Source organism: Kineosporia babensis (assembly GCF_021129305.1).
GTDB lineage: Bacteria > Actinomycetota > Actinomycetes > Actinomycetales > Kineosporiaceae > Kineosporia > Kineosporia babensis.
In genome coordinates this window covers 1-113,725 of the sequence record NZ_JAJOMB010000024.1, presented here as the reverse complement: position 1 = coordinate 113,725, position 113,725 = coordinate 1, and the positions used below count along the sequence as shown (strand labels likewise).

The window sequence follows — 113,725 nt, the reverse complement described above, 5'->3', positions numbered from 1 at the left end:
CCGTCGTGGCCATCGGCGATGCCTCAGACCCATTCGGTCAGCATCGCTATCGTAGCCCGAACGTCCTCGGTGACGGCGTACCGATCGAATATCAGAGCCCTTGAGCAGTGAGGTGCTCGGTGAACGCGTGGGAGAACCCGGCGCCGTCGGTGCGCACCAGGACCATCTCAGCCCTTACGGCTGCGGGCCGCTGGTCCAGGGCCGATTCCAGGGCGGTGATGTGGTCGGCGGCGGTGTTCGCGCCGGCGTTGCCCGGGCGCTGGATCTCATCCCGGCCAGGGCCTCGTTGGTGTTGTCCAGAAAGCACAGCAGCGGATGGAACCCGAACCGCCCCTGAAATGGGCTGCCGCCTGCTCTTTCTGATCTGAACGGACCTTAACCAGCGTGGCCTCCAGGTCCAGCACCGCATAATCCAGCACCCGCCCGGCAGCACAAGCCGGCGGCAGCATCCGGCCGGTCAGTTCCGCTAAGACTAGCCACGCCCGGTGCCGTGCGGCGGCCCGCGCCGCGCCCGGCTCGCCCTGCATGCCTTCGTCCAGGCCCCTCCACGCTGTTGCGGTCGAGACCACCGGGCCGTGCAACCGCGATCGATCGTTCAACGCGGCCATGCCGCTGATCGCTTCGCCGCCACCAGCCAGCATCGCCGCCAAATCCGTGAGAATCTGACCCGGATCGTGCCCTGAACTGCGGAGACGCAAACCATCAGCCGCCTCCGACAACCCAGCACGCCGGCCCAACCGCTCAGCCAGTTCCCGCAACAGAAGCGTCCCGGCGTGGCTGACCACACCCGTTCCATCGGTCGTGACCTCCGGCCACGACCGTGCGCCGATACTCTTCACCCAGAGAGTGCTCCCCGGACATGCTTCTGACTTCTTAGACAAGATGAGAATCTCACTGTCGGACGGGCACTCTCACCATTCTGCGAGCACCACCCCGTCGGGCTTCCTGCAGGATCAAGGCTAGGGTGCTCAGATGCCTCCGAGATTCGGGCGTTCCGGCGCCGCCGTTGCGTCACTGTCCGTCGTCACCCTGGCTGTCCTGAGTGGGTGCTCCTGGCAACAGGATTCGGCACGGCCGGACGCGGTGGTCCGCTTGGCGGTGGTGGATTCTGGGATAGCGGCTAATTTAAATGTTTTCCGCGAGTACTCGATCTCCCGAGACACCGATTTCGTGTCGAGCAGCCACGGCACGATGATGGCCTCGGTCGCCCTCGGTGTAAACGGTCTCAGTGCGGAGGCTGTTGATCCAGACTTGGTCGAGGTTCTGAGCATCAACATCGATGCGGGTACCGACGTCGGTGCTGATGCGATTGCCCGGGGCATCGGCAGGGCCGTTGATCGGGGGGCCGACGTCATTCTCGTCAGCCGTGGAGTGCGCCGGGGCGCAGATGCTCTGCAAGCGGCTGTGCAGCAAGCCAGTTCGCACGGCGCCATGGTCGTGGCGGCAGCAGGAAATGTTCGGTTTCTTCCGGCGGACTACCCAGCGCGCTACCCGGATGTGCTCTCTGTCGGGGCTCGGTATCGGGACGGGCGTCTCTGGGAGCTCTCGGCCAGCGAGCCGGTGGATACGTTCGCAGCAGGTGTGAATGTGCCCGTGGTCGGTCCGGACGGGGTCGTGCGAACCGAGTCCGGCACCTCGATCGCGGCCGCCGTGGTTGCGCGGGATGTGCTGCAGCAGTTAGTCACAGGTGAGCTGGAGGAGCCGCGTGGTTTTATCCCAATGAGTAACGAATAGACCTAGTGAGTCTGCCCGAGTAGCCGCATCAAACAGACCGTGATCATGTCGTGCGGCCACCTTCGTGGTGGAGAAGAACGAGGGCTGCGGCGACGATGCCGCCGACGCGCCAGGGGCACCCGTGCCAGCGGCGTAAGGCCTTGAACGTTGTTTTCAGGACCGGGTTGACGGGTCACCCAGGGCCCGTACGGCACTGCGGAGGCTGTTGTGGGCCTTCTGGCTCATGGCCAGGCTGCCGCTCGCGGGTGTCTTGAACGGGAACAAGTAGCACGTCCTTTTCGCCTTCGTAGCCGGTCCGCCAGCGCCTTGTGCTCGGTGTCGAGCAGGTGCGCATCGGAGCGGGCCGCGGTGGTGTCGTGTTTGTTGCCTGGGCGTACGTTCGAGGTCCACAACGGCCAGCCCTCTGGCGCGGAGACGGCCTGAATGTTCCCGCCGTGACGGGCGTGCTTGCCCGACCACCACAGATCCACCCCGGGTGTGGGCCCGCGGGTGTGGATACGGTCGGTCTCGATCAGGGTCCCGTCCAGGATCACGTGCGTGTGACCGGCGGCCCGGGCTGGCGCGCGGCCAGCACCGTGATGCCCTCGCTCTGGTAGCTGTAGGCCGTCGAGACAGAGATCTTGTTGTCTCTGGCTAACACGATCATCCGGGTGTCGTCGATGAGCCACCGCAACACCAGAACCGCTTGCCAGTAGGGAGTTAAAGCCCTTGCGCCCGAACGTGTGCCACACCGATCACGTCCGGCGGCCAGTGAGACGGACAGGAACAGCACGAGGCCCTGTTCGGCGGCGTTGAACATGCCGACGTAGACGTCGTTCAGGATGCCGATGAAAATGGCTGTCTTGTCGGCAGGGCGACGGGCTGGTCGGCTTGGTGATGGTGCCGATGTGGGTTCGTCGGCATGGTGGTGGCAGTCTCCGGGCGTGAGAGGGCGCCGGACGGCTGGGGTCGTTATCCGGGAGTGGCTGGTGGGATCAGGCGTCCGTCGGTGATGGCCCCGATGAGCGCCGGGCGGTGGTGGCCGGTCGAGGGCGTTCGGGCTGTGATGGCGGCGATGCAGGCGCCGATCATGGTCAGGGCCTGGCGTAGCGGACTGGCGTTGACGGTGTCTCGGTCGTGGGCCAGGGCGTTGAAGATGTCTGCGCGGAGTTCGATGAGCAGCCGGGCTGCCTGGTGGTAGAGGCGTGTGGCGTGCGCGGGCCGGCCTGCCCGCAGCCATCGGCGGACGGTGGACTCAGGCCGTCCCAGTGTGGCGGCGATCCGGCGTCGCCCGTGCCCGAAGACGCTGGCGTGCAGAGCGTTTGCGATGACCTCGGTGGCGTCGGCGCGGCGCGGCTGGCATGTGGACGGCAGGAGCACATGTGTGCGGGAGCAGTGGCGGCAGCGGGCGCGTCGGGGCCGGATCAGCAGGTCTGGGCCGCTCAGTTGCCGGATGCGGCGTGCTCGTGCGTGCGACCAGGCCTGCAGGCTCGCGCCGCAGGAGGGGCAGGCCAGGCGGCCGGCCCGCAGGTCTGACTCGGCCTGCTGAGGGTCCACAACGATGATCACCGGGTCGGGCTCCTGTCACGGTTGACCACCCTTGCCTACCAGAGGCCGGCACGGGCAGGGGTCATCTCGTGTTGATCGCCGACGGGCCAAGGTCATTTCGGGCCCTCGGGTCGGTCCGGACCGAGACCGGCAGGGCGCCGACAGCCTCGGCGGTGGATCGAGTGGGCATCAGGTCGTGGTCGTGTCTGTCGGCACGGTGGCGGTGCCGATCAAGGGGTTCGGCAGTCGGCATCTTCGATGACGGAAACCCCTCGTTGGTCGGCTTCCTCAGCGACGCCTGACAAGGCCCTCGGATACCTCGAGAAACCCCTTCACATAAGACGCTCATCTACGCGCGGGATCTCTGTGACAGACACCGTGAGAGGTTCCATCCTATCGAGGTTCCGCGGCCTGAATCGGGCAGCCACGCCGCACCTCGCCGAAGATCACTGCGAGCTCGCCGTTCAGCGCGATCAAACTGCTCCGAGTCGCCACCCGTTACTCGGAATGGATCCTTGCTTAGATGACGACTAGCTGTGAGTGCAATGATACGTGCGTCACGCTTTCAACGCCTTAGAAAGTATTCGTTTCATATGGGAAATCTGTGATCATGATCCCGTGAAATCGAGTCATCCGGAACACATCACCCGCCTGACCGCAGGTCTGCGCACTGTAGCGGTGCCGGTCACCGCTGCTCTGGTACTGACCGCTCTGGGGGGCACGTCGGCATCGGCGTCCGACCACGCGTTCACGCAGAACAGCGCCGGGGTCGCTGCCCTAAGTGCCACCAAGCCGCTTGAAGACTTGGGGTTTGACACCGAGGGTATGACCGGTGAGGAGATCGTCGCCGAAGGCCTGGAGCAGGAAGGGCTTGAGGCTGGGTCGGTCGAAATCGGTCTGGACGAGATCCAGGTCGAAGCTGAGGCACAGGCCGCTAATGACCCGTATGCGATCGATCTGCGACTGGACCCCGAGACTGCGCATGGGACCGTCACGGTCACCGACGCCGTTAGTGGGCGAACGGTGACCTCCACCTACGACATCGACGTTGAGACGTCGACTCCTGAGCGTACGGTCTTCACCCTGGCTGACACGGACACGGGACGGACCTACGACTACGACTCGGCCACGGCCCAGGAGTCCATCCCAGGACCGGCTTTCGCGATCCCCATTGCTTTCGTCGGAATCTCGGCGGCGACCATGCTCTACTACATGGCCATTGGTGCTGCGATCGTGATCGGCGGTATTGCAGCCCTCGAGGCGGGTCGGGCGGTCGGCCGGATCATCGACGAGAACAAGAAGCGTTCACAGGACAAGAAGCGCTACCACTACCCGGCCAAGGTCCAGAACAACAAGGTATACATCAGCGGACGTGGACTCACCGCGTCGGCGGCCGTGGCGCGGGGTAAGAAGAGCCAGGACGTGTGGTCCACGACAAAAGCTCGGGCCAAATCCATCGCCAAGGGCGTCAAGGGCGGGTTGAACCCGGTGCGCGAAGAGGTTCACGGCGGCGCCGGGTCTGGCCACATGTGGCACTACCATCCCAATGGGCGCACGCCGCACATGCATTCGTTCTATGGTCGTGCCCTTTAGAGCATCCTCGCGATCGGAACCGTGATGACCACTGCTGACTCCGCCGCCGAGCAGGCGCAGGCTCGTGACTACTACCAGGTGCCCGACGCGTCGACCGTCGCAGACGCCGTCCGTCTCCTGAAGTCCTGGGGGGCCGAGCCGATGCCGGTCGGCACCCAGGAGGGCAGCTTCTTCGACGAGTACGTCGAGGAGGACCTGGTGGTGTTCCAAGCACGGATCACGGATCAGGAGTTCATCTCGGCGCATATCACCGCTCTTGAGGTCGAGGGGTTTGGCGACGGGGACGAGTCCGACGACGATCCCGAGGACGAGTCCGGCATCGTCGTGATCCTCGAGCGCAGTCGTGATGACGCCACCAAGGTCGGGAACTTCAGGGTTCATGGTCCTGGGCAATGGGTTCGTGAGGCGTTGTGGGCTGCGACCGGGGTGGTTCCGAGGGATCCGGTCGATGCGACCTCGGACCTGTACAGGCGGGCGGTGGAGGCGGAGCATCCAGGAAGGTGGGATGCTCCGGTTCCGATGTACCTCCGCTTGGGACGGTTCTGGCCCCGCTACGTGGCCTTCATGCGACCTCGCTGGCGGCGCGCACGGCGGTCCTACCTAGCAGACCGTGCCTGACCCCGCCGGGCAGTCGCGCAGCGGGATCGAGGAGAGCGACGGCAACTTCGATCCCGCTCTGCGACTCAGGGTGGACCTAGTCGCAACCGTAACGGCAGGCAAGGTTCGTCTCGCCTCGTACGGTGAGACCTGGCGAGCGCTGACGCTTTGGATGCTCGGTACTGCCGTCCGTAACTGGCCCACCTGGGGGCTGGTAGTCGGTACCGGAGCCCTCGTGTGGTTCGCTGACGTAGCGTTGTTCGGGCGATACTTTCCCGCACTGCCGTTCCTGACAATTGCCGCCGGTCTCTTGGCCCTGGCGGTCACGCTGTACTGGCCGGTCATGACGGCCGCGACGGCTTACGTCTTCTTCGATCGCCGCAGTGTCCTCCTTATCGATGACGCCGGCAGCGCGTTGATCGGTCTTCGTGTAAAGGGGGACGAAGACCAGGTCGAGTTAAGTTTGCATTCCCACATCGCCCGGCGGGTCGGTGCAGGGCAGGGCCGACGACTGAGGGAAGAGCTGGTCCAGAATCTACCCTCGCTCTTGGCGCGGCATCCGGGGGCTGTCGTTCGATTCGGTGCTCAGAACGAGCGTCTGGCCGAGGTCTACGCCGAAGAGCTAGCGGCAGCGCTGCCCCCTTCGGACGGCTGGCAACTCTACCGGACAGGGCTCAAAGGCGAGGTCCGCCGCGGCTGAGGACGGTTGCTGTCCAGGACAACTGAGCCCATTCCAACCTGCGTCAGCGGTTAACCCAGGTCTTTCAAGAAGTTTCGGGCGAGGGCTCCTGAGGTGGAATCGGTTTCGTTTGGCAGGGGTATTCGGCGTTGGACGGTGAATGCTCCGGGCCGGGCCGGTCGCGTAAACGAGTTCTGGCACAAATTGTGTGATCTTGTAGCGGTGCGTTACAGATTTCATGATCGTCTAGCCGTGAGCATGGGCCTCCATGGGCCTCGGGAACCGATACGGGGGACTGTCCCAGTGATCGGCGGCCAGCGTGACGTCACTCGAGCTGATCTTCAGATCGCTGGTCATCCGGGCAGGGCCTTCCGATCGGAGACGATGTGGTCCACCGGCCCGCTCTGGAAACGCGGGCCGTCCCACTGCCTCGTCGAAAAGCTCCCTATGTCGCATCGGCAGCGATCAGTTCTGCGGGTGGCGCGGCCAGTGCCGCCCCGTGCGCTTCTCGAGCTCCAGGTTGAATCGCTCCAGGTAGCAGCCGAACTCGGTGACATCGTGATCGGACCAGGTGGACATGACCTGGTCGAGCACGGCGACGACGATCTCGTGCTGGGAGTCCAGCGCACTCTGCCCGGCCGGGGTCAGCCCGAACCGGCGGGCGATGCACTCGTTCGTCGCCGGAAGCCGTTCCAGCAGGCCTTGGCGCAGCGCGCTCGCGGTCTGCCGGTTCAACGTCGAGACATCGAGGCCGAAGGCGGCGCTGAGCTCACCGATCGTCATCGGGCCCTGATCGTGGATCCGGCTCAGGATGATGAAGATGCTGCGGTCCAGGTGCCCAGGACGGTTCACCGGCGAGAGCGCGTACCGGTGCAGGAGGACCTGCTCGAACGCGATCTTCTCCGACCGCCCTGCCCTGTTCACTGCTGCCCTCTCGGTCGGCAAACTGCGCGAGCCCATGCCCGCAGAATGCGCGTTCACCTTAACGGCCGGCCCGCAGCAGGAGTTCCTGGGGTCGACCGGCTCAGAGCTCGTCGGCGCCGAGTGGAGCGGAGCCGACGGGATTCGTCACCGGAGCGCTGAGCATGCCCGCGATGGCGTCGGCCAGGAACGAGCCGACCTCCGGCCAGCAGGGTTCGATCCCCTCCCGTTCCGTCTTCGCCTCGTACTCGGCCGTGGTGCTGAGCACCAGCCGGGAGATCAGGATCGCGCGGCCCTGCACCACCGAACGGTCCAGATGGGAAAGCCTTTCGGTGAGCGACCGGACACGTTGCCCGAAGACCGTGGAGGAGGTGAGCAACTCGCGCTTGAGCTCGCGCAGGCCTGGTTCGTGCATCGACTGGGCGGTGAAGCGGGCCCGCCAGCTCGGCCGGGGAAGCGTGGCGAGCATGCTGATCGACGGCATGACCAGAGTGCGGATGTCGCCGAGGATGGTGTCCTCCTCGGCCGGGGACTGGATCCGGATCGCCTCCACCGCGTTGGTGTGCCGTTCCAGGAGCGCGCGCAGTAGCCCGTCGCGGTCGCCGAAGTAGTAGCGAACTGCCGAGTGGTTGGTGTTGCCGGCCTCGTCGGCCACCCTGCGGTCGGACACCGAGGCCACTCCGTGCTGAGCGAACAGTCTTTCGGCGGTGTCCAGTAATGCCGTGCGCGCGGCCTCCGACCTGGCCAACTCCGGATCTCCTTGCCTCGGTCCTGTTTTCTGGGGCCTCAACCTAGCCGACCGGCATCTGGAACGGCCGTTCGACCGGGCTTTTGTAAGTCACGCGACTTAAGCTACCGTCTAAGTCACATGACTTATAGACGCTTGTGGAGACCTTTGTGGATGCAGTAGCCGACACGTCCGGTGGTGCCGTTGCACCGGGAAGTGATGCGGACAGTGCCAGCCGGAAGGAGCACATCGTCCGCACCGTGTTCCTCTTCGTGATCCCGTTCCTGATGATCACGATGATGTTCGCGACCTACATGGGCACGATGCACTCCCCGCATCCGCGGGACCTGCCCGTGGCGGTGATCGGCAACGGTGCCGAGGCCGAGTCGATCAAGGACGCTCTGAGCGGCGATGCGGTCGAGGCCCGTTCGGTGCCCACTCGCGAAGCAGCCGTCGATCTCCTGCGTGATCAGGAGATCGTGGCCGCTCTCCAGCCTCCGGCGAACTCCGGAGAGCCGGCGGCGATTCTCACCGCCAGTGCAGCGGGAGCCTCCCAGGCGGCAACGGCTCGCCAGCTCCTGACCCCGGTGGCCGTCGCGGCGAACTGGACCGTGGTCTCGGACGAGGTGGCGCCGCTGCCCGACGGTGATCAGGCCGGGATCTCGGTGATGTTCGCGGCGATGGGCATGATGCTGGCCGGGTACGTGCCGCTGAGCATCATGCTGCAGAACAGCCCGCAGTTGCTGCGCCTGCGCCGGTTCCTGCCGGTGATGCTGGGCTGGGCCGTGGCGACCAGCACGATCATCTGGCTGATCCAGGGGCCGATCGTCGGCGCGATCGACGGGCACTACCTGGTCTACCTGGGGGTGGGCCTGCTCGCCACCAGCGCGGTCGGGCTGGCCCAGCTGTTGTTCAGCAAGATCCTGGGGCCGTTGGCCGTACTGCTGGGCATGCTGTTGTGGGTCTCGTTCGGCATGCCCTCGTCCAACCTGGCCATGTCGATCCACACCATGCCGGAGTTCTTCCAGTTCCTGCACGGTGTGCTCCCGCTGCCGGCCGCGGGTGAAGCTCTGCGCGCAGCCCTGTACTTCGACGGTCGGGGAGTGGGCGCCCATCTGGCCGTTCTCGGGGTCTGGATCGCCGCGTCCATCGTTCTGATTCTTCTTCGCGAGCGCAGCGCCTCGGGCAAGACCGCCCCGGGGGCCCCGCCGTTGGACGCCGAACTCCCGGCCCTGGCCGGTGGGCCGATCCGCTCCAAGCGGTTCCGCTACGCCACCCTCGTCGCCTTCCCGCTGTCCATCCTGGTCGTGGTGGTGGGCCTGATGAGTTTCGCGATGCACAAACCCACGCCGCACGACATTCCGGTGGTCGTGATCGGGACCGGCGCGGAACAGACTGCGGCGGGCCTGAACGCGCAGATGGACAAGATTCTGGACGTCAAGGTCGCGGACTCGGTCGATCAGGCGGTCGAGGACATCCGGGCCCAGGAGATCGTGGCCGCCTTCGAACTGCCCACCTCCGCCCAGGGGCCCGCGACGTTGTACTCCTCCTCCGCGGCCGGGTCGAGTCAGCAGATGATGGTGCAGGCCATTTTCGGCCAGATCGCCGCGGCGCAGCAGATGCAGTTGCAGACCGACGACGTCACACCGCTGCACGACAGCGACACCATGGGCAGTAACAGCATGTACGTGGGCATGTCGTGGATCATGTCCGGCTTCCTGCTGCTGGCCGTGCTGCGTGGGGGAGCGCCGCATCTTCGTCGCTTCCGGCAGTTCCTGCCGCACCTGGCCGGCTGGGCGATCGGGATGTCGGTGTGGCTGTGGTTCCTGTTCGACGTGCTGATCGGTGCGGTCAGCGCACCGGTCGGGCAGCTGATCGGCTTCGGCGCGATCACGATCTTCTCGGTCTCGCTGGCGACTGCGGTGTTCACCCGGCTCTTCGGGATCGCGGCCATCGTGCCGGTGATGGTGGTGCTGATGATGGCCGGGGTCCCGGCTTCCGGCGGCGGCCTGTCGCTGTACATGGTTCCGGAGTTCTTCCGGTCGCTGCACGATGTGCTGCCGCTCGCCGCTGCGGTCGACATCGCCCGTTCGCTGGTCTATTTCGACGGCGTCGGCACCGGGCAGAACCTGGCCACCCTCGGGATCTGGGCTGCTGCCGGGGTGGTGCTCAACGTGCTGGTGGACCAGTACCTCGAGCGGCGTGAACAGGCTCAGGAGGGCCGGGCCGAGATCGCTGAGCAGGACCAGGAGTTGGCTGCAAGAGTGTGACCGCACCGTCGCTCGCCCCGGTGCGTGGGGCGGGCGACGGCTGTCCCCGAGGTGAACCATGAAACACCCTGTCGCGGTGACCTTGCGGCTGGAATCCAGGCCCGGCCTGAGCCCTGTTCTGCGGGAATTCGTTCTGATCGCGGGGCTGTTCGGGCTCTACAAGCTGGGCCGGTCACTGGCCCAGGGCAAGGAGCCGCTAGCGTTTCAGAACGCCCAGCTGATCCGCGGGCTGGAGGCAGCCCTGCACCTGCCCTCAGAGGCCTGGCTGCAGTCGCTGGTACCTTCGGCCGGAGCCTTCACGACGCTGAACGTGTACTACGTGGGTGTCCACTTCCCGCTGATGATCGCCTTCCTCCTGTGGGGATTCTTCGGCCGTCCCCAGCCGGAGTACCGCTGGGCCCGGAATCTGCTGATCGTGCAGACCGGCCTGGCCCTGGTCGTGCACCTGCTCTTCCCGCTCGCCCCGCCGAGAATGTTCCCGCAGTGGGGCTTTCTCGACTCAATGACGGTCTACGGGCCATCCGCCTACGACGGACCCAGCGCCGGTGTGGCGAATCAGTTCGCCGCGATGCCCAGCCTGCACATCGGCTGGGCGGTGCTCATCGCCTACGTCGTGGTGCGCACCGGACCCCGCTGGATCGCGATCCCGGCCGTGCTGCACGCCCTGTTCACGGTGGCAGTCGTGGTTCTCACCGCGAACCACTGGTGGCTCGACGGGGTGGCCGGGACCGGTCTCCTGCTCATGGCCGTGGCCGTTGTGCGGCCTGCGCCCGGCCGATGGACGTGAATCCGGTGCCGGTGCGCCGCGGTCCCCGCACGTCGCAGGCGATGCTGGTGCCGGGTGGGCCGGCCGAACGGATCGCGATCCTCTCGCCGCGCGAACGCGAGGCGGTCCGGCTGGTCGCCGAAGGGCTGAGCAATGCCGAGATCACGCAACGGCTGGTGATCAGCCCGGCCACCGCGAAGGCGCATGTCAATCGGGCGCTGCGCAAGTGCGGGTGCCGGGACCGGGCCCAGCTGGTGATCCTGGCCTACGAGGGCGGGCTGGTGAAGGTCGGTGGCCGCACAGGGTAGGCCGGCGGGTTGCGGCAATGCAGGAATGTGGTCCGGCAATTGGGTTGCGGGCTCTGAAAGGGGGTTCGGTTGGCTGCGGTGGCTTCTCCCGGCCTACGGGTTCGTTGGCCACTGGCGCCTGCTGCGGATCGTGACCGGTTGGGCTGAAGCGGATTCCCGCAGGATTTCGTTCGTCTCATTTTTCCCTCATCTTTTCTGATTAGTCTCCGGCGGTACGCAATGGATCGGGCGTCTGGTAGGCCTTTGTTCATCTGTGGTTCATCAACGGGGAGGGATTGTGGCTCTGACCTGGCCGGCATCAGGGGGTATCGCCTCGCAGCGCCAGCGGCTGCAGGACGACGCGGCGCAGGACGGCCTGTCCGGGGCGCTTGCCCGAGGCCTGTCCTGGCTGCCGCTGACCAGCCTGCTGCTGGTCGGCAGTGGCCGCGATGTTGCGCAGCATTGCCGAGGCTGACGTCAGCTCCCTGAGTATCCGCGAGCCGGACCTGGAAGAGATCTTCCTGGGCTACTACGGCGAGGCGGCACCGCGATGACGATCCGGGAACAGCCTTCGCGGGTGTCGGCCAGGCCGCCGGCCCAGGGCGTTTCCGGCCGGCCCTTGGCTCTGGCGCCTTACCGACCAGTCATGCACCACGGTGATTCGCGCATGGCCTCATCGCCTACGGATCGCAGTATTCGAGGTGATAACACTGTTCCGGCAACGCACTTGGCGCAGGCCGTGCCTGCTCCGGGGGTATCGGCACCTCCCAGGTGGCCACTCGCCACCAGCCCCTTTAGCCACCCGCTGATTCCGGCCGCCGCGCCGGGCTCCGGCTTCCGCGCAGCCCGAGATGCGCCAAGGGTGTCAATCGTTGTCACCTTCGAACGCAGTGGTGAGTTGGTACGGTCGACCGTTGCCCTGGGAACGCCTCAGCACCTGATCAAGCCGTCGGTGGTCGTCCGTCGACTCTCCACTGCGAGGCATGGAAGGACCTGGCTGAGGAGCGCTTCTGAGGTAGAGCACTAAAAGGCCCTCTCTGTTGACGATTTGCCCGATATAGTCGTTCACCCTTGGTAAGGGTTCAATCGGGGGAATCTCATGTCGACCGAGAGAGAGCCGTCACTACCGGCTAGCGTCCGGATCATCGATCTGACGAATGGTGCGGCAGACCGGCCGGCCGAGCGATTCAGGCAGCACCTTCGGCAACAGGGCCTTGCCATCCACGACGTGACCGAGTCAGGTCCCGCCGTGGAGCTGACACTGCTGATCGTCGCCGACGATTCCCTCGTCCCCGATGACATTGTCGCGCCTGATCAAGTTTTCGTTCCGGTGGTCTTCGCGGATGATGAGAAGAATCCGAAGGGGTCGATGTCGGAACTGAGAATTCCCGAGAACGGATACGAGGCTGCCGCGGCCAAGGTTGCGATGCTTGCCCGGGCGGGGGTGGCCCGGGTCGAGGACCTCAACCGTGTCCTGAGGCAGGCCCAGCGCTGGGAGGAGAACGGCAGGAGGTCGGCTGACCTCCTGCGCGGCAGGCCCCTTGCCATCGCCGAGGACCTACCTGACCTGGCTCTGGCAGCGATTCCGGATCGGCACCCCCTGATCAGGCGTTACGTGTCGGAAAGCAGCAGCGTGCACCGTCGGCATCGCCGGCGAAACTACTTGCTCGTCCTCGGCGTGGTGCTGGTACTCATGGTGACTAGCGCTGTTCTCCTGATCGAGCGCTCTCGCGCCGAGACGTCCGCTGCGCGGGCTCAGCGAGAAGCCGCCGTGTCCGGCGGCGCCCAGCTCGCTCGAAAGGCCAAAGAGGCTCTAGAGCAGGGTGAACCGGATATTCCGAGTCTCCTGGCCGACGCAGCCCTCCAACTCGACCCCAGCCCGGGCACGACCTCTCTGGCCCGCGAGATCCTGGCAGCCAGCCCTCCCCACACTTCTACGAAGTTGCCGGGGACCGCGCAGGCGCTCGCAGCTTCTCGCTCCGGGAACGTCATAGCGGTGGCGTATGAGGACGGAACAGCCGCCCTCTACAACTCGGCTGGGAGCATGATGCGGAACCTGCCTGCTGAGCCCGGGAACCGGCCTGTTCGGCCAGCGGTTTCTGACGACGGTCACCGGGTGGCGCTGGTCGGCACTCGACTACGGGTCTGGCACGACGATGCTCTGACCTCGGCAGATCTCCCGACCTCTCTCCAAGGCGCTGTGCCGATCTGGGCCGGAGACGATCTGGTTCTGAGCGCTCCAGGCCGTTCGGGTATCTGGGAGGACGGGCGTCTGAGTAGGCCGCCCGGATGGGGAACCCCACCTCCGGTTGTCGGTGCAGCGGCTGACATCGACATCAGCCCAGACGGCAACCGGGTCGCCATCGGCGGCTCCACAGGGGTCTGGATAGGGGAGCTCGGCAGTGGCCGCCGCCTCTACTCCAGCCGACAGCCGGAGGTGGCCGGGGTGACATTTACCCCAGACGGTCAGCGACTGTTCGTCCAATCGGACTCTGGTGAAGACAGCTTCACCGTCGTCTTGCTGAAAGACAGCAAGCCATCCATCGACTATGCACCGGGCCGGGCCACGTTTGCTCCTGGACCCGATAGTTCGCTCCTGGCGTTGGCTATCGGTGGCATTTGCTTCTTCGCGCCGCCAGCGCAGGAACTTTCGCCGTGTCTTCGCCTTTCTCAGGGCGGCGCGCCTCTGGTGGCTGTGGTGGGGGAGTCCCATATGGTGACCGCTGGAACTGATTCCTACCTCAGGATCTGGAGCAAGATCAGCTCTCCGGCTTATCCCGATGTGGAGGCCTCGAAGGGCATAGACGCCTTCGTGCCTGCAGCATCCCGGCGTTCGGCCACCCGATCTCGCCTGGGGGTCGATCCAACGGCGGGAACAGCGACCTTCTACGGGCAGACCGCTGGTGAATTGGCCGGAGTGACTCTCTCACCCCTCCGGTTGGTTTCCCGGGGATTCATGAAGCTGCCGGACTTCAATCAGGTCACCGTCTCCGTACGCGGAGATCACGTCGCCCAGTTGTGGTCGGGCCAGCTTAGTGTGTACGGGATGCCGTCAGGCGACCGTGAATGGTCCACCACGGACGTCCAGGGTCGGGCTGACCCAGTAGTCGGTCAAGGAGTCCTCTTGGCCCTGAGCGATGACGGGACAACGGCGGTCGCTGCCGGCGATTCCTTCGCCCAGATATGGCGGGCTGACGGAGGTAGCGCGGTCCTGAAGACCGACGGATCGCCACCAACCTCGATCCTCATCGACGCAGACAACGGCGTGTCGGTGGTGACCAGCAACGGATCGGTGGTGGACGAGGATGGACGTGCGAAACCGGCCCCCGGCGGTGCGAATCTGGCCGCCGCGCGTGCGGCGGACGGTACTACCGTCTACCTGGCCAGTTCCGGACAGCTCATCGTCGAAAACGGCGATTCCGAGGTCACGGTTGCAGAGATTCCCACCGAGCTCTCCGCCTACGCTCTGAAGGTCTCCGCCGACGCGAGCCTGGTGGCCGTCTTCGGCGACAGGCAGGCTCGGGTGCTCAGCACTGCCACTGGTGAGGTCTTGTTGCAGGCACACGGCTCCTCGACTTCCAACACGGTTCAGGACGTGGGGTTCCTCGGAAATGACAAGGTCCTGCTGCTGGAACGGGCCGGAGGCCTGATCGAGCGTCAGTTGGAGTCGGACGAAGCATTCCGAAGGCGCTTTCATGCTCAGATACCTCGCGAACTCACCGCTGCGGAGATCACTGCTCTGGACGTCCCGGTCGCCGGATTGCCCTGATGCATAACATCTTTCTCTGCTACGCCAACTTACGACTCGTCGAGGCTCGGCAGTTGCGGCAAGACCTCGTGCAGCTCGGGCAGAGCGTCTGGATGGACAAACCCAGTTCTCTGTCGGATAGAGAAACCTCCATCGAGGCGCTCGGACTGCCTCCTGGTCTCCAGCATCAAAAGGTCATCTTCGAGGCGATCGCCGAGAGTGCCGCGTTTCTCGTGCACGACAGCCTTCCACTCCGCAACTCGTCCTACTGCACCAGCGAATTCGAGTATGCCCGCCGACTGGGAATCCGTGTCGCCGTCATCACTGATCCGCTCCTGCCGGACGATCATTGGGACTGGTCGTGGGTGATGCGGGCTGATCGGGAAGCACTTCAGGCGCTTACCGATCTTCTTGATGAGCGCCTCGATCTGGCACTCGCCCATCTTCGTCTGAGCGCAGAGATGGATCGGGGGAGTGCGGAGCAGACCTCCCGGGTCAGGCGGGTGCTGTCACCGGCGGCCCGGCACCGCTTGGCAGATGCCAAGATGCTGCTTGCCGCCGAGGTCGCCTTGAACGCACCGAGGATCAGCGATGCCCAGAGGGGCCACGCGCTCCGGGTCGTCGATCATGAACGGTCCCGGATCCAGGACCGTCGGCGTCTGGGGATTGCAGCTGTTGGACTAATTCTGGCGGCTGTGGTCGGCACCTTGTTCTTCCTTCGGGCTGAGGGACGCCACCAGGACGAAGCCCGGAGCGATCAGGCCCGGGCATCGTCGCTGAGATTCGCCAGGCAAGCCACCGACCTCCTCGGATCGGATACCGAGGCGGCTCTCACCGCAGCACGGCATGCCTTGTCGCTCGACAACAAGGTCACAACGCGAGAAACGTTGCAGAGGGTGTTGTCCAGGCGGGAAATCTCTGTGCTTCGGCCAATCCCCATTCGAAACTACAGTTCGGGAGCGGTGTCAGCGGACGGTTCCCGACTGGTCTTCAACTATGGCCGGGGACTGGTTGTCCTGGACGCATCGGGTACGCTGCTCGGTGATCTGCCCCTGAGCAGTCCGATCGGTTCCCAGCAGGTGACGTTCGTGAGTCCCACCCAGGTTCTGGCCGTCCTCCGTGATTCCGGGCGCCTCGTGTCGATCGATCTCGGGACCGAGGCAGTCACCCAGCTCTCCGATCGAGAGGTCACCGCCTTCGCCCAAGGTTCCGAGGGGCGAATCTGGTGGGCTGACGAGGAGGGGACCGTGGGCTTTGTCGACAGCTCAGGCGAGGAAGTCCCGGTTCTGGGTGATCAGGGCACGGTCCTGGCTCTCGAACCTGGGCCAGAGCTCCTGACCCTGCTGACCGACGACGATGTGGTCCGCCGCTTCAGCGTCCAGGGGGAACAGTTGACCCTCACATGGGAGACGGATCTAGCCACGATCCGCACCCCACCGGCAAGAACCGAGAGCCCGGACAGCCCAGAGATGTGGCGTACAGTGCGAAATCTCGGGCAAATCGAGAGCGTTCGCAACTCCCTCAGAGCACCGATGCTGTTGCCATGCGGCGACCGGACCCAGGTCATGCTCAGTCGTCGCCAGAGCCTTTGGCAGACGGTGCACGTCGAACTTGATGCTCAGGGCCGTCCCACATCACCGTTCTCGAGCGGAAGTTCCATGTGGGGCGCTGCTTGTCTGCCCACCGGGAATGCTTTCGGCATCGGTATCATGAATCGTGCGGTTACGTCTCTCCCGAGCTCTGGTTGGGTTCCTGTGGGTGTCAGTAGGCCATCGGATTCGAACGCCTTCTCGACAGTCGCCACGCGCGACGGGGGTTCTCCGGTAGCCATCGCCTACAGCAGCGGACGCATCGAGATCCTCGCGCAGGGCGCACCGCTCTCTCGCTCTGTCGGGGGAGCGATGAGCGCAGCAGTTCTGCCCGGCGATCAGGTTCTCCTCCAAATGCTGAACGGTGACCTCTTCGCGGTCTCTCTCGACAGCCGTGTCCCCGCAACCGCTGTCGGGCACCTCGCCGATCCGCTGTCACCACTCGTTGTTGCAACAAGCAGAGGGGCGATCGGGTTCGCCGGCAACGCCGTCCACCAGTTGGGACCAAAGGGCATCATCCGAACCTGGCCCCAGGGAGGTGCTGTCAAAGGCATCACCTCGACTGCTGAGGGAGATCGTGTGGTCGCTACTCTTGCTGATAGGAGTCTGAAAGTCATTGATCTGGCCGACGGCCACCAGACTTCCCTGTCCAGCCCCGACACACCTGCGGGCGATGTGCTGACGAGCGTAGCGATGGACGGCGACCACTTCTACGGGATCACGGATCGGGGGACAGTGATCCACGCGGCCGCCACCGATGGTCGGCTACTGCGGAGCATCGAGGGTGTAGCCACCAGTGTCTGCGTGACTCCGCAACACAGGGTCGTTGTCGTTGGAAGCGATGGTTCGGTCCGCCTCTTCTCCAGCAGCCTGGAACAGGAGGCCATCAAAGAAGTCTCTGCGCAACCACAGTCGCTGCAATGCAACCGCCTGACCGGTGACGTGATGGTCCAAGCGGAACTGGGCGCGGTCGCCCTTTCCGGGCGCAATCTCGAACTTCGTCAAGTGGTTCCCGATGCCCGGGGAGAGCTACAGATTTCCCCAGAGGGGACCCGAGCTATCAGCTTCGTACCCTTCGAGCGCTCACACAGCGGTACGGTGGTGGACATGACCACGCTGCGAAGCAGGGCATCGAAAGGCGATCCGGTTCCTGCTCCCGGAGCAATCTCCATCTCGTCCGAGACGCAAGACACCTTGGCCCAGTTGGCGACCTGGCGCCCTTTGGGGTGATGGATCCTGAATCTGCAAGCTGGGCTTACCCTGCAATGACGGGAAGGGCTACAGGCTGAGTTCACCAAACTGCGGATTCATCGGGATGCCCTCAAAGGAAACGTCATCCGGACCCGATACCGGTCGGAAGATGCAACTCGGGGCGAGACAGATGGGTGCGTCACATGGTCAGGCCTTGCTCGGCGGGCTGGAAGGTGGGACCTGGCCCGGCTTCGTGATCAGGCCCTCTCGCTGGCCGGCGACCGGTGCTCGACGGCGGACAGGGGCACGCTCTGGTCCAGGAGCTGGTGCGTGGAAGAGAAGTTGTTCGTGATCTCGTGCGTGATCTGGTACGTGGTTTCGCTCGCGTACTCGATCTCGACCGTCACCTCGACCCTGCCTACGAACGGATTCTGGCTCGGACCCTCGAGAACGACGGTGGTTCGGACGACTGCCTCGAGCGTGAACTGGCTGCTGTCCGGGCTCAGCTTCATCACCGAACTGGCGATCTCACCGGTGACCTGGAAAGCGTCCGCTTCCGGGCCCGCGCCCTGATCCTCGTTCTCGGTGGTGCAGCACTTGGACTGGAACAGGCCGGCCGGTCGGTTGAGGCACTGGGGACCGGTCTCGACGGCAGGATCCCCAGACGGACCGATGACGAGGCGGAACTGCGGAACTGGGAAGGGCATCCGTCCAAGGTTCAGCGAGAATCGCATCGGGGGGATGTCGTTGTCCGGCTGGAGGACGTCCAGGGCCCGGTCGTGAAGGTCAGCGAAGTGCTGAGGGCTGCCGAACGGATTGCTAACACCGGATCTCCCTCGCCGGCGCACATCGTGAACCAACTCCGGGCCGCGCTCGAGGCCGGTAGAGCGCTCCACAGCCTTGCAGCGCTCTTCCTCAACTGTGTCGGTGCCGACCTTCGGGAACTGGACGATTGGCGGCTGATCTCCCTGGACGGCATCCGCTGGTCCAAGGAAACGCAGTGGCCTCCCGGGAGAAAAGAGTGGGTGGACAGGCACTCTCATGGTGAGGGCCGGGTCAAGGTGATCTGGGATATTCCCGGCGTGCTCGCAGGGTGAGCCGGGGTTCGGATCAGTACCGACGGGCAGATCAGCGACATGGCGCGTCACCACCGATCGGTCAGGTCTCGCGGAGCCACCACAACCAGTGGACGACGTGGCTGTCCGGGCCGCGAATCGTCCATGGTCGGTGCTCCTGCGGGGCAGTGACTCCGGTCTGAGATAATCGCTCTTGCGCAACCTGACCAGCTGGAACGAGATGAAGGAAGGCGGGCACTTCCCGGGCTGGGAGCAGCCCGGAGCGCTGGTCGCGGAGATCAGGAAGGCCTTCCCCGTCAGCTGATCGTCAGGTGTCCGGCGGCACCGGGAGAAGGTTCCGGATCCAGGCTGGGCTTCGCACCCGATGGTGCGCATCATCCGGTCGTAGCGCGGGGCCGTCGCGCTCACGGTGGGCTTGCGGCGATCTCGTCGCGGCCCCAGGCCTGCAGCATCGGCAGCACCTGCGCGGTGCGGGAATCGGGCTCAACCGTGTAGATCACCAGACGCTGGTCATGCTGGTTCGGAGGCGAGACGGTCTCGATGCCGAAGGTGAGCAGCCCGGCCCGGGGATGCGCGATCCGCTTACGCAAAGAGGTCTGATCCGCCACGGTCAGTTCGTCCCACCACTGCCCCAGACGGGAGTCAGGGGCAGTGCGCAGGTCCTCGATCAGGGCGAGCAGTTGCTGATCCGGGGCGTGCCGGCTCATCTGGTGACGCAAGGTACCGACGGCTGCCCGGGCGAAGTCCTCCCAGTTGTCGATCCGGGTCTGGGCGGCGGAGTCGAGCAGAAGCCAGCGGCAGAACGAGAAGCCGGGTTCCAGATGGACGCCGAGCACCGCCTCGAGCGGGCCGCCCCAGGCCAGGACTCGCGAGAACCGGTCGAGCAGGAGCGTGGGAATGTGCTCGAGGGCGGCCATCACCCGCAGCAGTCCTGGATCGGGCGACTGCGGGGCTGAGTGGCGTGGTCCCCGGCGTCCCGGTCCGGCCAGCTGGCGCAGGTGGGTCTGCTCGGTCTCGTCCAGCCGCAGCGCGCGGGCCAGGGCTGCGCAGATGTCGTCGCTGAGCGTGGGCTGGCGGCCCTGTTCGATCCGGCTGTAGTAGTCGGCGCTCAGCCCGGCCAGGAACGCGACCTCCTCCTTGCGCAGCCCGGGGACGCGTCGGGCTCCGGGGAAGGGGGTGATGCCGGCCTGCGAGGGGGTGAGCCGGTCACGGCGCGAGCGCAGGAAGGCGCCGAGGCCCATGGTGTCGGGGGCCGGTCTGCTCATGCGCTTCACGATACGGCGCGGCCCAGGAACGAACCTGGTCAGAGCATGCCCAGGTTCGATCGGGCCTGGCCGGTGGGGGCAGCGGGCGGGTTGGTTGGAGGGCGAGCGCAGACACCTCAGGAGGAAACATGCACCGGGCATTTCGGGTCGGGATCATCGGAGCCGACACCAACGCCAGCTGGGCTCAGCTGTCTCACGTCCCCGCGATCAAGGGGTCGGCCGATCTCGAGCTGGCGGCGGTGGCCACCCGCCGTGAGGAAAGCGCCAAGGCGGCTGCCGCGGCGTTCGGGGCCGAGCGCTGGTACACGGACCCGTTGGCCCTGATCGCGGACGAGCGCGTCGACATCGTCACGGTGGCCGTTCGGGTGGCGGCCCACCGCACGCTGGTCGAGGCCGCGCTGAAGGCGGGAAAAGCGGTCTACTGTGAGGCGCCGCTCGGTATCGACATGACCGAGACGCAGTTGCTCCGGGCGGCCGGGGCCGAGGCGCTGACCGCGGTGGGGCTGCAGGGCCGTCTCAACCCGGCTGCGCGCCGGGCGGCGCGGATGATCGCCGAAGGCGCCATCGGGCGTCCTCTGACTGCTCGAATCGTCTCGACCACCAGTGCTGCCGGAGCCTCGACGGTTTCGCCGTACCTGCACTACGAGGACCCCGCCTCGGGAGCCAACATCCTCACCATCACGGCCGGGCACACCCTGGACCTGATGGAGTTCGTGCTGGGGGAGAGGATCTCCGAGGTCGAGGCCCGGACTCCGACCTTGTTCCCGACGGTTCAGGTGATCGACACCCGGAGCTCGGTCCTGCGGGAAACTCCCGATCATGCCGATGTTCTCGGCCTGGTCGGTGCTGGTGTCGTGTTCAACACCTCGATCGTCGGGGGCGTGGCACCGGACGAGGCGGAGTTCGATTTCATGGTCCGGGGGACACTGGGCTGGTTGCGTCTGCGGGGCGGCACGCTCTACGGCGTTCAGGGCGGTGACCTGACGCTCACCGCGAGCGTCGACTTCGAGAAGCCCGATGCTGCAGTTCTACCGGGCAGCGGTCCGGCGCTGAACGTGGCCGAGGTGTACGCGCGGATTGTTGACGATCTCAGGTCGGGTACGCGGACATCCCCGGGCTTTGCGCTGGCTGAGCGCAGTGCTGCTGTGGTTGCCGCGGTGGCCCGGGCCGGACGGACCGGAGCCCGGCAGAAGGTCTGAGTCCCCGAACGACCTGAGGACGTTGCGGCCGACCCTGGGCCGGAAACCGGACGTCACCTCAGCGTGGCTCTGTCCCGCTGATCAGGCGCTGCTGCAACCGATGGACGCTCTCGGCGCTACCGCCGTGGTGAAAGAACCAGGCGTTGGCACCACCAGGGAAGGCGTTCACTGCGGTCAGGAAGGCCAGCAGCGCCTGAGGTTCCACGCCGTGTAGGGCTGCGGCCACACCGGTGGGCAGCGGGGGTGCGTCGGGGCTGAGGGCAGCCATGATCCGATCGTGCACGGCGGGCAGGGCTGACTCGGTGAGCTGATAGTCGGCGACGATGGCGGCCTGGCTCACCCCGGCCAGCAGCAGGGCCACGGCTACGGTGAGACCTGTACGGTCTTTACCGGCCGTGCAGTGCACGAGTACTGGCGCCGGGGCCGCCGCGATCAGGGTGACTGCCTGGGCCAGGCGGGCGGCGGCCGCTCCGTGGGCGAACAGCAGGTAGAGAGCTTCGAGCGAGGTGAGCGCCGAGGCCGGGTCGCGGTTGAGTTCGCCCAGGACGGGCGCGCTGAGCACGGTGGAGCAATGGGCCAGAGGGTGCTCCGAGACGGGTCGGGTCGGCTCACGCAGATCGATCACCGTGGCCGGGGGCCAGGGCACTCTCGGAGGGGTCGTGTCGCCGGGGCGAGGTGCGTCGCTGCGCAGCAGGAATCCTGGGCTCAGGCCGGGCGCAGCGGTGGCTACGTCACGCAGGTTCGGTGGCCAGGCCGGGGCACCAGGCTCGGGGCGTTGCCGCATGATCCACCTCGATGTCCAGAGTTGACGCCTCCAGGCATTGCTTCCCAGACGAACTCATACACAGCCTACGCATGGACAAGCGCAGCGAAGGACTGCTTCGTCCGGAAGGCGAATGCGAAGATCCTGTCAGGGCCGGCGGTGACAAGACCTGAAGGCGCCCTGCGGCCGGGGTCCGACCGCAGGGAGAACCTCGCTCAGCCCGCGTAGAAGAAGCGCCGACGCCAGGCCTCGTACTCGGCCTGCGGCTGCTGGCGAGCTCGTCCGAGTTCCTCCGAGTCGCTGCCGATCCGGTACCGCAGACGGCCGGTTTCATCGGTGGCGGCCGCGAAGATGGTGTCGGCCACGCTTTGGGAGGTGGCCAGGTACCCCGGCGGGGGCTCGACCTGGAAGCCGTCCAGCGTCGCCTTGATCATCGAACTGTAGACGTCGGACGCGGGAATCCCGGTGAACCTCGCGTAGGTCGCGGCGAAGAAGTTGGTGTCCGGGACGAACCCGGGCTCGACCACCTTGACCTGGATGTTCTGCCCGGTCAGTTCGTCCGCGAGCGACTCGGACCAGTTGTACACGGCGCCCTTGGCCGCGCTGTACACCGACTGCAGCGGCATCGGCACGGTGGCGTTCCCGGACGAGAGGTTGACGATGCGCCCGCTGCCCTGGGCGCGGAACACCGGCAGGGCGGCGCGGACGACGTGCATGGGCCCGAAGACGTTGGTGTCGAAGACTTCCTGGACCATCGGGACGGGTGTGGTCTCGAAAGGCGCAAACAAGCCGATGCCCGCGTTGTTGACCACGACGTCCAAACGTCCGAAATGCTCTGCCGCCCGGGCGACCGCGGCCTGAACGGCTTCTTCGTCACGCACGTCGAGTGGGTGGACGAGCAGACGCTCGGAGGTCTCGCCGGTCCACCGACCCGGATCGCGAAGAGTGGCGACGACGTTCCAGCCGACCTCAAGGAATTTGGCCGCTACGGAGCGGCCAAAGCCGGACGAACTACCCGTGACGAGGACGGTGGGGGCCATGCGAATGCTCCTGGTGCCTGAGTTGCGATTGAATGACCAGCATGTTCGACGTTTCGCGCAGCCGTCCAAGGCCGATCGGTCATGGCTCCATGCACCCTGGGCATGCCCGTGGCTGACCCCGATCTGCGTCTCCTGCGCTACTTCGTCGCGGTGGCCGAGGAACGCAACCTCACCCGGGCAGCGGAACGGCTCCTGATCACCCAGCCCGCCCTCTCACGGGCCATCCAGTCGCTCGAACGGGCGGTCGGCGTGGATCTGCTGATCCGCCGACCCCGCGGCCTGGAACTGACCGCGGCCGGGCAGAGCCTGCTGGAGTCCGCTCGCGACCTCGATGCCCGGATGAGCGCTGCGTTGCAGAACGCGCGGGAGGCCGAGCGGCCCCGGCTGAAGGTCAGCGTTCACATCTGCGACGTGTCCCTGGCCGCCGAACTCTGCGCCTTCGAGCCGGAGATCGATTTCAGCAGTGACGACACCCGCGAGCAGGCCGACCATCTGCGCTCGGGCCGGCACCAGGTCGCCCTGTTGCGCGACCAGTTCGACGAGCCCGGCGTCACCCAGCACCTGCTGCTGACCGAACCGCGCACTGTCATTCTGCCTGCGCGCCACGCCCTGGCCGACCGGGAGTGCATCGAACTCGACGAACTGCTGGACGAGCCGATCACCACGTGGGCCCGGATGTCGGTGGCCGAGGCGGCACACTGGGCCGCCGCCGACGAGAACGGTCGCGAATGGCGCTCAGGTCCGACGGTGACCACACCGGGGGAGGTGCTCGCCGCCGTGCGCCTGGAGCAGGCCATCGCCTTCTACCCGTGGTCGACGGCCCCTCCTGGCACCGCGCTTCCGGGTCTGATTTCCCGTGAGGTGAAAGGGGTCTCGCCGTCGAAGCTCTGGGTCGGACACCGGGCCGCCGACCGATCGCCGGCCGTGACCGAGTTCCTGGAGTGCCTGCTCGGGTGAAGGTAGCGGCTATTTGCGCATCCCGCTCGGCCACCTTCTGCTGGTGGCCAGGCCCGAAGTGTCGATATCCTGACGAAAAGGGCTAAGGGGGACAGGGCTGAGCCGGACCTGGAGGCGCGAGGCTGCGATCACCGCGGTCGTGTTCTTGTTCTGTCTGGCCGGAGGGCTGATTCGGGTCGGCGACGGGCAGTCGCCCGGGCCGGTAAGCCCCGTCCTGTTCGCCCTGCTGTCGTGCGCGGCGTTGCCTTGGCGGCACCGCGCACCCTCGGTCGTCCTGGCCGTCACCACCGCGGGTTGCTTGCTGGTGCAGCCGCTGGAGCTGGTGCCGAGCCCGGTCGTCGTGGTTCCGGCGCTCTTCGCCGCCTACAGCTTCGCCGCAGCCGCCAGGACCGAACGCCAAGCCACCGCAGGGGTAACGCTCAGCTCGCTGGTGCTGCTGATCGGTGCGATTCCGTGGTCGGGCGAGCTTTCCTGGCAGGACGCCAGCAGACTGGGTGCAACGGCGACGTTCCCACTGGTGGCCGGGATTCTCGGACGTTCGACCAGGCACCGTCAGGCCTATCTGGCGGCCGTGCAGGAGCGGGCTGTGCGGGCTGAGCAGGAGCGTGAGCACGAGGCGCGGCGCCGGGTGGGGGAAGAGAGACTGCGTATCGCCCGTGAGCTGCACGACCTCGTGGCCCATCAGATCACCCTGGCCAACGCACAGGCCACAGTCGCGGCTCACCTGTTCGACGCTCGACCGGAGCAGAGCCGTCAGAGCCTGACCGAGCTGGTCGAGACCACCCGACAGGCCCTCGACGAACTGCGGAGCACCGTGGGCCTGCTGCGCCAGAGCGGCGACTCGGCGACGCCGGCCGAACCGGCGCCCGGCCTGGCCCAGCTTCCCCTCCTGCTGAACTCATTTCGTCGCGCAGGCCTGGAAGTCGAACTTGCCGAGGAAGGTTCACCGCGAGCGCTCCCGCCCGGGATCGATCTCAACGCCTATCGCATCGTCCAGGAGGCTCTGACCAACGTGACCAAACACGCCGCCACGGCCCGCGCCCAGGTGATGCTGGCCTGGTCGTCCGGGCATCTGATCCTGACCGTGAGCAACAGCGAGAACCAGCCGGGTGCCTCAAGCCGGCCGCTGGCGTCCTTCATTTCCGAAAGGTCCTCTGGTTACGGGCTGATCGGGATGCGCGAGAGAGCCGCTGCGGCAGGCGGGGAACTTTCGGCCGGCCCGGATCCCCAGGGTGGGTTCCGGGTCTGGGCCTGCCTTCCGATTCCGGCGAAGCGGGAGCTGCGGTGATGCTGAGGGTGTTGCTGGCCGACGATCAGGCATTGCTGCGAGATGCTTTTCGCGTTCTTCTGGATTCCGCCGACGATCTCGTTGTGGTGGGTGAGGCCGGCGACGGCCGGGAAGCGGTCAGGCTTGTCCGGGAACTGCGTCCGGACGTGGTGGTCATGGATATTCGGATGCCGGAGGTGGACGGTCTTGCCGCCACTGAGCAGATCTGCGCGGATCCTGATCTGCAGGCCACGCGTGTGCTGATTCTGACGACCTATGAGACCGACGCCCACGTGGCCCAGGCACTCCGGGCGGGGGCCGCGGGCTTTATCGGCAAAGGCATAGGGGCGGAAGAACTGATGGACGCGGTGCGCACCGTCGCGGCAGGGGAGACTTTGTTGTCTCCTCACGCGACCCGTTCTCTGGTTGAGCGTTTTCTGGCAACTCCGGAAGGCCCGTCCGAAAAGGCTCTGAAAGAACTGAGGACGCTGACCGCCCGTGAGCGGGAAATGCTCGCCCAGGTTGCTACCGGGCTGTCCAACACCGAGATTGCCGAACGGTTGTTCCTCAGCCCTTTCACCGTGCGGGCCCACGTGCAACGGGCGATGACGAAGCTGGGTGCCCGGGATCGGGCGCAGTTGGTGGTGATCGCCTATCGAACGGGATTGGTCCACGCCGCCCCCGGAGGCGACGTGGACCCGTCCTCTGGTTAAGGCAGTTGCAGTGCTGAGTGCGCCGGATGCGCCGTGGAACTGGGTGTGCCGTTGAGGTTGCGCAGCAGGGTGTTCCGCGCGTCGAGGGCCTGCTGGGTGAGCGGGTACATCATGCTTTCGCCGTTGCCGACCAGGGCCTGGTTCTGGGCCACGAAGTCGCGGGTGCCGCGTTCGTAGGCGGTGAAGGCGGCGGTGTGGCCGGGCTGCGTGGCCAGGGCGTGCGCGAGCATGTAGGCGCCGGCCAGAGCCAGGCTGGAGCCCTGACCGGTGAGGAACGAGGGCGCGTGCGCAGCATCGCCGACGAGCGCGACCCGTCCGCTGGACCAGTGCGGCATGCGAATCTGGCTGACCGTGTCGGTGAACAGGTCGTCCGCCTGGTGCATGGCCTTGATCATGCTGGGGATCTCCCATCCGTCCTCGGCAAAGACCTCTGCTGCTTCAGCTTTCTTCGCATCGGCGTAGGTGAAGAACCCATAGACCTGGTCCGGGTCACCCACGGCATACAGCGCGGCCGTCCGGCCCGGGGCATTCCACACCATGAGTTCGTGCGAGAGGTCGTAGATGTTGGGCATGCTGAAAATGGCGAAACGACGGCCGAGGTGACGGCTGAACTGTTCCTCCGGGCCGAAGACAGATGCCCTGGTCTGCGAGTGCATTCCGTCGGCCCCGATGACCAGGTCGAAGGTGCGGCGGCGACCACTGCGGAACGAGACATCAATCCCCGCAATGGTTTCGTTCAGCGTCTCGATGCTGTCGTTGAAGAGGAACTCCACATCGTCGCGCACCAGGGAATGCAGAGCCTCGGCCAGGTCTCCGCGGCGTACCTCCAGATCGTCGGTGGTGCCGGATCCAAGGCTGACCGTGGCCACCGTGCTGCCGTCGCTGTCCAGGAAAGTGGCGCGCCGCGCATCGACATGCGCCTGCCGCAGTTGGGGCAGGATTCCCATCCGCCGGACGACTTCCACGGCCGAGCCGCGAATATCGATCGGATATCCGCCCGAGCGCAACGTATTCGCCTTCTCCACCACGGTGACCGTGAACCCGGAACGGCTGAGCCAGTAGGCCAGCGCCGGACCAGCAATACTTGCGCCTGAGATCAGTACCTTCATGAGAGATTTCCATTCGTGGGGATGCGGGTGAAGAACAGTGCGGCCGCGGCGACGAGCGCGGAGACCACAAATCCGACGACAAAGGACGTGTGCGTCGGGTCATCGGTGGACGGATCGGTTCCGAGGGCGAGGACGATCCCGGCGAGCATCGCGCCCAGGGCGACACCGACCACCCGGGTCACCACGAGCAGGCTGGTGGCCATGCCGGTGTCGCGGGTCTCGACGGTGGTCGCGGTCGCGGCCAGCAGCGCGGTGGTGCCGGCTCCGGCGGCGAAGGCGGTGAGCACCTTGGCCAGGACGAGCTGCCAGGACGAGGAGTGCACGAACGCCAGTGCCAGCAGAGAGATCACGGTGACGACGGTGCCCACGACGACCACCGCCCGCGGGCCGAACCGGGCCGCCGCCACACCACCGACCGAGTCGCTCACCGCTCCGGCGATCACGCCCGGCAGCAGGAGCAGGCCGATGGTGGTGGTGCCGGCCCCGAACCCGTAGCCGCTGCCCGAGACCGCGAGCAGTTGCGGCAGGAGGAAGATCATCATGCCGGAGCTGGCCATGATGAAGAACGTGAGCAGGTAGGCGTTGCGCATCTGCGGGGTGGCCAGGCGGCGCAGGTCCTGACGGATCGAGCTGCGGCGACCGGGCTCGGGCTGCAGTGGTGGGTCGTGCGGCATGAGCCGGGTGACGGCCGCGGTGGCGGCCATGATCACGATCGTCGGCAGCAGGAAGATCCAGTTCCAGGCCAGGTTCTCCGCGATCGGCCCGGCTACCAGGGTCCCGACCATCCCGCCGCCGGTGAACAAGGCCAGGACCACCCCGATCGCTGCCTGGGACTCGCCGGCCGGGAGGTTCTTGCGCACCAGGATGAACGACAGCGGCAGCGCGCCGACCATCACGCCCTGCAGGACCTGGCCGACCAGGAGCACCGGCAGATCAGATGCAGTACCGGCCAGCAGACCGCCCGCCGAGACCACCACAGCCACGGCCAGCAGCACCCGCTTGCCGCCGAACCGGTCGCCGAGCCGGCCGGCCACCGGTGTGAACACCGCGCCCGCGAAGAGCAGCACGTTCGAGATCAGCGCGCCCTGCGCCGGGCTGACCCCGAGTTCGCGCTGCAGCAGCGGCAGCGCGGGCTCGACCACCGACTGCAGGGTGCCCAAGGCCAGGGCCAGAACCCCGAGGGCAGCGATCGACATCCTCCTGACCCGGCGCGAACTCGAGGGAGTCGTGGCAACCTCGGCCACGTCGACGGATGTCCCGTTCATGGGTGGACCACTCCAGACAACTCGAAGGAACTCGGTTGCCTCCACACTCCCTTCCGGCTGCAGGCCGGTCGTCGCCCTCCGGAACCAACTGCGTCTGGTGCAGATGCACTAGAAGCGGCGAGATGATGGTGATCATGAGTCGTCTCAACCAGACCTGGCGCGACGTGGACGGTGAGCGCGTCGAGGGCACCTGGCGGCCGGTGTTCATCCACAAGTTCGGCTGTTACTTCCTCATCGACCTGTGCATCTACGCCGACGCTCTGATCGACTGCGAGGGCCTGACCACGCTGGCGGAGTTCGAGGAGAAGGTGGCCTGCGGGTTCGTGGCGACCGAGATCAAGGACGGCGGTGAGGCCTCGAGCCATGGTCTGGCCGGGTGGACGTTCGCGCGGCCCGAGCCCTGGATCAGCGCCGAGAAGCTCATCGGGGAGGTGCGTGACGAGATCGAGCGGCTGAACAACCGTCCGATCTCCTCCGATCGCTGCCTGGACGCCTTGCAGGTCTTCCTCGAAAAGCAGACCGAGGCCAACCGGGACCTGCTGCGAGAGGCGTACGCGGCGGTCCCGCAGCACGAACGCACCTACCTGCTGCGCGACATGGACCGCCGGGACCGGCCCTTACGTGACCTGATCACCGGCCCGGACCAGAACGCCGAGCACTACGCCGAAGCCCTGCAGTACTTCGCTGCCCAGGACCGGGCCAGGACAACACGGGAACGCCCCGAGCCGGACGAGGCGGGAACCAGTGTGGTCATCCCAGACGCCCACTACGCCAACGAAACCCCCGATGATCCGCGCCTGTTGATGCTGAGCAACCAGCACCGCGCCGAGATCAGCATCGAAGGAGTCACGTATCCGAGCGCCGAGCACGCCTACTGGGCGCTGGCCGTCGTGGACGAGGACGTCCGGGCCCGGGTGATCGCCGAAGAGAGTCGGCGTCTGATCGAACACCTGGTGCGAGGCGCTCAACTGCGTGAGCACTGGGATCAGATCCGCCTGTCGGTCATGACGGACGTGCTGCGAGCGAAGTTCGCCCAGCATCCCGACGCGGCGGCAACGCTGATCGGCACGGGGTCTGCGCGGCTGATCCACCACGGCCCCGAGCATTCGTTCTGGACGGAAGACGATGGTCAGGGCCGCAACTGGATCGGCCGAATCCTCGAACTCCTTCGCTCGGACCTGATCCGCGCCCAACTGGACGCTTGAGCGAAGAATATTGCGCGGTGCAACAGATCGCCCGCGTCGTCGGGTGACGGCACGGGCGACCCGGCCGCGAAACGCGACCTAACGACTGACGCTGGCACCTAGCGGCGTGGGAGCTGAGCCGCCGAGCTGGGCCGTCGGGATGCCTTTGGTCTCGCGGGCGGTGACGGCGGAGATCGCCGCGGTGATTGCGATGACCGCGGTGAAGCTGGCGGTGACCTTCCAGCCGCCCTCCTGAACTCCACCCTCGGCGGAGGGGGCCGTACGCCTCCCGCTCAACGTGGCCCCCGCCGCGACCTCCGGCCTGGCCCAGCACGTCGCGTTCGTCTGCGCCGACATCGTCACCGTCGCCCGTCGCGCCCGTGCCGCAGAAATGCGCTTCCTTCCCGTGCCCGCCAATTACTAGGGACTGTGGACAGTTTCTGTCCTCGACGTCACCGGGGTGACGAGGGAGCCGTCCCGGCCCCGCTGGATTGGTTCTATGCCGCTTGGGAGGGTGCTTGTGGTGGTTGTTCTTTCCTGCGGCGCAGCCGTGGTTTCGGCCGGACGAGGCCGGGGCGTCCGGCTTCCTGCCAGGCTCGTTCGGCGGCCAGGCCCCGGGCCCGGATGTTGCGGGCAGCGTTGATGTCGGCATGCTCGTAGAGCCCGCAGGCGCCGCAGTAGAACGTGTCACGGGTGATGCGGTTGGTGGCGTCAATGACGGCGCAGGCTGAGCATTGCTGTGAGGTGTGGGCCGGGTTGACCAGCCAGATACGGCGTCCCAGCCCGGCGCTTTCAGCCCTGACCGTGACCCATCGGGCTACTCGTGCCGGTGCCGCCTGCGCCAGGGCCCGGTTCAGGCCCGACTTGGCTGCCACGTTCTTGCCGGGTTCCTCGGTCGTGCCCTTCGCTGACTTCGTCATGCCCTGAAGGTTCAGGTCTTCCAAAACGATGACCTCGTGTTCAGCCACGAGGGTCTTGGCGGTGTGCCGGGCCCAGTTCTCCTCAATGTTCGACACGCGCCGGTGCAGACGAGCGATCCGGCGCGAGAGCTGCCGCCAGCGCCGACCGTACTTCTTCGTTCCCGAACGATCCTGCTGAAGGGCGATAATCTCGGCCCGGATACCGGCCAGACGCGCGACGAGTTCGCCCGCATGATGCATCAAGCCGGATGATACGGCTCCCTGCATACTTTCAGGGGCAGCGGACTCTGAAGCTGTAGCCACGAGAACGGCGACACCACGGTCGATCCCGACCACCGATCCCGGTTGCGCCACGGGCAACTGCTCGACGGCAACATCACGGAATCCGATGCTGGCTCGCCAGGAGCAGCCCTCCCGGTTGGCGCGGGTCAAGGTCAGCGTGGTGGCCACGCCACCACGCTCGGCATACCGCCGCAACTGCCGTACCGCAGGCTTCGACAGAGGGATGACGCCGACGCCCTGGACGTACAGGTGAGGACGTGGACGCTTCTTCGTGCCTTCGAGGTTGAGTTTCCAGCCGGTGGTTTCGTCGTAGCCGATGGTGCGCCACCGGCCCTGGCCCTTGAACCGCGGGTACCCGGGGGTCTCACCAGCATTGACGCGCCGGAAGAACGCGGTGAAGGCCTCGTCCACCCGGCGCATCGCCCACCTCAACGGCTGGATACCCCAGGCCAGGACATCATCGCGCACACCCCGCAGATGCGTGATGTGACCGAACTGCTGGAACAGGTCGATCCGGGTCCTCGAAGGATGCCGGTAGGCATCCCGACGCTCTTGAAGCGCCGCGTTGTAGATCTCGCGAGTGGCATCGAGAAGCTCCAGCAGAGAACGTTTCTGGGCGCGGGTCGCGGGCTTGAACGCGATCTCGGCCTTGCGGAAGACCGTATCGTCGCGCCCATCGACGATCAGCTTGCCACCAGCACGGCCCATGCCGTACCGGGGCGCCCGGACCCTCGAGGAGATCATGCCGATCACTGTGCCACGAGAGCCCGACAAAACAGGAATCATCGACGTCAGGAGCCACGTACTACAACAGGCGCAACGGGCGCAACAGGCGCAACATCTACCCGAGCGCCGCGACCTGCATCCACGCCGTTGCCGACGCTTGTGTCGCTTCGAAGGATCGGCCAAGCCGCCGCCACTGGCTGAGCTCTGAAAACGCGGCCTCGACCTTCCACAACGGCTTCCACGGCCGGAACTCACCCTTCGGCCGGTCCGGGTCAAACGTGATCACCGCCTTGACTCCGTAGTCGGCCTCCAGTCCGTTGGCCATGCCCCGGAATCCCACATCTCCCATGATCGTGGTGACGCGCTCGGCGGTCGGCAGCACATCCACGAGAAGTTCCTTCGCAGCGCGCACGTCGTGCATCCGCGAGCCCGTCACCCGCACCGCGACTGGCAAGCCAAGGTAGTCGATCGGGATGGTGCGCTGGGCGCCGTTCAGCTTGTACTTACCGTGCCCCTGGTGAAACGACACGCCTCGCTGGCCGCCCTTGGCGATCTGGGTATCGACCAGCAGCAGCGACGGTTCGGCCTCACACCCGGCCGCCATCCGCAGCGTTCGACGCAGCATATCCATCGCCCGCTGCCACACGCCCCGGTCCCGCCAGCGCGCCCAGGTCCGCCAGATCGTGTTCCAGTTCCCCGAACTCCGACGGGATCATACGCCACGGACATCCCGCCTTCGCCCGGTACAAGATCGCGTTGACCATCGTGCGGCGATCCACCTGCGGTGCCGGGCCCCGGCTACCTCCGCAGCCGAACACCGGCTCGAGCAGACCCCATTCGTCATCAGTCAGATCAGTTGCATACGGCACGCCTCGCCAACCGGCACCAGCCCGCCGATCATGAGGAAAACTGTCCACAGTCCCTTACGGGGCCGCCAACGCTCCCGTCCGGCTCGCCGCCCAAAGCCGCTGACTCGTCCGCTCTCGACAGGCGCCGGTCGTCACTCGCTGATACCGATGGGCGTACCAACCGTGATGAAGGGACGAGGGCTCATGCCGAAGGACGAGCATCAGGCCGGGGTGGCCAAGGTGGCCGAGATCATCAAGGACGTCCGGATCGCCATGCTGACCACCATCGACGACGACGGTCACCTGGTCAGCCGGCCGATGGCGGTGCAGCAGGTCGAGTTCGACGGCGACCTGTGGTTCGTGTCCGACGGCGATGCCCGCAAGGTGCACCAGATCCAGCACGGTGCGCGCACCAACGTCTCCTTCGCCAGCAACGGGGCCTGGCTGTCGGTGGCCGGGGACGCCGAGGTGCGGCACGACCGGCAGAAGCTGGAAGAACTGTGGAACCCCGTCCTGGAGGCCTGGTTTCCCGATGGCCCGGATATGGCCGGCATCGCGCTGGTGAAGATCCACGCCGATACGGCCGAGTACTGGGACGCGCCCGGCAGCAAGGTCACCACGCTGATCAGCTACGTGAAGGCCAGGGTGAAGGGGGAACGGGCCGAGGTCGGCGAGAACGAGGTCGTCGATCTCTGAAAGTGATCAGCCTCCGAGGACGGGCGGCGCGTCGGCCAGGCGATGGCGGCATCGCGGTTCACCTGAAAAGCCAGGGGCAACAGCAGTACCTCCCTGATGTGGCGTCCGGGTCATAGGCTCGGTCGCGGATTGGGAGGTACTGCAGATGGCTACATGGCTGATCACCGGCTGTTCCACCGGGCTTGGGCGGGCCCTGGCCGAGAGTGCGCTCAAAGCGGGGCATCAGGTCGTCCTGACGGCCCGCGACCCGTCCTCGATCGCTGATCTGGCGGCGGCCTACCCGGAAACGGCGCTGGCCGAGCGGCTCGACGTCACCGACAAGGCCCGGATCGGTGAGGTGGTCGAGGCTGCCCTGGCCCGTTTCGGGCAGATCGACGTCCTGGTGAACAATGCCGGGTACGGCTACCGGGCCGCGGTCGAAGAGGCCGACGACACCGACGTCCATCATTTGTTCGCCACCAACGTCTTCGGCGCCGTTCACCTCATCCAGGCCGTGCTGCCGGGCATGCGGGAACGCCGGTCGGGGACGATCCTCAACATCTCCTCGATCGGGGCACGCCTGACCCCGAGCGGATCGGGGTTCTACTCGGCGACCAAGGCTGCGCTGGAAGGCATTACCGGATCTCTGCGCAAGGAGGTCGCCCCACTGGGAATCCGGGCCGTGGTGGTGGAGCCCGGTGCCTTCCGGACCGATTTCGCGGGCCGCTCACTGACTCAGTCCGCCCGGGCGATCACCGATTACGCGCCGACGGCCGGGGTACGGCGCAAGGAGAACGACAAGGTCCACGGCACCCAGCCCGGCGATCCGGTACTGGCCGCCCGGGCTCTGCTCGCGGTGGCGGACAGCGATGACCCACCGGCTCTGCTGCTGCTCGGCAACGATGCCCTGCAGGCGTACACCGCCGGTCGTGACGCCCTGGATACCGATGTGCAGAACTGGCGCGCCGTGAGTGCCGGCACCGACCTCGTCGGCTGACCTCCTGAGAAAGGAAAAGATCTTGGAATACCGCCTTCTGGGGCGCACCGGGTTGTCAGTCAGCCCGTTGTGCCTGGGCGCAATGATGTTCGGCCCCTGGGGCAACAGCGACCAGGCCGAATCGGTCAAGATCATCCACCGGGCCATGGACGCCGGTGTCAACTTCATCGATACCGCGGACGTCTACTCGGGCGGGGTCTCGGAGGAGATCGTTGGCCAGGCCCTGCAGGGCCGGCGCGACGAGGTGGTTCTGGCGACGAAGTTCTTCATGCCGATGGACGATCGCCCCAATCACGGGGGCGGCTCCCGGAAATGGATCATCCAGGAGGTCGAGAACTCGCTGCGGCGCCTCGGAACCGACTACCTCGACCTGTACCAGGTCCACCGGCCCAGCCCGACCACGGACGTCGAGGAAACTCTCGGCGCGCTGACGGATCTGGTGCGCCAGGGCAAGGTCCGCTACATCGGCTCGTCGTCCTACTCGGGCTCGCAGATCGTCGAGGCGCAATGGGCCTCTCGCGAGCGCAGTCTCGAACGGTTCGTCACCGAGCAGCCGCCGTACTCGATCCTGGTGAGGGGCATCGAGGAGGACGTGCTGCCGACGGTTCAGCGGCACGGGATGGGGACGCTCACCTACAGTCCGCTGGCCGGCGGCTGGCTTTCGGGACGCTGGCGTAAGGATGCCGCGGGGATGCCGACCTCCTCGGCTCGCCCGTCGGCGCGGTTCGACATGTCCAGCCCGGCCAATCAGCGCAAGCTCGACGTCGTCGAGGAACTGGCGTTGCTGGCTGAGCGTGCGGGCATCACCTTGATCGAGCTGGCCATCGCCTTCGTCATCAACCACCCGGGCGTGACCTCGGCGATCATCGGGCCGCGGACGATGGAACAGCTGGAGTCGCAGCTGCCGGCGGCTGAGGTCCGGCTGAGCGCTGAGGTGCTGGACCGGATCGACGAACTGGTGGCCCCGGGGGTGACGCTGAACCCGGACGACAACAGCTACGGTGCGGCGGAACTGACGGCTCAGGCCCGGCGTCGCTGATCTGCGGGGGTTTGTTCGGTCGGCAGGTTCTCCTGCGAAGCTGCCCATGAGGCCAGGAGTTTGAGACCGTCGGACGTCGGGGTGCCCGCGGCTGCGGTGTAGATGTTCAGCCGTAGCCCGGGCTCCGACGGCAGGTCCATCGCCTCGAAGTCCAGGTCGAGCTGGCCCACGACGGGGTGGCGCAGGCGCTTGCGGCCGCTGCGGTGAAACCGGACGTCCTGCGAGGCCCAGCGTTGCCGGAACAGCTCGCTGCGGGTGGACAGTTCGCCGATCAGTTCGATCAGGCTGGGGTCGTGCGGGTTGCGCCCGGCCTCGAGGCGGAGCATGGCTGCTGCGTCGTCGGCGACCTGGTCGTAGTCGACGAAGAAGGCCGGGGCCTCGGGGGCGAGGTAGATGAAGCGGGTGGTGTTGGCCGGGCGTCGGTCGGAGGCCAGCACGGGGGAGTACAGAGCCCGCGCGAGCTGGTTCATCGCCAGGATGTCGTGGCGGCCGTTGCGGATCCAGGCGGGTGCCTCGGTGACGGCGTCCAGAACCTGCTGGATGGGCGCGCGCACGCTGGTCGGGTAGACGTTGTGGCGGCGCTTTCGCCGGCCCTGGGCCTCGGCCAGCGCGAACAGGTGCTCGCGTTCGGCCTCGTCCAGGTGCAGGGCTTTGGCCAGCGCGTCCAGAACGCTGTCGGAGGTGCCGCCGAGGGTGCCGCGTTCCATCCGTACGTAGTAGTCCACCGAGACACCGGCCAGCAGGGCAACCTCTTCGCGGCGCAGGCCCTTGACCCTGCGGTTGGCGCCGTAGGCGGGCAGGCAGGCGTCCTGGGGGCTAATGCGGGCGCGCCGGGAGCTGAGGAACTCCCGGACCTCGGCGCGCAGGTCGCGGCTGCTCATGGTTCCACCGTAGTCAGCGTCGGCGGATCAGCCAGGTACTGGTGTTACCCGGATCGGCGCCGATGAGTTTCTCCTCCGGTTGCGGTCTGAGTCTGGACACAACCGGGACGGACGAACGGGAACGACATGCGCGACGTGGTGCTTTACCAGCTCTTGTCCCTGGACGGGGTTGCCGAAGAGCCGGGGGACTGGATGCACGAGGTGGACGATGCGGTGTTCGAGAACCTGCGGTCGGTGATTTCCGATCAGGACGACATCCTGCTCGGGCGGGGCACCTACGACTACTGGGTGGACTACTGGCCCACCTCCGACGTGCAGCCCTTCGCCGACTTCGTCAACACCACCCCGAAGCACGTCTTCACCTCGGGCGCTTTCGAGGCGGCATGGGACAACACCACGGTCGTCACCGAGCCGGCCGTCGACTACGTGCGGCGGTTGCGGGAGCAGGAGGGCGGGGACATCGGGATCCACGGCTCGATCCGGCTGGCGGGCAGCCTGATCAATGCCGATCTGGTGGATCGTCTGGAGTTGGTGGTGGCCCCGGCGGTCGCGGGGTCAGGCCGGCGGCTGTTCGGCTCGGGCACTGCGGCTCACCGGCTTCAGTTGCTGAAGGTGTCCTCGTCGCCGACCGGGGCCGTCTTCGCCAGCTACGCCCGGCCGGTGCCCGTGCCGAACTGATGCCGAACTGAGAACTCGGCCGAGAAAATCTCGCGAGGATGTCGATCCGGCTCGCTCCCGTTCGAATCATGGGTGAGCCGGGCGCGGCAGGCATCCGGCGAGACGACTGAAGGAGAGTTCTGGTCATGACGAAGTTCATGCTGGTCATGCGGGCATCGGAGGAGACTTTCGCGGCGATGTCCGGGGTGCCGATGGAGGAGATGCTGGAGACTGTCGGACGGTTCAACGACGAGCTGATCAAGGCCGGGGTGCTGCTGGCGGCCGAGGGCCTGGATCCCGAGGTGAGTGTCGTGGTCGATTACTCCAGCACGCCTGCGCTGGTGACGGACGGGCCGTACGGGGAGGTCCGGGAGTTGTTCGGTGGCTTCTACCTGATCGATGTGCCGGCCCTGGAGGACGCGGTGGAGTGGGCGCGCCGGATGCCTGCGTTCCCGGGGGCGAAGACCGAGATCCGACGGGTCGCCAGCATCGACGAGTTCCCGCAGGACAACGAGTACGTGGCCCGGGAGCGGGCCTGGCGCGAGCAGAACGGCCAGCTCTGAACGACACCTCGGCCCAGCGGGAGGTCGAGGTGGTGTGGCGGATCGAGTCCGCGCGCATCGTCGGTGCCCTCGCGCGCTTCACCCAGGACTTCTCGCTGGCCGAGGACGTGGCGCAGGAAGCCCTGGCCGAGGCGCTGCAGAAGTGGCCGCGCGAGGGCGTGCCGCCGAACCCGGCCGGATGGCTGTTCACGGTCGGCCGCCGCCGGGCCGTGGATGCCTTCCGGCGGCGCTCGGCCCTGGACGAGCGGTACACCGCGCTGGCCCACGAGCAGCCGCAGGAGCACCACGACCAGCAGTGGGATCCGGACGCCATCGATGACGACGTCCTGGCCCTGCTGTTCATGGCTTGCCATCCGGTGCTGTCGGCGGAAGCCCGGGTGGGCCTGACCCTGCGCGTGGTCGGGGGCCTGACCAGCGAGGAGATCGCCCGGGCCTTCCTGGTCCCGGTGCCGACGATCCAGGCGCGGATCACCCGGGCCAAGAAGACCCTGGCGGCTGCCCGGGTGCCCTTCGAACTACCTTCGGCCGAGCTCCGCCGCGAACGACTCGGGGGAGTGGGAAACGTCCTCTATCTGATCTTCAGTGAAGGAGCGAACGCGACCGCGGGGGAGGATCTGCTGCGGGTCGACCTGGCCGACGAAGCACGCCGGCTGGCCCGGGTGCTGAGCCGTCTGGTGCCCGACGATCCGGAGGTGCACGGGCTGCTGGCCCTGATGGAACTGACCGCCGCCCGGTTCCCGGCCCGGGTCGGGCCGGACGGCGCGCCGATCCTGCTCGAAGAACAGAACCGGCGCCGCTGGGATCGCGCGGCAATCGTCCGGGGGCAGGCCGCGTTGGCTCAGGCAACCAGCAAAGGACGCGGTTTGGGCGCCTTCGGTCTGCAGGCGGCAATTGCCTCGTGCCACGCCGCGGCTCCATCGGTCGCGGAAACCGACTGGGGGACCATCGTTCTGCTCTACGAAGCGCTGGGCCGGCTCGCCCCGTCCCCAATTGTTGATCTGAACCGCGCGGTGGCCGTCTCCCGGGCCTACGGGCCTCACGAAGCCCTGACCATCGTCGACCAGCTCGAAGGACTGGCCGGCTCACACCTGCTGCCGAGTGTGCGCGGCGAGCTCCTGGCCCAGCTCGGCCGCACCCACGAAGCCCGCCAGGAACTCGAACGGGCCGCCGAACTCTGCCGCAACGAACGCGAGCGGGAACTGCTGCGCGGCAAAGTCAATCGTCTCAAATGAAGGAGAAATCATGTCACGCACCCGAGTCCACAACTTCACGATCTCCCTGGACGGATTCGCCACCGGAGAGGGCCTGAGCGCCGAACAACCGTTCGGGCACGCCGGTCACCGACTTCACCAGTGGATGATGGCCACCGCCTTCGGCGCCCCGATCATGGGACTTCCGGGCGGCAGTTCGGGAGTGGACAACGCCTTTGCCCAGCAGCACGAGCCGGGGATCGGTGCCGAGATCATGGGCTCGCGCAAGTTCGGGCCTCCTGGATGGCAGGACGACCCGAACTGGCGGGGCTGGTGGGGCCCGAACCCGCCGTTCCACACCCCGACCTACGTCCTGACCAGCCGGCCGCGCTCGCCGTTGGAGATGGAGGGCGGTACGACGTTTCACTTTCTCGACGCTCCTGGGGCCGAGGCCCTGAAGATCGCTCAGGAGGCGGCCTCGGGTAAGGACGTGCGGATCGGGGGAGGACCGACGATGCTGCGGGACTTCCTGGCCGCCGGGCTGATTGATCACCTGCATGTGGTGCAGGTGCCGGTCCTGCTGGGGCGCGGCGTGCGGTTGTGGGACGGGCTGGAGGGGCTGGAGCAGCAGTACCAGGTGGAGACGGTCTCGACCCCGAGCGGCGTCACGCACTTCACCTTCAGCCGCTGACATCGCTGGGCGCATGCTCGACGCGCCGCGGAACGGGTTCGGCGCGGCGATGATGACATGGAAATGGTGACGCGGACATGGTGGCGCCCAGCGCCGGCGAAGCATGCGGACGGGCCGCGGCGCCGGTACTGGGCGTCCGTGCTGAGCAGCGGTCAGGAGATGGCGGCCCGCACGAGCTCGGTGACCTTCTTCTCGACCTCGGGGCTCCACTCCACCAGGGCGAACGCAGTCGGCCAGAGGCCTCCGTCGTCCAGGTTCGCGGCGTCCTGGAAGCCCAGGGTCGAGTAGCGGGCCTTGAACTTGCCGGCCTCCTGGAAGAACACCACCACCTTGCCCGCCGCATCGGCGTAGGCCGGCATGCCGTACCAGGTCTTGGGGGTCAGGTCCGGGGCCGTGCCGGTGACGGTGACGTGCACCCGCTCGGCGAGGTCACGGTCGGCGGGCGCCATGTTCGAGATGGCGTCCAGCACCTGCTGCAGGCCGTCGGCCTTCTTCGCGCCCTTCTTGCCCTCGGCCCGCAGCTCCGCGGCCCGGGCCTTCATGGCGGCCCGCTCTTCGGCGCTGAACCCGTCTGTGGCCTTCTCCGTCGCCATACTCGGTGCCCCTTTCGTCACGACCTACGGTCCTCATCGGTGATCACGACGGTAGTGCGCTGGGCGGCCCGGTGCTTCTCGAATCCTGACCAACTCTCGCCGGGTGCCGGGCCTCGGCCCTGGGCAGAACGGGCCTCGATCTCCGCCTCGGTCGTGTTCCACAGTGCATTCGCGCACTTCAGGCCCGTGGCGTCGAGAACGTCCTAGGGAACGCGGGCGTCGAGTCGGAGTCTTCTCGAACGGGCACATCGACTTCCGGATCGGCCGCCGGCGTGAACCAGTCACTCGAAAAGCACTCGAGGATTCCTCGAGCATGCAGTGCCCGGGCGAGGTGGTGGATCCTGCCCGTTGGAGCGCAGTGACAGGGGTTCCGTATGGAACAAAACTTGTGATTGTGTACTATTGCGAACATTCAGTGACGAGCGGGGGGCTTGCCGTTGAGATTGCGCGACGTCGGGTTACCAGGCGGTGCGGATGCGGGGAGATCCGTCCGTCGTCCTCGAGGGCCTGGGTGAGGGCTTCGCGCCGAGGCTGCGGCCGGTGGTCCGCTGAATCTGATTGAGCAGCACCTGTTTCCGTTGCGGTTCCTCTGCCGTGCCGGCTCGCCGGTCCGCGTCCTCTCGACTGGCGGCTTGATCGGGCGTTCGGGGGTTGCGGGAACGATCGTGGGCCGAGGGGGCTGGAATTCACGGGCAATGACTGGGGGAAGCATCATCCACGCAAAAGGCCGTACCCGGAACGGGAAACGGGCCGTACGCCGCCGCGCCGGCCCTGGGGTCTGTGCGAGGGCTGTGGTGAAGATCGTTCTCGGGCAACGGGGCTGAGCCTGCTGAGGCCGGTTCCGCGTCTGCGGTAGGAACCGAAAGATCATGCTGGGCCGCGAAGGCTTCCTTCGGCATGCCCAAAAGTGCTGATGAAACACCCTCGATGGGCCGGTGTCCGGGTGATCGCGCCGGAAGCGACGTCAACCTGGTCTCGACCGGGTCTGGAGAGGGTCCTGTCAGGATCGGCGAAACCGTACCAAGGAGGGGCACCGGGATGGTCCAGAAGGGTCAGGCCACCGTGATCGCAGGAGATTTCAGTACCTCCCCGCCCGGGACGGTCGGATCCGTCGCCGGTGACGGTCCGGATCTGGGCAACCTGGAGAAGCTTTCGGTGCGCACCGTGCCGATCGCCGATCTGCACCCGGGACTGCACCTGCGTCAGGCGGGCGTGGACGAGGGGCACATCGCCCTGCTGGTCGAGGCGGCCCGCGGCGACGGCCTGCCTCCCATCCTGGTCCAGACCCAGGGGTGGCGGGTCATCGACGGCCTGCACCGGCTCGAGGCGGTGCGGCGCTGCGGCCGGAACAGCATCAGCGTGCGGTTCGTGGACTGCGCCGATTCCGAGGCGCTGGTCCTGGCGGTGAAGGCCAACACCCATCACGGCCTGCCGTTGTCCAAGACCGACCGGATCCGGGGCGCCCAGCGGGTGCTCGGCGCGCATCCGGACTGGTCGGACCGGGTCATCGCCGGCATCACCGGCCTGAGCGCGCGCACCGTGGCCTCGCTGCGGGTGCGCTCGGGCGACGGCAGCGACCAGCCGGCCAAGCGTCTGGGCCGCGACGGCCGGCGGCGTCCGGTGGCCGGTGGTGAGGGCCGGCGGCGGGCGGCGGAGTACCTGCTGCAGAACCCGAAGGCCCCGCTCAGACAGGTGGCCCGGGCCACCGACGTCTCGTTGGGGACGGTGCACGACGTCAGCGCGCGCCTGCGGCGGGGCACTGCGCCCCAGGCCGGTTCCGACGTCGAGCCGGCCGAGAACGAGCCGAATCTGAGCATCGTGCCGAACGCCGCCGCAGCGCCCGGGCCCCGCGCCCGCCGTACCCGTTCCGGTGCCTCGACAGCCGCCCGCCCCGGCCCGGGCTCGCGCATGCCGGCCATCCGTGACGGCAGCCCCGGGGCGAACGATCCGGCCGCCCCCGCGGCCCCGAAGGCAGTCGGGAACGCCCCGCTGACCTGGGCGGGTGTGGCGGCGACGGTGGCCAGCGATCCCGCCGTGCGCTACACCGAGGGCGGGAAGGACTTCCTGCGGTGGATGGCGGCGCACGCGGCCGATCCGGACGGCTGGCGCGACTTCGTGGAGACCATCCCGGCGCACTGGCTCAGCGTCATCGCGCCGATCGCCGAGGGCGTGAGCAAGGAGTGGGGCCTGCTGGCCGAGCAGCTCAAGCACAAGCAGGATCCGGACCGCTGACCGGGCGTACATCCGGGCCGCGACCGACCGTCGGGGATCTCCGTACCAACGAGAGAACGGGAAGCATGGCTGACGTCGATGAAGATCAGGACCACCCCCGTCCGCACGTGGTCGTGGTCGGGGCAGGAATCGCCGGGCTGACGGCCGCCTTCGCCCTGCGCGAGGCCCCGGTGCGGCTGAGCGTGCTGGAGGCCGGCTCGCGCCTGGGCGGGAAACTGGCGGTCTCGCAGATCGCCGGGGTGCAGGTCGACGAGGGCGCAGAAGGCCTGTACGCGCGCAGGCCGAAGACCGCCCGGCTGGTGGCGGACGTGGGTCTGGGCGAGCAGCTGACCACGGCGACCACCAAGGCCACGGCGATCTGGACGCACAAGGCGCTCCGGGCCCTGCCGTACCACCAGTTCATGGGTGTGCCCTCGGACATGGACGAACTGGCGGGCACCGGCCTGCTGTCGCCGGAAGGCATCGCCCGGGCCCGTCAGGAGGCGGATCTTCCCCTGCGCGGGCACGAGACCGACCGTGATGTGGCCGGTTTCGTAGGTGACCGGTACGGTCGTGAGGTTGTCGATCAGCTGGTCGACCCGTTCCTGGCCGATGTCTGCGCCGGGCGCTCGGACGAGCTGTCGTTCCAGGCGATGCTGACGCCGCTGGCGCGGGCCCTCAAGAAGCATCCGTCGCTGACCGCCGCGGCCGGTTCACTGATCGCCCCGCCCAGCCCGCCCGGTCAGGAGCCCCCGCCGGGTCTGGCCACGCTCACGGGTGGGATGGGATCCCTCCCGCCGGCTCTGGCCCAGGAGATCCTGCGCACCTCACCGGGCGCCGAGATCCGGCTCGAGACAACGGTCGAGAGCCTCCAGCGGCGCGAGCGCGGGTGGCGTCTGCAGGTGAGCACGGGCGGTTCGGTGCAGCAGATCGAGGCCGACGCCGTCGTCCTGGCCCTGCCGGCCGAGGCCGCGAGCAAGCTGCTCTCCGGTCTGCCCCCGGTGAGTCAGGCCGCAGCAGACCTGGCCGACATCCCTTACACCGGAACGGCCATCATCACGTTCGCCTACCCCCGGCAGGCCTTCCCCGAAGGGATCGGCGGGCATCGGTTCTGCGGCTACCGGGTGCCGGCCCGTGAGGGTTACGCCACCAAGGCGGTCACCTTCTCCAGCGTGAAATGGCGTCATCTGGCGGGGGACCTGGAGATCCTGCGCTGCCAGATCGGCGGGGTCGGCGATCAGCAGGTGCTCGGGCGCGACGACGACGAACTGGTGGCCCTGGCCGGTTCCGAGCTCGCCGAAGCCACCGGGGTGGATGCCCCACCTGTGGCTGCCCGGGTCAGCCGGTGGGCCGATTCCCTACCGCAGTACACCGTGGGTCATCTGGCGCGGGTGGAGCGGATCCACGCGAGCCTGGCCACCCAGCCGGGGCTGGCCGCCTGCGGGGCGGCCTTCGACGGGGTAGGCGTGGGTAACTGCATCGCGAGCGCCTTCAAGGCAGCCGAGTCGGTGCAGGACTGGATGTTCCAGGAGGCAGCAGCCCGCGGCTGAGAGGCCGGAGCGTGAACGAGTGCGGTGCCGTCCCGGGGCGGCATCGCACTCGTTTGTCTTTGCGGCACAGCGAAAAGGGCGGGAAACAGGGATCCCGCCCTTTTCGCTGCCTTGGGTGAACGGATCAGGTGAGCGCCGGGGTCAGGGCCGGCGGCAGCACCTGAGCCACCGCGATGCTCAGTTCTTCCTCGGGGTTGTCGGGCAGGTCGGGGCAGCGCCAGGCGATGTGCTGGTCCGGCCGCACGAGAACGGCTCCGGTGCCGGACATCTGGCGCAGTTTCGCCCACCGGCCCTCGACGTCGGCGAACTCGGCGCCCTCGCCGATCCCGGCCACCACGATGTCCACGCCGAAGGTCTGCCCGGTGCGGGCGGCGCTGCGGCGCCAGGCCGCCTCGCCCTCCGGGCCGGTGATCAGGACCAGGGTGGTCTCGGGACCGGGCAGGTCGAGGGTGGACAGGCGCTTGCCGTCGCGTTCGATCCAGGCGTGCGGCAGCACGTGCCCCGGGCGGGTGACCGGGTGGTAGACGTCGCGCAGCGGGGCCCGGGCCGGTTCCGGGGTGCCGTCCGGGGTCAGGGCGCCGTCCTCGTAGGAGAAGCCCAGTTCCATGTCGTGGGCCTGGCAGCCGCCCCGGTGGGTGGCGAACATCTCCCGGGCGCGGGCCCGCACGGTCTCGCCCATGGGTGAGGTGTCGAAGTAGGCGTCGAAGTTGGCGGCGCGCAGGTGCTGCGGGGTGCGGTGGCCCAGGCCGATCGCCTCGAGCAGGGCCTGGTGGTGCGAGGCGGCCGAGACCGCCCAGGCGACGTTCTGCCGGCCGATCGGCAGGCGTTCGGCCTCGTAGGTGTCCAGCAGGCTGTCGTCGGCCTGGCCGGACAGGACGGCCGCCAGTTTCCAGGCCAGGTTGTGCGCGTCCTGGATGCCGGTGTTCAGGCCCAGGCCCACGGTCGGCGGCTGACGGTGCACCGCATCCCCGGCCAGCAGCACCCGGCCCACGCGGTACCGGTCGGCCATCAGCGACTCCAGCGTCCAGTTGGTCACGTGGTGCAGGTCCACCACCAGTTCCGGCAGGCCCAGCACCTCGCGGATGCGGGGGACCACCTTGGTCTGGTCGACCTGGACCGGGTCTCCCGGTGGGAAGTGCAGCACCCACTCCTCACAGTGCTTGCCCCAGGTCGGGCCCATCTCGATGAGGTTGGTGGACATCTCGGGGTTGTACGGGTTGAGCAGGTGAGTGATCAGCGTGCCCTCGCGCCACCACGGTGACAGGTCGGCGGTGAAGTACGCCGTGGTCACGTTGAGCTGGCTGGGGCGGCCGTGCATCTGCACCCCTACCGCGGCCCCGACGCCGCGGCCGCCGTCGGCAGCGATCATGTACTGCGCCTCGACGGTGGAGGTCTCACCGGTGGTGGCGTCGAAGATCTGCGCGACGATGCGGTCGCCCTCGTCGCGAAAGCTCTTCATCTCGTGGCGGAATCGGACCGCACCGGGCGAGCGCCGCTCGGCGTGCTCGCGCAGGATCGGCTCCAGCCGGTGCTGGGGCAGCTTGACCGGCAGCAGGGCGCCGGCCCGGGCGTAGGTCTCGCGCAGCGAGCCACCGCCGAAGGCCTCCATCTCGTGCACCACCCGGGCGTCCATGTCCGCCTCGCCGCTGAGGGTGGTGATCCAGCGGATCTGGCCGAACTTCTCCAGCGGGGCGCCCTGTTCGATCATCTGGGCGTCCAGGCCGTGCTGGCGGTAGATCGCCATCGTGCGCTGGTTCAGGTAGTGGGCCTTGGGGATGGTGGAGGTGCCGGCGTGCCGTTCCACGAGCAGGTAGTCCACCCCGTGGTCGGCCAGGAAGTTGGCGGCGGACAGGCCGCAACCACCGCCACCCACGATCAGCACAGGGATCTTGGTGCTCATGCTCGTCCTCCCGACGATGGTTCCCGCTCCGGGCGTGATTGCCCGGCAGCCTGGCAAGGTGCTCTGCAACTCCGCTCAAGGACCGGTGGATTTGCCGCCCGGCCCGACGGACGTCTCAAATTTGTTCTCAAGGAGCAGGTTTCGCCGGTGGTCGGCTTGAGTTGAACGCGGAGCCGAACTTAGTCTCAGGTCCGGGCCACCGCGGCCGTCAGGGAGGAGTCCTGCGATGAATTCACCGTCTCCGGGTCACCCGAGGCAGGCCGTGATCGGGATCTGCGCCCGCACCGCTCCGGTCACTCTGCAGGGCACCGAGCTGGTGGTGAGCCTGACCCTGCAGGCCCACGTGCAGATGCTGGCCGCGGCCGGCTGCCTGCCGCTGCTGGTGCCGCTGGTGCCCGGCGCGCGGGCGGTGGTGGATCGGCTGGACGGCCTGCTGATCCCGGGCGGACCGGACCTGGACCCCGAATTGTACGGCGCCCCGGCCCATCCCATGACCCGGGTACCCAGCCCGGCCGCCGACCGCATCGAGCGTGAGGTGGTCGAGCAGGCGCTGGAGACCGGGCTGCCCGTGCTGGGAATCTGCCGGGGCATGCAGCTGCTCAACGTCCTGCACGGCGGCACGCTGCACCAGCACCTGCCGGAGGTCACCGGCAATCACGAGCACCAGCCGGACAGCGAGACGTTCGAGTTCGGCCGGCACCGCCTGGAGCTGCAGCCCGGGAGCCGGGTGCGCCAGATCCTGCAGGACGGGCCGTTCGAATCCGCCTGTCATCACCACCAGGCCGTCGCCGAGGTGGGCCGTGGGCTCACCGTCAGCGCCACGGCCCCGGACGGAGTGGTCGAGGTCATCGAGGCCGGCGCCGATGCTTTCGTGCTGGGGGTGCAGTGGGAGGCCGGGCAGACCCCCGACGACCGCCTGCACCGCGCCCTGGTCGCTGCCGCCACGGCCTGATTCACGCTTACCCCGCTCGAACCGTCTACCCAGGAGAGGCCGATGCCCCCACGGATGAAGAACCCCTCGCTGGTCGTCCCCGACGCGCTGCAGCCCCTGCTCGACCTGTCCAACGCCATCGGTCAGGCCGACGTGCCGAAGCAGACCCTGGACCTGGTGCGGCTGTACATCAGCCACCTCAACGGCCGTCAGTACCAGACCCCCTCCAGCGCCGGTTCGATCGACGAACGCCTGCTGAAGGTGAGCCAGTGGCGCAGCGACCCGTCCTTCACCCCGGCCGAACGGGCCGCGCTGGCCCTGGCCGAGTCCTGCTCGCAGCTGGGCAGCCGTACCGACCCGGTCCCGGACGAGGTCTGGGACGCCGCCGCCGAGCACTTCACCGAGCAGCAACTGGGCGCCCTCGTCCTGCAGATCGCCCTGGTCAATCTGTGGAACTGCGTGAACGTCTCGACCCGGCAGGAACCCGCCGACTGGCGCTGATCCCGGCCGCCGCGAAGAAGCTGAACCCAGCAGACGAGGAGAACACATGCTGAAACTGATGAACGTGGGGCTGGGCCGGACCGGGACCACGTCGCTGAAGCGGGCCCTGGAGACGATCGGGTGGGGGCCGAGCTTCCACATGTTCGACGTGATCAGCGACGACGACCGGCTGCGCAGCTGGGAGCAGATCGTCGTGGACGGTCAGGAACCCGACTGGGAGAAGGTGTTCGAGGGCTACACCTCGGTGGTCGACGGCCCCGGATCGCTGTACTACCGCCAGATCCTGCAGGCCCTGCCCGAGACCAAGGTGGTGCTGACCATCCGGGACGGTGAGGAGTGGTACCGCAGCACCTACGACACCCTGTACCAGTTCGTGCTGCGGGCCCGGCAGAGCCCGCCACCGCCGGACTCCACCCCGGCCCGGATCCTGCGGGTGACCGACAGCCTGGTCTGGAGCGGGCTGTTCGGGGGCCGGTTCGAGGAACGCGACCACGCCATCGCCGCGTTCCGCGAGCACAACCAGGGCGTGGTCAACAGCATCGACCCCGACAACCTCCTGGTGTACGACGTCAAGCAGGGCTGGGAACCGCTGTGCTCCTTCCTGGGGGTGCCCCGCCCGTCGGAGCCCTTCCCGCACCTGAACGACACCGAGTCGATGAAGCGAAACGTCGAGAAGGCCGGTCGTTCCTAGCGAAAAGGCAACGTGCAGAGGGCCCGGACGCCGACGCGTCCGGGCCCTCTGCCGGTGTTCTCAGGAGAGCTCCTCCAGTTCGAGCACGATCTGCGAAGGCAACGGCAGCGTCCGGATGTGGGCCGCCAGTTCGTCGGCGCGCTCCTGGTAGCGCGGGGTGGACAGGATGTCCTGGGCGATGCCGGCGATCTCCTCGGAAAGATTGATGCCCTCGGGCAACTGAGCGGGCAGCACCAGCTGGGCCACCCCGAAGTCCGCGGCGGCCGCCCCGATCGCCTTGGCGTAGTCGTTCTCCGGGATCACCACCTGCGCAACCCCGGCGTTCATGAAGGTGACCGCAGTCGCCCCGCCCCCGTGGTGGATCGCCAGATCACAGGTGGGGGCCACGACATCCAGCGGCAGCCAGCCGATGTGGACGTCTCCCAGTTGGCCGGCGAACTGCTCGGCCGCCCCCTCGGGTGCGGCGAACACCACTTCCGCGCCCTCGGAGATCAGCTGATCCACCAGATGACGCATCGAACTGCCCGGGGTGTTCAGCATCAGGCTCCGGGTGCCCGAGGTGATGAGAACCCGCGGACGATCTTTGGGACGGGTGTACATCCACGGCTCCAGCCGCCCCTGCCGGTTACGCGGGATCCAGCGCATGGGCCGTGCCGTAGGGCTCGGCGAGGGGCGAAGACCCGGGGGACACACGTCGAGGAACAGATCCGCCTCCGGAGCCCCGCTCAGACCCAGGCGATCCAGCTCCACCTGCAACCCGGGCTCGGTGCGCAACGGCAGGATGTCCCAGTACTGCCGCACGTAGAGCACATCGAGCGAGGCCGCCAGCAGACCGGGGATGTACGACAGGCCTCCGACCACCACATCCGGGGTCCAGTCCTGCGACACCTCCAGCAGCGCTTGCAGTCGCGCGCTGGCTTCCTTCGGGTGCGGGGTCTGCACGGCGGGCAGCCCGATGGCCTGCGCACACTCCAGCAGCGGTGCGTCCACGGTGGTGAGGACGTCATGGCCGGCGTTGCGGGCGGCGACGGCCAGCGGGGCCATCGCGAAGACCGTGCCCTGGCTGCCGCCGGCGGTGAACAGGAACCTCATGCGAATCCTTCCTGAAAGAGCGGGTGGACGAGGCGTTCGAGTGTCATGGATGCGGCATTCGAACAGGCTCACCGGCGCTCAGGTCACGGTGGTAGAGGGCCTGCCAGTAGAAACTCCACGGCCGGGCCCAGCTGTCCACCACGCAGGTCCACTCCTGACCCGGGCGCATGGCGTCGACATACTTCTGGCTCGAGGCCTCGACCGCACCGCTGTCATAGATGTCGAGGATGTCGCGCAGCAGCCCCGAGCTCAGCGCCTTGGCCACCACCTCGTCCCCCTGCGCGTGCCCGTCCAGCCGCTTGTCCATGTACTTGCCGGTCTGGTTCTTGGTGTAGAAGTACTCGCACCGCTGCGCGATCAGCCGCAGGTAGTTCGTCACGGTGGTGGCGGGCATCTCCCCGAACGAGTTGATGTTGATGCACAGGTCGAACCGCATCTGCTCGGGCAGCGTCAGCGCCTGCTCGTTGGTCAGGAAGGTGATCCGGGCGTACTGCTGCGGCTCCAGCACCGCCTTCAGGTAGGCCCGGGACAGCTCCAGGGTGTTGGGCAGGTCGATGATCGTGTAACCGGCCAGATCGTGATTGGACATCAGGGCATGACAGGTACGCCCGTACCCGGCCCCGATCTCCAGCACCCGGCCCCCGGGCAGGCCGGCGACGTGATCCAGGCAGTCCAGCTCGTACAGGGCCTGCAGGTAGTCCATGCACAGGAGCTCACCGTGGCAGCGCACCGTGATCGGGTCGCCGACCTGACGGTGCCGGATCCGCCGCAGCCGGGCCCGCTGCCGGTCCGTGAGCTGCAGGCCCAGGTTGTAGACCAGGTCCTTGAGGTAGCGCACCCCGTTCGTGCCCGGATCCCACAGCGCGATCTTGAAGTTCGGGCTGCTCGAGCGGAAGGAACTCAGGTCCGCGGCCACCTCCGGAGTGATCAAGGTGCTGGTGATGTGAGCCCACTGCTCACTCTGGTCGTACATGGTGGCCATCGCCTGCCTCGCCGTCTCGTCGCCTCGCCGGGGAACTACCTGACTCGTGCCGTCTCGCCCTTCACGAGGCGCGCTCATGGATGGATCCGGTCGCCACCGCGGTTCCGCATCGCGAGGGCAGGGCTCACCGGCCCACTCGCGCGGACAGCTCGGGACCGTGAGAAACTAGGTACCGCAACAGTTCACCCACCAGACGCACCTGCTCCACCGAGGTCGCCGGCCCGGTCGGCAGCGCGATCACCTGCTCGGCCAGACGCTCGGTGTTCGGCAGCCGGACGGCACCCGCGTAGGGCTCCAGTTGATGGCAGGCCGGTGAGAAGTACTTCTGGGCGATCACGTTCTCCGCCGCCAGAGCCCGCACCAGCAGGTCACGGTGGACTCCGGTGACCTCCGCGTCGATCAGGGCCACGGCGTACTGGCAGTTGGCGCTCGCGCTCTCGTCGAAGGGCAGAACCCGCACCCCGGGCAGCGCGTCCAGTTCGGTGCGGTAGGCCTTCAGATTGGCGCGATTGTGCCGCACCGTGGCCGGGAAGGCCTCCAGCGAGGTCAGGCCCATCGCAGCGCCGGCCTCGCTCAGCTTGGCGTTGGTACCGACCGACCGGATCGCCCCGTCCGCGGCGCCGAAGGCCCGCAGCGCCCGCAGTTCGTCGGCCAGAGCGGCATTGCCGGTGACGACCGCCCCACCCTCGAAACTGTTGACCACCTTGGTGGCGTGAAAGCTGAACACCTCGGCCTCACCGAAACCACCGATCGGACGACCCTGCTCGGTGCACCCCAGAGCGTGCGCGGCATCGAACGTCAGGGTCAGACGGTGCCGGTCGGCCACCTTCGTCAGATCCTCGACAGCACACGGCTGGCCCCACAGGTGCACTCCCAGAACGGCCGAAGTGCGCTCGCTGAGCGCGCTCTCGACGGCCGCCGGGTCCAGGCAGCCGGTCAGCGGATCCACATCGCAGAACACTGGGGTCAGGCCCGCCATCCGGGCCGAGTGCGCGGTGGCGACGTAGGTCATCGAGGGCATGATGATCTCGCCGCGCACCCCCAGGGCCCGGTGCAGCAACTGCAGGGCGGCCGTGGCGTTGCACACCGCCACGCAGTGCTCCACCCCCGCCACCTCGGCGATGCGGCCCTCGAACTCCCGTACCAGGGGGCCGTTGTTGGTGAGCCACTGCCGGTCGAGCACCTGGCTCAGGCGCTCGAAGAACCGGGAACGATCACCGACGCTCGGGCGTCCTACGAACAGCGGCTGCGCGAAAACGCTGGATCCGCCGAACATGGCGAGGTCATTGACCTGGTGCTTCACACACGACCTCCGGAGCGCTGGGGGAGTGAGGCAAGCGCGTCGCATCGTCACGGCGCCTCGGCACAGGAGCGTTCCCCAGGCGCCTCGCGCTCCGGTTGAGATCGGCTGGGGACCTCCTCGCTGCAGCAGCGGCCTTCAGAGCACTCCCGAGCGCTGCCCTAGTCCCCTTCCACCGGACACCGGCCGAGGGCGGGCACAGTGAGCCGGGGCGAGGGCCTGGACGTGCCGGTGCCCCGCCGGCGTCCGTCGTTCTTTCTGGGTGGTTGATCAAGCATGAGAATCCTGGTGACCGGTGGAGCGGGGTTCGTGGGCTCCCACTACGTGCGCAGTCTGCTGGCCGGGGCCTACCCCGGATACCAGGACTGCGACGTGACCGTCGTGGACAAGCTGACCTATGCCGCCAGCGAGGAGAACCTTCCGCTCGGCGACCAGCGGCTGACGTTGGTCAAGGGCGACATCGGCGACGCCGGCCTGATGATGGACGTGCTGCCCGGACACGATGCGGTGGTGCACTTCGCGGCCGAGAGCCACGTGGACCGCTCGCTGGAGGATGCGGCGCCGTTCATCCACACCAACGTGCTGGGCACCCAGAACCTGCTGGAATGTGCTCTGCAGCGGTCGGTCCCGAAGATCGTGCAGATCTCCACCGACGAGGTGTACGGCAGCATCGCCGAGGGTGCCTGGACCGAGAACAGCCCGCTGGAGCCGAATTCGCCCTACTCGGCCTCGAAGGCGTCGGCGGACCTGATGGCGCGGGCGTACCACCGCTCGCACCGGCTTCCGGTGGTGGTGACCCGGTGCTCCAACAACTACGGCCCGTATCAGCACGTGGAAAAGGTGATTCCGCACTTCGTCACCCGGTTGCTGAACGGGCAGCGGGTGCCGTTGTACGGCGACGGGCGCAACGTGCGCGAGTGGCTGCACGTGGACGATCACTGTCGCGGCGTGCAGTTGGCGCTGACCCAGGGACGGGAGGGCGAGGTGTACAACCTCGGTGGCGGTTGCGAACTCAGCAATCGCGAGCTCACCGAGCGGCTGGTGCAGCTGTGCGGGGCCGACTGGGCGTCGGTGGACTTCGTGCCCGACCGCAAGGGGCACGACCGGCGGTACGCCCTGGACGACAGCAAGGCCCGGGCGGAACTGGGGTACCAGGCCCGGTGGACGTTCGATCAAGGATTGACGGACGTGGTGGGCTGGTATCGCGAGCACGGCTCGTGGGGGAGCATCGGGTAGGCGCACGGGTCGTCTGCAGCTGCCCAGAGCCCCGTGACCGGATCGTTCCGGTCACGGGGCCCTGGTCGTGTCTGGATCGGGTGCGCGTTCGTGCCGCCGGATCGCCCGGAACGGTAGCAGCGAACGCGCACCCAGCGCCCGTGGTGCGGAGGGGGGAAGCGAACACCACGGGCGCGTCTGAGGGGCGCTGTTCAGCTCACGCGTCGCGGCGCTTGAGCAGATAGCCGGCCACGGCCAGCAGCGCGACGGTCCACAGGCACATGACCCCGAAGCCCTGCCACGGCGAGAGCAGGTCGTCGCTGCCCTGCTGGGTCTGGCCGATCAGGATGCCCGCCTCGGTGGGGAGGTAGGCGTGGGCGTACTCGCCGAACTTGCCGGGGATCAGCTGCACCAGCGGAGCCAGCACCAGGACGAAGCCGATGATCCCGGTGATGCCGGCCGCGGTGTGCCGCACCAGCGCACCCACCGCCAGGGCCAGGACCGACAGCACGGCCAGGTACAGGGCGGTGCCGATCACCACCCGCAGCACACCGGGATCGCCGAGGGCCACGGGGGCCTTCTCCTCGAGGATCGGGGCCCCGATGAAGAACGAGCCGAACGCGCTGACCAGGCTCACGCCCAGGCACAGGACGAAGAGCACGGTGGCCTTGGCGGCCAGCATCGGTACCCGCCGCGGCACCGCCAGCAGGCTGGCCCGGATCATGCCGGTGGAGTACTCCGAGGCGATCACCATCACGCCGAGCACGCAGACGGCCAGCTGGGCGACCAGGAAGCCGCTGCCGAGGATGACCGCGGCCGGGTCGTCCACGATCAGCGCCTGGGTCTCGGCGTCGGTGTCGTCCCAGGTGGCCACGGTCAGGCTGACCAGGATCGCGGTCAGGCCGAGGAACAGGGCCAGCAACAGCACGAGCGACCACACGGTGGAACGGACGGTGCGGATCTTGGTCCACTCCGACTGCAGCAGGTTGACGAAGCTGACGCGGCCGGCGGTGCCCGTCGTGCGCCCGACGGTGGTGGCGGTCATTTGCTGCCTCCGGTGACCTTCGAGTTCGTGCCCTTACCGGTGTCCGCGCTGTATTCGACGCTTTCCCGGGTCAATTCCATAAAGGCCTCCTCCAGCGATCCGCGCTGAGTGGTGACCCCGTGCAGAACCAGCCCTTCCTGGGCGGCGATCTCACCGATCCTCGCGGCGTCCAGGTCGGCGACGATGAGTTCCTGGGTGCCGTTCGGAGTGACCACCCCGCCTGCACGTGCAATTGCCTGAGCCAATGCATCGGCATCGGGACTCTGCACCAGGACGGCGTCTTTCCGCGCGCGGTCGATGAATTCCTGGGTGGAGCAGTCGGCCATCAGCCGGCCGCGGCCAATCACGATGAGATGTTCGGCCGTCACCGCCATCTCGTTCATCAGGTGACTGGAGACAAAAACCGTTCGCCCCTCGGCGGCCAGCTGTTTCATCAGGTTACGGATCCAGAGGATGCCCTCCGGGTCCAGGCCGTTCACCGGCTCGTCCAGGATCAGCACTGCCGGATCGCCGAGCAACGCCGCGGCCAGGCCCAGGCGCTGGCCCATGCCCAGGGAGAAACCGCCCGCGCGCTTCTTGGCCACGTCCTGCAGGCCGACCGTCGAAAGCACTTCCTCGACGCGCTTTTTACCGATCCCCTGGGTCTGGGCCAGGCACAGCAGGTGGCTGTAGGCGCTGCGGCCGGTGTGCACGGCGCGGGCCTCCAGCAGGGCCCCGACCGTGCTCAGCGGACGCTCCAGGTCCTGGTAGCGCCGGCCGTCGATGCTGGACGCGCCCTCGTCCGCGCGGTCCAGGCCCAGCAGCAGCCGCATGGTGGTCGACTTCCCGGCGCCGTTGGCGCCCAGGAACCCGGTCACCACACCGGGTTTCACGGTGAAGGACAGGTCCTGCACCGCGATCTTGTCGCCGTATCGTTTGGTCAGGTTCTTGGCCTCGATCATCGATTCCCATCCTCTGGAGATGTGGTTCCCACCGGAAAAAGGTTCTGAAGGAGCAGGTTCTGCGAGCGGATCCGGGCAGCACGAAACATCCGGCCGCAGAACCGAGATCGGAAAGAGCAGTCGGTCAGGTGCTTTCGGGAAGTCCTCGCGGATGCGCGGTCGGACCTGAAGAAGGCAAGGGGTGGCCGGCCCCCGCACCCATGTGGTCGCGGGGGAGCCGGCTGTGAAGTTTTCGGGAACTGCCGGCCCGGCGGGCCGGACGCTACTGGGGCTGGGTGAACCTCAGCATGTTGCCGGACGGATCGCGGAAGGCGCAGTCGCGCACGCCGTAGGGCTGGTCGACCGGCTCCTGCATGACCTCGGCGCCGGCCTCACGGATGCGCTCGAAGGTGGCGTCGCAGTTGTCGGTGCCGAAGATGACCCCGCTGAGCAGCCCCTTGGCCATCAGGCCGGCCATCGCCTCACGGTCGGTGGGCGAGGCGTCGGGGTTGGCCACCGGGGGTTCGAGCACGATGTCCACGTCGGGCTGGTCGGGGGAGCCGACGGTGATCCACCGCATCCCCTCGAAGGCGACGTCGTTGCGGACCTCGAAGCCGAGGGTGTCACGGTAGAACTCAATCGCCTTGTCCGGGTCCTCGACCGAGAGGAAGCACTGAGAGAGCGTGATCTTCATGCTGGAAGCCTACGGACGGCTGGGGAGCTTCGCTTCTCCATTCCTGACCGGTCGCGTACGGATCTTGACGATGCAGGCCGGAATCGGGGCGGCATGGGCGTGCGGGCGGGCCCGGTAGGCGCTGGGGCTTTCCCCGACCAGGTCGGTGAAACGGGAACTGAAGGAGCCCAGCGAGGTACAGCCGACGGCGAAGCAGACCTCGGTGACGCTCAGGTCGCCCTTGCGCAGCAGCGCCTTGGCCCGCTCGATCCGCCTGGTCATCAGGTAGCTGTAGGGCGTCTCGCCGAACGCCGAGCGGAAGCTGCGGGAGAAGTGGCCCGGTGACATCAGCGCCGTGCGGGCGAGGATGGTGACGTCGAGGGGCTGGGCGTAGTCGCGGTCGATCTGATCGCGGGCACGCCGGAGCCGAACCAGGTCATCCACTCTCACCGGGCCATCCTCCCACAGCACCGCAGCCGTGCGGTCCGGGCCGGATCCCGTTCCAGGAGCCGGCCGGTGCGCCTGTCGCCCGAACCGGCCGTGATCATGCACCTTTGGCTTGAGCACGCAGGACCTGCGTGATCGCCGAACTGAGGGTCTAGGTGGTGGCGAACCCGACCAGGACCCGGCCCAGGATGTCGGTCTGGATCCGGTGCCAGGAGCCGGGCAGCTGCAGGCCCCAGCCGCTGGGCAGGGCCTTTGCGGTGGCGACGGCGGCAGCGCGCAGCCAGTCGCTGGTGTTGTCGCTGTTGAGCACCAGGGCGGGGGTGCGGTAGCCGGCCAGGGCCTGCACCGGCACCTTGAAGTCGCCGCAGACGGCGGTGTCGTAGGGCAGGGTGTGGGCGTTGGCCTCGTTGGTGGCCCACAGCGGACCGTTGCGCCACTCGGCGATCAGCTCCGGGGAGAAGCCCACCAGTTCGGCCAGGAAGTACTCGGCCGCCGCACCCGGCCGGCCGGCGGCCAGCAGGGCGTCGAGCTGCTGCGCGAAGTCGGCGGGCGGCTGGGGGAAGCCCTCGACGCGGAAGTACGGCTCGTGCAGGGCGAGCTTGGTGATGGTGGTGCCGGCGACCGCGGCCCGCAGCGCCAGGTTGGCTCCGGAGGAGCCGGCGAAGACCACGGCCTGGCCTCCGGCCTCGTCGATCACCGCCTGCAGGTCCTCGATCTCGCGGTCCACGGTGTAGGTGGGCGCGTCGCCGCTCTCGCCCCGTCCGCGCCGGTCGTAGACGTAGACGGTGCAGTGCGGGGCGATCTCCGGGACCAGGGCGTCGAAAATGGTGTGGTCGCGGAAACTGCCGTTCAGCAGAACGATCGGGGGGCCTTCCCCGATCGCGTCATAAGCGATCGTCGTCCCGTCGCGCGAAACTACTTTCCGCATCATCTGCTCCTCGCACAAAGCCGGTGGGTTCGCGACGCAAAGCTGGGGGATCGTGGTGGACCGGCGCTCGAGAGGCGCTCGTATCCCGGCCGCCGCGGGCATTCTCCACCGGCCGGTCAACAGAATTGCTTGATCTCGGCCGAAGAATTGTTCAATCTCCCGAAGTATTCCTGCGGTTCAATCGGACGGTGGGAGAAAAGAATGGTTCTGACGGTGGGTCGCGAACTGGTAAAGGGGCGGCCGGGTTCATCAATAGGCGTCGAATCATGTTCGGCTTCGAGTTACCGGGAATAACGTCAATTTGACGGTTCGGCTGGACGCGGCGAACCGGTCGGGGGAGTGGCCGACCTCGTTCCGGTGCCGCCCGCCCGGTGCCCGAAAGGCCCGCCGGACCTGCGGATGTGTCACGCCATCTCCGCAGATACCGTATCTGGGGTGGGCTTTTCCGGGCTCCGGCCGGTGGCCGTGCGGGATCTGCGGAGAAAGACGGCCCTAAACCTTATTAGCAGGCCGTTAACCAAGCCGCCGACGTTATCAGGGCCACGATGTCATGGCAAGGTGGCGGGTATCGACTTTGTCCCGCGGTCCTCGAAGATCATCCCGGCCGTGGTTGCCGGACACGCCGCCCGGACGAGAAGAATCAGCCGCGGAAGCCGGAAAATACTGCCCGATCAGGTGTTCGAGGCCCGGGCCGCCTCCCGCAGATGAGAATTCTGCCGAAAGCGGCTTAGTCCCTAGATATTTGTGCCGCCCCGATGCATCCTCAGTGGGACGGATTCGCCATTGATCAGGGGGAATTACGAATGCACCGGGAAGTCAGGCCGCTCAGCGTGGATCTGCTCGGCCCTCTGGCCCTTCGTCTCGACGGCAGACCGGTCACCCCCAGCGCCCCCAAGCAACGACAGGTGCTGGCCGTGCTGGCCGTGAACATGGGGCGCGTCGTGACCGTTCCGACCCTGGTCGAGGAGTTGTGGGCCGAACGGCCGCCGCGCAGTTACTCCACCACCCTGCAGACCTACATCCTGCAGTTGCGCAACGCCCTGGCCGAGGCGAGTTCGGGGCGTCCGGGGGCCCGGCAGATCCTCAGCACCCGCCACAACGGGTACCTGCTGGAAGGAGCGATGTGCCAGACCGACGTCGAGGTGTTCGACCAGGGGGTGCGGGCGGGGCGGGCGGCGTCGGAGGAGGGCGACTACCGGCGCGCGTCGCTGGAGTACACCCGGGCGCTGGACATGTGGCGCGGGCCGGTCCTGGTGGACGTGCGGATGGGGCGGGTGCTGCAGATCGAGGCCGCCTCTCTGGAGGAGCACCGCCTGGGGGCGCTGGAGCGGCGGATCGAGGCGGACCTGGCGCTGGGCCGGCACGCCGACCTGCTGGGCGAGCTGACCCTGCTCACGGCCAAGAGCCCGATGAACGAGAACCTGTGCGCCTTCCTGATGACCGCGCTCAGCCGGGCCGGTCACGTCGGGCGGGCGCTGCAGGCCTTTCACCGCCTGCGCTCGGAACTGAACCGTGAACTGGGGGTCGAGCCGGGCCCGCGGGTGCAGCGGCTGCAGGCGGCCATCCTGTCCGGTGACCCGACGCTGGTCTCCTGAAGTCTTTCCCGGAAAAGGATTTCGACCAACGCTGGAGCGAGCCACCGAGCCCGGCTTGAGCTGGCCACGACATCGGCGGGTCAGACTGGAATCCCGGTCTAGGCAGTGAGGTGGCAGATGGACAGCGCGGTGGAGAAGGCCGTCGAGTGCATGTGGCGGCGGTACGGCGAGGCGCTGTCGCTGGAGGAACTGGCCGACAGCGCCGGACTGAGCCGCTTCTACTTCGCCCGGCTCTTCCGGGACACGGTCGGCATCACCCCGGGGCGCTACCTGGCCGCGGTGCGGGTGGCCGAGGCCAAGCGGATGCTTCTGGAGAGCTCGATCCGGGTCACCGACGTAGCTTTCGCGGTCGGCTACAACAGCCTGGGCTCCTTCACCAACTACTTCTCCGCCAGTGTCGGGGTCTCCCCGGGGCGCTTCCGGCGGATGGCGAACGCCAAGGCGTTCGGCCCGCCCTCGGTGACCGCCCCGAGCACGCCGGCGGGGACGATCGCGGGAACCATCAGTCTCCCGGCCGGACTGGGTAACGCCCGCGCCCTGGTCGGGGCGTTTCCCAGCCCGCTGCTGCAGCATCCGGTCGGCGCCGCAGTCCTGGTGGACGTCCCTCATGGTCGTCCCTGCTGTTACGAGCTGGCGCAGGTGCCGGTGGGCACCTGGTACGTGCTCGCCGTCGCGACGGCGGCCACGTTCGCCGGTGATCAGCAGCAGGACGGGTGTGAGGTGCTGCGCAGCGGGCTGATTCGGGTTCGGGTGAGTGCCGAGGGGGTGACGAGTACGGCCGTGCGGATGCGGCGGCGTCATCTGCTGGACTCGCCGGTGCTGCTGGCCCTGCCGGACCTGGTTCCCCGGCCCAGCCGGCTCAGCGGCGACGGGTGCCCGGTGGCCACCCCGGCGGAGGCTCTGCGCGACGTCGTGGACGGTTGAGCGCGTTCGACTGACGAGTCAGTAACACTTGAACGACGTGGGTCCCGTCAGCGGGATCCACGTGACAGCAGCCGTCCGGGAGCGGTTTCCGATCCACTGACAGCGGATACCAGCACCGTGCACGCCACCACGAGCAGTACCGCGGACGTCGGCCCGGCCAGGTCGCTCACCGCGCCCACCCCCACGATCGCGGTGACCACGGCCAGGGGCATGGCGGTGGCTCGCACGGTGACGACGGTAGGGATCTCCTCCGGCGTCGCGGCCGCCAGCAGGCGGTTGTTGAAGTAGACGTAGGCGACCTCGAACAGCACCAGAAACACGGCGTACAACAGCAGGGACGGGACGGTCCGGGCGATCAGGACGGCTCCCACCAGCGGTGGCAACGGCAGCAGGAGCCAGGTGGCGGAGGGCAGTCGGCCCAGGTATTTCTGCACCGGCAGCGCACCCAGCGAACCGGCGAAGATCGCCAGGGAGGACAGCGCGACGAAGATCCCGACCAGTCGCTCGTCGCCGTGGAGCACCTGCAACGGGATCACGGTGACCGCGATGGTGTGAAAACCCTGCCAGAGGGCCACCAGTGAGAACCGGGCGAACAGGGCCAGCAGCACCGGGTTGTGGATGAGCGGGCTCAGGCGATCCTCCGGAGCCTGGTCGGTGGCCGGTTCGACGGCCGGCCCGGGTTCGGGCAGGGCCCGGGCCAGCAGAGCCGAAGTGAGCAGGGTGGCGGCGTTGAGCACCAGCAGCCCACGCAGGGACAGCACTGTGCCGGCCGGGCCGACCAGGGCGGCCCCGACGCTGGTTCCGGTGAGGCGGCCGATCTCGGCGAGGGTGTTGGCCCGGTTGAGCCGGCCGGGGTCGGTGACCAGGCGCAGCAGGACCGAGGTGCCGGAGCGGGTGACGGCCTCGCAGAAGCCGCGTACCAGCAGCGCAGTGGTGGCGCCGACGACGAGGGCGGGGCCGGGCAGCGCGATCGCGGCCAGGGTGAGGGCCAGGCTGCAGATCTCGGCCGTGCGGATCAGCCGGCGGGCCGAGTGCTGGGTCAGCAGTCGCTGCAGCGGGCGGGCCAGGAGCAGGGCCGGCAGCCAGGGGGCACTGAGCACGGCGCCGGCCAGCAGCCCGGAGCCGGTGTCCGAGCCGACCTGCGTGGAAAGGGCGACCAGCACCAGGAAACTTCCGCTGGTGTTGCTGAAGAGCAGCAGGGGAACGAGATACGGCGAGCGCTGCAGCGGGGTGACAAGTGAGGTCATGGCATCCGGTTTCTGCGAGGGCACGGGTTCGCGGAAGGGGCTGCGGGCGGCCTGAGTTCAGGCCGCCGTCACCGAGCACTCGAAAGGACCGGTGCCGGTCGCTTATGTTGCTCGTATGCCTGACGCTACCGGGGACCGTCCGTGTGTGGTCGTGGTGGATGCCTATGCGGCCGTCCGATCGCTTGTCCTGGCTTTTCGGCAACGAGGGTTCGACTGCGTGCGGGTGCAGTCCACGATCGGGGTGCCCCCGGTGTACCGGTCCGCCCTGCCGGTGGCCAGCGACTTCGTGGCCGACATCCAGCACGAGGGCGACGTGGCCGCGACGGTGGCCGCCGTGCGGGCGTTCGCGCCGGTGGCGGTGGTGCCCGGCGGAGAGGTCGGCGTCGAGTTCGCTGATCTGCTGGCCGATTCGCTGGGGTTACCCGGCAACGGCACGGCGCTGAGCGCTGCCCGGCGGGACAAGTACCTCATGGTGCAGACCTTGCATGCAGCGGGAGTGCATGCGGGCCGGCAGTTGCGGGTCACCGACGCCCAGGAACTGGAGATGTGGCACCGGCGGCTCGGTGGGCGGGTGGTGATCAAGCCGCTGCGCAGCTCGGGCAGCCAGGGTGTGCACTTTTGTGACTCGCCCGAGGAGTCGGTGGCCGCGTACCGAGGACTGATCGGTGAACTCGACGTTTTCGCGCAGCCCAATCGTGCGGTGGTGGCCCAGGAATACCTGTCCGGCACCGAGTACATGGTCAACACCGTCAGTCGGGACGGCCGGCACCAGGTGTGCGACGTCTGGCGCACCGACCGGATCAGCGCCAACGGGATCGTGGACCTGTGCGACGCGCTGGTGCTGGTGCCCTCGCCCGACCAGGTCGTACCGGCGCTGGAGAAATACGCTTTCGAGGTGCTGGACGCGATGGGGATCCAGCACGGACCGGCTCACCTGGAGGTCAGGCTCACGCCCGAGGGTCCGTGCCTGGTGGAGATCGGGGCCCGGATCGCCGGTGGGGGTATCCCGGCCACGGCTGGTCTCGGCATCGGGGAGTCGCAGCTGGAATGGACGGTCGACGCCTACACGGACCCGGAGCGGTTTCGGCAGCGGGTCGGCACCGGCTACGCCCTGCAGCGCCACTGCGCCATCGCCGGGATGGTCTCGCCGGTGGAAGGGACCCTGCGGGAGTACCAGGGACTGGACGAGATCCGTTCTCTGGAGAGCTTTCACGCGCTGGCCCTCTTGGTCGAGCCGGGCGGTCGTCTGTCGGTGACGGTGAACGACCTGACCTTTCCGGTGCTGGTCACACTGGTACATCCGCTGCGGTCGGTGGTGGAGCGGGATCTGAACACCATCCGGCACCTCGACGGCCGGGCGTTCTACGCCCTGGTCCAGGCCGGGCGCGGCACCTGATACACGAAACTGACCGCGGTACGTGGTTCGGAGGCGGTGAGGTTGGGGGCTGATCGGTGCAGCACCATACCGTCGAACAGCACCGCTGAGCCCGGGGCCAGGGGCAGCGAAAGCGCCTGGTCCTGAACGGCCGTGCCCTCAAGTTCGACGTGCGGCTCGACCGCCTGCTGCGCCGCCGGCTGACCAGGCCCGCGCTCCGGATCGCCGACGTGCGGCAGCAGGCCCTTACGGTGTGAGCCGGGGATGAACTGCAGGCAGCCGTTGCGCGTGGTCGCCGGTTCCACGGCGATCCACACGGTCAGGACGCTGCTGGTGTCCAGGTCGAAACCGGTTGGAGCGAAGGCCATGTCCTGGTGCCACGGCTTCTCCGAACCCACCAGCGGGGGTTTGGCCCACAGAAATGCGTTGACCAGCCGGCCCGGTGTACCGGCCACCGCCGCGACCGGGCCCTCGGCCAAGCCCAGCGACTGCTGGATGTCGTCGAATGCGGTCACGTGCTGGTGGATTCGGCTGGCCGAGCGCAGCACACCGGCCAGGGGCGGCTGGTCCTGCTGCCAGGCGGCCCAGCCCCCGATCCCGGCGGCCTCCAGCACGAAGTCGTCGCTGGAGGCGGTGAGCGTGCCGGCCCGGGCCTGCAGTTCACCGACCGCGGCCCGCAGCTGCTGCAGGTGCGCGAGTCCGAGCAGGCCCGGCAGAGCGGCGAATCCGTCTCGGATCATGCTCCCGCGCAGATCGGCCGATGTGTCGATGCTCATCCGGAATCTCCCTGGCTCGCCGGTGCGGGTCGCGGTTCCTGAACGAAAGTACCCGCTCGGGCGTTCATCTCGTACCGTTGCCGCAACCGGGTTGCGCTGCTTAAGCTCTCGCTCTGTGTGCCGGTCGGCTCACATCTGTCACCTCCACGGGAAGGAGTGATCGAACATGTCTGACGGCGACTTCATGGACACGCGGGACGAGGACCAGGACACCACCAAGTGGTAGTTCGCCGGTCCGCGCGACCGATGTGACTGAACAGTGCCGCCCGTGCGGAGGTGAACTCCGTGCGGGCGGTGCCCGGACGAAGGAGATGCGCGTGGTTGGACACCGGGTGGCCCCGGCCGGCGAGATCCCCGCCGAACTGCTGCAGATCGACGACTCCCACGACGAGCGTTACTGGGCCTCGATCCAGGCGGTGATCGAGCTCGGGCGCCGCCAGGCCTCCGGTCCGGCCGGGCTGGAGCTGCTGCGCTCGCTGGTGGTGGCGCATCCGCAGTGGCCGGTGCGAGCGGCGGCGGTGCGTCTGCTGGCCGAGCACCACGCCGCCGACGCGCGGGCTCAGGAGGCGATCGCCGCGGGCACCCACGACACCGTGGACTGGGTGGCCTTCACCGCGCTGAAAACCATCTCCCAGTACCGGATCCGGGTGGCCGTGCCGGACCTGATCCGGATCTCCGGCTGGCCCAGCAACTTCACCCGGCCCGACTTCACCCGCAAACCGGTCGGTTGCGGGGCGGCCCTGACCAAGCAGGCCCTGATCGCCGTGTTCGGCACCCGCGACCCGCAGGAGCTGCGCCGGCTGGAGGACGAGTACTTCTCCGGGATGCGCGAGCAGCTGGAACGAGCCCGCACCCGGGCGCCCCGCTTCGGCGACACGGTGCTGGTGCCGCAGGGGCCGGCGGTGATCGGTGCGGACGGTGTCGATCCCGGCCCGTTCCGGATGACCCAGGACGAGGGCTCACGGATCGTGGACGTGGCGGCCTTCCTGATCGACCGGACCACGGTCACCAACGCCCGCTACCGCCAGTTCCTCGAAGAGGTCGACGGCAGCGGTGAGTTCGATCATCCGGACCAGCCGCTCGAGCGCTCCCACCGGCCGGTGCACGGGCACGACCCGCGCTTCAACGCCGACCAGGCGCCGGTGGTCGGGATCGACTGGTACGACGCCTGGGCCTTCGCGAACTGGGCCGGCGGGCGTCTGCCCAGCGAGGTGCAGTGGGAGAAGGCGGCCCGCGGCCCGGACGGCCGCCGCTTCCCGTGGGGCGAGGACTGGGACCCGGCCCGGGTCAACTACGTCGAGCGCTCCTTCGGCCGCGAGGTCTCGGACCTGGAAGAGCTGGAGGGCCTGCTGGTGACCATCACCTCCGACAGCGTCCCCGCCCGGCCGGTGCTGCCGGCCGACGCGCTGCCCGAGGGGGCCAGCCCGTACGGCGCGCTGCAGATGTCCGGCAACGTCTGGGAACTCACCCGGACCAACTTCTACACCGGCCAGGACATGGACCCGTTCTTCCGCGGACGTCACCCGCTGGAGTTCATGAACCGCAAGGACGCCTTCCACGTGCTGCGCGGCGGGACCTGGACCTCCCCGCAGACCTGCCTGACCACGTTCTACCGCGGCAAGGACCTGATCACCGACCGGCACAACGAGGTCGGATTCCGCTGTGTCTACGAGGTGAGGGACTGATGCGCCTGACGTCGCTGGGGCACGCCGCGGTGCTGGTCGAGACCGGCCACGAGCGCATCCTTTTCGATCCCTGGCTCACCCAGCGCCTGGACCGGTTCTGGGAGCACCATCCGGCGCTGCCCGCCCCGCTGGTGGACGAGGTGCTGGAGGGTGGGGTGGACCACGTGGTCTTCAGCCACCACCACTTCGACCACCACCATTTCCCCTCCCTGCTGCGGCTGGGGGAGGACAGCGAGGTCGACTTCGACGACAGCCCGCACCGTACCGCCGACATCACCTGCATCTACCCGACGGGTGCGCTGCCCCCACGGCTGACCGCCTCCGGGCTCGGCCACCAGGCCATCGCCTGGACCCTGCGCCGGTTCGGCTTCGAGCAGCTGCGGCCGGTCCGCCCGGGCGAGACCGTCGTACTGGAAGGGGCCACCCTGCGGACGTTTCCCTCCGCGGTGCCCTTCCCCGAGATGAGCGTGCTGGTCAGCACCCCCGAGGCCAGTGTGCTGCTGTGCGGCGACTCGATCCTGCACGAGAGCACGGTGCAGGCGTTCGCCCAGCCCGACGCCCCGCGGGTGGACGCGCTGTTCCTGCCCGCCCACAGCGTGTCTCCGCCGGGGGTGCTCACCGAGCGGCGGCCGGTGGGCGACGCGGAGGCGGTGCGGGCCCGGGCCCAGGCCACGTTCGAGCGGTACGTGCAGGCGATCCCGGCCGCCGTCACCATCCCCTCGTCTTTCGGGTGGCGGGTGAGCGCGGAGACCGGCCCGGAGTACGACTGGTGCAACCACGCGATGTTCCCGTTCACGCCGGTCGAGGCCCGGCAACGGCTGCAGGAACTGCAGCGCGAGGGACTGCTGTGGGGGCCGGGGCAGGTTCTTCAGGTGGGCCCGGGAAGCGTGGAACGGGTTGACGGGCCGGTCGGCCCGCAGGCCTACGACTTCGAGAAGGTCTACGCCGAGGTGGCTCTGGACCCGCAGATCGAGGTACCGGCCTTCGACCCCGCCGTCGACCGGGTGGGCCGGCAGTCCCGCGGCGCCGAGGACCTGCTGGCCGACCTGCTGCAACGCCTGGTGGCCACCGACTTCTGGTACCGCGCCCTGGACGCCGGGGCCGGCGGCCACGTGATCTCGCTGTACGAGGACGACGGGGAACAGACGTCCTTCCTGCTGGATCCGGTGGCCGCGCGGATCACCCGCTGCGGGTCCGGTCCCGCCCGCGAACACCTCACCGGCACCGAGAGCTGGACCGAGATCGCGGCCAGCACCCTGGAAGCCCTGCTGCACGACGAGCTGCTCTACGGCAGTTCGTTCACCCTCTGGGCCAGCGACAGCAACCTGCTCTCGGCCGTCTTCCACCACCCGGCCCACTACACCCGTCACGTGCAGCGCTTCCTGAAGGCCGCCGGACGGTGAGCGCCGGCGAGATGCTGCTGGTGGAGCACGAGAGCGAGTGCCTGCGCCACAACCCGCTGGGCGATCCGTTCCGGCGCACCGTCGAGGTCCACCTGCCGCCGGGCTACGACGAGTCCCGCAGCTACCCGGTCGTCTACTGGCTCAGCGGGTTCGGGGCCCGCCCCACCCTGGCCACCCGTCCCTACGCCTTCGGCTCCGCCCCGATCCGGCGGCTGCACCAGGCGATGCTCGAGGGAAGCGTCCCGGCCGCCCTGCTGGTGGTGCCCGACTGCACCACCGCCTTCGGCGGCTCGCAGTACATCGACTCACCCGGCTGCGGGGCCTACGCGCAGTACCTGGCCGAGGTGGTCGACGTGGTGGACCACCGGTTCGCCACCGTGCCCGGCTGGCGGGCCCGGGCGGTCGCCGGGAAGTCCAGCGGCGGGTACGGGGCGCTGATCGCGGGCATGACGTCACCGCTGTTCGGCTCGGTGCTGGCGCACTCGCCGGACGCCGGGTTCGAGCACTGCTACCTGCCGCTGCTGCCGTCGGTGCTGGACCACCTGGGCGCGGCCGGCGGGCTGGAGCACCTGCTGGCGCAGCGCGAGAGCGGCCCGCACGACGCGTCCTTCATGGTGGCGATGAGCCTGGTGGCGATGGGCGTGTGTTACTCCTCCCGGGCCGGGCTGACGGCCGGGCAGGCGTTCGTCTGCGATCCGGTCACCGGCCGTTTCCGCGACGAGGTCTGGCAGCAGTGGCTGCGGCACGACCCGGTGCGGATGGTCGCCGACCACGTGCACGCCCTGTCGTCGCTGGCGCTGCTGCACATCGATGTCGGGCAGCGCGACGAGTACGGGATGCACTGGGGCGCCCGGGCTCTGCACGCCACCCTGGAGCAGCACGGGCTGCCGCACCGCTACCGCGAGCACGCCGGCGGCCACCACGGCATCGAGCATGTCGTCGTGGAGGCCCTGGCGGCGCTGAAGGAGATCTGGCCGCAGCATCCGGAACCGCTGGCATGTGCGGGATAGCCGGCTTCGTGAGCCTGCAGGGCCCCCACGACCGGTCCTGGTTGCAGGCGCTGGGCCGGGGGATGAACGCGGCCATGGCCCACCGGGGTGAGGGCAGCACCAGCCCGTACGTCAGTGCCGACGCCGGCGTGATGCTGACCAGCGTGCGCCTGGCGGTGCGGGATCGCAGTCCGGCCGGAGACCAGCCGATGACCTCGCCCGACGGGCGCACGGTGCTGGTGCACAACGGGGAGGTGTACTCCTCGCGCGATCCCCGGGCGCCGCAGTGGTCGCCGCGCAGCCCGGGAGACACCGAGTTCGTGCTGCAGCAGATCCACGGCTCGGCCGATCCGGCCGCGGCGCTGCGCGCGCTGTCCGGCATGTTCGCGCTGGCCTGGCACGACACCGTCACCGGGCAGGTGGTGCTGGCCCGCGACCACTTCGGGGTCAAGCCGCTGGTCTACAGCCACACCGAGGGCGGCATCCTGTTCGCCTCCGAACCCCAGGCCCTGCTCAGCACCGGTCTGGTCGGCGCCGAGGTCGACCCCGCCGAGTTCGTGCTGCGCTCCTGGGTGCGGATGGACGCCGCCGACGAGCACAGCTGGCTGCGCGACGTCCGGGTTCTTCCCCCGGCCCAGTACCTCAGCATCACCGCGCCCCGCCTGCACACACGACGGTTCTGGAGCATCGAGCCACAGGACACCCCGGTCGGCGCCGAGGAGATCCGCGCGGCCTTCGACCATGCCCTGCAGGAACGCCGGGCGGCCGACGTGCCCCGGGCGGCCGTGCTCAGCGGCGGCGTGGACAGTACGGCGGTGCTGGCGGGCCTGCGCGCGGCCGGGGAACCGGTACAGGCCTACGTGGTGCGCTACCAGGATGGCATCGGCGGCTCGGGCGAGGACGCGCGGCACGCCCAGGAGGTCGCCGAGCTCCTGGACACCCCGCTGACCGTCTGCGACCTGGACCGCCGCACCGCCGCCGACCTGGTGAGCGTGCTGCCCGGCCGGCTGATGCGCCCGCTGCTGCACGGCGCCGAACTGGCCATGTACCAGCTCTACCGCAGCATCAGCGCCGACGGGAACGTCGTCGTGTACTCCGGGCACGGAGCCGACGAACTGTGGGGCTACCAGGACGGTGGCTACTTCCCGATCGTCGACCCGGCCGCCCCCACGCACCTGCACGCCCGGCACTACCTCACCCACCACCTGCACGCGCGCGAGCGCCCGGTGTGGGCCCAGCTGATCGGCTGGCTGGCCCGGCAGCTCGACGTGAACCTGGGCGAGGTGCACGAGCAGGTCTGGGAGCGGGTGCTGGCCGAGTACCGTTCGCTGCCGGCCCTCGACCCGCTCAAGCGCGGCCGCCATCACCTGCTGCGACGCTTCCTGGTCTACGTCAACGACATGGTGGACGCCACGTCCAGCAGCTTCACGCTGGAGGACCGGCCGGTGTTCCAGGACGTCACGCTGGCCGAGCTGGCCTTCCGTGCCCCCGAGCACCTGAAGTACTCGCAGCAGCCGGGAAGCCACAAGGACCTGCTGAAGTCGGCCCTGGACGACCTGCTGCCCGCCTCGGTGCGCGCCCGCCCCAAGCAGGGCTTTCCCTCGCCGACCGATCCGCGCTACCTGGACCTGCTCGCGCAGCAGGCCGACGAGCTGGGGATGCCGTTCGGCCTGCCGCCCCTGCCCGCCCAGCTGCGCCGGCGCCTGGGCGTGGGGGAGTGGATGTTCCTCGCCTCCAGTTCCGCCTGGCTCGCCGACCTGGCCCGGCCCACCACCCACCCCGCCGCAGGAGGCCTGATGACCGCCAGCCACCCCACCTGGCAGTGGAACACGCTCACCGATGCCCAGGAGATGGACCCTCAGCCGGCCCGGATGCCCGAGGCCGAGGCTCAGGAATGGTGCAACTTCGTTCTCTGGCAACCGACTTCGCTGCCGGACGGGTGCAACGAGGTGATCGGCACCCTGCGGCGGGAGGCACCGCCCGGGCGGACCGAGCACACCGCCGGCCGCACGCCGTGGAGCGCCGCCAACCCCAGTGCCTACCGCACCGAGATCAGCGGCGGCGGCCGACGGCTGCGGCTGAAGCAGTTCCTGTACGACTGGGCCTTCCCGGCCGTGGACCACCCCTGCCTGTGGGGCAGCCCCACCCGGGCCGTACCGATCGGTGAGGGACGCGTCGTGTGGCTGGGCACCGACTACCTGGGCCACCCGGGAGCCGGCGCCCGCATGGCCCGCACCACCGTGGAGATGTCCGTCCTGAAAGGCAGTTTCGGCGACGACGAGATCCGCGAGCTGTTCGCGGGCCTGCGCCCGGCGCAGGAGCCGGTACCGGCCCGGGTCCTGGCCACCCCGTTCCACGAGCTCAGCTACTGGGCCCGCTACCCGGTGGACATGGTGTCGGTGCCGACCGGCGTGTTCGTGATGGAACGCAAAGGACGCTCGCACGAGGGTGAGTGGGTGGCCACGGCCCAGGTGCCCCGGTTCGTCTCCGGTCAGGGCCTGCCGACGTCGGTGGGCGGGTTCCGGGTGCAGAGCGCGGCAACCTTCGGCGACGCCGGGGGCGCTCGCGAACTCGAGATCGTGTACCTCAGCGACACCGGCGCCGAGCTGCGGCTGCTGCTGCAGCGCACCGGCGCCGGACGGCTGCAGTTCCCGCCCCGGCCCGAGAAGCACCCGGCGCATCGCGAGGTGGCCCAGATCGGCGGGCGCACCGTGCATCTGGGCTACGTGGACCGCGACTTCGGCGCCTGCGAAGCGGTGTGGCGGCACCCGGACGGGTACGACCTGCGGCTGCTCGCGAGCGCGGGTGCCGGTCTCGGGCGCGACGGTTTCGCCGAGACGGTGGGCCGCCTCGACAGTGCGTTGCGGCTGGCCGGTCACGAGGAGGTCCTGGCGTGACGCGCTCGCAGCAGCAGGCCCGGGCGGTGCTCGATCCGGCTACCGGCAGCGTGGTGGAGCACCTGCCCGACACCACGGCGGCGGGTGTCGACGAGACGCTCAAGCGCGCCCGGGCGGCCTACGAAGACACGTGGAGCCGGACCACGCCCACCCAGCGGCACGACCGGCTGCGGGCACTCGCCGATCTGGTGCGGGCCGAGCGGGTGTCCTTCGCCGAGCTGGAGCAGAGCAACACCGGCAAGCCCACGGCCCGGGCGTTCGGCGAGGTGGACTTCGCGGTGCGGGTCCTCGACTGGTTCGCCGCGGCGAGTCTGTACCCCCAGGGGCAGACCCACCCCGCCGGCCCCGGGATGCGCGTGTACTCCGACCGCGTGCCGGTCGGCGTGGTGGCGGCCATCTGCCCGAACAACTACCCCCTGCTCCTTGCCACCTGGAAGCTCGCTGCCGCCCTGGCCTACGGCAACACTGTGGTGGTCAAACCGGCTCCGGAGACGCCCTTGTCGATCCATCGGCTGGTCGAGAGGGCCGAGACGGTGCTGCCCCCGGACGTGCTGAGTGCCGTCTACGGCGGCACCGAGGTCGCGCAGGCTCTGTGCGACCACCCGGGTACCGACATGGTCTCCTTCACCGGATCGACCAGAGCCGGCCGGGAAGTCGCCCACCGCTGCGCCGAGGCGATCAAACCCGTGTCGCTGGAACTGGGCGGCAAGAGCCCGGTGGTGGTCTTCGCAGACGCCGACCTGGAGGGCGCCGCCCGCGCGGTGGTGAACGCCTTCACCGGCAACACCGGGCAGATGTGCGTGGCCGGGACGCGTCTGGTGGTCGAGGAGCCGATCCACGAGCAGTTCGTGACCCGGGTGGCCGAACTTGCCGGCGCCCTACGGCCCGGGCGGCCGCGCGACGCGGAGACCGACCTGGGTCCGTTGATCACGCAAGCCGCCCTCGAGCGCACGGCCGAGATCGTCGAGGAGGCCGAGGCGTCGGGAGCGCGCATCGTGCTGCCCGCATCCGCGACGGGGGTTCGGCACGAGCTGGACGGTGGCTTCTTCGTCAACCCGGTGATCGTGGACCACGTGCCGACCTCGGCACGCGCCTGGCGGGAGGAGATCTTCGCCCCGGTGCTGTCGGTGGCCACCTTCACCAGCGAGGCCCAGGCCCTGAACCTGGCCCACGACACCGCCTACGGCCTGTCCGCCTCGGTCTGGAGCACCGACACCGAACGGGTGGAACGATTCGTGCGAGCGTTCCGGGCCGGCCTGGTGTGGGCCAACACCTGGGGAGACACCGAGGAGAGCGTCAGCGTGTCCGGGCTGGGCCAGTCCGGCTACGGGCGAGAACTGGGCCTGCACGCGGTCGAGGGCTACACCCGGGCCCGGGCCGTGTGGGTGGCCCACCGGCCGGGCGGCTGAGCAATGGCCGATTCGCCGCCCTGCCTGGACTTTCGCAGCGACACCCGAACCCTGCCCGACCCGGCGATGCGCTCGGCCATGGCCTCCGCTCAGGTCGGCGACGACGTCTACGGAGACGACCCCACCGTCATCCGCCTGGAGACGGCCGGAGCGGAGTTGCTCGGCACGCAGAAGGCACTCCTGACCCCCACCGCCACGATGGCCAACCTCCTCGCCGTACGTACCCACGCGAGCAACGGTGCGGGCGATCGGGCGCCCCGGGCCATCGTCGGGGAGCACAGCCACATGGGCTTCCTCGAAGCCGAGGGGCTGCAGAGCTTCGGCGGCATCGACCTGCAGACCTGCGAGCAGGACGAGGACGGGGTGCCCGACCAGGAACACCTGCAAAAGCAATTGCGTAAGGACGCGGGTCGGCCCACGGTGGTCGGTCTGGAGAACACCGCGATGATGCACGCCGGCAACGCCATCACCCTGGAACAGACACAGGCCCTGGCCGAGCAGGTGCACGAACACAGCGCCCACCTGCACCTGGACGGCGCCCGCCTGTCCAACGCTGCAGTGGCGCTCGGCTGCCCACCCGCCGCGTTGGCCGGGCCGGCCGACAGCGTCACCTTCGCGCTGTCCAAAGGGCTGGGCGCTCCGGCCGGGGCCCTGCTGTGCGGGAGCGAGGAATTCGTCGAGCAGGCCCGACGGCTCCGGGCCTGGCTGGGCGGCACGATGCACCAAAGCGGGGTTCTGGCCGCGCCGGCTCTGCGGGCCCTGGGCCGCCTGCCCGACCTGGCCGTGGACCACGCCACCGCCGCCCAGCTGCGGGCCGAGGTCAGCCACGTACCCGGGGCCCAGGTGCTGCGCTCGCGGCATCCCACGAACCTGGTCATGGTGCGACTCGCGGGCCTGACCTCCCCGGAGTGCAGCGCTCGGCTGAGTGAGCACGGCGTTCGCGTACTGTCCCTTCCCACCGGGTACGTACGTTTCGTGCTGCACCGCTCGCACGGAGTCGAGAGCGTACGCCGGGCCGCGCAGGCACTGCGGTCGGTGGCCCAGACGAGCGGAGTTACGGAGGCATAATGAGTCAGGCCCCACCCCGTGAGCACGACCAGCGGGTGAAGGACACCTTGGCCAAGTTCGAGAACGAGATCGACCTGTGGGTGGCCTCCTCGGACGCCACGCACGGGCCCTACCTGATCCCGCTGTCCTTCTTCTGGGACGGTGCCGGTTTCCTGGTCTCGACTCCCCGCAACTCCGTCACCGGCCGGAATCTGCTGGCCAACGGCCGGGTGCGGCTGGGAGTGGGGCAGGTGCGGGACGTGGTGATGGTCGACGGGGTGGTGCGGGCGCTGCCGGCTCCTGGGCCCACCAAGGCTGTGGGGGACGCGTTCGCGGCCAAGGCCGGGTTCGACCCCCGGGCGCAGAAGGAGCCCTACCCGTTCTTCCACATCCGTCCTCAGCGGATCCAGGCCTGGCGTGAGGTGAACGAGATCGCCGGCCGGGACCTGATGCGCGACGGAGCCTGGCTTCCGTGAGGTTGCGGCACTGAAAAGTATTGCCTCCGGCGCAACCTGGGCATTGTCGAAGGTGCCGGTCGCGGCTGGCCCGCCTCAGGATGGGAGTGACCTGCCGCCGACCGGAACGGAGCGCTGATCGACCGTGACCACGCCCACTGTGCTCAAGCCCCGCTCCGGCCGGGCCGTCGGTGACCGCCTGGCCCGATCGGCCCGGGCCGGCGAGGGGATCGGGATGCCGAGCGAGCAGGTGCCCGCCTGGCTCGAGGCCCGCCGCAGGGCGGTCGGTGCCCAGGTCCGCCGGATTCCCTTCGCCGAGCTCGACCAGTGGTCGTTCGAGCCCGGCAGCTCGAACCTCCGGCACCACAGCGGCCGGTTCTTCACCGTCGAGGGCCTGGACGTGCGCGGCCCGCAGTCCTCGTGGCAGCAGCCCATCATCGTGCAGCCGGAGATCGGCATCCTGGGCATCCTGGCCAAGGAGTTCGACGGGGTGCTGCACTTCCTGATGCAGGCCAAGATGGAGCCCGGCAACCCCAACCTGGTGCAGCTCTCGCCCACCGTCCAGGCCACCCGCAGCAACTACACCAAGGCGCACGGCGGCACGAACGTGCGCTATCTGGAGCACTTCCTGCAGGCCGGGCCGCACCAGGTGATCACCGACGTGCTGCAGTCCGAACACGGCTCCTGGTTCTACCGCAAGCGCAACCGCAACCTGATCGTCGAGGTGAGCGGGGACGTCCCCTTGCTGGGTGAGGATTTCGGCTGGTTCACCCTGGGTCAGCTGAAAGCCCTGCTGCAGCAGGACAACGTGGTGAACATGGACGCTCGCACCGTGCTGGCCAGTGCCCCGCTGGGGGTCGACGGGCAGCAGGCGCTCTCCTCCGACACCGAGGTGATGTCGTGGTTCACCGGAGAACGCAGCCGGCTCACCCTGGACGCACACCTGCGGCCCCTGGACGGGATCGAGGGGTGGCTGCGGGACTCGCACAGCATCCATCGGGGCGACCACCGGTTCTTCCGGGTGGTGGCCGTGGCGGTGGAGGGAGCCGGGCGTGAGGTGGCCGGCTGGAGCCAGCCGCTGATCGAGCCGGTGGCCCCGGGCGTGGTCGGCTTCGCCTGGCGCAGCTTCGGCGGGGTGGGCCACGTGCTGGTGAACGCGCGGGCTGAGGGCGGATTTCTGGACACCGCCGAACTGGGGCCCACGGTGCAGTGCGTCCCAGCCAACTACACCCGTCTGCCGGCGTCCGAACGTCCTCGCTTTCTGGATCTTTTCGAGAACCCGGACGCCGGGCGGATTCGGTACTCGGCGATGCACTCCGAAGAGGGCGGACGCTTCCTGAACGCCGAAAGTCGCTACCTCATCGTCGAGACCGACGAGTCGAGCACGCCGGCCCAGGCCCCGCCGGGGTATCGCTGGGTCACACCGGCGCAGCTGAGCCTGCTAGCCGGGCACAGCCGCTACGTCAATGTGCAGGCCCGATCGCTGCTGTCGGTTCTGAGGTAGACCCGAGGGGACGGCACCGGTGCCGAAAAGCACCGGTGCCTCAGGCGTCTACCATCTGGGCTTGCCGTTGGACCTGCTCGATCAACCGCGCCTGCGCGATCAGGTCCTCACCACAGCCGTCCGGATCTGTTCCCTGCCGGACCGAGGCCGCGAAAGACTGCGCGATGTTGCGGAACTGGTGGTCCGGTTCCAAGGTCAGCTCTTCGGTCTGGGCCGGTTGCTCCAGCCGGATCACGGGTTTCAGATCCGGGGGAGGGGTGAAGGCGCGATCCAGGCTCAGCCGGCCGCTGCTGCCCCACAGGCTGTAGCCCGAACGGTATGCGTGCTCGAACCCGAAAGACAGCTCGGCGCTGATCCCTTCGGGCGTGGTGAGCAGCACGTGCCCGGCCACGTCGACTCCGGTGACCGGGTCGCGGCGCAGGACCGCCCCGAGTACCTGCAGCGAGCCGCCCAGGAAGTACGAGGCCGCCCGCAGCGGGTACACGCCCACGTCCAGCAGCGCACCGCCGCCCAGGGACGGGTTGTAGCGCACGTCCTGCGCCGGCAGCTGCGGGATGCCGAAGCTGGCGCTGAAGACCTGCAGCCGGCCGATCCTTCCGGCGGCCAGCAGGTCCCGCACCGCCCGGTGCTGGTGGTGGTGCAGGAACATGAAGTTCTCGGTCAGCCGCAGGTTCTGCGACCGGGCCTGCTGCACCAGCTGCTCGGCGACGGCCTGCTCGCCGGTCAGCGGCTTCTCCGACAGCACATGCTTGCCGGCCGCCAGGGCCCGTGCCGCCCAGTGCGCGTGCAGACCCGAGGGCAGCGGGATGTAGACGGCCTCCACATCGTCGCGGGCCAGAAGGGCGTCGTAGCCGACCACGCCCGCGCAGCCGAACCGGGTGGCGAACTGCACCGCCCGGTCGGCGTCCCGGCTGGCCACCGCCACGATCTCGATCTGCCTGGTCTCCTGCATGGCCGGCAGCATCCGCCGCAACGCAATGCTCGCGCACCCGAGCACCCCGACCCGAACGGCCGGGGCGCTCATGCCCGGACCGGGACCGGCGGGCACTGCTCGAACGTGGGCAGGCGACCACTGGCGGCGACCTGGGCCAGCGTGGGGGCCGCCGCGTCCTTGTCCGAACGGATCGGCTCCTGGGTCAGACCCCAGGGAAGGGCAAGTTCCGGGTCCAGCGCGTCGATCTCGATCATCGTGCCCGGCACGTACTCGGCCGAGCAGAGGTAGCACATCGAGGTGTCGTCGCTCAGGGCTAGGAAGGCGTGCCCGATCCCGTCCGGCAGGAACACTGCGGTACCCGACCCGGCGCTCTGCTCGGTGACCTCGTACTGCCCGAACGTGGGCGAGCCCAGGCGGATGTCGACCGCGATGTCCAGCGCCCGGCCCCGCACACAGGTTACGAACTTGCCCTGCCCGGGCGGTACCGTCGTGCCGTGGATGCCGCGCAGGGTGTTCTTGCGCGAGACCGAGAAGTTCACCTGCCGCACGATCAGGTCCCAGCCGCTGGCGGCCCGTAGGTCGCTGCTCTTGACCGCCTCGAAGAAGGTGCCCCGGCGGTCAGGGAACGGCTCCGGATCGACCCGGTAGGCCCCGGCGATCGACATCTCGGTGAACCGCATCAGTACCCCTCACTCTTCTGGCTCTTCGCAGGGCTGCCCATCAGGAGTTCCAGCGCAGGTAGATCACCGGGGGCTCGCGTCCGTCGATCTTCTCCAGCCGCACCTGCGACAGGTCCAGCACCTCGCGCAGGGCGGCCGTCTCGCCCGGCCACTTGGGGTGCGCCAGTTCGTCGAAGGCCACGATCGAGCCCTTGGCCAGGTACGGCGTGATCATCCGCAGCACGTCGCGGGTGGGCTCGTACAGGTCCAGGTCGAAGTAGGCCAAGGCGATCACGGTGTGCGGGTTCTCCTCCAGGTAGCGCGGCACGCTCTCGCGCACGTCACCCTGCACGACGAAGCTGCGCTGCACGTGGCCCAGATGCTCACCCAGTTCGTGGGCGCGCAGCACCTCGCGCAGATGCTGCGGGTACTCCTCGCTGGTGCGGAAACGGCCCACCACGGCGCTGGGGCTCACCTCGTCCACCCGGTTGATGTCGGGGAAACCGGTGAAGGTGTCGAAACCGATGATCCGGCGCAGGGAGTTCTGCGGCTCGTAGATGCCCCGCAGCGCGGTGAACGCGGCCAGATGACGGCCGTGCAGCACCCCGAACTCCATGATCACCCCGGGCACCTCGCGCACCTGCCGGTACAGCGCGTCCATCGTCAGCAGGTCGCTGAGCTGGCCCCGGCGCAGGTAGACGGGCAGGTTGTCGATCAGGTACTCCGGCGGGACCGGGCTCTCGCGCAGCAGTTCGGTGAGCTGCTCGCGCGACTCCCGCTCGGCCGTCGACTCGTGCGGGACGATCAGCGGATCGGTGTACCTAGGGCTGGTGGGGCTCTCGGTCATCCTGCTCTCCCTCCGGTGGCCTCAGCCGATCCAGGCGTCCGGAGCGGGAAAACCGCGTCCGGGAGCCGGGAACAGCGATTCCAGCTGACTTGCCAGGTCTTCGCTCAGGGGTTCTTGCCAGGCCCGCAGTGCATCGTCGATGTGCTCGGTGGTGCGCGGCCCGATGATGGCGCCGCTCACTTCAGGCCGCGACAGCACCCAGGCCAGCCCGGCCTGGGCCGGCGGCCGTCCGGCTTCGTGGCACACCTTCTCGTACTCGGCGATCTGGTCCCGGTGCTGCGCCAGGGCGCTTGCCGAACGACCCTGGGCGGACTTCACCGCCTCGCCCGCGGCCTGCTTGGCCAGCACTCCGGAGAGCAGCCCGCTGTGCAGGGGCGACCAGACCAGCACCCCGATGCCGTAGGCCTCGGCCGCGGGCAGGATCTCCAGTTCGGGCTCGCGGGTGGCCAGGTTGTACAGGCACTGCTCCGAGGCCAGCGAGGTCACCCCGCGTCGGCGCGCGCTCTCCTGAGCGGCCGCCAGGTCCCAGCCCGCGCAGTTGGAGGACCCGACGTAGCGGACCTTGCCCTGCTGGACGAGAAGCTCCATGGCCTGCCAGATCTCGTCCCAGGCGACGCTGCGGTCGACGTGGTGGATCTGGAACAGGTCGATCCAGTCGGTCTGCAGCCGCCGCAGCGAGGCCTCGCAGGACCGCACGATGTTGCGCAGCGACAGCCCCGAGTCGTTCGGCACATCGCTCATCGGCAGGCCGACCTTGGTCGAGACGATCACGTCGTCGCGGCGGGACCCGCGGGCGGCCCAGCGCCCGATCACCTCTTCGGTCCAGCCCTTGTACACCCGCCAGCCGTACACGCTCGCGGTGTCCACGAGGTTGATGCCCCGCTCGTGGGCGTGATCGAGCAGGCGGTGGGCCTGCGCCTCGTCGAGACGGCCGCCGAAGTTCACGGTTCCCAGGCCCAGCCGGCTCACCAGCAGTCCGGTGCGTCCGAGCCTGACGTGCAAGTCCGTGGACCCGGACAAGCGCAGCTCCCTTCCTCCGGCCGGCGCCGCAGCCTTCCGGGCGACATCCTGGTACGGGCCAGGGCGGGAAGTCTTCTTCCAGGTTGCCCGCCGCAAGAAGGCTTCTACCGCAGGCAATGTCGAAGGTGCCGGGAGGATGTGGCCTGGCTAGCCTTCGAGTCGTGGCGGGGGTCAGCATCCGACGCCAGACCAGACCGAACTCTGAGTGTGGAGGTAGTCCGTGCCGGACATGCCGGGCAAGGCGAATGTCGCAGCGTTGAGCGACCTGGCAACTCCCTGGAGCCTGCGCGTGGTGGCCACGCTGGGCGTCGCCGAGCAGATGGCCGGCGGGATCGAGGAGGTCGGCGAGCTCGCCACCAAGACCGGCAGTGACGCCGAGTCGCTGGCGCGGGTGCTGCGGCACCTGGTCGGTCAGGGGGTCTTCGAGGAACCCGGTGAGGGACGCTTCCGGCTGAACGAGGCGGCGCGGGTGCTGCTGGAACCCGGCCCGCTGCGGGGTTTTGACCTCGATGGCCACGGCGGCCGGATCGCCGGGGCCTGGAGCGGACTGCTGTCCGCCGTCCGTACCGGAAAGCCGACCTACGAAACCGTTTACGGACGTCCGTTCTGGGAGGATCTGGAGGCGAACCCTCAGCTCGCCGCCAGTTACGACTCCCTGATGGGGTACGAGGGTGCGGGAGTGCCGGACCCGGACGTGCTGCTGCACGACGACTGGAGTTCGGTGCGGCGCGTGGTGGACGTCGGTGGTGGGACCGGGGGGATGCTCGCCGAGATCCTCAAGGCGCACCCCCACGTGCAGGGCACCCTGGTGGACCTGCCGCGCACGGTCGAGCGCTCCGGCGAGATCTTCGAGGCCGCCGGAGTGGCCGACCGGGTGCAGGTGAGCGGGCAGAGTTTCTTCGACCCGCTGCCGCCCGGCGGCGACGTGTACCTGCTGGCCCGCGTGCTGCTCGACTGGTCCGACGAGCCGGCCACACAACTGCTGCGCGGCTGCGCCGAGGCCGCTGCCCCGAACGGCCGGGTGGTGGTGGTCGGAGGCGTCTCGGCCGGTGCCGCCGCCAGCCGGGCCGGGCTGCTGCTGATGGTCCTCAACGGCGGCCGGACCAGGAACTTCACCCAGTTCACGGCGATGGCCGCGGCCGCCGGGCTGAAGGTCACCGCCTCGGGGGAGAACGCCCGGGGGCGCTTCGTGGTCGAGGCCACCCCGCAGTCGTGAAGGGGATCATCCTGGCCGGGGGCCACGGCACCCGGCTGCACCCGGTCACCCTCGCGCTGTCGAAACAGCTGCTGCCGGTGTACGACAAGCCGATGATCCACTACCCGCTGTCGGTGCTGATGCTGGCCGGGATCACCGACATCCAGATCATCACCGCGCCGCGCGACCGGGCCACCTTCGAGGGCCTGCTGGGCGACGGCTCGTCGCTGGGGCTGCGGCTGAGCTACGCGCAGCAGGAGCACCCGCGCGGCCTGGCCGACGCGTTCCTGGTCTCGGCCGACCACGTGGGTGACGACTCGGTGGCCCTGATCCTGGGGGACAACATCTTTCACGGCGCCGGGTTCGCCGGCCTGCTGCAGTCGCTGGCCCGTGACGTGCAGGGCTGTGTGCTGTTCGGGCATCCGGTGCGCGATCCGGAGCGCTACGGCGTGGGCGAGGTGGACGAGTTCGGCAACCTGGTCTCGCTCGAGGAGAAACCGCTCAAGCCCCGCTCCAACCTGGCGGTCACCGGGCTGTACTACTACGACAACCAGGTGCTGGAGATCGCCCGGGGGCTGCGGCCTTCCGAGCGTGGTGAACTGGAGATCACCGACGTCAACCGCGTGTACCTGGAGCAGGGCCGGGCCCGCCTGGTACAGCTGGGGCGGGGTTTCGTCTGGCTGGACACAGGCACCCACGACGCCCTGATGCAGGCCGGGCAGTACGTGCAGGTGCTGCACCAGCGCCAGGGCGTGCGGATCGCCTGCCTGGAGGAGATCGCCTGGCGGATGGGCTACATCGACCAGGACGAGTGTTTCAGCCTGGGCGCCCGCCTGGCCAAGTCGCCCTACGGGCAGTACATCATGGACGTCGCCCAGGCCTGAGGCCGGGCCCTTGCGGAAAAGGGTTGCAGCGCATGAGGATCCTGTTCGTGGCCACCGGCAGCCAGGTCACCGTCTACGCCATGGCCCCGCTGGTGGCGGCGGCCCGCAACGCCGGCCACCAGGTCGTGATGGCGGCCAACGAGCCCCTGATCGGCTTCGTCGAGAACCTCGAGATCCCGGCCGTCGCGATCATGCCGCAGGCGATCCGGCACTTCATGGAACCCGGCCCGGCACCGCAGGATGCGCGCGAGAATCAGGTACGGGTCGGGCGAGCCTTCGCCCGGATGGCCGGCGCCGGCCGGGAAGCCCTGCTGCAGCTGGCTCAGGACTGGCCACCGGACCGGGTGGTGGGCGGGTCGATGAGCTACGGCGCCGGCCTGCTCGCCCGCCAAAGGGGGGTGCCCTACACCCGCCACGCCGAGTACTTCCGCATCCCGCTGGAGGACATCGACAGCGGCGCCGCCCAGGGCCTGCAGCACGGGGGACTGGGCGAGCTCCCGCAGCCTGACCAGTTCATCGAGACCAGCCCGCCATCCCTGCGCAGCAAGGGTTTTCCCGACGCCCAGCTGATGCGCTGGGTGCCGCGCAACCCGCAGCGCCGCCTGGAGCCCTGGATGTACGCCCGGCGAGGATCGCGCCCGCGCGTCCTGATCACCTCGGGCACGCACTTTCGGATGCTGAGTGCCGAGGCCACCCGCGACCTGGCCGCCGTGCTGGTGAGCGAGGGCATGGACGTGCTGATCGCGGCGACCCAGGCGGTGGCCCAGGAGCTGGGCCCGTCGATGGGGCCGCATGTGCAGGTGGGCTGGATCCCGCTGGATGTGGTCGCGCACGCCTGTGACCTGGCGATCCACCACGGCGGCGCCACTACGTCGATGACTTTGCTGGAAGCCGGGGTGCCCCAGGTGATCGTGCCCCCGAACATGCACACCCAGGCGATCGCCGAGGCGCTGACCGACTTCGGGGCAGCCCTGACGGTGCCGGCCGATGCGCAGCACGAACCGGTGTCGGCGCTGGCCGCCAGCAGCCTGAAGATCCTGCACGAGGACGGTTTTGCGCAGCGGGCCCGGGCCCTGGCTCAGGAGAACGCTGCCCTGGCCTCACCCGCCGATGTAGTCCTGCCCTGGGACTAGGGCGGTGATGGCCGCGCTGAAGTGGTCGAACTCGGCGCCCGGGCCGTTGCGCGGCGGGCCCAGCAGCGACACCACGGCGCAGCGGCCGTTCCGGACCGCGGGCAGTCGCCGGGCGTGCGTGATCAGGCTGGTGCCCGGACCGCACTCGATCAGAACGTCGGGCTCGTGCTCGCTGAGATTACTGAGGGCGGGCCAGAACAGCACCGGGTCCACGGGTTGCGCGGCCCAGTAGGACGGGTCCTCGGTCTGCTCCGGGCCCAGCGGCTGGGTGGTGTAACCCGAGAAGATGCTCAGCTGCGCGGGGTGCACCGGAATCGACTTCAGCAGCGGGAGCGCCGCATCGGCCAGGGGCCGCAGTGCGGTGCTGTGGAACGGTGCCTGCGAGGGCACCGGCGCGCAGGTGAACCCGTCCTCGCGAAGCGCCTGGACCATGGCCTGCAGCGGTTCCCGAGGCCCGGCGAGCACGACCTGACGGGGTGCGTTCACGGCCGCTACATCCACGCCCGGGATGAGCCGCGGCTCGATCTCGGAGCGGGTGGCGGCCACCGCGACCATGCCACCCGCCGGGGCCGATCCCACCGCCGCCACCCGTTGCTGCAGGATGGCCAGGGCGTCGCGCAGGTCGAAGACCCCGGCCAGCGCGGCCGCCGACAGTTCCCCCACGCTGTGGCCGAGGGCGTACACCGGCTGCAGGCCCAGCTCCAGCAGCACCCGGCCCAGCGCGTAGTCCAGCGCGAACAGCAGCGGCTGAGAACTGCGCGCGTCGTCGCTGGGGATCCGCGGGGCAGCGCTGAGCCAGTCCTCGCGCAGCGCCGTTCCCGCGGGCCCCAGGGCGTCGAACACCTCGTCGAGCGCTGTGCGGAACGGCTCCAGGCGGCGGTAGAGCCCGGTACCCATCCCCGGGTACTGGGCGCCCTGACCCGGCATCAGCAGAGCCGCCCGCCGGGGCGGTGAGGCGATCACGCTCAGGCCACGCCGAGCCGGCGGTTGACCAGGTCGAGCAGCTGCCGGGGGGTCTTGGCCGAGTCCAGTTCGTCGTCCGAGATCTGCACCCCGTAGTCGCGCTGGATGTGGTTCAGGGTCTCCAGCAGGGCCAGCGAGTCGTACCCGAGTTCGTCGAAGGGCTCGTGCGGTCCCTGCTCCAGCGGTGAGGTGGTCTCGTCCTCACCCGCGCAGCGGCGCATGATGTCTTCCAGGTCGGTCAGGGTGATCGGTGTGCTCATCGGCGTTCTCCTTCTGCTTCGGGTAACCGGGTGGTCAGGCTCGGGCCGGCCGCAGCACCATGGCCGAGTTGAAACCACCTCGGCCGCGGGCGATCACCAGGGCGGCCCGGGGCTCCCAGGGGCGCGGTCGGTCGATCACCAGGTCGAGGCCAGGGGCGGAACCGGGCCGGACGTTGATGGTCGGCGGGATCAGCCGTTCGCGCATGGCCAGCAGCGCACACGCCAGGTCGGTGGGAGCCGCTCCGGAACTCATCCGCCCGGTCATCGTCTTCGGGATCGTCACCGGCACCCGCCCGGGCCCGAAGACCTCGCGGATCACCGCCGCCTCGGCCTCGTCCTGGGCCAGGTCGCCCGAGCCGTCGGCGAACACCACCCCGATCTGCTCGGCCGGCTCACCCGCGTCGCGCAGGGCGTTCTGCACGGCGCGCCGCAGCCCGGGGACGCCGCCGCGGTGCGCCGCCGCATCAAAAGTCGCGCTGTAACCGGCGATCTCGCCGTAGACATGGGCACCGCGGGCCCGGGCGGTGTCGGCATCCTCGACCACCAGGATGCTGCCGCCCTCCCCGGGTACGTAGCCGCTGGCCCGCTCGTCGAACGGCAGGTAGGCGCTGTCCGGATCGGCACCCGGGCTGAGGCCGCCGTCGCTCATCCGCGAGACCCAGCCGTAGGGGCAGAAGGAACTGTCCACCCCGCCGGAGACGATCAGCCGGGACCCTTTGCGGATGCTGCGCCGGGCCTGGGCGAGGGCGTCCAGACCGCCGGCCTGGTCGGCCACCACCACACCGGCCGGTCCGCGCAGATCCTGACGGATCGAGATCTGCCCGGTGTTCACCGCGTAGAACCAGGCGAAGGACATGTAGACGCTGACGTGCTCCGGGCCCTCGGACCACAGCTTGTCCAGTTCGCGCTGACCGAACTCGAAACCGCCGAACGAGCTGGAGGTGGCCACCCCCATCTCGTCGGTGTCGTAGGTGTCCTCGGCGAGGCGGCAGTCGTCCATCGCCCAGGCCGCGGCGGTGAGCGCGATCTGGGTCATCCGGTCGGTCTGCGGGATCAGCCGCCCGGGCAGGTGCTCGGCCGGGTCGAAATCGGGCAGCTCACCGCCCAGCCGGGCCGGGTAGCCGCTGGTGTCGAAGCGTTCCACGGCCCGGATCCCGGAGCGGCCCTGCAGGGTGGCGGCCCAGAAGTCCTCGGTGCCCAGGCCGTTGGGGGCAGCCACCCCGATCCCGGTGACGACGGCGCTGGGGGCTTGGGTGCTCATGCTCACGGCTCTCCGGCTCCGGGACGGGTCAGGATCATGGCGCTCTGGAAACCGCCGAATCCGCTGCCGATGTTCAGCACCGCGTCCAGGGGCTGGCGGCGGGCCTGCAGCGGCACGTAGTCGAGGTCCAGCTCGGGGTCGGGATCGTGCAGGTTGGCGGTCGGCGGGATCACGCCCTGCTCGATCGCCAGGGCGCAGGCCGCGATCTCGATGGCGCCGACGGCCCCCAGCGAGTGCCCGATCATCGACTTGATCGAGCTCACCGGCGTGGCGTAGGCGTGCGCCCCCAGCGACTTCTTCAGGGCGGCGGTCTCGTGCCGGTCGTTCTGCCGGGTGGCGGTGCCGTGGGCGCACACGTAGTCCAGGTCGGTGGCCGAAAGACCGCTGTGGCGCAGCGCGGCGGTGATCGCCGCGGCCATCTCGGTGCCGTCGGCCTTCAGCCCGGTCATGTGGTAGGCGTTGGTGCGGGAGGCGAAACCGCTGATCCGGGCGTAGATCCGGGCTCCCCGGGCCCGGGCGTGGGCCTCGGACTCCAGCACCATCACGGCCGCCCCCTCGCCGAGCACGAACCCGTTGCGGTTGCGGTCGAACGGGCGCAGGGCGTGCGTGGCGTCGTCATTGCTGGAGGAGGTCGCCTTGATCGCGTCGAAACAGGCCACGGTGATCGGTGAGACCGGGGCGTCGGTACCGCCGGTGATCATCACGTCGGCCGCACCCTCCTCGATCAGGTCGACCGCGTGACCGACCGCGTCCAGGCCGGAGGTACAGCCGGCCGAGATCGCCGCCACCGGGCCCTGCGCGTCGGCCTCCCAGGCCAGTTCGCCGGCCATCGAGCCGGGCATGTAGTAGTCGTACAGGTGCGGGCTGGCGTAGCGGTGGTCCAGCAGCCACTCGCGGCCGTTGTCGCTCATCACCAGGTACTCGGACTCGAGGTTGCAGGTCGAGCCCACGGCGGTGCCCAGGCTCACGCCGGTGCGGTGCGGATCCACCTGCCCGGGGGCGATCGCGCTGTCGCTCATCGCCTCGCGGGTGGCGACCAGCGCGAACTGCGCTGCCCGGTCCAGCCGCCGCAGTTCCCGGGCCGACAGTTCGGCCTCAGCCGCAGCGAAGTCCACCTCCGCAGCGATCCGGGAGCGAAAGCCCGTGGCATCGAACGCCGTGATCGCCCGGGTGGCCGTGCGCCCCGAGGTGACGGTCTCCCAGAACGCCTTGCTTCCTGTCCCACCCGGTGCGACCACACCCAGGCCGGTGATGACCGCCGTCCGCTCAGCCATCGGAACACCTGCCCGCTGTCCGCGGCACTCGCCCTAACATCCGTGACCGGTCCAAGACGCCTGACCCCCAAGCCGGTGAACGATTTTCGTCCCGAGCCTGCGTTCCGCGGGTGGAGGGTTACTCGAAGGTCAGCGGAAGGATCGGTTCTCTCCGGTGCGGGAACGGCCCGGGCCCGTGTTACCTCCGGCCCGCCCCGTACGTCAGACCGGATGACCCGTTGAACCGAACTCGTCAGGAGAGAACGCGTGAGTGAACTGAAGCAGCGGATGAGCAACCCGGCGGCCCTGTTGCCGGAGACGTACCAGGGGGTGGGGCACCTGATGGCGGCCATCCACTCCGGTGGGGTGCCGGAGCAGACGCTGGAGCTGGTGCATCTGCGGGCCAGCCAGATCAACGGGTGCACGGCCTGTATCCACACCGGTGTGCAGAACGCCGCCAAGGTGGGGCTGAGCACCGAGCGGATGCTGGCGCTGCCCGGCTGGGCGGAGTCACCGCTCTTCGACGACGCCGAGCGGGCCGCCCTGGCGCTGGCCGAGGCGATGACCCGGCTGGCCGACAACCCGGGCTCGGTGAGCGAGGAGATCTGGGACGCCGTCGCGGACCACTTCGACGAGAAGCAGCTGGCGGCGATCATCCTGCACGTGGCCACCGCCAACTTCTTCAACCGGCTGAACACCACGGTGCGCCAGGCTCCGGTGGACTCCTGGAGCTGAGTGTCACCGGGCGGCAGGGACGTCCGAGCGCGTCCCTGCCGCTCCTGCGGACCTGCGGGTTCGACCACCGGCGGAGTTTCCCTTGAGTCAGACTGGGGCGCCGGCTGCCACGTTGCGGAAAGCACCGCATCCACGAGAGGGCAGCAGAATGGCGCATGGGACTGGGCAGATCACGCAGGAACGAACGGATCCGCCGGGCACCCGGGGCGGCGCGGGGCCGGAGGTGTTCATCCGGCCGGACGCGTTCACCCCGGTGGGCCGGCCGGCGCTGCGCCGGGGGGAGCGCGGATGGCTGGAACGGGTCGAGCTGATCACCCCGGCGATGTGCGGCAACAACTCGCTGTTCGTCGGGCAGCTGGGCGACTGGACCTGGGACGCGGTGGGTTCGGCCTGCGGGATCGACCCGTACACGGCGGTGGACGACGAGGGCAACCCGGTGTACCTGTCGTTCGCCTATTTCCGGGTCCGGTCGGCGACCGGCCTGTGCGCGGAGGACCTGACCTTCGGCGACCGGCTGCGGGTGCGTTCCAAGGTGATGTCCAGCGGTGGTGACTCCCTGCTGACGGTGCACCGGGCCACCTTGGCGTCATCGTCGTCGCCGGCCGAGCCGGACGGCAGTGCCGACGACGTGGAGAGCTTCTTCGGCTACCGGGCCCCGCAGACCATCCACGTGGAGAACTTCAACCGGTGGATCCAGCGTTCCGGGCACGGCACCAATCACGGCCTTCGCCCGGCCACCCCGGCGGGCTTTCGCACGGCGCACCTGCCGGTGGTGCCGGACCGCCACACGCCCCGGCGGACCTGGGCCTCGGCCCGGCGCAACGTCGGCTTCCGCACCGAGGCGGAGCCGCCGGCCCGGGCCACCCTGAACCTGGACTACCAGGTCAACGCCAGCCGGGACCTCAACGGGGTGGGACTGCTGTACTTCGCCTCGTACTTCTCGATCGTCGACTGGGCGGTGCTGAGCCTGTGGCGCAGCCTGCAGCGGCCGGCCAGCGCGTTCCTGAGCCGCCGGGTGCTGGACCGGCAGCTGTGTTTCATCGCCAACGCCAACGCCGAGGACGTCCTGGGCGTGCAGATCAGCACGTTCAGCGACACCGACGGTACGGACGTGGTGGACGTGGCCGTGCGGCGCGCCGACGGTGATCTCCTGGCGGTGGCCCGCCAGCGGCTGCAGCACCCCACTCCCTGCTGAACACCCCGCACGACGGCGGCCCACCGGACATGAGATCCGGTGGGCCGCTGTCTTTGTGGCAGAACGAGATTCAGGTGACGCTGTGGTGCGAGTTCACGAAATCGACCAGGGTGCGCGGGGTGGCGACCCGGTCGAAGTCGTCCTCCTCGATGGTGACGTTGAACTGACGGCGCAGCCGCGTGTGGGTCTCCATCCGGGCCAGGGAGTCGTAGCCGAGATCCTCGAACGAGCTGTCCTGGGCCTGCTCGAACGAGGGCCAGTCACCGGCCCAGGCATGCTCACGCATGATGTCCTCCAGCATTGCCAGCGAGATCTTCTGCACCGTCTGCTCTCCTGTCCGCAGCGAGGAACCGGCCACCGCCTGATCCGTGAGCCTGCCGTCCGCCTCTACAGGGCGGGTCGAACCCCGGCGGAAACCGTGGTAACGAAAGCTCTCTCACTCGAGCGGCGCTCGAGAGCGACTCGAGCCGTGGTGGAGGCCGTGACCTGCACCGATGAAGGATCGGCGACTTGCCTGAGCGAGCGCCGAACTCCGTGGTAGCTTCGCCGCACATTCAGGAACGGGCTGGTCAAACGGCCCGCACGCAGGGGGTTCTCGTGAAAAGATCCTTGATGGCGGCTGTCCTGGCGACAGTGGCCGCGGCCGGACTGGCCGGGCCACTGGTTCCCGGGCCGGCCGTTGCGGACATCGTCGAGCGGGGGGCGCCGAGTGCCGCCCCGTCGGCGATCTCGTGGTCGCCGTGCCCGGCGGACGACCCGATCGTCGGGGGAGCACTGGCCGGTCTGGAATGCGGTTCGCTGGACGTGCCGCTCGATCACTCCCGGCCTTCCCGGGGCACCATCACGCTGGCGCTCACCCGGGCGAAACACACCGTGCCGCAGGCGCAGTACCAGGGCATCGTGCTGCTCAACCGGGGGCAGTGGCCGGGCAGCTTCGGGCGTGACCTGCCCACCCGGTTCGCCAACGGGTCGGTGGGTTTGCCGGTCTCGGTCGGGGCCACCTACGACTGGATCGGGTTCGACCCGCGGGGGGTCGGGGCGAGCGAGCCGTCGGTGACCTGTTCACCGGACTACCTTTCCCCGGGTTCGGCCCGGCCCGACTACGTTCCCCGCACGGTCGCCGAGGAGAAGAAGTGGCTCCGGGAGGCCCGCAAGTACGCGGACAGCTGCGGCGACAAGTACGGCAACACCCTGAAGTACCTCAACACCAAGGACACCGCCCGGGACATGGACCTGATCCGGGCCGCCCTGGGCCAGAAAACCCTGAACTACCTGGGCTTCTCCTACGGCACGTACCTCGGTGAGGTGTACGCCTCGATGTTCCCGGACCGGGTGCGCCGGATGGTGCTGGACACCGTGGCGGCGCCCGACGGCGTGGGCTACGAGAACATGCTCAAGCAGAACGTGGCCTTCGAGAAGCGGGCCGGGGAGTTCTTCGCCTGGATCGCGAAATACCACTCGGTGTACGGGCTGGGCACCACGCAGGCCGCGGTCGAGAAGAACTACCACAAGGGCCTGAACGCCCTCGCCGAGGCGCCGATCGACGGCCGGATCGGCCCGGCCGAGTACAGCGACATCTTCCTGGTGAATGCCTACCGCACCTACGCCTGGATCCCGCACGCCCAGGTGCTGGCCGACTGGGTGCTGCGCGGCGACCCGAGCGGGCTGCGGGCCAATTACGCCGAGCAGCGCGAGTTCCCGGCGATGAACACCTACGCGATGTACACCTCGGTGCAGTGCAGTGACGCGGCCTGGCCTCGCGACTGGTCTCGCTGGCGCACCGACCTGCAGCGTCAGCAGCGGCAGGGCAACACGTTCATGACCTGGGCCAACGGCTGGTACAACGCGCCCTGTGCGTTCTGGCCGGTGCCGGCCGGCCAGCCGCAGAAGGTGGGGCACTCCGGGGTGAACATCCTGATGCTGCAGCCGGAGAACGACGGGGCGATGCCGGTGCAGGGCGCGCTGGATGCCCATGCGCGTTTCCCGAACTCCCGTTTCGTGCTGGAGCGGGACGGGAACTTCCACGGTTCGTCGCTGACCGGTAACGCCAACGCGTGCATGAACGCCTACGTGAGCAACTACCTGAAGGACGGTTCCCGGCCGACGGCCAAGCGGGGAGCGGACGCCTCCTGTGCGGCCAGTCCCGCTCCGGTTCCCGCGGCCGGCTGATTCCAGAGCAGAGGACGGTGGGCGCGCGTGCGGGGGAACCCTGGACTGCACCAGTGGTTCCGGGAACCCCCGCACGAGAGCGTCCGTCGTCCTCTACTTGACCGTGACGTTCCAGAGGTTGCCGTCCGGGTCACTGAAAGCACCCCGGTAGGTGCCGTTCTCGTCCTCTGCGGCCGGGACGGCGACCTTTCCGCCCGAGGACGCGGCGGCGCTCAGGAGCAGGTCGGCCTCCTCGCGCGAGTCGGCCCGGTACGTGAACACGCTGTGGTGGAAGCCGGAACCGCTCTCTTCCACACCGGCGTCCTTGGCCAGGGTCTTGCGGGGCATCAGGGCCAGGCGGCACCGGCCCTCCTCGACGTGGAAGTCGATGTACTTGTCGCCGTAGTCGCGGTCGACCTTCATGCCGAGGGCCTCGTAGAACGCCTTGGAGGCCTTGGTGTCCTGCACCCCCAGCAGCGCGCCGACCTCGGTGGGTACCGGCGGGTTCTGGGCCGGGCCGTCGTCCTTGCGGTGCGGGGCGGCGAGCTTCCAGATCGAGCCGTCCGGGGTGCGGTACACCGCGGAGAACCCGGCGAACAGCGACTTCTTCGGCGGCTTGAGCACCGTGGCGCCCTGCTGCCGGGCGGCCTCGACCAGGGTCTGCACCTCGGTCGGCTGCTTGAGCACGTACGAGATGACGAAACCACGGAACCCGTCGGTGGTGGCCGGGGTGCCCACCGTGGCGGCCAGGGCGTCGCTCTGGTGCAGGCCCACCTGCGCCGTGCCGTGCAGGTCGAGGTCCACGGACTCGCCCTGCTCGGTGGCCTGCGGGGCGAACGTGGCCTTGTAGAAGTTCTCCGCGGTGGCGACCTCGGGGACGGCCAGGTCGAGGACATCAAGGGCGAAAGTCATGGTGGAACTCCTTACACGAGACGGTTCAGGCGATCTGCTGGAAACGGATGAGGTTGCCGGCCGGGTCGCGCAGCGCGAAGTCACGCACCCCGTACGGCTGGTCGATGGGCTCCTGGACCACCTCCACGTCCTGGCCCTGCAGCCGCTCGAACGTACCGTCCAGGTCGCTGGTGGCCAGGTTGATCCCGGCGAAGGTGCCCTTGAGCATCATCTCGGTGACCATGGTGCGCTCGGCCTCGGTGATCCCCGGATCGGCCATCGGGGGCTGCAGCACCAGCGAGGTGTCCGGCTGGCCGGCCGGGCCGACGGTGATCCAGCGCATGTCGTCGTAGCCGACGTCGTTACGTACCTCGAAGCCGAGTATGTCCCGGTAGAAGACGAGTGAGGCGTCCGCGTCGAGGTGCGGCAGGAAGCTCTGGTGGATGGTGATCTCCATACCGTCAACGCTAGAGGCGCGCTCGCGCGGGTCGCTTCTCAGATCCTGACCACCTTGGCGACCACTGCGGCTCGAGCGGACCTCCAGCCGGCTGCACCAGGCTGACGCCGGCAGACGGAGACCCGGCCCGGGCGCCCCAGGCGACACCGGCAGACGGCGGGAGCGACATGGTCCAGGGCGAGGTCGGCAGGCTCGAGAGGATGCCGCGGGCAGAACGTGAGGCCCGGGTGCTGGAGCGGGTGCAGCAGCAGTTGCACTACGTCTACGAGAACCTGCCCTTCTACCGGCAGCACTACGACGCCCACGGCTTCCGCCCCGAGCAGGTGCGCTCGCTGGCCGACTTCACCGCCCGGGTGCCGGTGATCACCAAGGCCATGCTGCGCGACGACCAGGTGCTGCACCCGCCGTTCGGCTCCTACCTGGGCGTGGACCGCGACCAGGTGGTACGCGTGCACGGATCGTCGGGCACCACCGGCAAGCCCACGCTCTACGCCTTCTCCGCCGCCGACTGGGAACACACCGCTCAGGTGATGGGCCGCGCGTTCGCCGTCGCCGGTGTGGGCCCGCAGGACACCGCGCAACTGGCCACGGTGTTCAGCCTGTTCATGGGCGGGTGGGGCGCTCTGCTGGGGTGCCAGAGAGTGGGCGCCGGGGCCTTCCCGATCGGCGCCGGGGAGACCGAGCGGCAGATCGAGCTGATGTACCGGGTGGGCAGCACCGTGCTGGTGACCACGCCGACCTATGCGCTGCACATGCTGGAGGTGGCCCGCACCCTGGGCTACGACACCACGCGATCACCGCTGCGCCTGGGCATCTTCATCGGGGAGCCCGGTGCGGCGATCCCGGCCACCCGCCGGGTCCTGGCCGACGGGTGGGGGATCGACGTGCGGGACATGGCCACGACCTCGGAGATGACGCCCTGGGCGACCAACGTGGAGTGCTCGGCCGGGGCCGGGGTGCACGTGCTGCAGGACGAGGTGTGGACCGAGATCGTGGACAAGAACGACTCTTCGGTGCCGGCGGCCGAAGGGGTCAGCGGCGGCGTCGTGTACACCCATCTGCACCGCGACTCCCAGCCGATGATCCGGTTCTACTCCGGCGACGAGTCCCACATGACCTACGAGCCGTGCTCCTGCGGCCGGAGCTACCCGCGCCTGCCGCAGGGCATCTACGGGCGCCTGGACGACATGCTGATCATCCGGGGCGCCAACGTCTACCCCAGCCAGGTGCAGCGGGTGCTGCTGGAGGTGCCGGGTACCGGGGTGGAGTTCGTGATCGTGCTGGAGCGGCAGCAGAGCCTGGACCGGGCGCTGGTACGGGTGGAGCACGACCCGTCCTGGCCCGCGGACACGCCCGCCCTGCGCGAGGACCTGGCCGGGCGGGTGCGGCGCAAGCTCAAGCTGGAGACCAACATTCACTTCGACGTGGAGATCCTGGCGCCCAACACCCTGGAACGCGCCGTCTCCAAGGCCCGGCGGGTGCACGACCTGCGCGAGGCCGGCCGGCTGTCGGCCGCCACCCCCTGATCGAGCACCTTTCGGAGAGTGATATGACGCATTCCGCAGACCACTCCGTCACCGGATCCGCCCCGCAGCCGGACACGTTCGTGCGGGTCTGCTCGTTGCGGGAACTACGCCCGGGGCGGCCGCGACCCTTCCAGGTCGGCTCCAGAACCATTGCGGTGGTACGCCAGGGGGACGAGGTGTTCGCGGTGAGCGACCGCTGCTCGCACGCGGACGTGTCCCTCTCCGAGGGCGAGGTGTACGGTGGCGTGATCGAATGCTGGCTGCACGGATCGTGTTTCGATCTGCGGACCGGCGCGGCCACCAATCCGCCGGCGCAGAAGCCGATCGATACCTACCCGGTGCGCGTCGTGCAGGGTGAGGTGGAGGTGGCGCTCCCGCATGACTAGCCCCCGGCTGCGTCGGGTGCTGCGCAGCACCGGGCGCTTCGTGATGAACGGGCTGATCGGGTCGGCCTGCGTGTGGGTGGGCCCACCGCCGGAGTTCTGGCCCCGTCCCGAAGGGGCGGATCTCTCACCACCGCCGACGGCACTGAGCCAGCACGAGCAGATGGTCTGGAACTCCCTGCTGGAGCGACTGCGCTGAGCGGGCTGAGCGGTAGTGAGCGCAGGAGGTTCGGATGAGTACGGCTGACCCCCATCACGTGTCGCTGCGCCGGGTGGCCGGGCTGTTCGGGGCCTACCGCCGGCGCCTGTCGTTCGTGGCGGTGCTGGTGGTCGCCTCCACCCTGGTCACCCTGATCAACCCGTTCCTGATCCGGGAGATCATGGACGTGGCGCTGCCCGAGGGGCGCACCGGCCTGCTCAGCGTGCTCGCCCTGGGCATGATCGTGGTGGCGGTGGTGAACAGCTCGTTCAACGTCTGGCAGACCTACCTGGCCACCCGGATCGGCCAGCAGGTGATGCACGACCTGCGCACCGCCGTGTACGCCCACCTGCAGCGGATGTCGCTGGCCTTCTTCACCCGCACCCGCACCGGCGAGGTGCAGTCGCGCATCGCCAACGACATCGGGGGGATGCAGGCCACCCTGACCACCACCGCGTCCACCATCGTCTCGGACCTGACCATCTTCACCGCCACCGTCCTGGCCATGGCGGTGCTGGACTGGCGGCTGACCATCGCCTCGCTGCTGATGCTCCCGCTGTTCGTCTGGATCAGCCGCCGGGTGGGCAAGGAGCGGCGGCACATCACCCGCGAGCGCCAGCGCCAGCTCGCCGTGATCAGCTCCACCGTGCAGGAATCGCTGTCGGTGAGCGGGGTGCTGCTCGGCCACACCATGGGCCGCACCCGCTCGCTGACCGCCGACCTGGACCGCGAGTCGGCGAAACTGTCCGATCTCGAGGTGCGTTCGCACATGGCCGGGCGCTGGACCCAGTCGTCGGTGTGGGTGATCATGGCCTCGATGCCGGCGGTGATCTACTGGGTGGCCGGACTGGCCAACGGGGCCGGCCCGAACCAGATCTCGATCGGCACCCTGGTCGCCTTCACCACCCTGCAGACCAACCTGCTGCGACCGGCGGTGCAGCTGCTGGACGTGGGGGTGGAGATCCAGAGCTCCCTGGAACTGTTCGGCCGGATCTTCGAGTACCTGGACCTGCCGGTGGACGTGGCCGAGAGCAGCAACCCGGTCTCGCTGGAGCGGGTTCGGGGCGAGCTGCGGCTGGAGGCGGTGAGTTTCGCCTACCCGGGGGCGCACCGGCCCACCCTCAGCGAGATCGATGTGACGGTCGAGCCCGGCCGGAGCCTGGCCATCGTGGGCGAGACCGGCTCGGGCAAGACGACGCTGAGCTACCTGATACCACGCCTGTACGACGCCACCTCGGGCCGGGTGAGTATCGACGGGGTCGACGTGAAGGACCTGTCCTTCGACTCCCTCGCGGCCGCCGTGGGCACCGTCTTCCAGGAGACCTACCTGTTCAACGCCTCGGTTGCCGAGAACCTGCGGTTCGCCCGGCCCGGGGCGAGCCAGGAGGAGCTGGAGGCTGCGGCCCGCACTGCGCACATCCACGACTACCTGCAGTCCTTGCCGGACGGGTACGAGACCGTGGTGGGGGAGCGGGGCTACCGCTTCTCCGGGGGTGAGAAGCAGCGGCTGGCCATCGCCCGCGCCGTGCTGCGTGATCCGGCCGTCCTGGTGCTCGACGAGGCCACCAGCGCCCTGGACACCCAGACCGAGCTGGCGGTGCAGCAGGCCATCGAGGCGGCCAGTGCCGGGCGCACCACGGTGACGATCGCCCACCGGCTCTCCACGGTGATCAATGCCGACGAGATCGTGGTGCTGGACCAGGGCCGGATCGTCGAACGCGGCACCCACGAGCAGCTTCTGGGCCTGGGCGGCCACTACGCCGCGCTGGTCAAGCGCGATGCCGACCAGCGCGCGGAACGTCTGGCCCAGGAGGCCGACTAGTTCGGGACCGCCCTCGGGCGATCCCGAACCAGCGCGAGCGGTTTCAGGGATTGAGGACCCAGGCCGAGGAGTGCTGGCTGAAACCGATGTGCGGGTAGTACTCCACCGCGGCCGGCGCCGACAGCAGCACGACCTTGGCCGTCGGGGCCTCCTTCTGCACCGCCTCGATCAGCGCCCGGCCGATGCCGGTGCGCTGCTGATCGGCGCTCACCGCGATGTCGGACAGGTAGGTGACGTAGGAGAAGTCCGACACGCAGCGCGCCAGCCCCACCAGCCGGCCCTCGATCCGGCAGGTCACCACCAGGTTGGCGTTGCGCACCATGGCCGCCATCCGGCCGGTGTCGGCCACCGGCCGCCGCTCGCCCAGCCCGGAGGAACGGTAGACCTCCAGTACCTCCTGCAGGTCGAGGCCGGGGCCGGGCTCACGCTCAATCTGCCACATGACTCAGCATCTCCAATCGTTTGAGGACGACATCATGATGCTCCAGAAACCGCTCGGGCCGCAGCTTCCCGACGTCGAGACCGCTACGGCGCAGCAGCACCTCGAAGTTCTCGGCGCCGCGGGCGGCCCCGTCGGCGGCGGCCTGCACGCCCCGGTACGCCGCCTCGCGTTCCACCCCGCGTTCGAGCAGTTCGGCCAGCACGGCCGAGCTGTAGATCAGGCCGTTGCCCTGCTCCAGCGCCGCGCGCATCCGCCCGGTGTCCACCCGCAGCTCGGCCACCAGGTCGTCGGCCGCGCGCACCTGGTAGTGCGCCAGCATCATCGAGTCGGGCAGGACCACCCGCTCCACCGATGAGTGCGACAGGTCCCGTTCGTGCCACAGGGCAACGTCTTCCAGCACGGCCCCGGCGTGCCCCCGCAGCAGGCGGGCCAGGCCGACCAGGCGCTCGCTGCCGGTCGGATTCCGCTTGTGCGGCATCGCGCTGGAGCCCTGGTAACGGCCCGGACGGGGCTCCTCGACCTCGCGGATCTCACTGCGCGACAGCAACCGGATCTCGGTGGCGATCTGCTCCACGCAGGCGCCCAGAGTGGCCAGGGCCAGCACCATCTCGGCGTGCCGGTCGCGGGCCACCACCTGGCTGGGGGCCGGCTCGACGCCCAGCCCGAGCTCCCGGCACACCTCCTGCTCCACGTACGGGTCGATCAGCGAGTACGTGCCGACCGAACCCGAGATCGTGCCCACCGCCACGGCGGCCCGGGCCGCGCGCAGCCGGTGGATCGAGCGATCGATGGCGAAGGCGAAGCCGGCCAGCTTGTGGCCGAACGTGGTGGGCTCGGCGTGCATGCCGTGAGTACGCCCGATGCACAGTGTGTTCCAGTGCTCCTGGGCGCGGGTGGCCAGCGTGGCCCGCAGCCCGGTGGCGGCCTGCAGCACCAGGTCGCCCGAACGGGCCAGGGTGTGCCCCAGGGCCGTGTCGACCACGTCGTAGCTGGTCATGCCCAGGTGCACCCAGCGGGCCGAGTCCTCGGGCAGGCGCTCGCAGAAGGCGCTGAGGAAGGCCAGGATCTCGTGGTCGCGCTCACGTTCCAGCTCGCGCACCCGTTCGGGGGTGGGTACCGGGGCCCGGGAGATCTCGGCCACGGCCGGCTGGGGCACCCGGCCGAGGCGGCCCTGGGCCTGGGTGGCCAGCACCTCGACCCGGACCCAGGTGCGCAGGCGGGTCTGGTCGGACCACAACTCGGCCATGGCCGGCAGCGCGTATCGGGAAATCACCATCCTGGCAGAATAGGGAGCCCGGCCCGGCGGAACATATCGAAGACTGCTCTGGCGCAGGATGTCTCGGCCTGGTGGCGATGTTCGTCCGGATCGGCGCCGCAGTTGAACAGGCCCGGCGAAAGGCTTTCTCCCAGCTTGCTTCTTCCGGAGGGCCGGCCTCGGTGCGGGCCTTGTCCCCGGTCGCTGCGGTGTCTTTAGTGAAGGGGTGTCAGTCATCGCTGCAGCACCCCAACAGGATCCGGCCTTCCGGAGCGTGCGCCAGATGCGGCAGGCCCTGCTGCGCGGCGAGTTCAGCATCGCCGCGCACGTCCAGCACACGCTGGACGCCATCCGCGAGCACGACCACCTCTTCAACGCCTACGTGTCGGTCGCCGGCGAATCGGCGCTGCGCGAGGCCGCCGAGGCCGACCGGCTGGTGGCGCAACTGGGCGAGGCAGCCCTGCGGCACCGGCCTCTGCTCGGCGTGACCGTCTCGGTCAAAGACCTTGTCCAGACGCAGGATCTGCCCACCCGGCGCGGTTCGCTGCGGCCCAACCACCGGCCGGCCGAGGACGCCCCGGCGGTGGCCCGGCTGCGGGCGGCCGGGGCGATCGTGGTGGGCAAGACTCGCACCTCCGAGCACGGGTGGAGCGCCAGCACGGTCAGCACCCACGCCGATCCCACCCGAAACCCCTGGAACCGCAACGTTTCCGCCGGGGGATCCAGCGGGGGCGCGGCAGCGGCGGTCTCGGCCGGCCTCTGCGATGTGGCCCTGGGTACCGATGGTGCCGGTTCGGTGCGCATCCCCGCGGCGTTCTGCGGGGTGGTGGGCTTCAAGCCGTCGTTCGGGCGGATCCCCTACGTGCCGGCCGGCGCCGACCGGCTGTCCCACGTGGGCCCGCTGACCCGGACGGTCACCGACGCGATCGACCTGATGGAGGTGCTGGCCGGCCCCGATCCCCGCGACCCGGACTCGTGGAGTCACCCGCCGCAGCCGGTGCTGGACCCGCACCCCCTGCGAGTGGCCTGGATCGACTTTCCCGGCACCAGCGACCAGGTGCGTGAAGGGTGCGCGGAGTCGGAGCAGGTACTGAAAGCCCTGGGATACGAGGTGAAACGCATCGAGGTTCCCTTCGCCGATCCGTACCGCGCCCTGGTCGACCTGCTGGCCGCCTGCGAGGCGGCCGAAACCCCCTCGGGCGAGGACGAGCTGGGCGATCCGGGCCGCCTGGCCCTGGCCGCCTACGGGCGCACCCTGGATGCGAGTGCGGTGATCCGGGCCGAAGCCACCCGCCTGCACCTGCGGGCCCAGCTGGAGCAGGTCATGCAGGAGCACGACCTGCTGGCCATGCCCACCGTGCCGGTGAGCCCGTTCGCCCACGACGCCATTGCCCCGGCGCACCTGGCCGACGACCCGCTGCAGTGGCTGGCCTGGACGCCGGCCACCTACCCCTTCAACTTCACCGGCCAGCCCGCCGTCTCGGTGCCGGTGGGCCTGAGCGCCGACCGGCTGCCGGTGGGCCTGCAGCTGGCCGGGCGGGTCGGCGAGGACTCCCGCGTGCTGGCGGCGGCCTACCTGGTGGAGGCCGAACTCGGGCTTCCGATGACACCCCCTTCCCCCTGTGAGGAGCGACGAGATGACGTCCAGACCGTGGTCGGTGCAGGGCGAGCGAGGTGACGTCGGGCGCCCGTCGTTCGTCGCCGAGTTCGGGCTCTGGGACGAACGGCAGCGGGCCGCGGCCGCGCGGGTGGAGGTGGAACTGGCCCAGGTCGACCTGGTGCGGGTGGCCTTCTGCGACCCGCACGGCCTGGCCCGCTCCAAGACGGTTCCGGCCCAGGTCTTTCGCCGGGCCCTGCACAACGGCATGGACTTCAGCGCCGGGCCGTTCCTGTTCGACACCGGCCACGCGGTGGCCCTGGACTTCCTGAGCGACTCCGGGGTCGGGGTGGCCGAGCTGCGCGGGGCCGGCAACTTCGTCCTGGTCCCCGACCCCACCACGTTCCAGATCCTGCCGGGCCGCGAACCGCGCACGGCCTGGGTGCTGGGCGACGAGTTCCTGCGCGACGGAACGGCGCACCCGCTCTCGGCCCGCCAGGTCCTGCGCCGCACCTGCCAGGCGTACGAGCGACGCGAGCTGTCACCCGTCATCGGTCTGGAACTGGAGTGGCACCTGACCCGGCTGACCGGTGGGCCACCACCCAACACCGGCAACGGTTTCGGCGCGCAGGGCCCGGCCCCGGCGGTGCAGGCGATGAACTCGGGCTACCAGTTCAACCTGGACAGCCACTACGACTCCGTCGCCGAGGTCGTCGACCCGCTGGGGATGCTGCTGCTGGGTCTGGGACTGCCGCTGCGGACCATGGAGCACGAGTCGGGGCCCGGCCAGATCGAGATGACCGTGGACCCGCTGCAGGCCCTGGACGCTGCCGACGCCCTGCTGCTGATGCGCACCCAGCTCAAGCAGGCGTGCCGCCGCACCGGTCACCACGCGTCGTTCATGACCCTGCCCCGGCTGGACAGCTTCGACCCCAGCGGCTGGCACCTGCACCAGTCCGTGGCCAGCACCAAGGAGCAACGCAACATCCTGGCCGGCGCCGGCCCCGAACCTCTCTCGCAGGAGGGCCGCAGCTACCTGGACGGGCTGCTGTCGCAGGCCCGGGAGCTGTGCCTGCTGTCGGTGCCCACGGTCAACGGCTACCGCCGGATGGACTCACAGTTCACCCTGTCGCCGACCACCGTGAACTGGAGCCCCGAAGACCGCAGCGCCATGGTGCGGCTGGCCGGCGCCGGGGCCGCCCGGCACCTGGAGAACCGGGTAGCCGAGCCCTGCGCCAATCCCTACCTGGCCATCGCCGCCCAGCTCAGCGCGGGTCTGGACGGCCTGGCCCGGGGAGCCGGCCTCGCGCCCGGCTACCCGGCCCTGCCCACGTCTCTGCGCGAGGCGCTCGAGGACTTCCGCACGAGCCCGGCGGCGCGGTCGCTGCTGGGCGCGCCCCTGCAGGCCTGCCTCACCAAGCTCAAGGAGAGCGAGGCCGAGCGGTTCGAGAACTGGTGCACCGCCGAAGGTCTCGATCCCGGCGAGGTCACCCAGAACGTCACCGAGTGGGAGCACCGCGAGTACTTCGCTGCCTTCTGACCCATCCCCCCGCTGGAAACAACGAGAGGAAGAACATGTCGCGCTACGACTGGGGCGAGACGAACCCGGGAATCGAGAAGCTCAAGGAGGCGATCGAGCCCGCCCGCCAGAAGGTGGTCAACCACCCGATCTACCAGCAGCTCAACACCAAGGAGGCGGTGGTCACCTTCATGGAGCACCACTCCTACGCGGTGTGGGACTTCATGTCGCTGCTGAAGGTGCTGCAGCGCAGCCTGACCTGCGTCGAGGTGCCCTGGGTGCCGACCGGCCACACCGGCAGCCGGCGCCTGATCAACGACATCACCCTGGTCGAGGAGAGCGACGAGCTCGGCAACGGGTTCATCAGCCACTTCGAGCTCTACCTGGACGGCATGCGCCAGTGCGGCGCGGACACCACCTCGATCGACGCCTTCATCGACCTGCTGCGGGCCGGGCGGCCGGTGCCCGCGGCGATCGAGGCGGCCGGGGTACCGCGGCCCTCGGCCGAGTTCATCCACCAGACCTGGGCCTTCATCGACGACTACCCGGTGCACTGCCAGGCCGCGGCCTTCGCCTTCGGCCGGGAGGACCTGATCCCGGACATGTTCGACCAGGTCGCCGCGCTGAAGGAGGAGCACGCCGACCTGTCCACGTTCGTGGACTACCTGCGCCGCCACATCCAGGTGGACGCCGAGGAGCACACCCCGATGGCCATGCAGATGCTGGCCGACCTGTGCGGCGACGACCAGGCCAAGTGGGCCCAGTGCCAGGACACGGTGATCGAGGCCCTGGCCGCCCGGGAGAAGTTCTGGGACGGCATCCTCGGCGCGATCCTCGCGCGCTCGAACTGACATCCGACCGCTGCGCGCCCCGGGTCCCCACCGCGGACCCGGGGAGCCCTCACGAAGCGAGGTGTACCCGAACGTGGCCACGGACCAGAAGGATCGCAAACCCGCTGCGAACAACGGCCGGGACGAGCGGATCGCCCAGCGCTCCCGGCACGAGAACTGGAAGAAACCCCCGCGCCGGATCGAGAAGTCCGAGTGCATCACCTGCGACCTGTGCCTGCGCAACTGCCCACCGGAGTTCGGGGCGATCTTCGACCGGGGCCTGGACGTGGTGATCGTGCCGGAACTGTGCTCCGGCTGCCCGGCCTGCGTGCTGGTCTGCCCGGTCGACTGCATCTACGTGGACGAGGACTGGCAGGCCACGGAAACCCCGGTGTGGGACCACATCGGCCTGACCGCGAAAGGAACCGCCCAGTGAGCCTGCCGACCGGCCAGAACGCGGCCGGGCCCTCCCGGCGCGAGCAGATGAGGAAGGCCCGGCAGAGCCGGCGGCCCAGCCGCCTGGGGCAGAGCGCCGGAGCCGCCCTCAAACCCGACTACCTGGTGCCCGAGGACGCCGGGTTCCCCAGCCTGCTGAAACGCACATGGCAGGCGGCGCTCGCCGCCGCCGACCTGTCCGACGCGCTGGAGTCGCTGCTGACCCTGGACGGCCACGTGCCGGCGGACATCCAGTTGCGTGCGCTCAGCCCGGCCCAGGCCGGTGCCGTAGAAGTGCTGTTCGGACGCTCCTGGCACCCGGGACTGGACCAGTCCCGTACACGTCCGGCCGTTGCGACCGGCTCCGGCCAGACGTCGGCTCCCGGTTTTCTGGGCGAGATCGCCCTGGACACCAGTGGACGGGTGCTGGTGCGGGTACCTTCGGCCGCGCCGCTGGCCCGCACAGGCAAGCTGGTCAGCGGGGTGATCCGCGTGCCCTGGACGAGCGCGGAGGTGAGCGCCTACCGCGACCGGATGCAGGAGCAGGCAGTACGTTTCACCGCCGGAGTGCAGGACGCCCGGGGCTGGCTGAACAACCAGGGCGACGAGGCCCGCGAGCAGATCATCGACCAGCTGAAGGAGGCGGCGCTGCGCACGGCGCCGTTCGTGCTGTACAGCGGCGACCGGCAGTACACCAACTTCCGCGAGCACAACACCCTCACCGGCAAGACCCTGTGGCCCGGGCACCCCGACTGTGCCCTGAGCAGCCTGTCGCAGGTGCCGGTGGCGGTGTGGTCGGACGAGGACGTCCTGCTGGTGGTCGGCCTGCACCTGCTGATCCGCTCGAACGGGTTCGCCCGGATCGAGGAGGCCAACGGCACCCAGCTGTCCCTGGACCACGTGGCTCACCTGCTGGAACGAACCCGGCTGGGCTACAACGACGCCGACCCCGAGATCGCGCCGGTGCCGGCCGCGAACGGCACCGCCGTCACCGATCTCGACACCCTGGCCGGTGACCTGGCCGCCCGCCGGCGTCACCTCGTCACCCGGGTGCAGCTGTACCGCGAGATCCACGGCCCGCTGATGCACAAGATCGAACGCGTGGCCGACGCCCCCGGGCCCGGGGTGCGCCGGCGCGAGGCAGAACTGTGCGCCCGGCTCACCCAGCACCTGCCGCTGACCGGCAGCACGCTGGAGGAACTGCAGCATCAGCTCGCCGAGGCGCCGCAGTGGCTGGCCCGGCCGCACGGGCAGTACCCGTCCGGCCTGGAATCGCTGGTGTACGAGACGGTCCGGGCCAGTTCCGAGGTGTTCCGGACCGACATGGCGATGAGCCGGGGGATGCGCTCGCTGACCCGGCTGGTGCAGGCGCTCAAGGACGAGCAGTGGCCCACGATCGCGGCCTGGGACACCCCGAACTTCTTCTGCTGTGTGGTGCCCACCCGCCAGGCCCTGGCCCACTTCGGTGACTCACCGGCCCACCTGGCCGACGCCAGCTGGGCGATCTCGGCCCGGATGCACTACAACTCCTGGCACTTCCTGGTGGGCAATCTGCCCAAGGTGCCCGAGATCGCCGCGCGGGACTACTTCGTGCCGCCGGTGATCCCGGACATCGCGCACTACTCCGACCAGCACCATCACGGGCACGTGGCGGCCAAGGTGCGCTTCAGCATCCGCAGCCCGCAGTCGGTGCGGGTGCTGGGCCGGCCGCTCAACGGGTTCGTGGACCTGCGGCTGCTGCGCTGCGAGGGCCCGGCCTTCGAGGAAGCCGATCTCCTGGCCGCGCATCGCACCTCGGCGTTCGTGGCGCAGGCCACCGGCCTGGGCGCGGACCTGGTGGCTCAGGGCGAGGACATCGAGATCTCGACGTTTGACTCGCAGTGGCATTGGGACCAGATCGCCGGCCCGGACCCTCGAACCCGATGAAACGCGAAGACGGTGTCCCCCGGATTCAAGGGGACACCGTCTTCGGTGCTGATCGGGTCAGCTCAGGTCACGAGGCGACCGGCTGCTCGGCCGAGCGGGAGTGCACCACGCGGTAGGTGTTCCACTCCACGCTCGTGGTCAGGGCCTTGCGGCGCTGCTGGTTCCTGCGGCGGGCGATCTCGAACTCACCGGGAACGCTGCGGTGGTGACGGTCGAAGCTCGCCTTGTCGGCCCACTGCGAGTACACCACCACGAAGTCGTTGTCCTGCCCGGCAGCCTGCAGATCTCCGCTGCCCTCGCCGATCCCGCGGGCCCGGATGCCGCGCAGGACGGTCTGCGAGCGGTACCCCGGCACGTCCACCAGCCAGTCCTGGCTCGTGCGCAGGGTCTCGATCAGTTCGCCCTGGCGGGCCGGCTCGACGCCCAGCACCTCGATGACGGTGTAGTCGTCGCGATCGGGTGACAGTTCGGTGACCCCGCCCAGCGACGGGTGGCGCTGGCTGGCCGCGACCTCGGTCTGCATCAGCCTGACGTACGTGGTGATCTCGTGGAAGACCGGCACGGTGCGGTGCTTGAACTCGTCACCCTGGTAGCGGGACTCCAGGTCCTGCTTGCCGCGCCACTGGATGAAGTTGGCCGTGCCCATCTTGTCCTGCCCCCGGTGCACGGTGCTGGAGATCCAGCCGGGGAAGGCGGCCTTGTCGACGATCGAGCTCATCTCCCGCACCAGCCGGTCCACCCGTTCGGGGGCATCGGTCTTGAACAGGTTCAGGACGGTCAGGTAGCCGTCTTCCGGGTCGATGAAAGGCATCGTTCTCCTCGAACTCTCGTAGTGGTCAGCGAATCGGGGACGCGGAGGCGGCAGTGACCAGTTCGGCGTCCGGGAGGCCGGCACCGGGCTCGCCGAACCACCGGGTGAGGGCCTCGGCGAGGCCCTCGGTCTGCGGGCCGTCGGCCACCCAGGCGATGTAGCCGTCGGGACGGATCAGGACCCGGTGCACTCCCGGCAGCCCTTCGATCTCGGTGGCCGGAAGGTCGAGAACCTTTACCCGGCCGGACCATCCACCCGCTACAGCGACCGGCTCGCCCAGGTTCAGCAGGACGCCCTGCCCGGAACGCAGCAGGTCGAACACCCGGGCCGGGCCGTCGGCAGAGGCACCCAGCGGGGCGTCCGGCACCCGGCGGCCCAGCAGCGGGTGTTCCGGGCCGCCCACCTCGTAGCGGATGTCCAGCCCGGTCACCATGCCGACCAGCAGCTTCTGCACGCTCTCGTAGGCCAGCAGCTCGCCCATCACCTCGCGCAGCGGGTCCATCTCGTCGCCGCTGAGGTACAGGGTGCGCTGGGCCAGGGTGTTGGTCAGGATCCGGGCGCCGACCGGGTGGCGTTCCTGGTGGAAGGTGTCCAGCAGGTCGTCCGGGGCCTGGCCCTTCAGCACGGCCGCCAGTTTCCAGCCCAGGTTCACGGCGTCGCCGATGCCGGCGCTCATGCCCTGGGCACCCACCGGCAGATGGATGTGCGCGGCGTCGCCGAGCAGGAAGGCGCGGCCCTTGCGGTACTGCTCGGCCTGCCGGCTGGCGTCGGTGGTGTAGCTGGTCCACAACGGCTTGCCGGCGCTGATGTCCTCACCGGTGAGCCGGTTCCACGAGGCAGCCACCTCCTCGAAGCTGGGCGGCCCGTCGGTGCGCCGCCGGGCCCCGCGTTCGTACACCACCACCCGGCTGACCTGCGGGCCCATCGGCAGCACCATGACCATGCCGCCGGGCACGCGCTCGCCGGAGAAGCGCGGACGCAGCTGGAGCCCGGCCACGTCGGCGAACCACATCTCGATCGTGGCGTCGGTTCCGGGGAAGGGGATGTCGAGTGCCCGGCGTACGGTGCTGCGGGCTCCGTCGCAGCCGGCCACGTACCGGGCGCGCAGGGTCTGCGGGCCCTGGGGACCTTCGACCTGCACCTCTACCGGGTCGGCCGGATCATCGGGCTGGCTCAGGCCGGTGACCTGCTGCTCGCGCCGGACCTCGGCGCCCAGGCCACCGGCCCAGCCGGCCAGGATGCCCTCGGTCATGGACTGCGGCTTGCCCCGGGCGCCGTAGGAACCGCCCTCCAGCACCCGGAAGTCGATGGGCAGGCCGCCGAAGTGGCCCACCGGAATGGTGTCCACCGTGCCGAAGCGCGGTAGCAGCCCGCGCTGGTCGAACTCCTCGATGGTGCGGGCCGAGAAGCCCAGGGCCCGGGACTGCTGCATCGGCTCGGCGAGCCGGTCCAGCACCAGGACCTGCACCCCGTTCAGGCGCAGTTCGCCGGCCAGCATGAGCCCGGTGGGCCCGGCCCCGATGACGATGACATCGGCGTCAAGTTCTGGCATGTTGCATCCTGCCTTCCACGGTTGAGAGTTGGTCGAGGTTGCCTGCCGTGCGTTCCAGGTGGGCCCGGGCCTGCGGCTGGGCCAGGACCTCGCGCATCAGTTCGCGCAAGGGCTCGACCCGCGCGTCGCCGAACAGCAGCAGTGCCTGGGCCGCCACGTGGGCCAGCACGTGCGCACCGGCGCGATGGCGCTCCTGGTGGTAGCGCTCGAGCCCGTCGGGGTCGGCGTGCCCGTTGCTGACCGCGGCCAGTTTCGAGCCCAGATTCACAGCGTCCTGCAGGCCCGCGTTGAGGGCCTGCCCGCCGATCGGCATGTGCCAGCGGGCCGCGTCCCCGGCCAGGAAAACCCTTCCCTGGCAGTAGGTGTCGGCCTGGCCGTACCCGTCGTGGAAGGAGTCGAGCCACAAGGGCCGGGCCGGCGTGAGGTCCTCCCCGGTGACCTCGCGCCAGGTGCGCACCACTTCCGCGAACGCCGGCACCCGGTAGAAACCCTCGTCCTCGGCCACCGGCGGCTGGGAGGCGGCGTACATCATCACCCGAGTGACCCCGTCCCGGCTCACTGCGGTGGCGAAACCGTTGGGTAGACGCTGGAACCTTCGCTCCGGCAAGGAAATACCGGTGAGATCGGCCCGCAGCAGGCGCCGGGTCGGGGCCGTGGCCGAGACCGGGAACCCACCCAGGTGCCGGACGGTGCTGCCGGCGCCGTCGCACCCGATCAGGAACCGGGCCCGCACCGACCGCACCCGTTCCTGCGGCTCGTGCCCCTGGGGCTCGCGGACCTGGGCCAGCACGTGATCGGAGTGCTGTTCCAGGCCGGTCAGCGTTCGGCCCCGGGCGATCACCACGCCCAGTTCCTGGGCCCGCTGGGCCAGGACGGCCTCGGTGCGGTACTGCGCGATCTTCCAGTTCCCGGCGAAGGGTGAGTCCAGACCGCCCAGGTCGAGCGGGAACCCGGCGAAGTGCCCCCGGGACTCCCGCGTGGCCTCCTCGAGCAGGTGCCCGAAGCCGCGCTCGTGCAGGAGCTCGGCGGTGCGGGTGCTCAGCTGACTGGCCCGTGACTCCTGCATCGGGGCGTGGAGTTGCTCCAGCACGAGCACCGGCACCGCCGCCCGGGCCAGCTCGCAGGCCAGCAGCAGCCCCACCGGCCCGGCCCCGACGATCACCACCGGGGCGGCGTCGACCTCAGCGGTCACGAGCCGGCCGGCGCCTGAGCCAGGGCCTGGGCGTGCGCCTTGGCCGCGTGCAGCGTGGTCATGCTGTTGCCGCTGAGCGCCTGCCGCACCATGGCCTGGGCGCTCTCGACGGTGGCGTCCGGGCCCAGCACCTCGCTGATCCGGGACCGGTTGAGCTGCACCGTGTGGCGCGAGCTGACCTGTACCTCCTCCGGCCCGGCGGGAGTGATCAGCCAGCGACCGGTGTGCAGGTCCATCAACGCCGGCAGGACGATCTGCTTGTACACAATGCTGCGGTGCGGCCGGCACACCCGGATCGAGCGGGTGGTGTGCGTGGACCCGTCCTTGGTGGAGGTGTCCATCTCCAGGACCTGCAGGCCCGGGGTGTTCTCCTCGAGCCGGACCCGGGCCACGTGCGGCAGCCGCTGCGACCACAGCTGGGCGTCGTTCAGGAAGTCGTACACCCCCTCGGCCCCGGCCTGCACCGTTACCGTGTCCTCGAAGGTGAACAGCCGCCCTGCAGAACTCGCTTCGGCCCCGGCCTTCAGCGCGCCCAGTTCGGAGGTGCTGTTGCGCTCCACCGCCTGGCTGATCCACTCCAGGTCGGCCGGGTCGTCGCCGGCGGCGAAGAAGTCGTGCAGCAGACGCACCCGGCAGTGCGCGTCCGACAGCGGCTCGACCACCCAGCGCCCGCCCATGCCACCGACCGGATGCTGCGATTTGCGCTGCCGGAACGAGACACTCAGCGCCGCGGGGTCGTGCACCCGCTCGGACGTCCAGGTCTTCGCCTCACCGTTGGCGGTCGCCCAGATCTGGATCTGCTCGGTGTCGCCGCGGCGGCTGAGGCTCTCGGCGTGAATGGTCGGCGGAAAGATCTGCGGCCACGAACTCACGTCGGCGACCAGGGCGTACACCTGGTCGGCCGGCGCCTGCACCTCGACGGAATGCTCGGTCTCACGAACGGTTCTGGTCGTCATGGTGACTTCCTCCGGTGACGTCGGCTCAGCGGCTGGTGGTCAGCGGGCGCTCGCCGGCCGCGAGGCCGGACGCCGAGGCGGGGCCGAACCAGCGCTCCAGCGCCGTGGTCAGGTCGTCCTCGGTTCCCGGCGCGGCCCAGGCGACGTACCCGTCGGGGCGCAGCAGCAGCGACTCGGTGACGATCGAGCCCTCCTCGGGACCGGCCGGCACCTTGTTCACCTCGACCACGTCCACCCGGTCGGCCCAGGCGGCGGCCGTAGCGCTGGTGGCGCCGCTGGAGTCGGCGGTGATCAGGACGCCGCGGGCCGGGCGCAGGTACTGCGCCACCGGCCGGTCGGTGCCCTCGCGCAGGTCGAGCCGGCGATCGGGCATCCGCCGGCCCACCAGCGGATGCGACGAGGCGCCGACCGGGTAGCGGATGTCGAAACCGCTGACCATGCCGGACAGGTGGCGGGCCACCTCCGGCAGGGCCATCAGTTCCCGCACCACCGAACGGATCGGCTCGGCCGGGCTGCCGGCCAGGTTCAGGCGGCCCTGCGCCCGGGTGTTGCGCAGCACCCGCTCACCGACCGGGTGCCGTTCGTCGTGGTAGGTGTCCAGGAGCGAGTGCGGAGCCCGGCCCCGGACGGTGGCGGCCAGCTTCCAGCCCAGGTTCACCGCGTCCTGCAGGCCGATGCTCATACCCTGCCCGCCGGCCGGCAGGTGGATGTGGGCCGAGTCGCCGGCCAGCAGCACCCGGTTGCGCCGGTACTGCGTGGCCTGGCGGGTGGCGTCGGTGAAACGGCTCACCCAGCGGGCCTGCCCGTGATGGATGGAGTCGCCGGTCAGCCGCTGCCAGGCGTCCGCGACATCGCCGAAGCTGACCTGCCGCTGCTGGTCGGGGGGATTACCGGTCTCGCAGACGATGATCCGGAAGTACCCGGAGTCCAGGGGCCCGGCCATCACCATGCCGTTGGGCAGCAGTTCGCCGATCATCCGGGTCTTGATCTCGCAGCCGCTCACGTCGGCCAGGTACATCTCACAGGTGGCGTCCGAGCCCGGGAACTCGAACCCGGCCAGCTTGCGCACCAGGCTGCGGCCCCCGTCGCAGCCGACCAGGTAGGCGGCCCGGTACTCGATCCGACCGGCCGGGCCGTGCACCACCGCGGTGACCGAGTGCTCGTCCTGCTCCAGCGAGCTGAGCTCCTGACCGCGCTCGATCCGGACCCCCAGCTCCAGAGCCCGCTCCTGGAGCATCTCCTCGACCTTGAACTGGGGAACGCCCCGCACCCCGAAGTGCGAACCTTCCAGGATCGAGAAGTCCAGGGGGATCCCGCCGAAGTGCCCGGTCGGCGAGATCTCCACGTTCTCGAGCCGTTCCAGGAGACCCCGGGCCTGCAGGAGCTCGGCCGCCCGGGCGGTGAAGCCCAGACCCCGCGACTGCTCGGTGCGTTCGGTGAACCGTTCGACCACGGTCACCTCGGCGCCGCCCAGTCGCAGCTCCGTGGCCAGCATGAGCCCGGTGGGCCCGGCGCCGATGACGATGACGTCTGTGTCCATGCTCAGTCCCTGACGAGAGTCGTTGGCAGGATGGGTGAAGTACTGGGTTCTTGAGCGCTCAGACCGCGACGGCCTCGATGATCGAGACCGGTGAGCCGGTGGGGGTGCAGCCGGTGACCTTCAGCCCGGCCTTGGCGAACAGGTCGGTGTACTGCTGCAGGGTGCGCTCCTGGGCGCCCAGGAGCAGCAGCAGCCACAGGTCGATGACGGTGCCCGGGTGGTGCTGGTTGGGATCGTCCAGCACGTACTCGATCACCAGCATCCGGCCGCCGTCGGCGATCGCCTCGCGCACGTTGCTCAGCACCCGCAGGCAGTCCTGCTCGGAGAAGTCGTGCAGGATGTGCTTGAGCACGTAGACGTCGGCCCCGGCCGGCAGCTTGTCGAAGTAGGTGCCGTTGCGGATGGTGGCCCGGTCCTGCACCCCGGCCGCCGCCAGCACCGAGGGGGCCTCGCCGGTGGAGCGCTCGGCGTCGAAGAGGATGCCCTGGGCCTGCGGGGCCTGCTGCAGGATGCCGGCCAGAAGGGTGCCGCGGCCGCCGACCACGTCCACCACGGTGCGGTAGGGGGAGAAGTCGTAGGCGGCCACCACCGGGCCGGTCTCGGACTCCGACATGCTGCGCATACCCAGGAAGAACTCGCCGGCGTACTCGGGATTGGCCATCAGGAAGTCGTAGGCACCCATGCCCCGCAGCTTGGGGAGGTTGGCCTCCCCGGTGCGCACCGACGTCCCCAGGTGGGCCCATTCCTCCCACATCAGCGGGTGCCCCATGAGCAGGGCCAGGCCCCGCATGGAGTCCGGGGCGTCCTCCCGCAGCGACTCGCCCAGCGGGGTCAGGGCGAAGCGGCCGTCGTCCTGGGCGCTGAACACCGAGTAGCCGCTGAGGGTACGCAGCAGCCGGTGGGTGGCCTCCGGGTCGGAGCCCACCCGCTGGGCGATCTCGCCGGCCGAGAGCGGACCCTGGGCCAGGACGTCGGCCACCCCGAGCTTGGCCGCCACCGAGACGGCCTGGGTGATCACGGCCCCCTGGATGAGATCGAACAGGGCGTAGGTCGCCGACAGATCACGAACTTGCGGGGACGCGGTCACGATTGCCTCCTGGTTGGCAGCGGCATTGGGGCCGACCCTAGGTCGGTCCAATTTGCCTCTGCAACCGCCCATCTCGTTCAACCGGACCGGGGTGACGGTTGAACGCCGCAGTGCCGCAACGGCATCGAGTGCGGCTCGAGCCGGAATGCTGGCGGGCCGCCAGAATGCAGCGAAAGTGTCTTACGGACGGGAGGGTCACGATGGCGGACAACGGACGGGTTGCGCTGGTCACCGGGGCGACCAGCGGAATCGGCCTGGCGGTGGCCGAGACCCTCGGTGGCCTCGGGTTCCGGGTGTTCATCTGCGCCCGCAGCCAGGACGCGGTCACCGAGACGGTCGGCAAGCTGCGCGCCGACGGCCACGACGCGGACGGGGCGACGGCGGACGTGCGCAGCCCGGAACAGGTCACCGATCTGGTGGCGCAGGTGATCGAGCGCTACGGGCAGATCGACGTGCTGGTCAACAACGCCGGCCGCAGCGGTGGCGGGGTGACCGCCGAGATCGCCGACGAGCTGTGGACCGACGTGATGGCCACCAACCTCAACAGCGTGTTCTGGGTGACCCGGGAGGTGCTGCGCCAGGCCGGGCAGACCGAGCGCGGATGGGGCCGGATCGTCAACATCGCCTCCACCGGTGGCAAGCAGGGCGTGGCGTTGGGCGCCCCGTACTCCGCCTCCAAGCACGGGGTGATCGGCTTCACCAAGGCCCTCGGCCTGGAACTGGCCAAGACCGGGGTCACCGTGAACGCGGTCTGCCCCGGCTATGTGGAGACCCCGATGGCCCAGCGGGTGCGGCAGGGCTACGCCGCCCACTACGCCACCACCGAAGAGGCGATCCTGGAACGCTTCCAGGCCAAGATCCCGCTGGGCCGCTACTCCACACCCGAGGAGGTCGCCGGGATGGTGGGCTATCTGGTCACCGACGCCGCCGCCCCGGTCACGGCCCAGGCGATCAACGTCTGCGGCGGGCTGGGCAACTACTGAGCCCGGCACCCGCCGGGCCCGAAGGGGAGTGAGCCACATGCACAGCACACTGATCGTGGGCCGGATGCGGCCGGAGTCCGCGCAGGACGTGGCCCAGCTGTTCGCCGACTTCGACCGCAGCGACCTGCCGCACCGGATGGGCACCCGGCGCCGGGAACTGTTCACCTACCAGGGGCTGTACTTCCACCTGCAGGACTTCTCCGAACAGGACGGGGGCCACCGGATCCAGCAGGCCCGCACCGACCCGCGCTTCGTCCGGATCAGCGACGACCTCAAACCCTTCATCGAGGCCTTCGACCCGGCCACCTGGCGCTCGCCGGCCGACGCCCTGGCCTCCCGGTTCTACCACTGGCAGCCCTGAGCATGAGAAAGGCCCTTGGCGCTCTGCGAAGAGCGCCAAGGGCCTTTTCTATGCGCCGGATTCAGTGCCCCGGGCTGGTCCAGTGCTCGGCCAGCCAGGCCTGCAGCGGGATCAGGTCGCTGCGCAGGTTCCGTAGGGCGGGCAGATCGGCGTGGTAGCCGTCGGCCTGGAACCAGTCGAACATTCGGGCCAGGTCTTCCCGAGCGATCCGCAGCTTCTCGATCGAGAGCGGGACGTAGTTCACCGGCCGGCCGCAGACCGCGGCGAACGCCTGGGCCATCTGCGGGCCGGTCAGTTCGTCACCGGCGATCTCCACCTGCCGTCCCAGCCAGGTGCCGGGGGAGTCGAAGGCGTCGGCCGCGAACTTGGCGATGTCCGCCACCGCGATCATCTGGACCGGCAGTTCCGGGGGCATCCACAGGCCCAGCTGCAGGTGCCCGTCCACCGGCCGGGGACCGATCTCCTCGAAGATCTCGTGGAACATCACCGGCCGCAGAACGGTGGCCGGCAGCTGGATCTCGGCGATATGGCACTCGATCCGCCACTTGCTCTCGAAGTGCGGGATGCCGCTGTCACGCTCGGCGCCCCCGACCGAGCTGTACACGAAGTGCCCCACCCCGGCCTTGGCCGCCGCATCGGCCACGGCCTTGCCCTGGCGTTCCTCGGCCTGCGCGCCGCCCGGGCCCCGGAAGGTCTGCACGCTGAACACCCCGGCGCAGTCCTGCATCGCGCTCAGCAGGGAGGAAGCGTCCTCGAAGTCCCCGCGAACCAGGCTCGCTCCTTCGGCCTGAACGGCCTGGGCGGGCCCGGCGTCCGGGTTGCGCACCAGAGCCCGCACGTCGTACCCGCGGCGCAGGAGTTCGCGGGCCACCGCACCCCCTTGCCGTCCCGTGGCCCCGAGCACCAGGATCGTTCCGTTCTCAGTCACTGTGCTGCCTCCGTCTGCGCTGGTGTGCGCTTGAGGTGATCCGGTGCAGTGCTCACCACGGCACCGTGCCTTCCTGGGCCAGGCCCGCCCCGGTCGGGCCCTCCGGGCCGAGCATCGCCAGCCGCACCACGACGGCGGCCCCCTGCGCCGGCGTGCCGCGGCCCCGGTGGCCGTTCATGTCGGTGGCCACCACCCCGGGGTTGGCCGCATTCACCTTGATCCCGGCGTCTTCGAGTTCCTTCGCGTAGGCCAGGGTGATCGCGTTCACCGCGGCCTTGGACGACTGGTAGGCCAGCAGGTTGACCTCGGCGAACGGGGACGCGGGGTCGGACATCAGGGTGAGGGAGCCCATGTGGCTGGAGAGGTTGACGATCCGCCCGGCCGCCGAGCGTCGCAGCAGCGGCAGCATCGCGTTGGTCACCGTGACCAGCCCGAAGACGTTCGTCTCGTAGGCCTGGCGGATCTGCTCGTAGCTGGTCAGACTCGGCGCCCGGCTGAAACCGGCCACCCCCGCGTTGTTGACCAGGATGTCGAGACGACCGTGCTCGCGTTCGATCTCCTCGGCGGCCTGCTGCACGCTCTCGGCGTCGGTCACGTCCAGCCGCAGCGCCGGCGCAGTGATTCCCTCCTGCGCCAAGGCCTTGACCGCCTGCCGGCCTCGTTCCTGGTCACGGGCACCGAGCCGGACCAGGACTCCGCGCCGGGCGAGCTGGCGGGCGGTCTCGAACCCGATGCCCTTGTTAGCCCCGGTGACCAGCGCGATCGGTGGTGATGACATCCCGGCTCCGATTCCTCGTGAACAGTGATTCAGCCGCGGCGGACGTGACGTCCGAGCTTCCACTCGATGCACAGGCCCGGCCCGGTCCAGGCGCTTCCCCGCCGCAACTGCGGAAACACCCGTTCGTGCAGCAGGTGAGTGACGAGCTCGGTGCGCACCTGCGGGTCCTGGACCTCGGCCAGGTACTCGCGCTGATTGGCCGGCACCAGGGCGGTCATCAGGCTCTCCTCGGCGAGGAGCTCGAAGGTGCGGCGCTGCACCACGCCCTCGAAACCCGGCTCCAGAGAACGCGACACCGCCTGAACGGTCTGCGGGCTGGGCAGAATCCGCCGGTCGGCCCGGCGCTGGGCAGCGGCCCGATCGGCCTGATTGGTCACCGCCGCCAGTTCCAGGGCCCGCTTAACTGCGGCCGGCACCGGGCCGGGCCAGCCGCCGCGCCCTTCCAGCAGGTTCAGCCAGTACCCGCGCAGCATCCGGTTCGGGTCGTGGAAGAGCAGCGAGCCGGGATAGGCCGGGCCCAGGTCCGGTGCGCTCCACGACAGCAGGCCGTCGGGCCGCAGCACCTCCTGGAGAGCGCTCGCTGCACGGCCCATGGGCTCGGGCCGCAGCAGGTGAAAGACCATGTTGGCCATCGCCGCGTCGACCTGCCGGCCGGCCAGGACCTCGGACAGGGAACGGAACCGGCCATGGGTGTCGGTCAGCGAGTGGAAGCGGGTCCACGGGAAGCCGGCCAGAAGGTCGTACCCCCGGGCGTACCAGGACGAGGGGATGTCGACCAGGTGCAGCTCGAACGAGGCGCCTCGGGCGGCCAGCAGCTGCGGAATTCCCTTTTCCAGGGCTGATTTCAGCAGCTCCAAGGCTGCGAACCCGGTTCCGGCGCCGTAGTCGAGGACTCGTACCACGTCACCGGCCTGGGCAACGGCGGTGCGTGCCTCGAGTGCGGCCAGCACCTGGTTCACCACGATCGCGGTGGCGCCGGCGGCCCAGCCCCGCGGCCGTGCGAGATCACCGTCGAAGTACAGCAGCCGGTGCAGGTGCTCGCCGTCCGAACGGTCCAGGGTCTCGGCCGGAACCCACTGGTGCTGGCCGAGTCCCGGCCGCCGGGTGGTGGTGAGGGCCGGCCCTCGCACGACGAACCGGTTCATCGAGACCGCCACGAACGGGCCGGTGGAGGGGTAGCGCCGCTCCTGGTGCCCGGTCTGCTGCAGCCCGGCCAGGGCGGCGCAGCGCAGAAAAGCGGCGTGCTCGACCGGATACTGGTGCGAGAGGCCGTGATAGGTGTCGAAGGCCGGCGAGTGCAGACGGCCCAGGTTCTGCCGGGCCAAGGCCGGGGCCACGCAGTGCGCCTCCAGCACCACCAGGCCGAAGTCGCGCACGTGCGGGGTCCAGCGGCGCAGGTGCCGCACCAGGTCGGTCTCCACGTCGGTGGAGCTCAGCGCCCGCCCGTCCGGGCCCACGTAGGCGCCGCTGGCCCAGCCGGGCACGGCTTCGGACGGCCCGGACGGTTCCGGCTCGCCGACGAAGGTGCGGTCGTGGTCGATGAACGAGCGGATGTGCAGGCCCTGCTCGATCGCCAGCCCGTGCCCGGCCAGCAGTTCCTTGAGGGAGCCGGGATCGGTGATGTCGCCGGTCAGCAGCAGCGGATCCTCGATCCCGGCCTCTTTGAGCACCACGCGGGCGCGTTCCAGGGCCACCGGGCTGGCGTCCACCCCGATGTAGCGGATCGAGTCGCCGAACAATCCGTGCAGGTGCGCCAGCCAGCTGCCGTCTCCGCAGCCCATATCGGCGATGAACCGTGGACGTAGGGGGCCGGCAAATGCCTCTTGGATCAGTGGGTCGGCGTCGGCGAAGTAGCGTCGGTGGGCGGCCCCGCTGGCGCGGACGTTGAGGTCACGATGGCAGTGCCACTCGTGGCCGCCCGGGCTGACCACGCGCTCACCGCGACCCAGGGCCTCCAGGGCGGCCAGCATCGGCAGGTAGGAGCCGACCAGCCCGAAGTGATCCACGAAGTCCAGCCCGGCCCGGCCCTGTGCGCTCCAGGCGCCTTGCTCGTCCAGCCAGCCCACCAGCGTGAGCAGGCGGGCGGTGTCGCCGTCGGGGCGCCGCAGCTTGTCCTGGGCCTGGGCCGACAGCAGCGCCGGGACCAGCAGGGCGCCGTCCAGGTGGGTCACCACGAGATGCCCGGCCGGCATGGTGTTACGCCAGCGCGTGTGCTCGTCGATCTGCCGGCTGAAGGCTTCCTGGGTGCCGGAATCCCAGGGTCGGGCCCAGGCCTCGCTGTCGGTGGCGGTGAAGCCGGACAGGAACTCGCCCAGCGAGCGGTAGCGGTCGCGGTGCTGCAGCGCGAAACGGCCGCGGGCGGTCCAGCTCGGAGTGTCAGTGCCCTCCGTCCATCCGGAACTGGCCAGGGCTCTCCAGGCCACCCGCAGGTAGCCTGAACCAGGGAAAGATGTTGTGGAGGTGGGATTGTGCAGCAGCCCCAGTGTGTCCAGGGCCCGTACGGTGGAGGCCAGAACCACTCCGTCCTGATACAGGAAGGCGGACCGG

106 protein-coding genes and 1 pseudogene are annotated in these 113,725 nt (G+C 69.0%); 57 read left to right on the top strand and 50 right to left on the bottom strand.

Features of this window, described 5'->3' with window-relative positions:
• Positions 1–91 precede the first annotated feature (91 nt).
• The gene (locus LR394_RS43990) at positions 92–307 is read right to left on the bottom strand and encodes a hypothetical protein (RefSeq protein WP_231448605.1); all 216 of its coding nucleotides are present in this window, start codon (positions 305–307) and stop codon (positions 92–94) included.
• Positions 267–839, bottom strand: coding sequence for a transposase (locus LR394_RS43985; RefSeq protein ID WP_231448604.1), 573 nt, complete (start codon positions 837–839; stop codon positions 267–269). The genes LR394_RS43990 and LR394_RS43985 overlap by 41 nt, the downstream gene beginning before the upstream one ends.
• Before the next feature lie 259 nt (positions 840–1,098).
• Here LR394_RS43985 and LR394_RS33300 point away from each other — a divergent pair, with 259 nt between their 5' ends.
• Complete coding sequence (locus LR394_RS33300) at positions 1,099–1,734, top strand: S8 family serine peptidase (RefSeq protein ID WP_231448645.1); 636 nt, start codon at positions 1,099–1,101, stop codon at positions 1,732–1,734.
• Between the two features lie 43 nt (positions 1,735–1,777).
• Here LR394_RS33300 and LR394_RS33295 read toward each other — a convergent pair.
• Both LR394_RS33295 and LR394_RS33290 read right to left on the bottom strand, forming a co-directional pair.
• A pseudogene (locus tag LR394_RS33295) lies at positions 1,778–2,533 on the bottom strand (transposase family protein).
• 152 nt (positions 2,534–2,685) lie between these two features.
• A complete protein-coding gene (locus LR394_RS33290) occupies positions 2,686–3,282 on the bottom strand; it encodes a DUF6431 domain-containing protein (protein ID WP_231448603.1) in 597 nt (198 codons plus the stop codon).
• Between the two features lie 597 nt (positions 3,283–3,879).
• Here LR394_RS33290 and LR394_RS33285 point away from each other — a divergent pair.
• The 3 genes from LR394_RS33285 to LR394_RS33275 are packed head-to-tail and all read left to right on the top strand — an operon-like array spanning position 3,880 to position 6,151.
• Entirely contained in the window at positions 3,880–4,854 is a 975-nt protein-coding gene (locus LR394_RS33285; protein ID WP_231448602.1) for a hypothetical protein, read from the top strand.
• A 24-nt stretch (positions 4,855–4,878) separates the two neighbouring features.
• Positions 4,879–5,472 carry a hypothetical protein gene (locus tag LR394_RS33280; RefSeq protein ID WP_231448601.1) on the top strand — a complete coding sequence of 198 codons (594 nt, stop codon included), beginning with the start codon at positions 4,879–4,881 and terminating at the stop codon, positions 5,470–5,472.
• Positions 5,465–6,151, top strand: a complete 687-nt coding sequence (locus LR394_RS33275; protein ID WP_231448600.1) for a hypothetical protein — start codon at positions 5,465–5,467, stop codon at positions 6,149–6,151. Before LR394_RS33280 ends, LR394_RS33275 begins: the two co-directional genes overlap by 8 nt.
• Positions 6,152–6,595: 444 nt before the next feature.
• On the opposite strand, the gene LR394_RS33270 is transcribed toward LR394_RS33275, so the two are convergent.
• Both LR394_RS33270 and LR394_RS33265 read right to left on the bottom strand, forming a co-directional pair.
• Positions 6,596–7,054 (bottom strand): MarR family winged helix-turn-helix transcriptional regulator, encoded by a 459-nt coding sequence (locus LR394_RS33270; protein ID WP_231448599.1) that lies wholly within the window; start codon positions 7,052–7,054, stop codon positions 6,596–6,598.
• Positions 7,055–7,154: 100 nt separating this feature from the next.
• A complete protein-coding gene (locus tag LR394_RS33265) occupies positions 7,155–7,799 on the bottom strand; it encodes a TetR/AcrR family transcriptional regulator (RefSeq protein WP_231448598.1) in 645 nt (214 codons plus the stop codon).
• A 239-nt stretch (positions 7,800–8,038) separates the two neighbouring features.
• On the opposite strand from LR394_RS33265, the gene LR394_RS33260 reads away from it, so the two are divergent.
• From LR394_RS33260 to LR394_RS33235, 6 genes are all read left to right on the top strand, one after another.
• Positions 8,039–10,048: an ABC transporter permease gene (locus LR394_RS33260; protein ID WP_231448597.1), complete on the top strand. Its 2,010-nt coding sequence runs from the start codon at positions 8,039–8,041 to the stop codon at positions 10,046–10,048.
• Positions 10,049–10,106: 58 nt separating this feature from the next.
• Entirely contained in the window at positions 10,107–10,835 is a 729-nt protein-coding gene (locus tag LR394_RS33255; RefSeq protein ID WP_231448596.1) for a phosphatase PAP2 family protein, read from the top strand.
• Positions 10,826–11,122 carry a response regulator transcription factor gene (locus tag LR394_RS33250; RefSeq protein WP_231448595.1) on the top strand — a complete coding sequence of 99 codons (297 nt, stop codon included), beginning with the start codon at positions 10,826–10,828 and terminating at the stop codon, positions 11,120–11,122. Before LR394_RS33255 ends, LR394_RS33250 begins: the two co-directional genes overlap by 10 nt.
• A gap of 277 nt (positions 11,123–11,399) precedes the next feature.
• Positions 11,400–11,576, top strand: a complete 177-nt coding sequence (locus tag LR394_RS33245; protein ID WP_231448594.1) for a hypothetical protein — start codon at positions 11,400–11,402, stop codon at positions 11,574–11,576.
• A 774-nt stretch (positions 11,577–12,350) separates the two neighbouring features.
• Positions 12,351–14,870, top strand: a complete 2,520-nt coding sequence (locus LR394_RS33240) for a WD40 repeat domain-containing protein (RefSeq protein ID WP_231448593.1) — start codon at positions 12,351–12,353, stop codon at positions 14,868–14,870.
• On the top strand, positions 14,870–17,668 hold the full coding sequence (locus tag LR394_RS33235; protein WP_231448592.1) for a hypothetical protein: 2,799 nt from the start codon (positions 14,870–14,872) through the stop codon (positions 17,666–17,668). The genes LR394_RS33240 and LR394_RS33235 overlap by 1 nt, the downstream gene beginning before the upstream one ends.
• A 218-nt stretch (positions 17,669–17,886) precedes the next feature.
• Here LR394_RS33235 and LR394_RS33230 read toward each other — a convergent pair whose 3' ends face one another.
• Both LR394_RS33230 and LR394_RS33225 read right to left on the bottom strand, forming a co-directional pair.
• Positions 17,887–18,777 carry a hypothetical protein gene (locus tag LR394_RS33230; RefSeq protein ID WP_231448591.1) on the bottom strand — a complete coding sequence of 297 codons (891 nt, stop codon included), beginning with the start codon at positions 18,775–18,777 and terminating at the stop codon, positions 17,887–17,889.
• A gap of 332 nt (positions 18,778–19,109) precedes the next feature.
• Complete coding sequence (locus LR394_RS33225) at positions 19,110–19,970, bottom strand: helix-turn-helix transcriptional regulator (protein ID WP_231448590.1); 861 nt, start codon at positions 19,968–19,970, stop codon at positions 19,110–19,112.
• 128 nt (positions 19,971–20,098) lie between these two features.
• On the opposite strand from LR394_RS33225, the gene LR394_RS33220 reads away from it, so the two are divergent.
• Complete coding sequence (locus LR394_RS33220) at positions 20,099–21,169, top strand: Gfo/Idh/MocA family protein (protein ID WP_231448589.1); 1,071 nt, start codon at positions 20,099–20,101, stop codon at positions 21,167–21,169.
• Positions 21,170–21,227: 58 nt separating this feature from the next.
• On the opposite strand, the gene LR394_RS33215 is transcribed toward LR394_RS33220, so the two are convergent.
• Positions 21,228–21,953, bottom strand: a complete 726-nt coding sequence (locus LR394_RS33215) for a tyrosine-protein phosphatase (RefSeq protein WP_231448588.1) — start codon at positions 21,951–21,953, stop codon at positions 21,228–21,230.
• A gap of 194 nt (positions 21,954–22,147) precedes the next feature.
• Positions 22,148–22,972, bottom strand: a complete 825-nt coding sequence (locus LR394_RS33210) for an SDR family oxidoreductase (protein ID WP_231448587.1) — start codon at positions 22,970–22,972, stop codon at positions 22,148–22,150.
• Positions 22,973–23,080: 108 nt separating this feature from the next.
• On the opposite strand from LR394_RS33210, the gene LR394_RS33205 reads away from it, so the two are divergent.
• The 3 genes from LR394_RS33205 to LR394_RS33195 all read left to right on the top strand — a co-directional run bounded on the left by LR394_RS33205 (position 23,081) and on the right by LR394_RS33195 (position 25,909).
• A complete protein-coding gene (locus tag LR394_RS33205; protein WP_231448586.1) occupies positions 23,081–23,929 on the top strand; it encodes a LysR family transcriptional regulator in 849 nt (282 codons plus the stop codon).
• Positions 23,930–24,068: 139 nt separating this feature from the next.
• On the top strand, positions 24,069–25,217 hold the full coding sequence (locus tag LR394_RS33200) for a sensor histidine kinase (RefSeq protein WP_231448585.1): 1,149 nt from the start codon (positions 24,069–24,071) through the stop codon (positions 25,215–25,217).
• Positions 25,214–25,909: a response regulator transcription factor gene (locus LR394_RS33195; protein WP_407937177.1), complete on the top strand. Its 696-nt coding sequence runs from the start codon at positions 25,214–25,216 to the stop codon at positions 25,907–25,909. Before LR394_RS33200 ends, LR394_RS33195 begins: the two co-directional genes overlap by 4 nt.
• Here LR394_RS33195 and LR394_RS33190 read toward each other — a convergent pair.
• Both LR394_RS33190 and LR394_RS33185 read right to left on the bottom strand, forming a co-directional pair.
• Entirely contained in the window at positions 25,906–27,018 is a 1,113-nt protein-coding gene (locus LR394_RS33190; protein WP_231448583.1) for an FAD-dependent monooxygenase, read from the bottom strand. The genes LR394_RS33195 and LR394_RS33190 overlap by 4 nt on opposite strands.
• Positions 27,015–28,283, bottom strand: a complete 1,269-nt coding sequence (locus tag LR394_RS33185; RefSeq protein WP_231448582.1) for an MFS transporter — start codon at positions 28,281–28,283, stop codon at positions 27,015–27,017. The genes LR394_RS33190 and LR394_RS33185 overlap by 4 nt, the downstream gene beginning before the upstream one ends.
• A gap of 134 nt (positions 28,284–28,417) precedes the next feature.
• On the opposite strand from LR394_RS33185, the gene LR394_RS33180 reads away from it, so the two are divergent.
• Both LR394_RS33180 and LR394_RS42320 read left to right on the top strand, forming a co-directional pair.
• Positions 28,418–29,488 (top strand): NADAR family protein, encoded by a 1,071-nt coding sequence (locus LR394_RS33180; RefSeq protein WP_231448581.1) that lies wholly within the window; start codon positions 28,418–28,420, stop codon positions 29,486–29,488.
• A gap of 106 nt (positions 29,489–29,594) precedes the next feature.
• Positions 29,595–29,723 carry a hypothetical protein gene (locus LR394_RS42320; RefSeq protein WP_269330189.1) on the top strand — a complete coding sequence of 43 codons (129 nt, stop codon included), beginning with the start codon at positions 29,595–29,597 and terminating at the stop codon, positions 29,721–29,723.
• A gap of 241 nt (positions 29,724–29,964) precedes the next feature.
• On the opposite strand, the gene LR394_RS33175 is transcribed toward LR394_RS42320, so the two are convergent.
• The 3 genes from LR394_RS33175 to LR394_RS43785 are packed head-to-tail and all read right to left on the bottom strand — an operon-like array spanning position 29,965 to position 32,264.
• The gene (locus tag LR394_RS33175; RefSeq protein WP_231448580.1) at positions 29,965–31,578 is read right to left on the bottom strand and encodes an RNA-guided endonuclease InsQ/TnpB family protein; all 1,614 of its coding nucleotides are present in this window, start codon (positions 31,576–31,578) and stop codon (positions 29,965–29,967) included.
• A complete protein-coding gene (locus LR394_RS33170; protein ID WP_231448579.1) occupies positions 31,511–32,026 on the bottom strand; it encodes a transposase in 516 nt (171 codons plus the stop codon). Before LR394_RS33170 ends, LR394_RS33175 begins: the two co-directional genes overlap by 68 nt.
• The gene (locus LR394_RS43785) at positions 31,983–32,264 is read right to left on the bottom strand and encodes a transposase (protein ID WP_407937176.1); all 282 of its coding nucleotides are present in this window, start codon (positions 32,262–32,264) and stop codon (positions 31,983–31,985) included. The genes LR394_RS33170 and LR394_RS43785 overlap by 44 nt, the downstream gene beginning before the upstream one ends.
• A gap of 183 nt (positions 32,265–32,447) precedes the next feature.
• Here LR394_RS43785 and LR394_RS33165 point away from each other — a divergent pair, with 183 nt between their 5' ends.
• The 3 genes from LR394_RS33165 to LR394_RS33155 all read left to right on the top strand — a co-directional run bounded on the left by LR394_RS33165 (position 32,448) and on the right by LR394_RS33155 (position 34,954).
• The gene (locus tag LR394_RS33165; RefSeq protein WP_231448578.1) at positions 32,448–32,939 is read left to right on the top strand and encodes a pyridoxamine 5'-phosphate oxidase family protein; all 492 of its coding nucleotides are present in this window, start codon (positions 32,448–32,450) and stop codon (positions 32,937–32,939) included.
• 145 nt (positions 32,940–33,084) lie between these two features.
• Positions 33,085–33,915 carry an oxidoreductase gene (locus LR394_RS33160; protein WP_231448577.1) on the top strand — a complete coding sequence of 277 codons (831 nt, stop codon included), beginning with the start codon at positions 33,085–33,087 and terminating at the stop codon, positions 33,913–33,915.
• Between the two features lie 22 nt (positions 33,916–33,937).
• Positions 33,938–34,954 (top strand): aldo/keto reductase, encoded by a 1,017-nt coding sequence (locus LR394_RS33155; protein ID WP_231448576.1) that lies wholly within the window; start codon positions 33,938–33,940, stop codon positions 34,952–34,954.
• On the opposite strand, the gene LR394_RS33150 is transcribed toward LR394_RS33155, so the two are convergent.
• On the bottom strand, positions 34,936–35,835 hold the full coding sequence (locus LR394_RS33150; RefSeq protein ID WP_231448575.1) for a helix-turn-helix transcriptional regulator: 900 nt from the start codon (positions 35,833–35,835) through the stop codon (positions 34,936–34,938). The genes LR394_RS33155 and LR394_RS33150 overlap by 19 nt on opposite strands.
• Positions 35,836–35,961: 126 nt before the next feature.
• On the opposite strand from LR394_RS33150, the gene LR394_RS33145 reads away from it, so the two are divergent.
• The 4 genes from LR394_RS33145 (at position 35,962) to LR394_RS33130 (ending at position 38,936) form a co-directional block, all read left to right on the top strand.
• A complete protein-coding gene (locus LR394_RS33145) occupies positions 35,962–36,513 on the top strand; it encodes a dihydrofolate reductase family protein (protein WP_231448574.1) in 552 nt (183 codons plus the stop codon).
• A gap of 125 nt (positions 36,514–36,638) precedes the next feature.
• Positions 36,639–37,055, top strand: coding sequence for a YciI family protein (locus LR394_RS33140; RefSeq protein WP_231448573.1), 417 nt, complete (start codon positions 36,639–36,641; stop codon positions 37,053–37,055).
• Entirely contained in the window at positions 37,028–38,287 is a 1,260-nt protein-coding gene (locus LR394_RS33135; RefSeq protein ID WP_407937180.1) for an RNA polymerase sigma factor, read from the top strand. The genes LR394_RS33140 and LR394_RS33135 overlap by 28 nt, the downstream gene beginning before the upstream one ends.
• Positions 38,288–38,297: 10 nt before the next feature.
• The gene (locus tag LR394_RS33130; RefSeq protein ID WP_231448571.1) at positions 38,298–38,936 is read left to right on the top strand and encodes a dihydrofolate reductase family protein; all 639 of its coding nucleotides are present in this window, start codon (positions 38,298–38,300) and stop codon (positions 38,934–38,936) included.
• 152 nt (positions 38,937–39,088) lie between these two features.
• Here the strand turns inward: LR394_RS33130 and LR394_RS33125 are convergent, their stop codons facing one another.
• Positions 39,089–39,529, bottom strand: a complete 441-nt coding sequence (locus tag LR394_RS33125; protein ID WP_231448570.1) for an iron chaperone — start codon at positions 39,527–39,529, stop codon at positions 39,089–39,091.
• 1,038 nt (positions 39,530–40,567) lie between these two features.
• Here LR394_RS33125 and LR394_RS33120 point away from each other — a divergent pair.
• Entirely contained in the window at positions 40,568–41,761 is a 1,194-nt protein-coding gene (locus tag LR394_RS33120) for a ParB/RepB/Spo0J family partition protein (RefSeq protein WP_231448569.1), read from the top strand.
• Positions 41,762–41,826: 65 nt separating this feature from the next.
• Positions 41,827–43,290, top strand: a complete 1,464-nt coding sequence (hemG, locus tag LR394_RS33115) for a protoporphyrinogen oxidase (RefSeq protein WP_231448568.1) — start codon at positions 41,827–41,829, stop codon at positions 43,288–43,290.
• Positions 43,291–43,414: 124 nt separating this feature from the next.
• Here hemG and LR394_RS33110 read toward each other — a convergent pair whose 3' ends face one another.
• Positions 43,415–45,190, bottom strand: coding sequence for an FAD-dependent monooxygenase (locus LR394_RS33110; protein WP_231448567.1), 1,776 nt, complete (start codon positions 45,188–45,190; stop codon positions 43,415–43,417).
• 226 nt (positions 45,191–45,416) lie between these two features.
• Here LR394_RS33110 and LR394_RS33105 point away from each other — a divergent pair, with 226 nt between their 5' ends.
• Genes LR394_RS33105 through LR394_RS33095 form a run of 3 tightly spaced genes read left to right on the top strand, consistent with a single transcriptional unit; the run spans position 45,417 to position 47,313 of the window.
• Entirely contained in the window at positions 45,417–46,142 is a 726-nt protein-coding gene (locus tag LR394_RS33105; protein WP_231448566.1) for a gamma-glutamyl-gamma-aminobutyrate hydrolase family protein, read from the top strand.
• A 42-nt stretch (positions 46,143–46,184) separates the two neighbouring features.
• Positions 46,185–46,622: a carboxymuconolactone decarboxylase family protein gene (locus tag LR394_RS33100; protein WP_231448565.1), complete on the top strand. Its 438-nt coding sequence runs from the start codon at positions 46,185–46,187 to the stop codon at positions 46,620–46,622.
• A gap of 46 nt (positions 46,623–46,668) precedes the next feature.
• Positions 46,669–47,313, top strand: coding sequence for a sulfotransferase family protein (locus LR394_RS33095; protein ID WP_231448564.1), 645 nt, complete (start codon positions 46,669–46,671; stop codon positions 47,311–47,313).
• A gap of 60 nt (positions 47,314–47,373) precedes the next feature.
• On the opposite strand, the gene LR394_RS33090 is transcribed toward LR394_RS33095, so the two are convergent.
• The 3 genes from LR394_RS33090 to LR394_RS33080 are packed head-to-tail and all read right to left on the bottom strand — an operon-like array spanning position 47,374 to position 50,690.
• Complete coding sequence (locus tag LR394_RS33090) at positions 47,374–48,396, bottom strand: glycosyltransferase (RefSeq protein WP_407937179.1); 1,023 nt, start codon at positions 48,394–48,396, stop codon at positions 47,374–47,376.
• A gap of 52 nt (positions 48,397–48,448) precedes the next feature.
• Positions 48,449–49,465, bottom strand: a complete 1,017-nt coding sequence (locus LR394_RS33085) for a putative sugar O-methyltransferase (protein ID WP_231448562.1) — start codon at positions 49,463–49,465, stop codon at positions 48,449–48,451.
• Between the two features lie 46 nt (positions 49,466–49,511).
• Positions 49,512–50,690, bottom strand: a complete 1,179-nt coding sequence (locus tag LR394_RS33080) for an aminotransferase class I/II-fold pyridoxal phosphate-dependent enzyme (protein WP_231448561.1) — start codon at positions 50,688–50,690, stop codon at positions 49,512–49,514.
• A 273-nt stretch (positions 50,691–50,963) separates the two neighbouring features.
• On the opposite strand from LR394_RS33080, the gene rfbB reads away from it, so the two are divergent.
• Entirely contained in the window at positions 50,964–51,923 is a 960-nt protein-coding gene (gene rfbB / locus LR394_RS33075; protein ID WP_231448560.1) for a dTDP-glucose 4,6-dehydratase, read from the top strand.
• Positions 51,924–52,119: 196 nt separating this feature from the next.
• Here the strand turns inward: rfbB and LR394_RS33070 are convergent, their stop codons facing one another.
• The 5 genes from LR394_RS33070 to LR394_RS33050 all read right to left on the bottom strand — a co-directional run bounded on the left by LR394_RS33070 (position 52,120) and on the right by LR394_RS33050 (position 55,915).
• Positions 52,120–52,947 (bottom strand): ABC transporter permease subunit, encoded by an 828-nt coding sequence (locus LR394_RS33070; RefSeq protein ID WP_231448559.1) that lies wholly within the window; start codon positions 52,945–52,947, stop codon positions 52,120–52,122.
• Positions 52,944–53,888 (bottom strand): ABC transporter ATP-binding protein, encoded by a 945-nt coding sequence (locus tag LR394_RS33065; RefSeq protein WP_231448558.1) that lies wholly within the window; start codon positions 53,886–53,888, stop codon positions 52,944–52,946. Before LR394_RS33065 ends, LR394_RS33070 begins: the two co-directional genes overlap by 4 nt.
• Positions 53,889–54,150: 262 nt before the next feature.
• On the bottom strand, positions 54,151–54,561 hold the full coding sequence (locus LR394_RS33060) for a VOC family protein (RefSeq protein WP_231448557.1): 411 nt from the start codon (positions 54,559–54,561) through the stop codon (positions 54,151–54,153).
• 9 nt (positions 54,562–54,570) lie between these two features.
• Entirely contained in the window at positions 54,571–54,990 is a 420-nt protein-coding gene (locus tag LR394_RS33055) for a helix-turn-helix transcriptional regulator (RefSeq protein ID WP_231448556.1), read from the bottom strand.
• A 148-nt stretch (positions 54,991–55,138) separates the two neighbouring features.
• Positions 55,139–55,915, bottom strand: coding sequence for an alpha/beta fold hydrolase (locus LR394_RS33050; protein ID WP_231448555.1), 777 nt, complete (start codon positions 55,913–55,915; stop codon positions 55,139–55,141).
• Positions 55,916–56,718: 803 nt separating this feature from the next.
• Between LR394_RS33050 and LR394_RS33045 the strand changes: the two genes are divergently transcribed.
• Together LR394_RS33045 and LR394_RS33040 are read left to right on the top strand one after the other, a co-directional pair.
• Positions 56,719–57,510, top strand: coding sequence for an AfsR/SARP family transcriptional regulator (locus tag LR394_RS33045; protein WP_231448554.1), 792 nt, complete (start codon positions 56,719–56,721; stop codon positions 57,508–57,510).
• Positions 57,511–57,627: 117 nt separating this feature from the next.
• Positions 57,628–58,434, top strand: coding sequence for a helix-turn-helix domain-containing protein (locus LR394_RS33040; protein WP_231448553.1), 807 nt, complete (start codon positions 57,628–57,630; stop codon positions 58,432–58,434).
• 47 nt (positions 58,435–58,481) lie between these two features.
• On the opposite strand, the gene LR394_RS33035 is transcribed toward LR394_RS33040, so the two are convergent.
• Positions 58,482–59,681, bottom strand: a complete 1,200-nt coding sequence (locus LR394_RS33035; RefSeq protein WP_231448552.1) for an MFS transporter — start codon at positions 59,679–59,681, stop codon at positions 58,482–58,484.
• Between the two features lie 115 nt (positions 59,682–59,796).
• On the opposite strand from LR394_RS33035, the gene LR394_RS33030 reads away from it, so the two are divergent.
• Positions 59,797–61,077, top strand: a complete 1,281-nt coding sequence (locus LR394_RS33030; RefSeq protein ID WP_231448551.1) for an ATP-grasp domain-containing protein — start codon at positions 59,797–59,799, stop codon at positions 61,075–61,077.
• Here the strand turns inward: LR394_RS33030 and LR394_RS33025 are convergent.
• Positions 61,044–61,832 (bottom strand): phytanoyl-CoA dioxygenase family protein, encoded by a 789-nt coding sequence (locus LR394_RS33025; protein WP_231448550.1) that lies wholly within the window; start codon positions 61,830–61,832, stop codon positions 61,044–61,046. The genes LR394_RS33030 and LR394_RS33025 overlap by 34 nt on opposite strands.
• A gap of 317 nt (positions 61,833–62,149) precedes the next feature.
• On the opposite strand from LR394_RS33025, the gene LR394_RS43365 reads away from it, so the two are divergent.
• The 8 genes from LR394_RS43365 to LR394_RS32985 all read left to right on the top strand — a co-directional run bounded on the left by LR394_RS43365 (position 62,150) and on the right by LR394_RS32985 (position 73,221).
• Entirely contained in the window at positions 62,150–63,517 is a 1,368-nt protein-coding gene (locus LR394_RS43365; protein WP_231448549.1) for an SUMF1/EgtB/PvdO family nonheme iron enzyme, read from the top strand.
• Positions 63,517–64,920, top strand: coding sequence for an MBL fold metallo-hydrolase (locus LR394_RS33015; RefSeq protein ID WP_231448548.1), 1,404 nt, complete (start codon positions 63,517–63,519; stop codon positions 64,918–64,920). Before LR394_RS43365 ends, LR394_RS33015 begins: the two co-directional genes overlap by 1 nt.
• Positions 64,917–65,930 (top strand): alpha/beta hydrolase-fold protein, encoded by a 1,014-nt coding sequence (locus tag LR394_RS33010; protein WP_231448547.1) that lies wholly within the window; start codon positions 64,917–64,919, stop codon positions 65,928–65,930. Before LR394_RS33015 ends, LR394_RS33010 begins: the two co-directional genes overlap by 4 nt.
• 8 nt (positions 65,931–65,938) lie before the next feature.
• Positions 65,939–68,806, top strand: coding sequence for an asparagine synthetase B family protein (locus LR394_RS33005; protein WP_231448546.1), 2,868 nt, complete (start codon positions 65,939–65,941; stop codon positions 68,804–68,806).
• Entirely contained in the window at positions 68,803–70,215 is a 1,413-nt protein-coding gene (locus LR394_RS33000) for an aldehyde dehydrogenase family protein (RefSeq protein ID WP_231448545.1), read from the top strand. The genes LR394_RS33005 and LR394_RS33000 overlap by 4 nt, the downstream gene beginning before the upstream one ends.
• 3 nt (positions 70,216–70,218) lie before the next feature.
• Positions 70,219–71,283 carry a threonine aldolase family protein gene (locus tag LR394_RS32995; RefSeq protein WP_231448544.1) on the top strand — a complete coding sequence of 355 codons (1,065 nt, stop codon included), beginning with the start codon at positions 70,219–70,221 and terminating at the stop codon, positions 71,281–71,283.
• Complete coding sequence (locus LR394_RS32990; protein WP_231448543.1) at positions 71,283–71,738, top strand: pyridoxamine 5'-phosphate oxidase family protein; 456 nt, start codon at positions 71,283–71,285, stop codon at positions 71,736–71,738. The genes LR394_RS32995 and LR394_RS32990 overlap by 1 nt, the downstream gene beginning before the upstream one ends.
• 124 nt (positions 71,739–71,862) lie before the next feature.
• Positions 71,863–73,221 carry an NDP-hexose 2,3-dehydratase family protein gene (locus tag LR394_RS32985; RefSeq protein ID WP_231448542.1) on the top strand — a complete coding sequence of 453 codons (1,359 nt, stop codon included), beginning with the start codon at positions 71,863–71,865 and terminating at the stop codon, positions 73,219–73,221.
• Positions 73,222–73,261: 40 nt separating this feature from the next.
• Here LR394_RS32985 and LR394_RS32980 read toward each other — a convergent pair whose 3' ends face one another.
• The 4 genes from LR394_RS32980 to LR394_RS32965 are packed head-to-tail and all read right to left on the bottom strand — an operon-like array spanning position 73,262 to position 76,681.
• The gene (locus tag LR394_RS32980) at positions 73,262–74,245 is read right to left on the bottom strand and encodes a Gfo/Idh/MocA family protein (protein ID WP_231448541.1); all 984 of its coding nucleotides are present in this window, start codon (positions 74,243–74,245) and stop codon (positions 73,262–73,264) included.
• Positions 74,242–74,835: a dTDP-4-dehydrorhamnose 3,5-epimerase family protein gene (locus LR394_RS32975; RefSeq protein ID WP_231448540.1), complete on the bottom strand. Its 594-nt coding sequence runs from the start codon at positions 74,833–74,835 to the stop codon at positions 74,242–74,244. Before LR394_RS32975 ends, LR394_RS32980 begins: the two co-directional genes overlap by 4 nt.
• Before the next feature lie 40 nt (positions 74,836–74,875).
• Positions 74,876–75,661, bottom strand: a complete 786-nt coding sequence (locus LR394_RS32970; protein WP_231448539.1) for a class I SAM-dependent methyltransferase — start codon at positions 75,659–75,661, stop codon at positions 74,876–74,878.
• A gap of 21 nt (positions 75,662–75,682) precedes the next feature.
• Positions 75,683–76,681, bottom strand: a complete 999-nt coding sequence (locus LR394_RS32965; protein ID WP_231448538.1) for an aldo/keto reductase — start codon at positions 76,679–76,681, stop codon at positions 75,683–75,685.
• Between the two features lie 229 nt (positions 76,682–76,910).
• Here LR394_RS32965 and LR394_RS32960 point away from each other — a divergent pair, with 229 nt between their 5' ends.
• Genes LR394_RS32960 through LR394_RS32950 form a run of 3 tightly spaced genes read left to right on the top strand, consistent with a single transcriptional unit; the run spans position 76,911 to position 79,893 of the window.
• Entirely contained in the window at positions 76,911–77,897 is a 987-nt protein-coding gene (locus tag LR394_RS32960; protein WP_231448644.1) for a methyltransferase, read from the top strand.
• On the top strand, positions 77,894–78,760 hold the full coding sequence (gene rfbA / locus LR394_RS32955) for a glucose-1-phosphate thymidylyltransferase RfbA (protein WP_231448537.1): 867 nt from the start codon (positions 77,894–77,896) through the stop codon (positions 78,758–78,760). Before LR394_RS32960 ends, rfbA begins: the two co-directional genes overlap by 4 nt.
• Before the next feature lie 32 nt (positions 78,761–78,792).
• The gene (locus tag LR394_RS32950; RefSeq protein ID WP_231448536.1) at positions 78,793–79,893 is read left to right on the top strand and encodes a glycosyltransferase; all 1,101 of its coding nucleotides are present in this window, start codon (positions 78,793–78,795) and stop codon (positions 79,891–79,893) included.
• Here LR394_RS32950 and LR394_RS32945 read toward each other — a convergent pair.
• From LR394_RS32945 to LR394_RS32930, 4 genes are read right to left on the bottom strand one after another with little or no spacing between them, the layout of a single operon-like run.
• Positions 79,861–80,856: an acyltransferase domain-containing protein gene (locus tag LR394_RS32945; protein WP_231448535.1), complete on the bottom strand. Its 996-nt coding sequence runs from the start codon at positions 80,854–80,856 to the stop codon at positions 79,861–79,863. The genes LR394_RS32950 and LR394_RS32945 overlap by 33 nt on opposite strands.
• A gap of 2 nt (positions 80,857–80,858) precedes the next feature.
• Positions 80,859–81,116, bottom strand: a complete 258-nt coding sequence (locus LR394_RS32940) for an acyl carrier protein (RefSeq protein WP_231448534.1) — start codon at positions 81,114–81,116, stop codon at positions 80,859–80,861.
• A gap of 34 nt (positions 81,117–81,150) precedes the next feature.
• A complete protein-coding gene (locus LR394_RS32935; RefSeq protein ID WP_231448533.1) occupies positions 81,151–82,377 on the bottom strand; it encodes a ketosynthase chain-length factor in 1,227 nt (408 codons plus the stop codon).
• Between the two features lie 2 nt (positions 82,378–82,379).
• A complete protein-coding gene (locus LR394_RS32930) occupies positions 82,380–83,651 on the bottom strand; it encodes a beta-ketoacyl-[acyl-carrier-protein] synthase family protein (protein ID WP_231448532.1) in 1,272 nt (423 codons plus the stop codon).
• A 246-nt stretch (positions 83,652–83,897) separates the two neighbouring features.
• On the opposite strand from LR394_RS32930, the gene LR394_RS32925 reads away from it, so the two are divergent.
• Positions 83,898–84,365 carry a carboxymuconolactone decarboxylase family protein gene (locus LR394_RS32925; RefSeq protein ID WP_231448531.1) on the top strand — a complete coding sequence of 156 codons (468 nt, stop codon included), beginning with the start codon at positions 83,898–83,900 and terminating at the stop codon, positions 84,363–84,365.
• A gap of 148 nt (positions 84,366–84,513) precedes the next feature.
• Entirely contained in the window at positions 84,514–85,560 is a 1,047-nt protein-coding gene (locus LR394_RS32920; RefSeq protein WP_231448530.1) for an LnmK family bifunctional acyltransferase/decarboxylase, read from the top strand.
• 70 nt (positions 85,561–85,630) lie between these two features.
• On the opposite strand, the gene LR394_RS32915 is transcribed toward LR394_RS32920, so the two are convergent.
• Entirely contained in the window at positions 85,631–85,882 is a 252-nt protein-coding gene (locus LR394_RS32915; protein ID WP_231448529.1) for an acyl carrier protein, read from the bottom strand.
• Positions 85,883–86,172: 290 nt separating this feature from the next.
• Between LR394_RS32915 and LR394_RS32910 the strand changes: the two genes are divergently transcribed.
• Positions 86,173–87,729: an alpha/beta fold hydrolase gene (locus LR394_RS32910; RefSeq protein WP_231448528.1), complete on the top strand. Its 1,557-nt coding sequence runs from the start codon at positions 86,173–86,175 to the stop codon at positions 87,727–87,729.
• Positions 87,730–87,822: 93 nt separating this feature from the next.
• Here LR394_RS32910 and LR394_RS32905 read toward each other — a convergent pair whose 3' ends face one another.
• Together LR394_RS32905 and LR394_RS32900 are read right to left on the bottom strand one after the other, a co-directional pair.
• Positions 87,823–88,620, bottom strand: coding sequence for a VOC family protein (locus LR394_RS32905; protein WP_231448527.1), 798 nt, complete (start codon positions 88,618–88,620; stop codon positions 87,823–87,825).
• Positions 88,621–88,645: 25 nt separating this feature from the next.
• The gene (locus LR394_RS32900) at positions 88,646–89,056 is read right to left on the bottom strand and encodes a VOC family protein (RefSeq protein ID WP_231448526.1); all 411 of its coding nucleotides are present in this window, start codon (positions 89,054–89,056) and stop codon (positions 88,646–88,648) included.
• Positions 89,057–89,256: 200 nt separating this feature from the next.
• Between LR394_RS32900 and LR394_RS32895 the strand changes: the two genes are divergently transcribed.
• From LR394_RS32895 to LR394_RS32880, 4 genes are read left to right on the top strand one after another with little or no spacing between them, the layout of a single operon-like run.
• Positions 89,257–90,582 (top strand): phenylacetate--CoA ligase family protein, encoded by a 1,326-nt coding sequence (locus LR394_RS32895; RefSeq protein ID WP_231448525.1) that lies wholly within the window; start codon positions 89,257–89,259, stop codon positions 90,580–90,582.
• Positions 90,583–90,605: 23 nt separating this feature from the next.
• Positions 90,606–90,968: a non-heme iron oxygenase ferredoxin subunit gene (locus LR394_RS32890; RefSeq protein ID WP_231448524.1), complete on the top strand. Its 363-nt coding sequence runs from the start codon at positions 90,606–90,608 to the stop codon at positions 90,966–90,968.
• Entirely contained in the window at positions 90,961–91,164 is a 204-nt protein-coding gene (locus LR394_RS32885; RefSeq protein WP_231448523.1) for a hypothetical protein, read from the top strand. The genes LR394_RS32890 and LR394_RS32885 overlap by 8 nt, the downstream gene beginning before the upstream one ends.
• Before the next feature lie 34 nt (positions 91,165–91,198).
• Positions 91,199–92,986 carry an ABC transporter ATP-binding protein gene (locus LR394_RS32880; protein WP_269330188.1) on the top strand — a complete coding sequence of 596 codons (1,788 nt, stop codon included), beginning with the start codon at positions 91,199–91,201 and terminating at the stop codon, positions 92,984–92,986.
• 43 nt (positions 92,987–93,029) lie between these two features.
• On the opposite strand, the gene LR394_RS32875 is transcribed toward LR394_RS32880, so the two are convergent.
• Both LR394_RS32875 and purB read right to left on the bottom strand, forming a co-directional pair.
• Positions 93,030–93,428: a GNAT family N-acetyltransferase gene (locus LR394_RS32875; RefSeq protein ID WP_231448522.1), complete on the bottom strand. Its 399-nt coding sequence runs from the start codon at positions 93,426–93,428 to the stop codon at positions 93,030–93,032.
• Positions 93,415–94,704, bottom strand: a complete 1,290-nt coding sequence (gene purB / locus LR394_RS32870; RefSeq protein WP_231448521.1) for an adenylosuccinate lyase — start codon at positions 94,702–94,704, stop codon at positions 93,415–93,417. The genes LR394_RS32875 and purB overlap by 14 nt, the downstream gene beginning before the upstream one ends.
• 262 nt (positions 94,705–94,966) lie before the next feature.
• Between purB and LR394_RS32865 the strand changes: the two genes are divergently transcribed.
• The 5 genes from LR394_RS32865 to LR394_RS32845 all read left to right on the top strand — a co-directional run bounded on the left by LR394_RS32865 (position 94,967) and on the right by LR394_RS32845 (position 100,990).
• On the top strand, positions 94,967–96,361 hold the full coding sequence (locus tag LR394_RS32865; RefSeq protein ID WP_269330200.1) for an amidase: 1,395 nt from the start codon (positions 94,967–94,969) through the stop codon (positions 96,359–96,361).
• The gene (locus tag LR394_RS32860; protein ID WP_231448519.1) at positions 96,321–97,820 is read left to right on the top strand and encodes a type I glutamate--ammonia ligase; all 1,500 of its coding nucleotides are present in this window, start codon (positions 96,321–96,323) and stop codon (positions 97,818–97,820) included. The genes LR394_RS32865 and LR394_RS32860 overlap by 41 nt, the downstream gene beginning before the upstream one ends.
• A gap of 35 nt (positions 97,821–97,855) precedes the next feature.
• Positions 97,856–98,650 carry a DUF3050 domain-containing protein gene (locus LR394_RS32855; RefSeq protein ID WP_231448518.1) on the top strand — a complete coding sequence of 265 codons (795 nt, stop codon included), beginning with the start codon at positions 97,856–97,858 and terminating at the stop codon, positions 98,648–98,650.
• A gap of 73 nt (positions 98,651–98,723) precedes the next feature.
• Positions 98,724–99,065 carry a 4Fe-4S dicluster domain-containing protein gene (locus LR394_RS32850; protein WP_231448517.1) on the top strand — a complete coding sequence of 114 codons (342 nt, stop codon included), beginning with the start codon at positions 98,724–98,726 and terminating at the stop codon, positions 99,063–99,065.
• On the top strand, positions 99,062–100,990 hold the full coding sequence (locus LR394_RS32845; RefSeq protein ID WP_231448516.1) for a hypothetical protein: 1,929 nt from the start codon (positions 99,062–99,064) through the stop codon (positions 100,988–100,990). The genes LR394_RS32850 and LR394_RS32845 overlap by 4 nt, the downstream gene beginning before the upstream one ends.
• A 67-nt stretch (positions 100,991–101,057) precedes the next feature.
• Here LR394_RS32845 and LR394_RS32840 read toward each other — a convergent pair whose 3' ends face one another.
• Genes LR394_RS32840 through LR394_RS32815 form a run of 6 tightly spaced genes read right to left on the bottom strand, consistent with a single transcriptional unit; the run spans position 101,058 to position 108,128 of the window.
• Positions 101,058–101,801 (bottom strand): antibiotic biosynthesis monooxygenase family protein, encoded by a 744-nt coding sequence (locus LR394_RS32840; protein ID WP_231448515.1) that lies wholly within the window; start codon positions 101,799–101,801, stop codon positions 101,058–101,060.
• A 25-nt stretch (positions 101,802–101,826) separates the two neighbouring features.
• Positions 101,827–103,353: an FAD-dependent monooxygenase gene (locus LR394_RS32835; RefSeq protein ID WP_231448514.1), complete on the bottom strand. Its 1,527-nt coding sequence runs from the start codon at positions 103,351–103,353 to the stop codon at positions 101,827–101,829.
• Positions 103,340–104,545 (bottom strand): FAD-dependent monooxygenase, encoded by a 1,206-nt coding sequence (locus LR394_RS32830; protein WP_231448513.1) that lies wholly within the window; start codon positions 104,543–104,545, stop codon positions 103,340–103,342. The genes LR394_RS32835 and LR394_RS32830 overlap by 14 nt, the downstream gene beginning before the upstream one ends.
• The gene (locus LR394_RS32825) at positions 104,542–105,501 is read right to left on the bottom strand and encodes an aromatase/cyclase (RefSeq protein WP_231448512.1); all 960 of its coding nucleotides are present in this window, start codon (positions 105,499–105,501) and stop codon (positions 104,542–104,544) included. Before LR394_RS32825 ends, LR394_RS32830 begins: the two co-directional genes overlap by 4 nt.
• 25 nt (positions 105,502–105,526) lie before the next feature.
• Positions 105,527–107,041 (bottom strand): FAD-dependent monooxygenase, encoded by a 1,515-nt coding sequence (locus LR394_RS32820; RefSeq protein ID WP_231448511.1) that lies wholly within the window; start codon positions 107,039–107,041, stop codon positions 105,527–105,529.
• 58 nt (positions 107,042–107,099) lie between these two features.
• The gene (locus tag LR394_RS32815) at positions 107,100–108,128 is read right to left on the bottom strand and encodes an acetylserotonin O-methyltransferase (RefSeq protein WP_231448510.1); all 1,029 of its coding nucleotides are present in this window, start codon (positions 108,126–108,128) and stop codon (positions 107,100–107,102) included.
• A gap of 200 nt (positions 108,129–108,328) precedes the next feature.
• Between LR394_RS32815 and LR394_RS32810 the strand changes: the two genes are divergently transcribed.
• Together LR394_RS32810 and LR394_RS32805 are read left to right on the top strand one after the other, a co-directional pair.
• Positions 108,329–109,111 (top strand): SDR family NAD(P)-dependent oxidoreductase, encoded by a 783-nt coding sequence (locus LR394_RS32810; RefSeq protein ID WP_231448509.1) that lies wholly within the window; start codon positions 108,329–108,331, stop codon positions 109,109–109,111.
• A gap of 37 nt (positions 109,112–109,148) precedes the next feature.
• A complete protein-coding gene (locus LR394_RS32805) occupies positions 109,149–109,472 on the top strand; it encodes a TcmI family type II polyketide cyclase (protein ID WP_231448508.1) in 324 nt (107 codons plus the stop codon).
• Between the two features lie 61 nt (positions 109,473–109,533).
• On the opposite strand, the gene LR394_RS32800 is transcribed toward LR394_RS32805, so the two are convergent.
• The 3 genes from LR394_RS32800 to LR394_RS32790 form a co-directional block, all read right to left on the bottom strand.
• The gene (locus LR394_RS32800) at positions 109,534–110,400 is read right to left on the bottom strand and encodes an NmrA/HSCARG family protein (RefSeq protein WP_231448507.1); all 867 of its coding nucleotides are present in this window, start codon (positions 110,398–110,400) and stop codon (positions 109,534–109,536) included.
• Positions 110,401–110,452: 52 nt separating this feature from the next.
• Positions 110,453–111,178, bottom strand: coding sequence for an SDR family oxidoreductase (locus tag LR394_RS32795; RefSeq protein ID WP_231448506.1), 726 nt, complete (start codon positions 111,176–111,178; stop codon positions 110,453–110,455).
• A gap of 29 nt (positions 111,179–111,207) precedes the next feature.
• Positions 111,208–113,725 (bottom strand): AprA-related methyltransferase (locus LR394_RS32790; RefSeq protein WP_231448505.1); only part of this gene is annotated, 2,518 nt, incomplete at its 5' end.

Excerpts from the sequence above, each read along its gene's own strand:
- LR394_RS32970 (WP_231448539.1), bottom strand. The coding sequence starts at position 75,661 with ATGACCGAGAGCCCCACCAGCCCTAGGTACACCGATCCGCTGATCGTC.
- LR394_RS32860 (WP_231448519.1), top strand. The coding sequence starts at position 96,321 with ATGACGTCCAGACCGTGGTCGGTGCAGGGCGAGCGAGGTGACGTCGGG.
- LR394_RS32805 (WP_231448508.1), top strand. The coding sequence starts at position 109,149 with ATGCACAGCACACTGATCGTGGGCCGGATGCGGCCGGAGTCCGCGCAG.
- LR394_RS32810 (WP_231448509.1), top strand. The coding sequence starts at position 108,329 with ATGGCGGACAACGGACGGGTTGCGCTGGTCACCGGGGCGACCAGCGGA.
- LR394_RS32940 (WP_231448534.1), bottom strand. The coding sequence starts at position 81,116 with ATGAGCACACCGATCACCCTGACCGACCTGGAAGACATCATGCGCCGC.
- LR394_RS33045 (WP_231448554.1), top strand. The coding sequence starts at position 56,719 with ATGCACCGGGAAGTCAGGCCGCTCAGCGTGGATCTGCTCGGCCCTCTG.
- LR394_RS33130 (WP_231448571.1), top strand. The coding sequence starts at position 38,298 with ATGTCACGCACCCGAGTCCACAACTTCACGATCTCCCTGGACGGATTC.
- LR394_RS33145 (WP_231448574.1), top strand. The coding sequence starts at position 35,962 with ATGCGCGACGTGGTGCTTTACCAGCTCTTGTCCCTGGACGGGGTTGCC.
- LR394_RS32935 (WP_231448533.1), bottom strand. The coding sequence starts at position 82,377 with ATGAGCACCCAAGCCCCCAGCGCCGTCGTCACCGGGATCGGGGTGGCT.
- LR394_RS32990 (WP_231448543.1), top strand. The coding sequence starts at position 71,283 with ATGAGTCAGGCCCCACCCCGTGAGCACGACCAGCGGGTGAAGGACACC.
- LR394_RS33255 (WP_231448596.1), top strand. The coding sequence starts at position 10,107 with ATGAAACACCCTGTCGCGGTGACCTTGCGGCTGGAATCCAGGCCCGGC.
- LR394_RS33280 (WP_231448601.1), top strand. The coding sequence starts at position 4,879 with ATGACCACTGCTGACTCCGCCGCCGAGCAGGCGCAGGCTCGTGACTAC.
- rfbB (WP_231448560.1), top strand. The coding sequence starts at position 50,964 with ATGAGAATCCTGGTGACCGGTGGAGCGGGGTTCGTGGGCTCCCACTAC.
- LR394_RS33100 (WP_231448565.1), top strand. The coding sequence starts at position 46,185 with ATGCCCCCACGGATGAAGAACCCCTCGCTGGTCGTCCCCGACGCGCTG.
- LR394_RS33070 (WP_231448559.1), bottom strand. The coding sequence starts at position 52,947 with ATGACCGCCACCACCGTCGGGCGCACGACGGGCACCGCCGGCCGCGTC.
- LR394_RS33185 (WP_231448582.1), bottom strand. The coding sequence starts at position 28,283 with ATGAACGGGACATCCGTCGACGTGGCCGAGGTTGCCACGACTCCCTCG.
- LR394_RS33150 (WP_231448575.1), bottom strand. The coding sequence starts at position 35,835 with ATGAGCAGCCGCGACCTGCGCGCCGAGGTCCGGGAGTTCCTCAGCTCC.
- LR394_RS32980 (WP_231448541.1), bottom strand. The coding sequence starts at position 74,245 with ATGAGCGCCCCGGCCGTTCGGGTCGGGGTGCTCGGGTGCGCGAGCATT.
- purB (WP_231448521.1), bottom strand. The coding sequence starts at position 94,704 with ATGGTGATTTCCCGATACGCGCTGCCGGCCATGGCCGAGTTGTGGTCC.
- LR394_RS32975 (WP_231448540.1), bottom strand. The coding sequence starts at position 74,835 with ATGCGGTTCACCGAGATGTCGATCGCCGGGGCCTACCGGGTCGATCCG.
- LR394_RS33040 (WP_231448553.1), top strand. The coding sequence starts at position 57,628 with ATGGACAGCGCGGTGGAGAAGGCCGTCGAGTGCATGTGGCGGCGGTAC.
- LR394_RS33035 (WP_231448552.1), bottom strand. The coding sequence starts at position 59,681 with ATGACCTCACTTGTCACCCCGCTGCAGCGCTCGCCGTATCTCGTTCCC.
- LR394_RS32950 (WP_231448536.1), top strand. The coding sequence starts at position 78,793 with ATGAGGATCCTGTTCGTGGCCACCGGCAGCCAGGTCACCGTCTACGCC.
- LR394_RS33165 (WP_231448578.1), top strand. The coding sequence starts at position 32,448 with ATGCCGAAGGACGAGCATCAGGCCGGGGTGGCCAAGGTGGCCGAGATC.
- LR394_RS32865 (WP_269330200.1), top strand. The coding sequence starts at position 94,967 with ATGCGGCAGGCCCTGCTGCGCGGCGAGTTCAGCATCGCCGCGCACGTC.
- LR394_RS32900 (WP_231448526.1), bottom strand. The coding sequence starts at position 89,056 with ATGGAGATCACCATCCACCAGAGCTTCCTGCCGCACCTCGACGCGGAC.
- LR394_RS33095 (WP_231448564.1), top strand. The coding sequence starts at position 46,669 with ATGCTGAAACTGATGAACGTGGGGCTGGGCCGGACCGGGACCACGTCG.
- LR394_RS32960 (WP_231448644.1), top strand. The coding sequence starts at position 76,911 with ATGCCGGGCAAGGCGAATGTCGCAGCGTTGAGCGACCTGGCAACTCCC.
- LR394_RS32875 (WP_231448522.1), bottom strand. The coding sequence starts at position 93,428 with ATGTGGCAGATTGAGCGTGAGCCCGGCCCCGGCCTCGACCTGCAGGAG.
- LR394_RS32825 (WP_231448512.1), bottom strand. The coding sequence starts at position 105,501 with ATGACGACCAGAACCGTTCGTGAGACCGAGCATTCCGTCGAGGTGCAG.
- LR394_RS32820 (WP_231448511.1), bottom strand. The coding sequence starts at position 107,041 with ATGGACACAGACGTCATCGTCATCGGCGCCGGGCCCACCGGGCTCATG.
- LR394_RS32890 (WP_231448524.1), top strand. The coding sequence starts at position 90,606 with ATGACGCATTCCGCAGACCACTCCGTCACCGGATCCGCCCCGCAGCCG.
- LR394_RS33180 (WP_231448581.1), top strand. The coding sequence starts at position 28,418 with ATGAGTCGTCTCAACCAGACCTGGCGCGACGTGGACGGTGAGCGCGTC.
- LR394_RS32795 (WP_231448506.1), bottom strand. The coding sequence starts at position 111,178 with ATGTCATCACCACCGATCGCGCTGGTCACCGGGGCTAACAAGGGCATC.
- LR394_RS33140 (WP_231448573.1), top strand. The coding sequence starts at position 36,639 with ATGACGAAGTTCATGCTGGTCATGCGGGCATCGGAGGAGACTTTCGCG.
- LR394_RS32885 (WP_231448523.1), top strand. The coding sequence starts at position 90,961 with ATGACTAGCCCCCGGCTGCGTCGGGTGCTGCGCAGCACCGGGCGCTTC.
- LR394_RS33120 (WP_231448569.1), top strand. The coding sequence starts at position 40,568 with ATGGTCCAGAAGGGTCAGGCCACCGTGATCGCAGGAGATTTCAGTACC.
- LR394_RS33160 (WP_231448577.1), top strand. The coding sequence starts at position 33,085 with ATGGCTACATGGCTGATCACCGGCTGTTCCACCGGGCTTGGGCGGGCC.
- LR394_RS32910 (WP_231448528.1), top strand. The coding sequence starts at position 86,173 with ATGGCGGCTGTCCTGGCGACAGTGGCCGCGGCCGGACTGGCCGGGCCA.
- LR394_RS33125 (WP_231448570.1), bottom strand. The coding sequence starts at position 39,529 with ATGGCGACGGAGAAGGCCACAGACGGGTTCAGCGCCGAAGAGCGGGCC.
- hemG (WP_231448568.1), top strand. The coding sequence starts at position 41,827 with ATGGCTGACGTCGATGAAGATCAGGACCACCCCCGTCCGCACGTGGTC.
- LR394_RS33215 (WP_231448588.1), bottom strand. The coding sequence starts at position 21,953 with ATGCGGCAACGCCCCGAGCCTGGTGCCCCGGCCTGGCCACCGAACCTG.
- LR394_RS32895 (WP_231448525.1), top strand. The coding sequence starts at position 89,257 with ATGCCGCGGGCAGAACGTGAGGCCCGGGTGCTGGAGCGGGTGCAGCAG.
- LR394_RS33225 (WP_231448590.1), bottom strand. The coding sequence starts at position 19,970 with ATGAGCAGACCGGCCCCCGACACCATGGGCCTCGGCGCCTTCCTGCGC.
- LR394_RS32920 (WP_231448530.1), top strand. The coding sequence starts at position 84,514 with ATGGCGCATGGGACTGGGCAGATCACGCAGGAACGAACGGATCCGCCG.
- LR394_RS33105 (WP_231448566.1), top strand. The coding sequence starts at position 45,417 with ATGAATTCACCGTCTCCGGGTCACCCGAGGCAGGCCGTGATCGGGATC.
- LR394_RS33015 (WP_231448548.1), top strand. The coding sequence starts at position 63,517 with ATGCGCCTGACGTCGCTGGGGCACGCCGCGGTGCTGGTCGAGACCGGC.
- LR394_RS33085 (WP_231448562.1), bottom strand. The coding sequence starts at position 49,465 with ATGAGCGCGCCTCGTGAAGGGCGAGACGGCACGAGTCAGGTAGTTCCC.
- LR394_RS33235 (WP_231448592.1), top strand. The coding sequence starts at position 14,870 with ATGCATAACATCTTTCTCTGCTACGCCAACTTACGACTCGTCGAGGCT.
- LR394_RS33170 (WP_231448579.1), bottom strand. The coding sequence starts at position 32,026 with ATGGATATGCTGCGTCGAACGCTGCGGATGGCGGCCGGGTGTGAGGCC.
- LR394_RS33050 (WP_231448555.1), bottom strand. The coding sequence starts at position 55,915 with ATGCGGAAAGTAGTTTCGCGCGACGGGACGACGATCGCTTATGACGCG.
- LR394_RS32930 (WP_231448532.1), bottom strand. The coding sequence starts at position 83,651 with ATGGCTGAGCGGACGGCGGTCATCACCGGCCTGGGTGTGGTCGCACCG.
- LR394_RS32840 (WP_231448515.1), bottom strand. The coding sequence starts at position 101,801 with ATGCCTTTCATCGACCCGGAAGACGGCTACCTGACCGTCCTGAACCTG.
- LR394_RS33220 (WP_231448589.1), top strand. The coding sequence starts at position 20,099 with ATGCACCGGGCATTTCGGGTCGGGATCATCGGAGCCGACACCAACGCC.
- LR394_RS33190 (WP_231448583.1), bottom strand. The coding sequence starts at position 27,018 with ATGAAGGTACTGATCTCAGGCGCAAGTATTGCTGGTCCGGCGCTGGCC.
- LR394_RS32995 (WP_231448544.1), top strand. The coding sequence starts at position 70,219 with ATGGCCGATTCGCCGCCCTGCCTGGACTTTCGCAGCGACACCCGAACC.
- LR394_RS33030 (WP_231448551.1), top strand. The coding sequence starts at position 59,797 with ATGCCTGACGCTACCGGGGACCGTCCGTGTGTGGTCGTGGTGGATGCC.
- LR394_RS33250 (WP_231448595.1), top strand. The coding sequence starts at position 10,826 with ATGGACGTGAATCCGGTGCCGGTGCGCCGCGGTCCCCGCACGTCGCAG.
- LR394_RS33025 (WP_231448550.1), bottom strand. The coding sequence starts at position 61,832 with ATGAGCATCGACACATCGGCCGATCTGCGCGGGAGCATGATCCGAGAC.
- LR394_RS32905 (WP_231448527.1), bottom strand. The coding sequence starts at position 88,620 with ATGACTTTCGCCCTTGATGTCCTCGACCTGGCCGTCCCCGAGGTCGCC.
- LR394_RS33060 (WP_231448557.1), bottom strand. The coding sequence starts at position 54,561 with ATGAAGATCACGCTCTCTCAGTGCTTCCTCTCGGTCGAGGACCCGGAC.
- LR394_RS32835 (WP_231448514.1), bottom strand. The coding sequence starts at position 103,353 with ATGCCAGAACTTGACGCCGATGTCATCGTCATCGGGGCCGGGCCCACC.
- LR394_RS33065 (WP_231448558.1), bottom strand. The coding sequence starts at position 53,888 with ATGATCGAGGCCAAGAACCTGACCAAACGATACGGCGACAAGATCGCG.
- LR394_RS33110 (WP_231448567.1), bottom strand. The coding sequence starts at position 45,190 with ATGAGCACCAAGATCCCTGTGCTGATCGTGGGTGGCGGTGGTTGCGGC.
- LR394_RS33210 (WP_231448587.1), bottom strand. The coding sequence starts at position 22,972 with ATGGCCCCCACCGTCCTCGTCACGGGTAGTTCGTCCGGCTTTGGCCGC.
- LR394_RS32880 (WP_269330188.1), top strand. The coding sequence starts at position 91,199 with ATGAGTACGGCTGACCCCCATCACGTGTCGCTGCGCCGGGTGGCCGGG.
- LR394_RS32855 (WP_231448518.1), top strand. The coding sequence starts at position 97,856 with ATGTCGCGCTACGACTGGGGCGAGACGAACCCGGGAATCGAGAAGCTC.